At 42.1% G+C, this 115,343-nt stretch carries 113 protein-coding genes, 2 riboswitches and 1 other annotated feature (2 of these 116 running past the window's edge); of the genes, 76 read left to right on the top strand and 37 right to left on the bottom strand.

The genetic code is table 11. The annotated features are described in order from the left end of the window. Together clpP and H538_RS0102400 are read left to right on the top strand one after the other, a co-directional pair. Nucleotides 1–571, top strand: partial view of an ATP-dependent Clp endopeptidase proteolytic subunit ClpP gene (gene clpP / locus H538_RS0102405; RefSeq protein WP_026676209.1) — the 3' portion only. It extends 11 nt beyond the left edge of the window; the window shows 571 of its 582 coding nt (coding positions 12–582); the start codon falls outside the window, past its left edge; it ends in the stop codon at nucleotides 569–571. A 145-nt stretch (nucleotides 572–716) separates the two neighbouring features. Then, on the top strand, nucleotides 717–1,946 hold the full coding sequence (locus H538_RS0102400) for an MFS transporter (protein ID WP_026676208.1): 1,230 nt from the start codon (nucleotides 717–719) through the stop codon (nucleotides 1,944–1,946). Nucleotides 1,947–1,975: 29 nt separating this feature from the next. Here the strand turns inward: H538_RS0102400 and H538_RS0102395 are convergent, their stop codons facing one another. The 4 genes from H538_RS0102395 to H538_RS0102380 all read right to left on the bottom strand — a co-directional run bounded on the left by H538_RS0102395 (nucleotide 1,976) and on the right by H538_RS0102380 (nucleotide 5,422). Beyond that, nucleotides 1,976–3,379: a LysM peptidoglycan-binding domain-containing protein gene (locus tag H538_RS0102395; protein WP_026676207.1), complete on the bottom strand. Its 1,404-nt coding sequence runs from the start codon at nucleotides 3,377–3,379 to the stop codon at nucleotides 1,976–1,978. A gap of 160 nt (nucleotides 3,380–3,539) precedes the next feature. Next, nucleotides 3,540–3,725: a cold-shock protein gene (locus tag H538_RS0102390; RefSeq protein ID WP_026676206.1), complete on the bottom strand. Its 186-nt coding sequence runs from the start codon at nucleotides 3,723–3,725 to the stop codon at nucleotides 3,540–3,542. A 160-nt stretch (nucleotides 3,726–3,885) separates the two neighbouring features. Beyond that, nucleotides 3,886–4,842, bottom strand: a complete 957-nt coding sequence (locus tag H538_RS0102385) for a helix-turn-helix transcriptional regulator (protein WP_026676205.1) — start codon at nucleotides 4,840–4,842, stop codon at nucleotides 3,886–3,888. Nucleotides 4,843–4,960: 118 nt separating this feature from the next. After that, nucleotides 4,961–5,422: a MarR family winged helix-turn-helix transcriptional regulator gene (locus H538_RS0102380; protein ID WP_051291207.1), complete on the bottom strand. Its 462-nt coding sequence runs from the start codon at nucleotides 5,420–5,422 to the stop codon at nucleotides 4,961–4,963. Nucleotides 5,423–5,696: 274 nt separating this feature from the next. On the opposite strand from H538_RS0102380, the gene H538_RS0102375 reads away from it, so the two are divergent. Next, complete coding sequence (locus H538_RS0102375; protein ID WP_026676203.1) at nucleotides 5,697–6,215, top strand: acyl-CoA thioesterase; 519 nt, start codon at nucleotides 5,697–5,699, stop codon at nucleotides 6,213–6,215. Between the two features lie 179 nt (nucleotides 6,216–6,394). On the opposite strand, the gene H538_RS0102370 is transcribed toward H538_RS0102375, so the two are convergent. Beyond that, nucleotides 6,395–6,601, bottom strand: a complete 207-nt coding sequence (locus H538_RS0102370) for an alpha/beta-type small acid-soluble spore protein (RefSeq protein ID WP_026676202.1) — start codon at nucleotides 6,599–6,601, stop codon at nucleotides 6,395–6,397. Nucleotides 6,602–6,851: 250 nt separating this feature from the next. Between H538_RS0102370 and H538_RS22900 the strand changes: the two genes are divergently transcribed. From H538_RS22900 to H538_RS22895, 4 genes are all read left to right on the top strand, one after another. Next, on the top strand, nucleotides 6,852–7,805 hold the full coding sequence (locus H538_RS22900) for a DMT family transporter (RefSeq protein WP_051291205.1): 954 nt from the start codon (nucleotides 6,852–6,854) through the stop codon (nucleotides 7,803–7,805). Nucleotides 7,806–7,834: 29 nt separating this feature from the next. Then, a complete protein-coding gene (locus tag H538_RS0102360; protein ID WP_026676201.1) occupies nucleotides 7,835–8,611 on the top strand; it encodes a Cof-type HAD-IIB family hydrolase in 777 nt (258 codons plus the stop codon). Between the two features lie 128 nt (nucleotides 8,612–8,739). After that, a complete protein-coding gene (locus H538_RS0102355; RefSeq protein WP_026676200.1) occupies nucleotides 8,740–10,293 on the top strand; it encodes an N-acetylmuramoyl-L-alanine amidase family protein in 1,554 nt (517 codons plus the stop codon). A gap of 228 nt (nucleotides 10,294–10,521) precedes the next feature. Then, nucleotides 10,522–12,858, top strand: coding sequence for a peptidoglycan D,D-transpeptidase FtsI family protein (locus H538_RS22895; protein WP_051291203.1), 2,337 nt, complete (start codon nucleotides 10,522–10,524; stop codon nucleotides 12,856–12,858). A 96-nt stretch (nucleotides 12,859–12,954) separates the two neighbouring features. Here H538_RS22895 and H538_RS25355 read toward each other — a convergent pair whose 3' ends face one another. Then, complete coding sequence (locus tag H538_RS25355) at nucleotides 12,955–13,047, bottom strand: YjcZ family sporulation protein (RefSeq protein WP_081412549.1); 93 nt, start codon at nucleotides 13,045–13,047, stop codon at nucleotides 12,955–12,957. Nucleotides 13,048–13,259: 212 nt separating this feature from the next. Between H538_RS25355 and H538_RS25350 the strand changes: the two genes are divergently transcribed. Next, nucleotides 13,260–13,385, top strand: coding sequence for a YjcZ family sporulation protein (locus tag H538_RS25350; RefSeq protein ID WP_081412548.1), 126 nt, complete (start codon nucleotides 13,260–13,262; stop codon nucleotides 13,383–13,385). Between the two features lie 65 nt (nucleotides 13,386–13,450). Here H538_RS25350 and H538_RS0102335 read toward each other — a convergent pair whose 3' ends face one another. Beyond that, nucleotides 13,451–14,380: a metal ABC transporter substrate-binding protein gene (locus tag H538_RS0102335; protein ID WP_026676199.1), complete on the bottom strand. Its 930-nt coding sequence runs from the start codon at nucleotides 14,378–14,380 to the stop codon at nucleotides 13,451–13,453. Nucleotides 14,381–14,558: 178 nt separating this feature from the next. Here H538_RS0102335 and H538_RS0102330 point away from each other — a divergent pair, with 178 nt between their 5' ends. The 4 genes from H538_RS0102330 to uptA all read left to right on the top strand — a co-directional run bounded on the left by H538_RS0102330 (nucleotide 14,559) and on the right by uptA (nucleotide 19,526). Beyond that, nucleotides 14,559–14,978: a CBS domain-containing protein gene (locus H538_RS0102330; protein WP_026676198.1), complete on the top strand. Its 420-nt coding sequence runs from the start codon at nucleotides 14,559–14,561 to the stop codon at nucleotides 14,976–14,978. A gap of 76 nt (nucleotides 14,979–15,054) precedes the next feature. Continuing rightward, nucleotides 15,055–15,259: riboswitch (cobalamin riboswitch) on the top strand. 150 nt (nucleotides 15,260–15,409) lie between these two features. Continuing rightward, on the top strand, nucleotides 15,410–17,668 hold the full coding sequence (locus H538_RS0102325; RefSeq protein ID WP_035349898.1) for a ribonucleoside-diphosphate reductase subunit alpha: 2,259 nt from the start codon (nucleotides 15,410–15,412) through the stop codon (nucleotides 17,666–17,668). Nucleotides 17,669–17,699: 31 nt separating this feature from the next. Further along, nucleotides 17,700–18,737, top strand: a complete 1,038-nt coding sequence (locus H538_RS0102320) for a ribonucleotide-diphosphate reductase subunit beta (RefSeq protein ID WP_026676196.1) — start codon at nucleotides 17,700–17,702, stop codon at nucleotides 18,735–18,737. A gap of 186 nt (nucleotides 18,738–18,923) precedes the next feature. Continuing rightward, the gene (gene uptA / locus H538_RS0102315) at nucleotides 18,924–19,526 is read left to right on the top strand and encodes an undecaprenyl phosphate transporter UptA (RefSeq protein ID WP_026676195.1); all 603 of its coding nucleotides are present in this window, start codon (nucleotides 18,924–18,926) and stop codon (nucleotides 19,524–19,526) included. 12 nt (nucleotides 19,527–19,538) lie between these two features. On the opposite strand, the gene H538_RS0102310 is transcribed toward uptA, so the two are convergent. Next, nucleotides 19,539–20,384 carry an STAS domain-containing protein gene (locus H538_RS0102310; RefSeq protein ID WP_026676194.1) on the bottom strand — a complete coding sequence of 282 codons (846 nt, stop codon included), beginning with the start codon at nucleotides 20,382–20,384 and terminating at the stop codon, nucleotides 19,539–19,541. 164 nt (nucleotides 20,385–20,548) lie between these two features. Next, nucleotides 20,549–21,322, bottom strand: coding sequence for a thermonuclease family protein (locus tag H538_RS26930; protein ID WP_035349774.1), 774 nt, complete (start codon nucleotides 21,320–21,322; stop codon nucleotides 20,549–20,551). Between the two features lie 114 nt (nucleotides 21,323–21,436). Here H538_RS26930 and H538_RS0102300 point away from each other — a divergent pair, with 114 nt between their 5' ends. Then, nucleotides 21,437–21,949: a redoxin domain-containing protein gene (locus tag H538_RS0102300; protein ID WP_026676192.1), complete on the top strand. Its 513-nt coding sequence runs from the start codon at nucleotides 21,437–21,439 to the stop codon at nucleotides 21,947–21,949. Between the two features lie 20 nt (nucleotides 21,950–21,969). Then, nucleotides 21,970–23,034, top strand: a complete 1,065-nt coding sequence (locus H538_RS0102295) for an NAD(P)H-dependent flavin oxidoreductase (protein ID WP_026676191.1) — start codon at nucleotides 21,970–21,972, stop codon at nucleotides 23,032–23,034. 24 nt (nucleotides 23,035–23,058) lie between these two features. Here the strand turns inward: H538_RS0102295 and H538_RS0102290 are convergent, their stop codons facing one another. From H538_RS0102290 to H538_RS0102275, 4 genes are read right to left on the bottom strand one after another with little or no spacing between them, the layout of a single operon-like run. Next, complete coding sequence (locus H538_RS0102290) at nucleotides 23,059–23,823, bottom strand: IucA/IucC family C-terminal-domain containing protein (RefSeq protein ID WP_026676190.1); 765 nt, start codon at nucleotides 23,821–23,823, stop codon at nucleotides 23,059–23,061. Then, complete coding sequence (locus H538_RS0102285) at nucleotides 23,798–24,616, bottom strand: ABC transporter ATP-binding protein (protein ID WP_026676189.1); 819 nt, start codon at nucleotides 24,614–24,616, stop codon at nucleotides 23,798–23,800. The genes H538_RS0102290 and H538_RS0102285 overlap by 26 nt, the downstream gene beginning before the upstream one ends. A gap of 13 nt (nucleotides 24,617–24,629) precedes the next feature. Beyond that, on the bottom strand, nucleotides 24,630–25,676 hold the full coding sequence (locus tag H538_RS0102280; RefSeq protein WP_026676188.1) for a FecCD family ABC transporter permease: 1,047 nt from the start codon (nucleotides 25,674–25,676) through the stop codon (nucleotides 24,630–24,632). Next, the gene (locus H538_RS0102275) at nucleotides 25,673–26,680 is read right to left on the bottom strand and encodes a FecCD family ABC transporter permease (RefSeq protein WP_035349772.1); all 1,008 of its coding nucleotides are present in this window, start codon (nucleotides 26,678–26,680) and stop codon (nucleotides 25,673–25,675) included. The genes H538_RS0102280 and H538_RS0102275 overlap by 4 nt, the downstream gene beginning before the upstream one ends. 174 nt (nucleotides 26,681–26,854) lie before the next feature. Here H538_RS0102275 and H538_RS0102270 point away from each other — a divergent pair, with 174 nt between their 5' ends. From H538_RS0102270 to H538_RS25945, 8 genes are all read left to right on the top strand, one after another. Beyond that, nucleotides 26,855–27,820 carry an ABC transporter substrate-binding protein gene (locus H538_RS0102270; RefSeq protein ID WP_245595177.1) on the top strand — a complete coding sequence of 322 codons (966 nt, stop codon included), beginning with the start codon at nucleotides 26,855–26,857 and terminating at the stop codon, nucleotides 27,818–27,820. 146 nt (nucleotides 27,821–27,966) lie between these two features. Continuing rightward, nucleotides 27,967–28,380, top strand: a complete 414-nt coding sequence (locus tag H538_RS0102265; RefSeq protein WP_026676185.1) for a DnaJ family domain-containing protein — start codon at nucleotides 27,967–27,969, stop codon at nucleotides 28,378–28,380. 788 nt (nucleotides 28,381–29,168) lie between these two features. Continuing rightward, a complete protein-coding gene (locus H538_RS0102245) occupies nucleotides 29,169–30,056 on the top strand; it encodes a permease (RefSeq protein WP_035349766.1) in 888 nt (295 codons plus the stop codon). A gap of 12 nt (nucleotides 30,057–30,068) precedes the next feature. Continuing rightward, nucleotides 30,069–30,926: a TIGR03943 family putative permease subunit gene (locus H538_RS0102240; protein WP_026676181.1), complete on the top strand. Its 858-nt coding sequence runs from the start codon at nucleotides 30,069–30,071 to the stop codon at nucleotides 30,924–30,926. Between the two features lie 88 nt (nucleotides 30,927–31,014). Beyond that, nucleotides 31,015–31,332, top strand: a complete 318-nt coding sequence (locus H538_RS0102235; RefSeq protein WP_035349896.1) for a hypothetical protein — start codon at nucleotides 31,015–31,017, stop codon at nucleotides 31,330–31,332. Between the two features lie 94 nt (nucleotides 31,333–31,426). Continuing rightward, nucleotides 31,427–32,059: a DsbA family oxidoreductase gene (locus H538_RS0102230; RefSeq protein ID WP_026676179.1), complete on the top strand. Its 633-nt coding sequence runs from the start codon at nucleotides 31,427–31,429 to the stop codon at nucleotides 32,057–32,059. 573 nt (nucleotides 32,060–32,632) lie between these two features. Beyond that, nucleotides 32,633–32,785 carry a hypothetical protein gene (locus H538_RS26545; RefSeq protein ID WP_211235543.1) on the top strand — a complete coding sequence of 51 codons (153 nt, stop codon included), beginning with the start codon at nucleotides 32,633–32,635 and terminating at the stop codon, nucleotides 32,783–32,785. Between the two features lie 91 nt (nucleotides 32,786–32,876). Continuing rightward, nucleotides 32,877–33,038, top strand: coding sequence for a hypothetical protein (locus H538_RS25945; RefSeq protein ID WP_154657883.1), 162 nt, complete (start codon nucleotides 32,877–32,879; stop codon nucleotides 33,036–33,038). A 45-nt stretch (nucleotides 33,039–33,083) separates the two neighbouring features. Here the strand turns inward: H538_RS25945 and H538_RS0102210 are convergent, their stop codons facing one another. Further along, complete coding sequence (locus H538_RS0102210; protein ID WP_026676177.1) at nucleotides 33,084–33,284, bottom strand: cold-shock protein; 201 nt, start codon at nucleotides 33,282–33,284, stop codon at nucleotides 33,084–33,086. A gap of 245 nt (nucleotides 33,285–33,529) precedes the next feature. On the opposite strand from H538_RS0102210, the gene H538_RS0102205 reads away from it, so the two are divergent. The 4 genes from H538_RS0102205 (at nucleotide 33,530) to mgtE (ending at nucleotide 37,121) form a co-directional block, all read left to right on the top strand. After that, nucleotides 33,530–33,985: a pyridoxamine 5'-phosphate oxidase family protein gene (locus H538_RS0102205; protein WP_026676176.1), complete on the top strand. Its 456-nt coding sequence runs from the start codon at nucleotides 33,530–33,532 to the stop codon at nucleotides 33,983–33,985. A gap of 181 nt (nucleotides 33,986–34,166) precedes the next feature. Further along, nucleotides 34,167–34,772 (top strand): TVP38/TMEM64 family protein, encoded by a 606-nt coding sequence (locus tag H538_RS0102200; protein WP_026676175.1) that lies wholly within the window; start codon nucleotides 34,167–34,169, stop codon nucleotides 34,770–34,772. A gap of 136 nt (nucleotides 34,773–34,908) precedes the next feature. Further along, entirely contained in the window at nucleotides 34,909–35,658 is a 750-nt protein-coding gene (gene map / locus H538_RS0102195; RefSeq protein WP_026676174.1) for a type I methionyl aminopeptidase, read from the top strand. A 101-nt stretch (nucleotides 35,659–35,759) separates the two neighbouring features. Next, nucleotides 35,760–37,121, top strand: a complete 1,362-nt coding sequence (gene mgtE / locus H538_RS0102190; RefSeq protein WP_026676173.1) for a magnesium transporter — start codon at nucleotides 35,760–35,762, stop codon at nucleotides 37,119–37,121. Nucleotides 37,122–37,154: 33 nt separating this feature from the next. Here the strand turns inward: mgtE and H538_RS0102185 are convergent, their stop codons facing one another. Next, on the bottom strand, nucleotides 37,155–37,574 hold the full coding sequence (locus H538_RS0102185) for a MarR family winged helix-turn-helix transcriptional regulator (protein WP_026676172.1): 420 nt from the start codon (nucleotides 37,572–37,574) through the stop codon (nucleotides 37,155–37,157). A gap of 400 nt (nucleotides 37,575–37,974) precedes the next feature. Between H538_RS0102185 and H538_RS24960 the strand changes: the two genes are divergently transcribed. The 7 genes from H538_RS24960 to H538_RS0102145 all read left to right on the top strand — a co-directional run bounded on the left by H538_RS24960 (nucleotide 37,975) and on the right by H538_RS0102145 (nucleotide 53,114). Next, on the top strand, nucleotides 37,975–38,904 hold the full coding sequence (locus H538_RS24960; RefSeq protein ID WP_051291201.1) for a GGDEF domain-containing protein: 930 nt from the start codon (nucleotides 37,975–37,977) through the stop codon (nucleotides 38,902–38,904). Between the two features lie 117 nt (nucleotides 38,905–39,021). Then, a complete protein-coding gene (gene addB, locus H538_RS0102170) occupies nucleotides 39,022–42,519 on the top strand; it encodes a helicase-exonuclease AddAB subunit AddB (RefSeq protein ID WP_026676171.1) in 3,498 nt (1,165 codons plus the stop codon). After that, on the top strand, nucleotides 42,512–46,258 hold the full coding sequence (gene addA / locus H538_RS0102165; protein WP_026676170.1) for a helicase-exonuclease AddAB subunit AddA: 3,747 nt from the start codon (nucleotides 42,512–42,514) through the stop codon (nucleotides 46,256–46,258). The genes addB and addA overlap by 8 nt, the downstream gene beginning before the upstream one ends. 20 nt (nucleotides 46,259–46,278) lie before the next feature. Continuing rightward, nucleotides 46,279–47,460 (top strand): exonuclease SbcCD subunit D, encoded by a 1,182-nt coding sequence (locus H538_RS0102160; protein ID WP_026676169.1) that lies wholly within the window; start codon nucleotides 46,279–46,281, stop codon nucleotides 47,458–47,460. Further along, nucleotides 47,457–50,861 (top strand): SbcC/MukB-like Walker B domain-containing protein, encoded by a 3,405-nt coding sequence (locus H538_RS0102155; protein WP_026676168.1) that lies wholly within the window; start codon nucleotides 47,457–47,459, stop codon nucleotides 50,859–50,861. The genes H538_RS0102160 and H538_RS0102155 overlap by 4 nt, the downstream gene beginning before the upstream one ends. A 384-nt stretch (nucleotides 50,862–51,245) precedes the next feature. Further along, nucleotides 51,246–51,917, top strand: a complete 672-nt coding sequence (locus H538_RS0102150) for a hypothetical protein (protein WP_026676167.1) — start codon at nucleotides 51,246–51,248, stop codon at nucleotides 51,915–51,917. Nucleotides 51,918–51,932: 15 nt separating this feature from the next. Beyond that, on the top strand, nucleotides 51,933–53,114 hold the full coding sequence (locus H538_RS0102145; RefSeq protein WP_026676166.1) for an efflux RND transporter periplasmic adaptor subunit: 1,182 nt from the start codon (nucleotides 51,933–51,935) through the stop codon (nucleotides 53,112–53,114). Nucleotides 53,115–53,131: 17 nt separating this feature from the next. Here the strand turns inward: H538_RS0102145 and H538_RS0102140 are convergent, their stop codons facing one another. Next, nucleotides 53,132–54,901 (bottom strand): B12-binding domain-containing radical SAM protein, encoded by a 1,770-nt coding sequence (locus H538_RS0102140; RefSeq protein ID WP_026676165.1) that lies wholly within the window; start codon nucleotides 54,899–54,901, stop codon nucleotides 53,132–53,134. Between the two features lie 152 nt (nucleotides 54,902–55,053). Between H538_RS0102140 and H538_RS0102135 the strand changes: the two genes are divergently transcribed. From H538_RS0102135 to H538_RS0102120, 4 genes are all read left to right on the top strand, one after another. Beyond that, the gene (locus H538_RS0102135; RefSeq protein WP_026676164.1) at nucleotides 55,054–55,344 is read left to right on the top strand and encodes a 4a-hydroxytetrahydrobiopterin dehydratase; all 291 of its coding nucleotides are present in this window, start codon (nucleotides 55,054–55,056) and stop codon (nucleotides 55,342–55,344) included. A gap of 22 nt (nucleotides 55,345–55,366) precedes the next feature. After that, a complete protein-coding gene (locus H538_RS0102130) occupies nucleotides 55,367–56,269 on the top strand; it encodes a fumarylacetoacetate hydrolase family protein (RefSeq protein WP_026676163.1) in 903 nt (300 codons plus the stop codon). Between the two features lie 72 nt (nucleotides 56,270–56,341). Continuing rightward, the gene (locus tag H538_RS0102125) at nucleotides 56,342–57,766 is read left to right on the top strand and encodes an NAD-dependent succinate-semialdehyde dehydrogenase (RefSeq protein WP_026676162.1); all 1,425 of its coding nucleotides are present in this window, start codon (nucleotides 56,342–56,344) and stop codon (nucleotides 57,764–57,766) included. A gap of 31 nt (nucleotides 57,767–57,797) precedes the next feature. Continuing rightward, the gene (locus tag H538_RS0102120; protein WP_026676161.1) at nucleotides 57,798–58,586 is read left to right on the top strand and encodes an SDR family oxidoreductase; all 789 of its coding nucleotides are present in this window, start codon (nucleotides 57,798–57,800) and stop codon (nucleotides 58,584–58,586) included. A 53-nt stretch (nucleotides 58,587–58,639) separates the two neighbouring features. On the opposite strand, the gene H538_RS0102115 is transcribed toward H538_RS0102120, so the two are convergent. Then, nucleotides 58,640–59,833, bottom strand: coding sequence for an ornithine--oxo-acid transaminase (locus H538_RS0102115; RefSeq protein WP_026676160.1), 1,194 nt, complete (start codon nucleotides 59,831–59,833; stop codon nucleotides 58,640–58,642). Between the two features lie 144 nt (nucleotides 59,834–59,977). Between H538_RS0102115 and H538_RS0102110 the strand changes: the two genes are divergently transcribed. The 7 genes from H538_RS0102110 to H538_RS0102080 all read left to right on the top strand — a co-directional run bounded on the left by H538_RS0102110 (nucleotide 59,978) and on the right by H538_RS0102080 (nucleotide 66,818). Further along, entirely contained in the window at nucleotides 59,978–60,334 is a 357-nt protein-coding gene (locus H538_RS0102110; protein WP_026676159.1) for a YisL family protein, read from the top strand. Between the two features lie 98 nt (nucleotides 60,335–60,432). Continuing rightward, nucleotides 60,433–62,115 carry an EAL domain-containing protein gene (locus tag H538_RS22885; protein WP_051291199.1) on the top strand — a complete coding sequence of 561 codons (1,683 nt, stop codon included), beginning with the start codon at nucleotides 60,433–60,435 and terminating at the stop codon, nucleotides 62,113–62,115. Nucleotides 62,116–62,230: 115 nt separating this feature from the next. Next, complete coding sequence (locus tag H538_RS0102100) at nucleotides 62,231–63,403, top strand: pyridoxal phosphate-dependent aminotransferase (protein WP_026676158.1); 1,173 nt, start codon at nucleotides 62,231–62,233, stop codon at nucleotides 63,401–63,403. A gap of 73 nt (nucleotides 63,404–63,476) precedes the next feature. Continuing rightward, nucleotides 63,477–63,625: riboswitch (SAM riboswitch) on the top strand. A gap of 115 nt (nucleotides 63,626–63,740) precedes the next feature. Next, nucleotides 63,741–64,982, top strand: a complete 1,242-nt coding sequence (locus tag H538_RS0102095; protein ID WP_026676157.1) for a 2,3-diketo-5-methylthiopentyl-1-phosphate enolase — start codon at nucleotides 63,741–63,743, stop codon at nucleotides 64,980–64,982. Further along, a complete protein-coding gene (locus H538_RS0102090) occupies nucleotides 64,979–65,650 on the top strand; it encodes a 2-hydroxy-3-keto-5-methylthiopentenyl-1-phosphate phosphatase (protein ID WP_026676156.1) in 672 nt (223 codons plus the stop codon). Before H538_RS0102095 ends, H538_RS0102090 begins: the two co-directional genes overlap by 4 nt. Continuing rightward, entirely contained in the window at nucleotides 65,637–66,272 is a 636-nt protein-coding gene (locus tag H538_RS0102085) for a methylthioribulose 1-phosphate dehydratase (RefSeq protein WP_026676155.1), read from the top strand. The genes H538_RS0102090 and H538_RS0102085 overlap by 14 nt, the downstream gene beginning before the upstream one ends. A 12-nt stretch (nucleotides 66,273–66,284) precedes the next feature. Then, nucleotides 66,285–66,818: a 1,2-dihydroxy-3-keto-5-methylthiopentene dioxygenase gene (locus tag H538_RS0102080; protein ID WP_026676154.1), complete on the top strand. Its 534-nt coding sequence runs from the start codon at nucleotides 66,285–66,287 to the stop codon at nucleotides 66,816–66,818. Nucleotides 66,819–66,848: 30 nt separating this feature from the next. Here the strand turns inward: H538_RS0102080 and H538_RS0102075 are convergent, their stop codons facing one another. Then, complete coding sequence (locus H538_RS0102075) at nucleotides 66,849–67,955, bottom strand: AI-2E family transporter (RefSeq protein WP_026676153.1); 1,107 nt, start codon at nucleotides 67,953–67,955, stop codon at nucleotides 66,849–66,851. A 162-nt stretch (nucleotides 67,956–68,117) separates the two neighbouring features. Here H538_RS0102075 and asnB point away from each other — a divergent pair, with 162 nt between their 5' ends. Further along, nucleotides 68,118–69,965: an asparagine synthase (glutamine-hydrolyzing) gene (gene asnB / locus H538_RS0102070; protein ID WP_026676152.1), complete on the top strand. Its 1,848-nt coding sequence runs from the start codon at nucleotides 68,118–68,120 to the stop codon at nucleotides 69,963–69,965. Between the two features lie 23 nt (nucleotides 69,966–69,988). Here the strand turns inward: asnB and H538_RS0102065 are convergent, their stop codons facing one another. Then, nucleotides 69,989–71,758 (bottom strand): alpha-glycosidase, encoded by a 1,770-nt coding sequence (locus H538_RS0102065; RefSeq protein WP_026676151.1) that lies wholly within the window; start codon nucleotides 71,756–71,758, stop codon nucleotides 69,989–69,991. Between the two features lie 234 nt (nucleotides 71,759–71,992). On the opposite strand from H538_RS0102065, the gene H538_RS0102060 reads away from it, so the two are divergent. The 3 genes from H538_RS0102060 (at nucleotide 71,993) to H538_RS0102050 (ending at nucleotide 75,488) form a co-directional block, all read left to right on the top strand. Further along, nucleotides 71,993–73,261 (top strand): extracellular solute-binding protein, encoded by a 1,269-nt coding sequence (locus tag H538_RS0102060; protein ID WP_026676150.1) that lies wholly within the window; start codon nucleotides 71,993–71,995, stop codon nucleotides 73,259–73,261. A gap of 67 nt (nucleotides 73,262–73,328) precedes the next feature. Further along, on the top strand, nucleotides 73,329–74,648 hold the full coding sequence (locus H538_RS0102055; protein ID WP_035349763.1) for a carbohydrate ABC transporter permease: 1,320 nt from the start codon (nucleotides 73,329–73,331) through the stop codon (nucleotides 74,646–74,648). A 3-nt stretch (nucleotides 74,649–74,651) separates the two neighbouring features. Beyond that, on the top strand, nucleotides 74,652–75,488 hold the full coding sequence (locus tag H538_RS0102050; protein ID WP_026676148.1) for a sugar ABC transporter permease: 837 nt from the start codon (nucleotides 74,652–74,654) through the stop codon (nucleotides 75,486–75,488). A gap of 84 nt (nucleotides 75,489–75,572) precedes the next feature. Here H538_RS0102050 and H538_RS25345 read toward each other — a convergent pair whose 3' ends face one another. Then, a complete protein-coding gene (locus H538_RS25345; protein WP_081412543.1) occupies nucleotides 75,573–75,740 on the bottom strand; it encodes a ribbon-helix-helix domain-containing protein in 168 nt (55 codons plus the stop codon). A gap of 91 nt (nucleotides 75,741–75,831) precedes the next feature. Here H538_RS25345 and H538_RS0102040 point away from each other — a divergent pair, with 91 nt between their 5' ends. The 3 genes from H538_RS0102040 to H538_RS0102030 all read left to right on the top strand — a co-directional run bounded on the left by H538_RS0102040 (nucleotide 75,832) and on the right by H538_RS0102030 (nucleotide 80,541). Beyond that, nucleotides 75,832–76,953 carry an RNA-guided endonuclease InsQ/TnpB family protein gene (locus tag H538_RS0102040; RefSeq protein ID WP_026676147.1) on the top strand — a complete coding sequence of 374 codons (1,122 nt, stop codon included), beginning with the start codon at nucleotides 75,832–75,834 and terminating at the stop codon, nucleotides 76,951–76,953. Nucleotides 76,954–77,114: 161 nt separating this feature from the next. Then, nucleotides 77,115–79,487 carry a glycoside hydrolase family 31 protein gene (locus tag H538_RS0102035; RefSeq protein ID WP_035349762.1) on the top strand — a complete coding sequence of 791 codons (2,373 nt, stop codon included), beginning with the start codon at nucleotides 77,115–77,117 and terminating at the stop codon, nucleotides 79,485–79,487. Nucleotides 79,488–79,503: 16 nt separating this feature from the next. Continuing rightward, a complete protein-coding gene (locus tag H538_RS0102030; protein WP_026676145.1) occupies nucleotides 79,504–80,541 on the top strand; it encodes a LacI family DNA-binding transcriptional regulator in 1,038 nt (345 codons plus the stop codon). A 14-nt stretch (nucleotides 80,542–80,555) separates the two neighbouring features. Here the strand turns inward: H538_RS0102030 and ligD are convergent, their stop codons facing one another. The 5 genes from ligD to H538_RS0102005 form a co-directional block, all read right to left on the bottom strand. Beyond that, entirely contained in the window at nucleotides 80,556–81,473 is a 918-nt protein-coding gene (gene ligD, locus H538_RS0102025; RefSeq protein ID WP_026676144.1) for a non-homologous end-joining DNA ligase, read from the bottom strand. A 42-nt stretch (nucleotides 81,474–81,515) separates the two neighbouring features. Continuing rightward, complete coding sequence (locus H538_RS0102020) at nucleotides 81,516–82,463, bottom strand: ATP-dependent DNA ligase (protein WP_035349759.1); 948 nt, start codon at nucleotides 82,461–82,463, stop codon at nucleotides 81,516–81,518. Nucleotides 82,464–82,537: 74 nt separating this feature from the next. Then, nucleotides 82,538–82,966: a cell wall hydrolase gene (locus H538_RS0102015; RefSeq protein ID WP_026676142.1), complete on the bottom strand. Its 429-nt coding sequence runs from the start codon at nucleotides 82,964–82,966 to the stop codon at nucleotides 82,538–82,540. Nucleotides 82,967–83,058: 92 nt separating this feature from the next. Then, the gene (gene ku, locus H538_RS0102010; RefSeq protein ID WP_026676141.1) at nucleotides 83,059–83,889 is read right to left on the bottom strand and encodes a non-homologous end joining protein Ku; all 831 of its coding nucleotides are present in this window, start codon (nucleotides 83,887–83,889) and stop codon (nucleotides 83,059–83,061) included. Nucleotides 83,890–83,906: 17 nt separating this feature from the next. Beyond that, nucleotides 83,907–84,776, bottom strand: coding sequence for an SDR family oxidoreductase (locus tag H538_RS0102005; protein WP_026676140.1), 870 nt, complete (start codon nucleotides 84,774–84,776; stop codon nucleotides 83,907–83,909). A gap of 137 nt (nucleotides 84,777–84,913) precedes the next feature. Between H538_RS0102005 and H538_RS22880 the strand changes: the two genes are divergently transcribed. Both H538_RS22880 and hmpA read left to right on the top strand, forming a co-directional pair. After that, on the top strand, nucleotides 84,914–86,056 hold the full coding sequence (locus H538_RS22880; protein ID WP_161627191.1) for a histidine kinase N-terminal domain-containing protein: 1,143 nt from the start codon (nucleotides 84,914–84,916) through the stop codon (nucleotides 86,054–86,056). Between the two features lie 143 nt (nucleotides 86,057–86,199). Beyond that, the gene (gene hmpA / locus H538_RS0101995) at nucleotides 86,200–87,438 is read left to right on the top strand and encodes an NO-inducible flavohemoprotein (RefSeq protein WP_026676139.1); all 1,239 of its coding nucleotides are present in this window, start codon (nucleotides 86,200–86,202) and stop codon (nucleotides 87,436–87,438) included. Between the two features lie 43 nt (nucleotides 87,439–87,481). On the opposite strand, the gene H538_RS25335 is transcribed toward hmpA, so the two are convergent. Beyond that, the gene (locus H538_RS25335; protein WP_407636369.1) at nucleotides 87,482–87,616 is read right to left on the bottom strand and encodes a DUF3941 domain-containing protein; all 135 of its coding nucleotides are present in this window, start codon (nucleotides 87,614–87,616) and stop codon (nucleotides 87,482–87,484) included. A 160-nt stretch (nucleotides 87,617–87,776) separates the two neighbouring features. Here H538_RS25335 and H538_RS0101985 point away from each other — a divergent pair, with 160 nt between their 5' ends. Then, nucleotides 87,777–88,604, top strand: a complete 828-nt coding sequence (locus tag H538_RS0101985) for a YitT family protein (protein WP_026676138.1) — start codon at nucleotides 87,777–87,779, stop codon at nucleotides 88,602–88,604. 39 nt (nucleotides 88,605–88,643) lie between these two features. On the opposite strand, the gene H538_RS0101980 is transcribed toward H538_RS0101985, so the two are convergent. From H538_RS0101980 to H538_RS0101965, 4 genes are all read right to left on the bottom strand, one after another. Next, entirely contained in the window at nucleotides 88,644–89,096 is a 453-nt protein-coding gene (locus H538_RS0101980; protein ID WP_026676137.1) for a GNAT family N-acetyltransferase, read from the bottom strand. A 113-nt stretch (nucleotides 89,097–89,209) separates the two neighbouring features. Next, a complete protein-coding gene (locus H538_RS0101975) occupies nucleotides 89,210–89,455 on the bottom strand; it encodes a DUF3813 domain-containing protein (protein WP_026676136.1) in 246 nt (81 codons plus the stop codon). A gap of 2 nt (nucleotides 89,456–89,457) precedes the next feature. Beyond that, nucleotides 89,458–89,592: a hypothetical protein gene (locus tag H538_RS26925; protein WP_281172147.1), complete on the bottom strand. Its 135-nt coding sequence runs from the start codon at nucleotides 89,590–89,592 to the stop codon at nucleotides 89,458–89,460. A 98-nt stretch (nucleotides 89,593–89,690) separates the two neighbouring features. Beyond that, nucleotides 89,691–90,500: a Cof-type HAD-IIB family hydrolase gene (locus H538_RS0101965; protein WP_026676135.1), complete on the bottom strand. Its 810-nt coding sequence runs from the start codon at nucleotides 90,498–90,500 to the stop codon at nucleotides 89,691–89,693. Nucleotides 90,501–90,667: 167 nt separating this feature from the next. Here H538_RS0101965 and H538_RS0101960 point away from each other — a divergent pair, with 167 nt between their 5' ends. After that, entirely contained in the window at nucleotides 90,668–90,943 is a 276-nt protein-coding gene (locus H538_RS0101960; RefSeq protein ID WP_154657882.1) for a hypothetical protein, read from the top strand. Between the two features lie 90 nt (nucleotides 90,944–91,033). Next, a complete protein-coding gene (locus H538_RS0101955) occupies nucleotides 91,034–91,798 on the top strand; it encodes an alpha/beta fold hydrolase (RefSeq protein ID WP_026676133.1) in 765 nt (254 codons plus the stop codon). A 53-nt stretch (nucleotides 91,799–91,851) separates the two neighbouring features. Here H538_RS0101955 and H538_RS0101950 read toward each other — a convergent pair whose 3' ends face one another. Beyond that, nucleotides 91,852–92,034 carry a hypothetical protein gene (locus H538_RS0101950; RefSeq protein WP_026676132.1) on the bottom strand — a complete coding sequence of 61 codons (183 nt, stop codon included), beginning with the start codon at nucleotides 92,032–92,034 and terminating at the stop codon, nucleotides 91,852–91,854. 107 nt (nucleotides 92,035–92,141) lie between these two features. Between H538_RS0101950 and H538_RS0101945 the strand changes: the two genes are divergently transcribed. The 4 genes from H538_RS0101945 to moaD are packed head-to-tail and all read left to right on the top strand — an operon-like array spanning nucleotide 92,142 to nucleotide 94,615. After that, nucleotides 92,142–93,428: a molybdopterin molybdotransferase MoeA gene (locus H538_RS0101945; protein WP_026676131.1), complete on the top strand. Its 1,287-nt coding sequence runs from the start codon at nucleotides 92,142–92,144 to the stop codon at nucleotides 93,426–93,428. After that, nucleotides 93,395–93,925 carry a molybdopterin-guanine dinucleotide biosynthesis protein B gene (mobB, locus tag H538_RS0101940; RefSeq protein ID WP_026676130.1) on the top strand — a complete coding sequence of 177 codons (531 nt, stop codon included), beginning with the start codon at nucleotides 93,395–93,397 and terminating at the stop codon, nucleotides 93,923–93,925. Before H538_RS0101945 ends, mobB begins: the two co-directional genes overlap by 34 nt. Further along, nucleotides 93,922–94,389: a molybdenum cofactor biosynthesis protein MoaE gene (locus tag H538_RS0101935; protein ID WP_026676129.1), complete on the top strand. Its 468-nt coding sequence runs from the start codon at nucleotides 93,922–93,924 to the stop codon at nucleotides 94,387–94,389. The genes mobB and H538_RS0101935 overlap by 4 nt, the downstream gene beginning before the upstream one ends. Beyond that, a complete protein-coding gene (gene moaD, locus H538_RS0101930; RefSeq protein ID WP_026676128.1) occupies nucleotides 94,382–94,615 on the top strand; it encodes a molybdopterin converting factor subunit 1 in 234 nt (77 codons plus the stop codon). The genes H538_RS0101935 and moaD overlap by 8 nt, the downstream gene beginning before the upstream one ends. A 163-nt stretch (nucleotides 94,616–94,778) precedes the next feature. Here moaD and H538_RS26410 read toward each other — a convergent pair whose 3' ends face one another. Next, entirely contained in the window at nucleotides 94,779–94,964 is a 186-nt protein-coding gene (locus H538_RS26410) for a hypothetical protein (protein WP_035349756.1), read from the bottom strand. A gap of 170 nt (nucleotides 94,965–95,134) precedes the next feature. Between H538_RS26410 and argC the strand changes: the two genes are divergently transcribed. From argC to H538_RS0101880, 9 genes are all read left to right on the top strand, one after another. Then, nucleotides 95,135–96,172, top strand: a complete 1,038-nt coding sequence (argC, locus tag H538_RS0101920) for an N-acetyl-gamma-glutamyl-phosphate reductase (protein WP_026676127.1) — start codon at nucleotides 95,135–95,137, stop codon at nucleotides 96,170–96,172. Between the two features lie 27 nt (nucleotides 96,173–96,199). Then, a complete protein-coding gene (gene argJ, locus H538_RS0101915) occupies nucleotides 96,200–97,429 on the top strand; it encodes a bifunctional glutamate N-acetyltransferase/amino-acid acetyltransferase ArgJ (protein ID WP_026676126.1) in 1,230 nt (409 codons plus the stop codon). 40 nt (nucleotides 97,430–97,469) lie between these two features. After that, nucleotides 97,470–98,219, top strand: a complete 750-nt coding sequence (gene argB / locus H538_RS0101910; protein WP_026676125.1) for an acetylglutamate kinase — start codon at nucleotides 97,470–97,472, stop codon at nucleotides 98,217–98,219. Next, on the top strand, nucleotides 98,216–99,376 hold the full coding sequence (gene argD / locus H538_RS0101905) for an acetylornithine transaminase (RefSeq protein WP_026676124.1): 1,161 nt from the start codon (nucleotides 98,216–98,218) through the stop codon (nucleotides 99,374–99,376). The genes argB and argD overlap by 4 nt, the downstream gene beginning before the upstream one ends. A 76-nt stretch (nucleotides 99,377–99,452) precedes the next feature. Next, nucleotides 99,453–100,529: a carbamoyl phosphate synthase small subunit gene (locus tag H538_RS0101900; protein WP_026676123.1), complete on the top strand. Its 1,077-nt coding sequence runs from the start codon at nucleotides 99,453–99,455 to the stop codon at nucleotides 100,527–100,529. Further along, nucleotides 100,522–103,668 (top strand): carbamoyl-phosphate synthase (glutamine-hydrolyzing) large subunit, encoded by a 3,147-nt coding sequence (carB, locus tag H538_RS0101895; protein WP_026676122.1) that lies wholly within the window; start codon nucleotides 100,522–100,524, stop codon nucleotides 103,666–103,668. Before H538_RS0101900 ends, carB begins: the two co-directional genes overlap by 8 nt. Then, the gene (gene argF, locus H538_RS0101890; RefSeq protein ID WP_026676121.1) at nucleotides 103,665–104,612 is read left to right on the top strand and encodes an ornithine carbamoyltransferase; all 948 of its coding nucleotides are present in this window, start codon (nucleotides 103,665–103,667) and stop codon (nucleotides 104,610–104,612) included. Before carB ends, argF begins: the two co-directional genes overlap by 4 nt. Before the next feature lie 92 nt (nucleotides 104,613–104,704). Next, a complete protein-coding gene (locus H538_RS0101885) occupies nucleotides 104,705–105,070 on the top strand; it encodes a hypothetical protein (RefSeq protein ID WP_026676120.1) in 366 nt (121 codons plus the stop codon). A 77-nt stretch (nucleotides 105,071–105,147) separates the two neighbouring features. Next, the gene (locus H538_RS0101880; protein ID WP_026676119.1) at nucleotides 105,148–105,327 is read left to right on the top strand and encodes a YjzC family protein; all 180 of its coding nucleotides are present in this window, start codon (nucleotides 105,148–105,150) and stop codon (nucleotides 105,325–105,327) included. Between the two features lie 21 nt (nucleotides 105,328–105,348). On the opposite strand, the gene H538_RS0101875 is transcribed toward H538_RS0101880, so the two are convergent. Continuing rightward, complete coding sequence (locus H538_RS0101875; protein ID WP_026676118.1) at nucleotides 105,349–106,509, bottom strand: M20 family metallopeptidase; 1,161 nt, start codon at nucleotides 106,507–106,509, stop codon at nucleotides 105,349–105,351. Between the two features lie 65 nt (nucleotides 106,510–106,574). Continuing rightward, nucleotides 106,575–106,754, bottom strand: a complete 180-nt coding sequence (locus H538_RS0101870) for a YjzD family protein (protein WP_026676117.1) — start codon at nucleotides 106,752–106,754, stop codon at nucleotides 106,575–106,577. 246 nt (nucleotides 106,755–107,000) lie between these two features. Here H538_RS0101870 and H538_RS0101865 point away from each other — a divergent pair, with 246 nt between their 5' ends. The 3 genes from H538_RS0101865 (at nucleotide 107,001) to H538_RS0101855 (ending at nucleotide 109,112) form a co-directional block, all read left to right on the top strand. Further along, the gene (locus H538_RS0101865; protein WP_026676116.1) at nucleotides 107,001–107,735 is read left to right on the top strand and encodes an alpha/beta fold hydrolase; all 735 of its coding nucleotides are present in this window, start codon (nucleotides 107,001–107,003) and stop codon (nucleotides 107,733–107,735) included. 177 nt (nucleotides 107,736–107,912) lie between these two features. Continuing rightward, complete coding sequence (locus tag H538_RS0101860) at nucleotides 107,913–108,812, top strand: NAD-dependent epimerase/dehydratase family protein (RefSeq protein ID WP_026676115.1); 900 nt, start codon at nucleotides 107,913–107,915, stop codon at nucleotides 108,810–108,812. A 120-nt stretch (nucleotides 108,813–108,932) separates the two neighbouring features. Next, nucleotides 108,933–109,112, top strand: a complete 180-nt coding sequence (locus H538_RS0101855) for a ComZ family protein (RefSeq protein WP_026676114.1) — start codon at nucleotides 108,933–108,935, stop codon at nucleotides 109,110–109,112. A 33-nt stretch (nucleotides 109,113–109,145) separates the two neighbouring features. Here H538_RS0101855 and H538_RS0101850 read toward each other — a convergent pair whose 3' ends face one another. Continuing rightward, the gene (locus H538_RS0101850; RefSeq protein WP_026676113.1) at nucleotides 109,146–109,427 is read right to left on the bottom strand and encodes a YppG family protein; all 282 of its coding nucleotides are present in this window, start codon (nucleotides 109,425–109,427) and stop codon (nucleotides 109,146–109,148) included. A gap of 202 nt (nucleotides 109,428–109,629) precedes the next feature. On the opposite strand from H538_RS0101850, the gene H538_RS0101845 reads away from it, so the two are divergent. The 3 genes from H538_RS0101845 to H538_RS0101835 all read left to right on the top strand — a co-directional run bounded on the left by H538_RS0101845 (nucleotide 109,630) and on the right by H538_RS0101835 (nucleotide 112,753). Further along, nucleotides 109,630–110,562, top strand: a complete 933-nt coding sequence (locus H538_RS0101845; RefSeq protein WP_026676112.1) for a beta-ketoacyl-ACP synthase III — start codon at nucleotides 109,630–109,632, stop codon at nucleotides 110,560–110,562. A 36-nt stretch (nucleotides 110,563–110,598) separates the two neighbouring features. Continuing rightward, nucleotides 110,599–111,840, top strand: a complete 1,242-nt coding sequence (gene fabF, locus H538_RS0101840) for a beta-ketoacyl-ACP synthase II (protein ID WP_026676111.1) — start codon at nucleotides 110,599–110,601, stop codon at nucleotides 111,838–111,840. A 166-nt stretch (nucleotides 111,841–112,006) separates the two neighbouring features. Further along, complete coding sequence (locus H538_RS0101835) at nucleotides 112,007–112,753, top strand: YjbA family protein (RefSeq protein WP_026676110.1); 747 nt, start codon at nucleotides 112,007–112,009, stop codon at nucleotides 112,751–112,753. Nucleotides 112,754–112,795: 42 nt separating this feature from the next. On the opposite strand, the gene trpS is transcribed toward H538_RS0101835, so the two are convergent. After that, complete coding sequence (gene trpS, locus H538_RS0101830) at nucleotides 112,796–113,785, bottom strand: tryptophan--tRNA ligase (RefSeq protein WP_026676109.1); 990 nt, start codon at nucleotides 113,783–113,785, stop codon at nucleotides 112,796–112,798. 68 nt (nucleotides 113,786–113,853) lie between these two features. Further along, nucleotides 113,854–114,148 (bottom strand) — a binding site (T-box leader). 32 nt (nucleotides 114,149–114,180) lie between these two features. Further along, nucleotides 114,181–114,552 (bottom strand): DUF3899 domain-containing protein, encoded by a 372-nt coding sequence (locus H538_RS22870; protein ID WP_035349751.1) that lies wholly within the window; start codon nucleotides 114,550–114,552, stop codon nucleotides 114,181–114,183. A gap of 359 nt (nucleotides 114,553–114,911) precedes the next feature. Here H538_RS22870 and H538_RS0101820 point away from each other — a divergent pair, with 359 nt between their 5' ends. Beyond that, on the top strand, nucleotides 114,912–115,343 hold the start of the coding sequence (locus H538_RS0101820) for a peptide ABC transporter substrate-binding protein (protein WP_026676108.1). The gene runs 1,236 nt beyond the window's last position; 432 of the gene's 1,668 nt are visible here — the first part of the coding sequence; it begins with the start codon at nucleotides 114,912–114,914; the stop codon falls past the right edge of the window.

Genomic DNA, 115,343 nt, shown 5'->3' with positions numbered 1-115,343 from the left:
TCCAATGGTCGTAGAGCAGACCAATCGAGGAGAGCGGTCGTATGATATTTATTCAAGATTATTAAAAGACCGGATCATTATGATCGGAAGTGAAATTAATGATGATGTCGCAAACTCTGTCGTTGCACAGCTTTTGTTTTTAGCTGCAGAGGACCCGGATAAAGACATCTCCGTTTACATTAACTCACCGGGTGGATCGGTTACGGCAGGCCTTGCGATTTATGATACGATGCAATTCATCAAGCCAGATGTTTCAACGATTTGCATTGGCATGGCGGCATCGATGGGAGCCATTCTTTTAATTGCCGGCGCCAAAGGGAAAAGATTCGCTCTGCCAAATGCTGAAGTAATGATCCACCAGCCTCTTGGAGGAACACGAGGGCAAGCATCCGATATGGCGATCCATGCGAAACGGATCTTACAAACCCGCGAACTGTTGAATCAAATCATTTCCGAACGTTCTGGCCAGCCGCTGGATAAAGTTGCGAAAGACACCGATCGCGATTACTTTATGAGCGCCGGCCAGGCATTAGAATACGGCATTATCGACAAAGTGATTGAAAAAATATAAGGCTGGAAGAAAGGTCCTAAAATGAGCAGGGCCTTTCTTGCATTATGGAGACTACTGTTTAAGCAGTAAATTAGAAATCGTAGTGCAGAAATGGTATGTTAAATTTGTCAATACATACAAATCGCTTAAGAAAGAAGGGAAGCAAGTGGCCGCTCTAAGCCAGGAAAGTAACGTTTTGAAGCAGCCTACGATTTATAAAATTTTATTCGCCATTGGCTTTGTCCATCTTTTAAATGATACGATGCAAGCCGTGATTCCAGCGATCTTCCCTATTTTAGAAAAATCAATGAATCTTACATTTACGCAATTAGGGTGGATTGCCTTCTGTTTAAATATGACGTCTTCGATTATGCAGCCAGTCATTGGCTCGTTTACGGATAAAAGGACGTCACCTTATATTTTGCCAATTGGGATGGCATCAAGTTTCATTGGAATGCTCGGCATTGCGTTTGCGAATCGGTTCGAATATGTGTTGCTGTCAGTCATTTTAATTGGGCTAGGTTCAGCCGTTTTTCATCCTGAAGGTTCCCGTGTTGCCTATATGGCGGCCGGCGGAAGAAGAGGGTTGGCCCAATCGATTTACCAGGTTGGAGGAAATGCCGGCCAATCATTAGCTCCGATCATGACTGCGCTTATATTCGTGCCGCTGGGCCAATTCGGCGCCATCTGGTTTACGACTGTAGCGGGACTGGCGATTGTCGTTCTTCTATATATTTCAAACTGGTACAATCAACAAATGGTGTATTTTCCGAGAGTGAAGAAAAAAGCAGAAAAGAAGGAAATTCATCCGAAGCGAAAAAAACAGGTGATGTTTGCCATTACATTGCTCGTTTTTCTTGTGTTCGTCCGTTCCTGGTATGTGGCCGGTATCGGCAATTATTATCAATTTTATTTGATTCACGATTACGGATTATCCATTCGAAGTGCACAATATTTTATTTTTGCCTTTTTAGCCGCAGGTGTGCTCGGCACGTTTATGGGCGGCCCGCTTGCCGACCGGTTCGGGAAACGGAACATGATTTTTTGGTCGATGATCGGTTCAGCGCCGCTTGCCCTTCTGCTTCCATATGTTCATCTCATCTGGGTGTTTCCGATTTTTCTCGTTCTTGGCTTTATCATTATGACAAGTTTTTCAGTTACTGTCGTTTATGCCCAGGAACTCCTGCCAGGTAGAATTGGGATGGTCTCCGGCCTGATTGTCGGTCTTGCTTTCGGCATGGGGGCACTGGGTTCGGTCATACTAGGAAATCTTGCAGATGCATTCAGCATAAAATATACAATGATATGTATTAGTTTCCTGCCACTTCTAGGATTATTGACATATCTTCTTCCTTCTGACCAAAAAGTAAAACAATGGGAGAAGGAATCGATGTAAAAAAGTGTAACCCCGGGACCACCCGGGTGTTACACTTTTTTCGGCTTAATTGCTTCTTGGAGGACATACCAGTTTTGTGTAAAAGGAAGCCCGAGAACCCAATATGCGACTCCCCGAAGGTTGTATTGTTTTGCGACTTCATACTTCGCTTTTACACTTCGGGCATCTTCAAACCACACCTCATGCTTTTTACCTTGATGATCGTAATACGTAAAGAAAGGCGATTCGGCCTTCTCATTATATTGAATACTTGCGCCAAACCGGGCAGCCCGGTTAACCGCCTCAGCCCCACTAATCGTATCTGCGAATGTTCCTTGAACAAATGGGAGCGTCCAATCACGGCCATATAATGATACGCCCATCATAATTTTATTGCGTGGAATAACGGTTACTGCATAGTCCAATACTTTTTTGACTTCATTTAATGGTGCGATCGGCATCGCCCTTCCTCCGAACCAGCCCCAATCATAGGTCATGATTACGATAAAATCTACAATTTTCCCCTGAGCCGCATAATCCTGGCCTTCATATAAAGCACCGGTTTGAGCGCTCGAATATTTTGGAGGTACCGCGGTAGAGACGGAGTAGCCAAGCGGGCGAAGCTTTGCGACTGCACGACGCAAAAATTGATTGTAAGCTTCACGGTCTTTTGGGTCCACATACTCGATATCAAAATTAACGCCACGGTAATTTTTGCTGCGCATCGTATTTAATATATTGGTAAGCAACGTTTCTTGAAGGGAAGAGCTGGAAAGAATGGCATGGGCAAGTTCGGTGCTGAAAGCCCCTTTTTCAAAATTAGAGACGACCATGATCGATGCCACCTTTTGTGAATGAGCCGCGGCAATAATCCCGGTATCTTGCATATTCGTCAATGAGCCGTCACGTTTTATAAAATAGCTAAACGGACCGATAAATGTTAAATATTTTCCGATGTCACGAATTTCCGCCTGGGCAGTTGGCCCGAAATCGTTCATGTAAGCAAAGACTTCCTTCACAGGCCGGATCAATGGAATGGTTAAATGGGTGCCTGGATATACAAGTTCTGGATTGGAAATGGAATTTGCTTCACTAATCGCCTGAACGGTTGATTGATAGCGTTTGGCAATAACAGAAAGCGTTTCACCGGATTGGACTGTATGGACGGGAATTATCAAAGTCTGCCCGACATAAAGCTGAGAATGATCGGTAATATTGTTTCGGTCAACAATCGCTTCAACCGTAGTATGCATGCGGAGGGCAATGAAATAAAGTGTATCTCCTTCTTTAACGACATAGGTAGGAAAAGGATCGGGAATGACGATAGCTTGGCCGACAACGAGAACATCCGGGTTGGCCATTCCGTTTACTTGAATAATCATAGAAGCGTCTACTCCATATCTTCTTGCGATCTCCCAAATGGAATCACCGCGGGTGACGACATGAATTTGCATGAATAAACCTCCCGTAAAAACCTCTTAACCTAATGTATTAACAGAAGGACTAGAATATGAAAAAACTCACCCGTTAAGAAAAAACGGGTGATGATGCCGAAGCTTCATTACAACTAAAAAGGCAGCTGCGATTAGCTGCCGATCTAGCTGAAAAGAAGTTTTATTTTAACTCTGGAAGCATTCGGATTTCCTGTTTCATATCCGAATGGCATAACGGACAATCTGGTGTATCTTTAAGTGAGTAGTCAACCCGCATCCAACACTGGCACTCATCACTAGTACATGCCCATACTTTCGTTTCTACATCAGGTATCGGTTCGGTCGGATTTTTGGAAAAAAAGGCCATGGATATCCCCCTTAAGTGTATTAGTAGTAGTATATGCTAAATTTTTCATTTTATGAAGGATATCCTAATATATATTTTAAAAAGATGAAAAATCGGACCACTCCCCGGTTTATTGATTGCCGACTTTTGTCCACTGGCGTTAAACGCTTTAGCGATTTCCTTAAAGGTGAACGGCAGTTGAATATAAGTCAGAGATAGTCTGAATGCGCTCTTTCATTTCATTAACTAACTCCATCGGAGAAACAATATAGGCCTCCTTGCCAAATGTCCATATATAATCGGCAAAACGCTTTAATTCTCCAGATAGTAGTTCAATTTCAATAGTACCTGACCCATCTTGATGGATTTGGAGAAAGTGGTGCAGCCTTTTATGGTGTTGGCAGGCTTCTGCTCCTTTTGGTGTAAAGTGAACTTTTAACAGCACTTTTTCATTAGAAGGTGCAGTATGAAACCAGTTTTTAATTGTTACATTTGAAAAATCCTTAACATCCCCGGTTTCATCATTTAATGCCGCTTTCTTCACGAAAAACAAGTCCAGCACGTGAAAGGCATTTGTCGAATAACTGAAGGCCGGACAATGCCATTTCCCATTTTCATTATAGATTCCGATTGGCTGAATATTGTAGTAGACTGTTTCTTTGTCCAATTGATACTGGACGGTTACAATTTTTTGCGCCAACGCCGCATCCAAAATAGTTTTAAAAAAATAGGGAGGAGTGCTAAGCGGCAGCTCGATCCATAATCTTTTCTCTAGTTCGTTTAATTGATGTTTCGCCTCTTCCGGCAAAAACTGAAGAAGTTTCTTATACCCTGATTCAGCCTCTTTTTGAAAGGGTAAAATAGGCTTTTCCAAAAAAGGTTGGGACGCATAAAGAAAGTGGAACGCTTCTAATTCTGTAAAGCCAATGGGCGGGAGAATTCTTCGGTTTTCGAGGAAGTACCCGCCATTTGGACCATACTCTGAAACGATTGGCAGGCCCCGGTCAATAAGTGTCAGTAAATCTCGTTGAATAGTCCTTGTTGATACATTGAATTCATCTGCAAGTTCTTTTAAGGTAAACTTCTTTTTCGAATTGATAGATAGTAGTAGTTTTTCAAGTCTTTCGATTTTCGCCATAAACAAATCCTCTATGCTAGCGTTTTTACAAAAATGGAAACGAATAACCTGGTCGTTACTTATATCGTACCAAATAAGTAGTATGTTTACTTTTTTTTAGAAAATAAAAAAAGCATGACTATTTGTCATACTTCTTTTCGTCATTTGTCACGATATCCGCTAGCTTTTCCAGACTGTTTAATAAATGCGAATAATCTTCTTCAGATAGTTTCGAAAGGTAATGTAGAGCAATTTGGTTGCGTTTTTCTTTTACTTTTTCAAATGCTAATCGCCCATCATTCGTAATTTCGATATAAACGATACGCCTGTCCAGTTCTGAACGGTAGCGATGCACTAGATTGCGTTTCACCAATCGATCAATAATGACTGTTGTTGCACTTGCACGGACTTTCATGGATTCTGCAAGCTCAGTAACCGTCCATTTATCTTTGGAAGAAAGCGTTTTGAGTAATTGATACTGTGTTGATGTAATCCCTTCATCCTCCCAAATTTGAGGTCTCACCGTATCAGCAATCGTGTAATACGCATTTTCAATACGGTCGAGTTCGTCTATGTTTATTTTCCATGTAAGCCCCTTCATCAAGAAATCCTCCTCCAACTGTTACAATTAGTTCTTTATTTATTATATTAAATTTTCTGTATTCAAAAATATAGTGGAAATTTTTGACGATTCGAAATAAGCGGGAAATATAACCTAATTAAACGTGATAATGACGAAAATGGCAATAAGGTTGCTCGATTTTATCAGAAATTTTTAAAGACAAACCATTATCAAAAACATTTGAATAAAGCTGGAAAAGGTTACTTGGAAGAAAATTGTGGTATAACTAGAAAGGGATGAGGAGGGATTTGAAATGATTAGTGAAAAATATGTTAGCGAATCCAGAACCGTTAAATCGAGCATGATTTTACCGCCCGATACAAATCATCACGGCACTCTTTTTGGCGGAAAATTAATGGCCTATATTGACGATGTCGCTGCGATTGCGGCAACCCGGCATGCACGTCAAAATGTGGTAACGGCTTCTACTGATTCAGTGGATTTTCTGCACCCCATTAAAGTAGGGCATTCGGTTTGCTTAGAAGCATTTGTGACATGGGCACATAAAACATCGATGGAAGTGTTTGTAAAAGTCATTTCGGAAAACTTAATTTCAGGAGAACGAAAAGTTTGTGCGGTGTCTTTTTTAACATTTGTCGCACTGGATCAAGATGGAAAACCGACACCTGTTCCAAAGGTCATTCCTGAAACCGAAGAAGAAAAGTGGCTGCATGAAACAGCGGCAGAGCGGGCTGTCAATCGCAGGAAGAGACGTGAAGAACGAAAAATGGTTGCGGCAAAAATCGGTGCTCAAAAACCGTGGGAAAAATAAAAATTGTGTTCTTTTTGTTTTTCTTGAAAATTATGTTATACTAAAGATAACCTTTTTCCAGCCAGGGATACGAGAACCCTGGCAATTTTTTTGCTTAAATGCTTCAAGAGGTGTGAAAGAAGGTTGCGGACAAAAAGAGTGGACAGATCCACCCTTTTTGGCTTGAGGAGAGTTTAAAATTAACGACGGAATCCGCCACCAAGTTGTTGTTCAGCCATGTGGACAAGACGTTTTGTGATTTCTCCACCGACTGATCCGTTAGCACGAGAAGTAGTATCAGGACCGAGTTGTACACCAAATTCGGTTGCGATTTCATATTTCATTTGGTCAATCGCTTGTTGGGCGTTTGATACTAATAACTCGTTAGAGTTGTTGTTACGTGCCATATGTATCACCTCCTTGTATTTGTAGTTTGTTTATCCGATTTTAAATTATACATGCCCATAAAAATATTTTTTTTATGCCTGGAGTCACTTTTTTAAACGAATGATCGTATAGTATTCTATCCCCCTATAGAAAGAAAAACGCCGTGCTGATCTCCCACACGGCGTTTTATTTTGAGGCGAATTTTGCTTTAGCAAATTTGTGCTATAATAAAAAAGTTGTGTTTTAGTTTTAAATTGATAGGGGAAGCACATGGAAAAAACGAGAGTGGATCAATGGAAAGGTATTCTAATGGTACTAGCCGGGGCTTCATTATGGGGGCTCTCTGGAAATGTGGCCGAATACTTATTTAGTCATGCGAAGTTTAATGTCAATTGGGTGGTCTCCATCAGAATGCTGTCTGCCGGCGTCTTGCTTCTTTTAATGGCACTGGCGTCGTCACATAAAGCGAAGGTATGGAACATTTGGAGGAGCAAAAAAGACGCCGTTTCCCTTTTTGTATTCTCTATTTTTGGAATGCTTGGCTGCCAATTTACGTTTTTTTCGAGTATTGAGCACGGAAATGCGGCAACTGCGGCACTTCTTCAATTTTTAGGCCCTGTTTTCATTATCCTTTATATAACGGTTAGATTTCGAAAACTCCCTTCACCGCGGGAGTTCGGAGCGGTCATGCTTGCGCTCGTAGGCACCTTTTGTTTATTGACAAACGGAAATGTTCATGCGGTTACGGTTCCGGCGGCTGCTATTAGCTGGGGAATTCTATCAGGAGTCGCTTCCGCCTTTTATACAATGTATCCCCACGCATTAATAAGCAAATGGGGTTCAATCGTTGTTGTCGGGTGGTCAATGGTCATCGGCGGTGGGGCCCTTTGCTTTATTCATCCTCCCTGGGAAGTGCATGGGCAAATATGGTCCCTTGTTTCATGTTCTCTTTTGCTTTTCGTGATTTTATTTGGAACATTGCTTGCTTTTTATCTTTATTTAGATAGTCTTCGTTATATTACGCCGACACAAACGAGTTTGTTAGGCAGTGCAGAACCTTTATCGGCAACGGTCTTCTCGTGTGTATGGATGAATGCATCATTCGGGCTAGTACAAGCAATCGGGGGCCTTTTTATTATTTTAACCGTCTTCCTCCTTACCATTGGAAAGAAAGCTGAAAAGACGGATCAGCAAAAAGATGTAGAAATTCACAAAGTAAGTTAATGGACAGTGGCAGTAAAGGAGCTTAGCACATGGAAGAAAAAATTGTTTTCTTTGATATAGATGGAACATTAGTAGACGAAGAAAAAAGAATTCCCGACTCAACGAAAGAGTCGATCAAAGATTTGCAGAAAAACGGAATTCATGTTGCCATCGCAACAGGCAGATCGCCATTTATGTTTAAGGAGATCTCTGCTGAATTAAATATCGATACCTTTGTCAGCTTCAATGGCTCCTATGTCGTATTTAACGGTGAAGTAATTTACAAGCGGCCGCTTGAGCGAAAATGGATCGGGCATTTACTCGAGCTATCTACCGAAAATAATCATCCGCTCATTTTTATGGATCATATAAAAGCGACTGCGAGTGTTGATCGAAACGAAATTGTTTATGAATGTATGAAAAAACTTCTCCCTTACTATCCTGAGCGGGATGAAACATATTACGAGACAAGTGAAATTTTTCAAGTGCTCCTTTTTTGCCAGGCCCAATTTGAACGTGCCTATACGGAACAGTATAATGGAATCTTTGATTTTGTCCGCTGGCACGAGCATTCAACGGATGTATTGCCAATGGGAAGCTCAAAAGCAAAAGGAATCGAAATTCTTTTGAAAAAAATGAATGTAAAACGTGAAAATAGCTACGCTTTTGGCGATGCATTGAATGATATTGAAATGTTACGGACGGTCGGGATGGGCATCGCTATGGGAAACGGGCTTCAAGAGGCAAAACAAGCTGCCAAGTATGTAACAAAAAGTGTATCAGAAGATGGCATTTGGCACGGACTAAAATATGCCGGCCTGCTGTAACCCATTTCTTCGATCCGAATAAATAGCCGACAATTACTCAAGTAATTGTCGGCTATTTTTATTTTTGTCTAAAAAAACCGTCGATTCGTGCCGATATAAAGTCTGGAATAAGCTTAGGGGGGCACAGCATGAAATCAAAAATACGGTTACCTGCATGTTTCATTGTGCTTGTGTTATTTTTTAGCACAATTCAGCCGGCCGTTTTTGCTGCGGGGACAAACACAGGTACAGTCAATGCAACAAGTTTAAATGTCCGAAGTTCGGCAAGTACAACTGCAAAAGTGATCGGCTCATTAAAAAATGGGACGAAGGTAACGATACTGGCAGAAAAGAATGGCTGGGGACAAATTAGTTACAAAGGGAAAAAAGGCTGGATATCATTAAAGTACATAAAGAAATCTTCATCCTCCAGCAGCCAATTAGCGAGCAAACTGAAAAAGGGAACGGTGACGGCTAGTTCATTAAATGTAAGAACTTCCTATCGGACAACCGCTTCTAAAATCGGCGCTTTAAAAAAGGGGGAAAAAGTAACGATTTTAGCTGAAAAAAGCGGTTGGGGCCAAATTAGCTACAAAGGGAAAAAAGGGTGGATTTCTTTAAAATACATTCAACTGGAATCTTCCAAGCCAATCAAAGAAAGCAACCCAAACACAAGTTCAGCGGCAAAGCCAAAACCGGCAATGGTGACGGCCAGCTCGTTAAATTTCCGGTCAGGCCCTGGAACGGCTTACAAGTTAATAGGTACCTTGAAAAAAGGAACAGTGATTAACGTGTTAAAACAACAGGGCTCCTGGTCCAATGTGAAAACATCTTCCGCCCAACTTGGCTGGGTATCAACGAAATATTTAACCTTTAAGGTCGACACGACGAATCCTAAACCCGGCAAGCCGGACAAACCGTCAAAGCCGGAAAGTAAAATTGTTACGATTAAAGCCGATACGCTAAATTTACGAACAGGTCCGGGGACATCGTATTCAACAATAGGCTATGCCTATTATGGCGATGTATTGGAATATGTTGAAACGAGCGATAATGGATGGGTGAAGGTAAAATTAGCGAATGGAAAGACAGCGTGGGTTTCGGGCAAGTACGTATTGGTCACTGAAGGAACGGTTCCAAAAACGAATCCCGGTGAAAATCCCGGTCCGCTTGCCGGAAAACGAATTGTTATCGACCCGGGCCATGGCGGACACGATTCCGGAGCAATTGGCTCAAAATATGGAACACATGAGGCCGATTTAACGCTCAGCACGGCAAAGATTGTAGCAGACAAACTTCGACGTGAAGGAGCTACCGTCATTTTAACGAGAACCGACGATACTTACATTACGCTTCAAGGAAGAGTAGATATAAGTCATCGCTATTTTTCTGACGCGTTTGTAAGCATTCATTTCAATTCGGCTGATAGCACGGCAACCGGTATTGAAACATTGTATTATTACAGCAAAAATACAAGTTTAGCGAATGACATTCAAACAAATGTCATTAAAGAAACCGGGATGAGAAACCGGGGCATTAAGTTTCAAAATGTTCACGTCCTCAGGGAAAATAGCCGTCCGGCAGTTCTTGTTGAGCTCGGATTTTTAACGAATCCTCAAGAAGAGTTTCTAATCCGCACATCTAGCTACCAGAACAAAGCCGCAGAAGGCATTATCTGCGGACTTGAAGATTATTTTCAATGATTCATAGAGAAAAACGGCTCATGTCATTGTCGAATGAGTCGTTTTTCTTATTTCTTTTTAAAAAAGTGTAAAAATAAGAGGAGTTTTTAATAAAGCAAATAATTATTAAATGAGCAATTTAAAAATTTTCATAGATAAAAAAAGGGAATTTTGTTACACTAGCACATGTAGTATTAGTTTTTTTACCGTTATGTTTCAATTGTGTTACACTCCAGGGAGGGGAAGAGAATGGAAGTTCAATCTGAAAATAAAATGAAATCCAAAATAAAGAAAAAGAAAAGCCACTTGCCTCTGAGGCTCAATATCTTGTTTTTATCTGTATTTGCATTATTCTCGATCCTTATCCTGCGTTTAGGTGTGTTGCAAATTGTGCACGGAGAAGAAAAACGTTTAGAATCAGAAGCGGTTGAAAAGGAAGAAGCGACGAAGGAATCGCCCCGCGGTATCATTTATGACCGCCACCACCGGGTTGTCGTCGATAATAAACCGTTTTTCACCCTCACATACACAAAAACAAAGAGCACGACCCCAGAAGACACCATGCGGGTCGCTAAATGGCTTTCCCGCTACATAAAAGGGGATCAAGATAAAATTACTGAAAGCGATAAGAAAGACTATTTTATTGCCAAACAAAGCCTGAAGGCGAGAGAAGCTTTATATAACGTAATGGAAAAACGCCTTAATGAAGATGAACGGGCCAATTTGGATGCTGCTAAACAATACAAGCTTTTAAAACAAAGAATAACGGCAGGGGATTTGAAACAATTGCCTGCCGATGACGTGCAAGCTTTATTGAAAGCCCATTTGTCAAAAGAAGAGCTGCAAAAAAGCAGCGACGGGCAATATAAGCTTTTAACGGAGCGCTTAACAGAAAACGATTTGAAAAAGTTTGGAAAAAACGGGCTGCAAAAATTAATGGTCAGCCGCCTTTCGAAAAAAGAATTGAAAAAGAGTGACAGTGAACAATATAAAATTTTAAAAGAACGGATTACGAAAGACGATTTAAAAACGTTAACGAAAGATGATTTTAAAGTATTGGCGATCAAGCGGAATATGGATCAAGGTTCCTCATACACCGCCCAACCGGTCATCAAAGGCTTGACGAACGAGCAAATCGCTGTTATTTCGGAAAACCTCGATCAATTGCCGGGCGTGGAAATTTCGCCGGATGCCGACCGGAAATATCCGTATGGCGAATCGCTGAAAACCATTTTCGGCAACATTAAACAAATGCCGAAAGAAAAGCAAGGGTATTATTTAGCGCGAAACTATGATTTAAGCGACCAGGTCGGCGTAAGCGGCCTGGAGCAGCAATATGAAGATGTGCTTAGAGGCACAAAGGAGAAAACCGTCTATAAAATCAATCCGAAAAACGGAGAAACGATCGGGAAGCCGAAAGTCATCCACGGCAAGCGCGGCAAAGACCTGGTGTTGACCGTTGATATGGAACTGCAAAGCAATCTGGAAAAAATTGTGGAGAAAGAAATAAAAACGTCTAGAACGATGGCCGGCAATGAATATGTCGACCGTGCCTATATTGTCATGATGAATCCGAAAACGGGCGAAATTTATGCGATGGCCGGAAAGACATATGACAAGAAAACAGGAAAATTCCATAACGACTCGTATGGTGCCCTATTTAACGCTTATGCCATGGGATCGACGGTTAAGGGTGCGACCATTTTAACAGGCTTTCAAAAGGGTGTTATTCATCCAGGTACTGTCCTGTATGATACGCCATTGAAATTTGGTCAGGGGAAGCCAAAAAAGTCATGGAAAAACATGGGGTATATTAATGACCTCGAGGCATTAAAAATGTCTTCCAACGTCTATAACTGGCGCGTTGCGATGATGCTGGGGAAATATGATTATGATAGAGGCGTTTATTACGGCAAAAGCAAGACGCTCGGTTTTGATGTAATGCGCTATTATTTCAGCCAGTTTGGCCTCGGGGTGAAAACGGGAGTTGATTTTCCGAATGAAGCGACCGGCTATAATGGCGGCTATCAGCAATTAGGGAACATGATTGATATGGCGATTGGACAGTTTGATACATATACGCCGCTGCAACTTGTGCAATATGTATCCGTAATTGCCAATGGCGGGTATCGCGTTCAGCCGCACCTTTTGCAAGAAATTCGCGAACCGAGCCCTTCAACCGATAAGGAAGGCAAATTAATTGAAAAAGTAGAGCCGCACATTTTAAACAAAGTCGATATGAAAGAAGAGTATATTGATCGCGTCCGGCAAGGCTTTTACCAAGTGATGCACAGCCCTGGAGGAACGGCCTATAAATATGGCTTCCATCAGGCAAAATACCATGATCCTGCCGGGAAAACGGGGACGGCCCAGGTGTATGTCAACCATGGCCAGACCGAAAAATATAATATTACGATGGTCGGCTTTGCGCCGTTTAAAAACCCTGAAGTCGCATTTGCGATTGCCGTCCCGAATGTTTCGACGTATTCCAATAATGATGTTGCGGGAAGAATCGGCACGCAGGCGCTCGATACTTATTGGAAGCTGAAAGAAAAATATAAAGAAGAAAATCAATCGGATAACTAAAAAATCGGGAGATGTCCCGATTTTTTTAGTTTGGCGCTTCGCCAATTGATCGAAGTCTTGCTTCTTGTAAGAGAAACAATTGTAGCGTTTTTCCCATTACCACCAACAGCCAACGCAAGCGCACCCGACAATAATTAAGAGAATGAACAGTACGATAATGATGGCGAACCATCCGCCCCAACCTGCCATTATGGACCTCCTCTCTTAAAAGCAGTTTGTCTTTCCTTCATAACATATGAAGGATTAGGAAGCTTTGTAGAGGACAAGAGTGGATAAAGGAGAAAATGGACATTTTTGCGCCATTTCGAAAATTCCACATTTGTACCGGTACAAATCATCGGGTAGTCACATATGTTATGGGTGAAAGCAGTTAATTAACTAATGTTGAAGGAGGAAACAAAATGGCACTTGGATGTGGATTTGGGAACGGCTTTGCATTAATCGTCGTCTTGTTCATTTTGTTAATTATTATTGGATGTGCATGTATTGGATTTGGCGGATACGGCTTCGGCGGTGGTTGCTGCTAATTACAATGATGATTCCCTTGCAAGGAAAAGAAAGACCATCGGACGTTCCGATGGTCTTTCATAGTTTATTTTAAAGCGGTTTGAAGGGCAATTGCATTTTTCTTCATTAATGAAAGATAATCTTCATGATGGTTCACGTCATCTTTTGTTAACGATTCAAGGTTGCGCATCGTTAATGTGCGCGCCCCTGTTTCTTTTTCGACGACGCTTGCGACTTTATTGTTCACATTTCCTTCAAATAAAATGTAGTGAATGTGCTCTTTTTTGACGAGCTTAATGATTTTCTCCAATTGTTTTTGTGATGGTTCCTCTGAAGGCGACAGGCCGGTCACGCCAACTTGTTCTAAACCATAGCGTTTGGCTAAATAACCGTAAGCAGCGTGTGAAACAACAAACGCTTTCTTTGATGATTTGGCAGCGGTGTTTTTGAAGGATGCATCCAAATGCTCTAAATCTTTTTTCAAAGATTGATAGTTTTTATTGAATTCGGCTTTTTCTTCAGGTTTTAACGCAATTAATTCATTTTTAATGTTGGCGGCTATTTTTTCAGCAAGGACTGGATCGAGCCAAACGTGCGGATCTTTATCACCGTGATCGTCATGTCCTTCTTCTTCATGTTCTGACGCTTTTATTAAATCGATCCCTTTTGCTGCTTCAATGACTTTCACATTTTCATCTTTAATTGCATCTTTTACTGCATTTGCAAACCCTTCAATTCCAGTTCCGTTATAAATAAATGCGTCTCCTGTAGCGACATCCATCATCGTTCTCGTCGTTGGTTCAAATGAATGAGCGTCTGCCCCCGGGGGAACAATATTTTTAACTTCAACATACTTGCCTCCGATACGCTCAGTGAAGTATTGCAAAGGATAAATGGTTGTAAAGATTTTTAGCCGGCCGGAATGATGATCATTGGAGGCCTTTTTTGCACCGCATCCAGTTAGCAAAACCGAAACAATAAGTAATACTGTCAAGAATCTATATTTGTTTCTCATGATGTTTCTCCTCTCATTTTATACGCACGTTTTATTATAAACGGAAAGACTACGATTTGTAAAACGAAATTGTTACGATTTATCGAAGGACTGTTTAGAGTGTATAATTCTCTTGATTTTCAGTAGATCTGTTATAATATAATGGGTAACAACTGGATTAGAGGAGGCACATATACAAATGAATATCGCTTTTTATTTATTACCAAAAGATGAAGTAAAATACTTAAATCCAGAATCAACGATGAGACAGGCGCTTGAAAAATTGTCGTACCATAAATATACATCGGTGCCTCTTGTTTCTGAGGATGGTCGCTATGTAGGTACGCTGACTGAAGGAGATTTATTGTGGAAGCTCCGGGATGCGCTTGAAATCGGATATGAAGAAGTATTGAAAACGAAATTGAAAAACGTGCCGCAACGGGTTCGCAACATTCCTGTTACCATCAACTCGAACATGGAAGATTTAATTCCTCTTTCAACCGATCAAAACTTTATTCCAGTAACAGATGATAACGGTTACTTTATTGGTATTATCAGACGACGAGACATCATTAAGTATTGCGCAAAAGTCATGCAAGAAAATATTGATTTGAAATAACAGAAGGAAATGTTGCCAGAACTATTGACAAACACAATATTTAGTGTCAAAGTAATAGATGTTAACTACATATTGAATATGAAGTAAGAATAAAGGTGTCTTATAAAAGACTTAATAGGGAATCCGATGGAAATTCGGAGCTGTCCCCGCAACTGTAATTGTGGACGAAATGGGAATATCCACTGTGTAAAGAACGCGCGATGGATCGTGGCTTTTACATGGGAAGGACCAGAGTAGAGCGAAGCATGAGCCAGTAGACCTGCCTTTTTCTTATGCGTTTCTTTTCTTCGGGGATTGAGATGAGAACGACACGGGCTAAAAATGTGATGTACAACTGTGCATTTTTATTTGTGTCGTTTTATAGAGCTCATCCTTGAAGAAGGATGGGCTTTTATTTTTGAAAGGAAGTGTTTCGTTTGACTACCGATACGATGGAAAGAGAAAGAATCATCCAAACATGGATAGAGCCAGTTCTTAGCCGGTTTCCACAATTGCATTCCAGGCCCTATATCGAAAAAGTAATGTCCTTTTTAAACGATCATGAAGATATAAATGAACAGAAGCTTGCCGATGTATTGATCTTAAATAGCCTTGAACGAATAAATGCAAATGAACCGGACTGGACGTTCATGGCGGCATCCGTTTTTTTAAGAAAACTTTACATGGAAGCGGCAAAAAATAGAGGGTTCAATCCGGAGATCAAATATGGCTCTCTTTACACGCTCATTTCACGGTTAACGGATGAAGGGATCTATACACCTGAACTAATAGAGCGCTATGAAAAAGAAGAAATTGAAGAACTCGAGGGAGTTATTGATCCTGAAAAAGACAAGCTGTTTACATATATTGGCGTAAGGACGCTGGCTGACCGCTATCTGGCTAAATCGTACGATGGCCGGGTGTACGAGCTGCCGCAGGAACGTTTTATGATCATTGCAATGACATTAATGATCAATGAACCCGTGCACAAGCGAATGGAGTTTGTTAAAGAAGCGTACTGGGCGCTTTCTAACCTGTACATGACGGTGGCGACGCCGACACTCGCCAACGCGGGTAAAAGCTATGGGCAGCTGTCCAGTTGTTTCATAGATACAATGGATGATAGCCTGAGAGGCATTTATGATACGAATACCGATGCGGCTACCCTTTCAAAAGGGGGCGGAGGAATTTCCATCTATATGGGAAAAATCAGAAGCCTCGGATCCGATATTAAAGGATTTAAAGGGACATCATCAGGCGTCATTCCATGGGCGAAGTTGCTCAACCAGACGGCTGTCAGCGTCGATCAGCTTGGCCAGCGCAAAGGCGCCATCAGCATTTATTATCCTGTGTTCGGGAAAGATCTTTTTTCGTTTTTGGACAGCAAGCTGAATAACGGGGATGAACGATTAAGACTGCATGATTTATTTATCGGGTTGTCAGTCCCAGATCTATTTATGGAAAAGGTCGAAGCGCGAGAAGACTGGTATTTGTTTGACCCGCATACGATCAGGAAAGTGATGGGATATGATCTGGATGATTTTTATGATGAGGAGCCGGGCAAAGGAAGTTTCAGGGAGAAGTATGAAGAATGTGTAAAAGCGGCGAATGAAGGGTTGTTCGGTGAGCGGGGAACAGGAGGTTACGATGTCGTACCCGCCATTGAAATTGTTAAACGAATTTTAAAAAGCCAGCTTGAGACAGGCGTTCCTTATATGTTTTACAGGGATACGGTCAATCGGGCAAACCCGAATAAGCATACCGGCATGATTTATTGCAGCAATTTGTGCACAGAAATTGCCCAGAACATGAGTTTGACAAAGGTGATTGAGGAAACAACGGAAGACGGAAAGATCATCATCACGAAAGAACCGGGTGACTTTGTAACATGCAATTTAAGCTCGATCTCGCTTGCCCGTGCGGTGAAAGCAGATGTTTTAGAACGATTGATCCCGATTCAAGTGCGGATGCTCGATAACGTCATCGATTTGAATGAAGACCGTATTGAAGTGCCGCAAGCGGTTTTGACGAATAAGAAGTATCGTGCCATCGGTCTTGGAACGTTCGGATGGCATCACCTTCTGGCGTTAGAAGGCATTCGCTGGGAATCGGAAGAAGCGGTAGCGTATGCCGATCAACTTTATGAAAAAATTAGCTATTTAACGATTCATGCAAGTATGGAATTAGCGAAAGAAAAAGGCGCCTACCCTGTGTTCGAAGGATCGGACTGGCAAACGGGCGCTTACTTTGACTCGCGGAATTACACTGCCGGAAAATGGCAAAAATTAAAAGCGGAAGTGAAAGAAAATGGGCTTCGCAACGGGTATTTAATGGCAGTGGCACCGAACTCGACGACGGCGATTATTGCGGGAAGCACGGCATCGATCGACCCGATTTTCAAAAAAGAGTACTCCGAAGAAAAGAAAGATTACAAGATTCCGGTTACGGCTCCGGACTTGTCAGCCAAAACAATCTGGTATTACAAATCGGCCTACGAAATCGACCAGCAATGGAGCATCCGGCAAAATGCGGCACGGCAAAAACATATTGACCAATCGATTTCGTTTAATTTGTACGTTAAAAACAATATTAAGGCGAAAGAGCTGCTCAACCTCCATTTAACTGCGTGGAAATCTGGATTGAAAACCACCTATTATTTACGTTCAACGTCACAGGCGGAAATCGATGAATGCGAAAGCTGTTCAAGTTAAATGGCAGGCTCTAATGAGGAGGAGTTTTTAAATGGAAAAATTGCAAGAAAGAAAACTGTACGATGTGGCAGCGCCAAATGCTTCAACCGGCATCATCAACGGGAAGAGCTCGAATGTCTTAAACTGGGACGATGTCCGCTTCTCATGGGCCTATCCGCTCTATAAAAATATGCTCGCCAACTTTTGGACGCCATTTGAAATCAACATGTCAACCGATATGAAACAATATCCGCAATTGAATGAAGAGGAGAAAGAGGCGTTTAATAAAATTATTGGTCTACTTGCTTTTCTCGATAGCATTCAAACGGACTATAGCGGAAGGGTAGCCCACTATTTGACAGATTCCAGTCTCGTCGCTTTAATGACGACCTTGTCCTTCCAGGAAGTCGTTCATAATCAATCCTACAGCTATGTGTTGTCAAGCCTTGTTTCGAAGCAGAAGCAAGATGAAATTTTCGAGTATTGGAAACATGACCCGGTATTAAGGGAACGAAATGATTTCATCGCTGAAGGATATGAACGGTTTGTGAATCATCCGACGCCAAAAACGCTGATGGAGTCGATCGTGTACGACATCATTTTAGAAGGCCTGAATTTTTACTCCGGGTTTGCGTTTTTCTATAATTTGGCGCGCAATCAAAAAATGGTGTCGACAAGCACGATGATTAATTACATTAACCGTGATGAACAGCTGCACGTCCTATTGTTCCGAAATATATTTAAAGAGCTGCTGAACGAATTCCCCGAACTTGACAATGAAGAAACGGAGAAGTTTGTCCGAGAAACGTTTAAGCGGGCAGCAGAGCTAGAAATCAATTGGGGACGTTACATTATCGGAAATAAATTCATGGGCATTACCGGTTCTGAGCTTGAGGCGTACATTAAGTTTATGGCAAATAAACGGGTGAACGAACTTGGGTTTGAGCGGCCTTTTGAAGGCTATCGCGAAAATCCGATGAAATGGATTAAAGCTTATGAAGATGTCGACAGTGGCAAAAGCGATTTCTTTGAACAAAAATCACGTCAATACACAAAAGTATCCGATGTCAATGGTTTTGATGAGTTATAAAAGCAAGCTGGGGTCAAAATGGCCTCAGCTTGTTTTTGCGAATAGCGGGAAGTGTTTTTGCATATATTTTAGTAGATTATGGAACAAGCATTTCGCTTTTCCTATTTTTCATCGTTTTTTAAGAAATGGAGCGTTCCAATAATGCTATAATAGTGATGCAGCTTATATACGGAAAGTGGGTTCAGCATGCATGAATTTATCGTATCGATTTTAGAATGGATTGTTAGTTTAGGCCATCTTGGCATTGCACTCGGTTTAATGATTGAGATTATTCCAAGTGAACTTGTATTATCTTATGCAGGCTATATGATGTCTCAGGGCCACCTTACGTTCACAGGCTCGGTCATCGCCGGAGTAATCGGAGGGACAATCGCCCAGCTGTTCCTATACTGGGCAGGAGCGTACGGAGGACGTCCGTTTCTCGAGAAATACGGCAAATATATATTAATCAGTAAAAAACATATTGACATATCAGAACGATGGTTTGAAAAATATGGAGCAGGTGTGATCTTTTTTGCCCGCTTTATTCCAGTTGTCAGACATGCCATTTCAATCCCGGCCGGCATTGCCAAAATGTCTTTTGTCAAATTTACGACGTACACGACGCTTGCGATCATTCCATGGTCGATGATGTTTATTTATTTAGGCAGTACGCTGGGGAGGAACTGGGAGAATATTAAAACGGTCGCTGCGCCTTATACGAAACTGGCAGCAATTATTGCCGCCGTTCTGATCGTTGCCGTTATCATCATTAAATTAATAAAAAACAGCAAAAAAAGACCTGCTTAAAGATCATTCTTTTCAGGTCTTTTTGTTTGCTGTCAAGTGGAGATCCATTAGTGCTTGCTGGAGTGTGCTGCTTATTGAAAGATTGCTAAAATCAATTCCTAAATTCACGGCGGTTTGCGCGACTTCGGGCCGGATGCCGGACAGTGTCGTTTCGACGCCTATTAGTTTTAATGTCTGGATCACCTGAAAGATTTCTTGAGCAACCATTGTATCCATAATGGCAACACCAGACAGATCAATAAATAACCGGCTAATTTTTAATGACGTGCATTGTTGTAAAGTCGATTCCATAATATATTTTGCCCGCTTCGTATCAATAACGCCAATAAGCGGCAGGACTCCGATTTCGTGCGCGATCGGAATAATCGGTGAACTCAGTTCGTTAATCAATGCTTCCTGGGCGACCAATCTCGTTGTCGTAATTTCATTATAAGATTCGGTAAATCTTTCGATCACTTCATCAAGAGTAGAATTGATCTTCTTTTCCCACTCGATTATATCGGATGGTGTAATCTGTAACGTTGTGTCATTTACAAATGAATGGATTTTGTCCCAAAATACATTGCGGAAAACTTTGAATTGATGAATCACTTCATAAATGGGCGTATCGGTCCTTACTCTCTCAGAAGCCGTCTTTTGCGCCCATTCGTTTAATTCTATTATAGTGTTCGGGGCATCCAGCAAAGAGCTCGAGAGAATTTGAATCACCCATTGATTCGTCTTTCGCAGGTAATCAGCATCTTTTTCCAATGAATAGACGGAGTTTTTGCTATATTTTCGTTTGCCCAGCCATTCGTCCGTTATTTCATTTGCATGGGAAATTAAATAATCGTATAACGCTTTGTTTTTATCATGCATTTCCTTCACCTTTTATCGTTTGATTCGGAACATACCGTATCCTTTTACCCTGCTCATCAGAAAATGAAACATTCCTGGTTGAAATTTTATCGAAGAACGCATATGAATGACAATGGCCAATAAGCAGAGAAAGGAGTGCCCGGAAATTGGCGCTCCTCGCGGATTTACTCGGCTGATCGCCGAAATCCTGCACGTTCAGCTTCTTTTACTGTGCAAAACCATTGCTCCGGTTTGGTAATACGATAATACCTTCCTCCCGGCACATGGTAGATTTTGTCGCCGTGGGTGGAAATATTGCCTTTAATGTTGCAGCCAGAAGGATGATCTTCCGTTTCCAGGGGCTCCTTCGGTTGCTTCGCCTCTTTTTTAGGGTGAAAACCGTCCTCCTGGACATAGTTTTCAAGACTCCAAATACCGATCCCTTTTTCGCGGGCGGCCCGCTCGATCTTGCGATAACGGTCGACATATTTCGTGTTAGGCGCAAATACATACGCCACTCTGGCAAGCCCTTTTTTAAGCAGTTCTTCTTGAACGCTTTTTCCGTCCACATATACATAAGCGAGCAGGCGGCCATATTTGTCACGTTCACTCACATCAAGTTCCAGCTCAACTTTTTTTCCGGTTAAGAGCTTTTTTGTCAATTGGCTCGCTTCCGGTCCAAAAGGCTGTATCGGTTTTGTCGGATGGACACTTTCAGGAGTATCAACGAGCAAAAAACGGACGGTTTCTTCCTTATTGTTTACGTTCACTTTTATGGTGTCTCCATCAATTACTCGAATTACTTCTGCGGGAACAGTGCTTTTATGTTTTTCTGCTTCTTCAGTATGCAGTGGTGAAGTAGACGCGCCCTGTTTAGAAGATGAAGAGGTTTCTGTCGTCCCGCAGGCGGTTAATAGTAAAAGAAAGGCTAAACATAACGTTCGCAAAAAATGGTTCATATCTCTCAATCCTTTTCAAAGTTCATGATGCACCTTTTAATCATAACAGTTTAGGGAAGTAAATAAAGAGAAATATGCGAACACTATAGATAATTAGGAAAGGGGGGCACGCTTTTGAAATTCCTTCGTATGATCATCTTCACATTGCTATTTGTAATGGTTGCCGCATTAATTGCCGGATGCACCGGCCGACAAGAGGCGTCTATTGAATTGAAGAATACAAGTGGTGAAATCGTTCATATTTTCCCCGGGGATCAACCTGCGCTTATTTTTTTCTTTACTACAGCTGGCTGTGACCTTTGTAAAAAACAGCTTACTCTTTTAAAAGAAAATGTGAAAAAATTTAATGATATGGATGTCAATATTTACGCTGTAAGTAGCGATACAATGAAAAGCCTTAAATATTTGCACGATGAATTGGAACCGCCGTTTCCATTTTTATCTGACCCTGAATTTAAGTTGATCGAGCATATGAACATGCGAAATGATACGGTTCCTTACCGGGGATATGGTATGCTGGATAAAAAGGGAAAAGTGATCTTTACAAAAAAAGATAATCATTGGGCTGAACATATGACAGAAACATCAAATGTCATTCATCAGAAATGGAGAGAGATGAAAAAATAACGAAGGGGAGAGTGGACTTAATGGATCAAAGATTGTGCAACCTTGTTGGCATTCAATATCCGATCGTACAGGCGGGGATGGCAGGGGGCCCGACGACACCGGAACTTGTTGCAGCAGTAAGCAAGGCTGGCGGACTTGGGACACTTGGCGCGGGTTACATGAACGCTGTAGCGATCAAGGAGTCAATTAAAAAAATAAAGGAGTTGACGGACCAGCCATTTGCCGTAAATTTATTTTTGCCCGAAGAATTCGTCGTGGATAGGCAGCAAATTCATCGAATGCAAGAGCGCTTAAATACATATCGAGAAAAATTAGACCTCCCTTTAAGCCCACAAGTGTCAAAATATGGGGAAGATTTTCAGGAACAGCTGGAAGCCGTTATCGAATCGGATGTCAAAATCATAAGCTTCACATTTAACTGTCCTTCTCAAACGATCATGAACAAGTTAAAACAACACGGCATTACGGTTATTGGAACGGCAACAACCGTAAAGGAAGCGGCCATATTGGAAGAAGTGGGCGTTGATGCGATCGTTGCGCAAGGAAGCGAAGCGGGTGGGCATCGCGGAACATTTATCGGAAGAGAAGAAGAGGCCCTGATCGGAACGATCGCTTTAGTCCCGCAAATTGTAGACAAGGTGAACGTTCCCGTCATCGCGGCCGGAGGCATTATGAACGGAAGAGGGCTAGTTGCTTCCCTCGCCCTCGGGGCGGCGGGAGTGCAAGTAGGAACGGCCTTTCTAACAGCGGAAGAAAGCGGAGCAAGGCAGTTGCACCAACAGGCCATTTTGGAATGCGAGGAAACGGATCTTCAATTGACAAGAGCATTTTCCGGAAAGATGGCAAGAGGAATAAGAAATTCGTTCATGGCTGAAATGGAGAAGGAATCCGATTTGCCTCCATACCCTGTCCAAAATGCGTTAACAAATGATATACGAAAAGCTTCCGCTGCCAAAAAGAACAGGGAATATGTCCACATGTGGGCGGGCCAGGCGGCGCCAATGAGCAAAAAACAGCCGGCTGCAAGAATCATTGAAACGATTATGAGCGAAGCAAAAACGATCGTACATGGGATTCGTTTCTAGCAGAAACCTCCGCCAAAATTTCATTTAATGGCGGAGGTTTTTTCGCGGGCATGTCGTGCAACATGTTCCGTTCTCTGTTCGGTAATATAAACAACATGTTTGCCGTTGCCGTTCTTGATGATCATGTTCGAATCGGAAAAACGGATTTTTTTTCATCGTGCCGAAGTGATACGGCTCAGCATCGTGAATGATAAATTGATAGTCATCTTGTATTCTCTTTTGAATGGATTCGGAATGGTTTTCCTTTAACCACGTTTCATATAGCCAGACGATGTAAATGCGGGCATTTTCCCATAACATTGCTTTTGGCGCTCTCGTTTCTTTTGCGAGATTTTCCAGCATGATCGTCATATTGTCCGCAAAGAGCGTTTTTACAATCGCTGAACGCCACTGCTTTCGATTTCCTGTCAAAGATGTTCCGTGGAGGTTTTTCAGCGTGAACGAAGGAAGCCACATATCTTCCGCTTCCTGGTCGATAATGACGATGTTGTTCAATCGCATGTCAAACGCTTTGTTTAACATTGTCATTGCATAAAGTGAAGACGTGAGGCCGCAAAAGGCATAACGTTTAAAAAACAGCGATGCAGTAACGGTTAATTCATTTGAACCTATTTTCCTCCCCGCCTTATTTAGGAAGTTTAGCAACGGCTCACGGAACAATAGGTCGCCAGCGGGATAGACCGGGACATTGATTGGAATGTGAAATTGAAACCGGTAGTGGTCTGTTAAATAGGATTGTTCTTCGATTGTCCAGCCTAAATGATCAGGCATATTGGTTTCTTGCCGCATTTCGAACCATTCTCCCCTTTCCATACGGAATGCACATCGGTGTCCCGAAGAGCGGATCTCTTGTAATCTGGCAAGGCATGCGGAAGACGTCTTGAACGAGCTTTTCCGTCATGACTTCTTCTGGAGCCCCCTGGCTGTATACCGCTTTGTTTTGAATAGCGACAAGATGGTGGGCATAACGGCAGGCAAGGTTTAAATCGTGCAACACCATGACAATCGTCCGTTTTTCTTTTTCGTTTAATTCAAATAGTAGATCAAGAATTTCAATTTGATGTGTCATATCAAGATAGGTTGTCGGTTCATCCAAAAGAATCGTGTCAGTTCCCTGTGCGAGCGTCATGGCAATCCATGCGCGCTGGCGCTGTCCACCTGAAAGAGAGTCAACGGGACGCTCTTTAAACGCCGTCATATTGGTTGCCTCAAGCGCATTTTCAACGGCCGCTTCATCTTCTTCCGACCATTGTTTAAGCCAGGACTGGTAAGGAAAGCGGCCTTGTTTTACTAACTGAAGAACGGTTAATCCTTCGGGCGCGACCGGTCCCTGGGGAAGGATGGCTAATTCTTTTGCTACTTCTTTCGTGGAACGTTTCGCAATTTCTTTTCCATTTAAAATGACCGCTCCGCTTTTTGGCTGCAAAAGGCGTGCCATCGAACGGAGCAACGTTGACTTGCCGCATCCGTTACTGCCGATAAAAACGGTAATTTCCCCTTTTGGGATCTCTAAATGAAGGCCATCAATAATGTTTTCTTTTCCGTATGAAAGCGTTAAGTCATCCGCACGCAAAACAGTCATTTCCATCCACTCCTTATCCGTTTGTTTTAAACAATAAATAGAGAAAATATGGCGCTCCCACCGCTGCCGTAAATACTCCAGCAGGGACTTCCAAAGGAGAAAACAGCGTTCTGCCTGCCAAATCAGCGATGAGTACAATCAGTCCGCCGATCAATCCTGAAACCGGAAGCAATCCTCCAAAGGAAGAACCGACGAGCCTTCTTGCAATATGTGGCCCGATCAGGCCGACAAATCCAATTGCGCCGCTAAATGCAACGGCAGACCCGGCGAGGGCGGTACAGATCATTAAAAATAAAAAACGTTCACGATTTGTATTTACACCAAGTCCTGTCGAAAGCTCATCTCCCAGTTCCTGAACATTCAGCCTGCGCACAAGGACGGCTAATACCGGTAGGGAAAGGATGAACCATGGAAGGAGGCCGTTCACATCTTGCCATGACACACCGTTAACTGAACCGGTGAGCCAGATCGTTGCCTGGCTGGCCGCATAAATCGGGCCTAAAATAATCATTAAGGTTGTCAAAGCCTGGAAGGCAGCCATTAATCCGATGCCGATGAGTACAAGGCGCGTCGGGCTTACCCCTTTTTTCCAGGCGAGAAAGTAGATAAATAGTGCGGCGATCGTTGCCCCGATAAATGCAAAAACCGGAAGATAATGAATACTGACCGTTAACGCATTGCTTTTATTACTAAACATCGTAATGAATGTAACGGCTGCAAATCCTGCACCTGTCGATATGCCGATCATGTCCGGTGACGCTAAAGGATTTCGAATCACTCCTTGCAAGATCGCACCGCTAAGCGCGAGAGAAGCACCGGCGATAAAAGCGATTAGAATTCTCGGAAGCCGGAATTTTTGGATGACGGTTTCATTCATTTCCGAGCCGAAACCGAACAATGTTTTGGCCGCCTCTAAAGGAGGAATATGTAGCTCGCCAACACTGCTGCTTACGATCATGACGAGAATAGTAATGATACATAGTAGCAATGTTAAAAAGAACACTCTCTTATCCAGTAAAAACGAAATTTTTTTTGAGCGAAGAATCCAATATTTGTTCATTTGAATTTTCCTTTTCGTGCAATGTAAATAAAAAATGGCGTGCCGATAATGGCGGTCATGACACCAACAGGAACTTCATCCGGCATAATGATGAATCGTGCGGCAATGTCAGCTGCGACTAATAAAATGCCCCCGATTACACCGCTATACGGAATGACCCATCCGTGATGGGACCCGACAAGAAAACGGGCGAAATGCGGTACGACAACACCGATAAAGGCGATTGGACCGGCAACGGCGACGGACCCGCCGCACAATAAAATGACAAGAAGGGTCGCAAGTAGCTTAAATGCACCGGTTCGCTGGCCAAGGCCTTTTGCTACATCTTCGCCAAGGGAAAATGTATTAAGCTGCCGGGCTAGAAAAAGCGCGCCGATCCACGAACAGACCAGATAGGGTAATACTGGTGCGAGCAGCTCAAGCTTTCTTCCTTCGACAGATCCGGCGAGCCAAAACAGAACCTCTTCTAATGCTTTCTCATTTGAAACAAGCATTCCCTGGGTTAAGGAAGCGAACAACGCGGCCATTACCGCACCTGCAAGAGTGAGCCTAATTGGCGTTAATCCTTCCCGTCCAGCAGAACCCAATGCATAGACAGAAATACCGGCGATCCCAGCGCCGAGAAAACCGATCCACATAAATTGCTGAAGCGAACTGATGCCTAAAAAAGTGACGGCTGCAACAATAAAAAAACCGGCTCCCGCATTAATTCCAAAAAACTCCGGAGAGGCGATAGGGTTCCTCGTGATTGCCTGTAAAATGACGCCGCTAATCGCGAGGCTAACCCCGATGACGGCACCAATGATAGCCCTCGGCACTCTCGACGTTTTTACAATGATTTGCGCATTGGATCCATCGAAATGGGTATAGGCGCTGATTGCCGTCTTCCAGCTCGTATCCGTATAGCCCGAGACAACGCTTAATGCCATAAGCAAACAAAGGAGTAGCATCCCGACGAACAGCGCAATAATTTTCAATCGTGTTGAATGAATGATTCCGTTCATTGTTACCTCTACTTAAACAATATTTTCATTTTCTAGTTTAGTAGAAGAAGTTTGACGATGTCAATGAATTTGAAAATCATTATCAATTATATATTGACACAGTTACTCTATACATTTATGATACTAACTGTAAATGATATTCATTATCAACAAAAGATAGGGGAGAGAAAGAAAATGGTTTCAAAGGCTACATATAAAAAAATGGGTATCTTTTTCATGACGCTCATTCTCTTGCTATCGCTATCGGCTTGCGTAGGAAAAGATGGCGGAAACGAAGAATCATCAAACACTGATTCTTCAAAGTCGTACACGGTTAAGCATGCAATGGGTACAACAAAAGTGAAAAGCCATAAACGAGTTGTCGTTTTAACGAATGAAGGAACCGAAGCTGTGCTCGCCATGGGAATTAAACCTGTTGGCGCGGTTAAATCATGGGAAGGAGATCCGTGGTATAACCATATTAAAGATAAAATGAAAGGCGTTAAGGTCGTCGGTGAAGAAAGTAACGTCAACCTTGAAGCGATCATGGCATTAAAGCCGGACTTGATTATCGGGAATAAAATGCGTCAGGAAAAAATTTATGGTCAATTAAGCAAAATCGCGCCAACTGTATTTTCCGAAGATTTAAGAGGAAATTGGAAGGATAACTTCAAACTTTATGCAAAAGCGTTAAATAAAGAAAAAGAGGGTCAAAAAGTATTGGATGACTTTGACAATCGCGTCAAATCGATCAAAGAAAAGGCTGGAGATAAGCTGAATACAAAAGTTTCCCTCGTTCGCTTTATGCCGGGAATCGCACGGATTTATTACAAAAATACATTTTCAGGGGTAATTTTTGACCAGCTCGGCTTTGCCCGTCCTAAAGTCCAGGATAATGACGGCTTTGCCGATGACGTTACGAGAGAGCGAATTCCGGATATGGATGGGGATATTATGTTCTACTTTACGTACGAGCCGGGGGATGGAAAAGGGACGAAAATGGAAAAAGAATGGACGAATGATCCATTATGGAAAAACTTAAGCGTTGTCAAAAAAGGCAATGCCCATCGCGTGGACGACGCGGTTTGGAATACTGCGGGAGGCGTCATTGCCGCAAACCTGATGCTCGATGACATCGAGAATTATTTTCATATTAAATAAGCTGGCCAAAACCATCGGAACACGTATCCGGTGGTTTTTGATATATTGTCACATCTTACCGTAGAAGGAAAACGCTTTCAATCGTATGATGAAAATAAGAAAAGCTTCGTAGTTCTGCATCCTACAAAATGAGAGGAGGCATTTGTATGAAAAAAGACCAACTTGAAAAAGAGCTGCAAAAGAAAGAGATTCTCATGAAAGACGAGCAAACAGGCTGGTATTACGAAGACCATATTACGGCGATCATTAAACGAGCGGAAAAAGATGGGGCATTCGATCATTTGCCAGGGAAAGGAAAACCGATCCAATTTGATGATGATGACATTTCCTATAATCCGCAAAAACGTTTGAACAAAATCATGAAAGATAATCATATCCTTCCGTCATGGGTAAAATTGAGCAAAGAAATTGAAGCATTGAAAGAAGAATTGAAGTCATATACAGTGGAATACAACATTCGAAAAACGGTTGAAGAAATCAATAAAAAAATCGTAAACCACAATCTCAGCTGTCCTCCGAGCGCGCAAAAGCGAAAATTAAATATCAACGATTATTTATAAGCAAAAGCCGCTGTGAAAAGTTGTCGCAGCGGCTTTGTTTTGCCCATAAAGGAGTTCTCAAGGACAAAAAACAAGAGATGATGGAAGCCACTGACAAAGTTCCTTTTAATAAAAAACTAAAATTTTCGAAAAACCAAAACCCAAAAAAACAGTATTTTTCACTTAGGAAGTGGGGGATAGCATCGTGTTTACAATGCATTTCGCTTACCAAAGTGGGGATGTATTTTTTAGGAAAAAGCATTTTTGAAAATTTCTTGGACTTTTTCAGTGACCTCGAGACGATGCCTGAATATGTCCAAGAGAAGAGTTCTCAAGGACAAAAATTAAGAGAGAATGCCTGAATATGTCCAAGAGAGGAGTTCTCAAGGACAAAAAACAAGAGACGATGCCTGAATATGTCCAAGAGAGGGGTTCTCAAGGACAAAAAACAAGAGACGATGCCTGAATATGTCCAAGAGAGGAGTTCTCAAGGACAAAAATCAAGAGGCGATGCCTGAATATGTCCAAGAGAAGAGTTCTCAAGAACAAAAAACAAGAGGCGGGCTTCAAAATTGTCCAAGAAAGGAGTTCTCAAGGACAAAAAACAAGAGAGAATGCCCGAGTATGTCCAAGAGAGGGGTTCTCAAGGACAAAAAAAAGAGGCAAGCTTCAAAATTGTCCAAGAGGGGACATCTCAAGGTTAAAATTCGAGAAGTGAGCCCTTTAATTTCCAATTGATTTTATTGGACGAACTATGCATTTTTTCGTATAGTTACTTAGGTAGTTTGATAGAAGAGGAGGCAATAGGAGTGTTGTTTTTTGCATTGCCGCAATCGTTTTTGCAAATGAATACCATTTTTGTTTCTATTTTGATCGAGGCACTGCCATTTGTATTAATTGGCGTGTTTATTGCAGGATTTATTCAAATGTTTATAACTGAAGACATGGTGGCCAGAATCATGCCGAAAAATAAAGTGCTATCGGTTTTATTCGCTTCATTTGTCGGGATTTTCTTCCCCTCCTGTGAATGCGGGATTGTTCCGATTGTCAGGAAATTAGCGGCAAAAGGGGTGCCGCTGCATGCCGGTATCGCTTTCATGTTAACTGGGCCGATCATCAACCCAGTCGTCTTGTTTTCAACATACGTCGCCTTTGGAAGCACATGGGAAATGCCGCTTTACCGGGCGCTTGGAGCGATTGTTGTTTCGGTGTTCGTCGGGCTTATCATCGCCTTTTTCTATAAAGGAGACGGGTTAAAAGCCTTTGATGCCGGGCATCGCCATTCTCATGAAAGCCTTTCGATAAAAGAGAAAATATGGGAGACGTTAAAGCATGCTGTTGATGAATTTTTCTCAATGGGGAAATATTTAGTCATTGGCGCGCTTATAGCGGCATGTGTCCAAACCTATGTAAAAACATCGACATTATTGTCGATCGGAAATGGGAAAGTTTCCTCCACTCTTGTCATGATGGCACTTGCTTTTATATTGTCACTTTGTTCGGAAGCGGACGCCTTTATCGGCTCCTCGTTCCGGAGTATATTTTCGACAAGTTCCATTTTAGCGTTTCTCGTGTTCGGGCCAATGGTCGATATTAAAAACTTGCTAATGATGCTCGGTACGTTTAAAACGCGTTTTGTTCTATTGGTTGTCGGTTCCGTTACTCTCGTCGTATTTTTATTCTCGCTGTTAATATAGGAGGTGGCCAAATTGATACGCGCATATATTTTAATGGGATTTACCTTTTTTCTTATGCATCTCCATACGTCGGGAAATATAAGTAAATATATTAATATGAAGTACTCTTATTTAAGTCTGAGCGCGATGGTCGCTGCAGGGGCCTTAACGGTCGTTCAATTTATTATTGTTGCAAAAGAAGACAAAGAAGGCGGGCAGCATGGACATGGATGCAGCCACCATGATTGTGGCCATCATCATTCAAAGGAAGATACATGGTATAAGAAGCTCTTCGTCTATGCGATTATGATTTATCCTATTGTTTCAGGAATCTTTTTCCCGATTGCGACGCTTAATTCGAATATCGTCAAAGCGAAAGGCTTCCATTTTCCAACGTATAACGAAGGAAAAGGAGACCCTTACGCAAAGCCGCAATTTTTACGTCCGGATACGAGCGGCTATTTTGGAAAAGAGGCCTATGCCGATTTGATGAATAAAGAGAAAAAAGCATATATTGATAAAAATACAATCGTGCTTGATGATAAAAACTATTTAAAAGGTATGGAAACAATTTACAATTTTCCTGGAGAATTTGACGATAAGACGATTCAATTTAAAGGGTTTGTCTATAATGATCCAAGCACGAAAAAAAGCCAAATATTCGTTTTCCGCTTTGGCATCATCCATTGTGTCGCCGATTCAGGCGTTTTTGGAATGCTTGCGGACATGCCTGAAGGTACGAAGTTAAAAAATGATGAATGGGTAATCATAAAAGGAAAGTTGTCTGAAATGTATTATGCCCCATTTAAGATGGACATTCCGTACGTTCAAGTGGATCAATGGCAAAGAACCTCACCGCCAAAAGATCAATATGTGTATCGGGGTTACTAAGATGTTGCTATCGCGCAGCATCTTTTTTTATGAAGCATACTTTTTTCTTAAACGACAAAGAGTAATAAGTAAGAAGTTACAAAGGGAGATGAACGTATTGGATAGGAAAAGGTATTATGTGAATGTTGAATCTGGTGAAATACACCCGGATAAAACGGCTTCAGGCTTTGAATTTGAAATTGAAGCGACGGATCGTGATGTCATTGAGCTAAAAAAGCTGTTTGACGAATGTGACAGATCAGCTACAAAAACGTTTTGGCGGGCCCACGTCCCTTTTCTTGAATATCATAATGACCAATCGAATGATGAATATGATGAAGCAATGAAGAAAATATATAAAATGATTCACGATCTAGGCCAGCCCGAAACGAGAGAACATATCGAATCAATGGGTATTCTTGATTAAAAAGCTTAATCGTTCTTGATTAGGCTTTTTGTTTTTCTAACAAAAAAAACAATGGTATGCTTGAACTAGTCGTAGACAAAGGAGGCTTTTTTTCGTGACGATACAAGTAAAAGTCTATTCCGATTTCGTCTGCCCTTATTGTTTTATGGCGGAGACGCCGCTTAAGGAAGCAATAGAAGGAAAGGATGCAGAAATGGAATGGATGCCGTTTGAACTATATCCGTACCCGGCTGAACCTTTGCGACCGGAAGGAGAATACATTCAAAACGACTGGAAGGAATCTGTAAAGCCACGCGCTGAAAAACTCGGAATTTCGATTCAGCTGCCGCAATTCTCTCCTCTGCCCTATACACACCTTGCTCATGAAGGGCATTTATTTGCGAAAGAACATGGAAAGGGAAAGGAATATTCCCACTCTGTTTTTACTGGATTGTTCCAAAAAGGGCTGGATATAGGCAATATCGAGATATTGACAAAAATAGCCGGCCAACTGGGTTTACATGAAGAAACATTTAGGGAGGCACTCCAACTCCGTAAATATAAAGATGAACATAGAAAATTACTTCAGCATGCAATAGAAGAAGCGAATATTACGGTCGTTCCTACAATTGTCATTGGGGACAGAATCCTGCGCGGGCTCCATCCGAAAGAAACGATCGAAAAAGCGATTCGTTGTGCGATCCGCGAGTCAAAGATGGAGTTTTGTGAAGGGGATCAATGCCATTAATCAATGGAGCGGAAATGATGAACATTTTCGCTCCTTTTTCAATACAAAAAAAGCTTCAAAGGCTAAAGTAGCCTTTGAAGCTTTTTTTCTTTCATCTACGATGAAAAAGGGGGTTGATAGGGATGTCTATAATATAGCAAATTTCAAGGACAACGATTTGAATATGTGATTTTTTTGATAAGAGTCTCTTTTTTGTGACATGGCAAAAAAAAACGCACAAAAAAAGCCCCGGATAGGGCTTTTTTTATGCTTTATTTAAAAAGGGGGTATAGGGTTGTCCTTATTATAACAGTTGGGTGGGGAAAATAACGGATGATCTAATTTTTTTGATAACCATCTTGATTTTGTGACAGATAGACTTCCTGAAAACGAAAAAAAGCCCTGGCTAGGGGCTTTTTTTCTTATATTAAAAAGGGGGGTACATACTATTAGACGAACTGAGAATAAAAAGGTTACAGTTTAAAATAAATTTAAGCGGAATTTCCAAACAAGACGGTAGTCAAAGAAGTAGCGTGTAGCATATAATATTTCATAAAAAGAAAAAAGTTTCCTTAGGGAAAGAAGGCGATAAACATGAAATGGAGCAAGGAAAGTACATTTTTAAAACTTGAACACTACACGAAAATCCTTCATAAACTAGGTTTGTTTTCAGACGATGACCGAATGGAAATTCTTGAAAAAATTGAATCGTACAAAGTTAGAGTGAAACAGCCCTCTCGTCAATAGGGGCTTTTTTGTTTTTTTCTTATTGTGATGGACATGCACAATTCGCCAGGGAGTTGAATATATAGTGAGAAAATAGGCGGGGGGAACAACAATGAAAATTTGGATGGTGCAGCTTGTTTTATCCATTTTCATTCTTGTAGGATTTATTTTTTACTTTTTCACACCGTATTCTCATTGGCTTGATTTAGTTGGAAGTTTATTGTGTGGGCTTGTTTTATTGATTTTGAGCATTTATACTTTTCGTGATGGTTGACAGACAAAAAAAACCGGCACTATGCCGGTTTTGTAGTTTATAGGATTATTTTTTCACAACATTTGCGGCTTGAGGTCCGCGAGCGCCATCAACGATTTCAAATTCCACTTCCTGGCCTTCTTCTAATGTTTTAAAACCTTCAGATTGAATTGCAGAGAAATGGACGAATACATCGTCACCGCCATCAACTTCAATAAAGCCATAACCTTTCTCTGCATTGAACCATTTTACTTTTCCTGTCTGCATTAATTTGCCTCCTAAAAACTATGCACGGTTTGTGCTTTGTATTACCATAAAACCTTTCAAACATTTTCTTACAGAAAAGACATGTAATCAAAGTCTAAATGGTTGAAATCAATATATCACATCATGTTATAGGTAGGCAAGTCAATATTTCAGAAAAATTAATCAATGGTAATAATTGATGGAATAATGAGATAATAGTACAATGACTATTATACATATACATCGGTAAGGGAAAGGAGATAACGATGGCGAAACAACCTATTCCGACGGAGTTGACTCCTGAGCTTTATGAGTTTCTGCAAGGGGAAAAACTCGTTCTTCTGGCAACGATGGATGCTGCTACGAAAGGGCCAAACGTCTCTGCCATATCATGGGTAAAAAGCTATAATGAAAAGAAAATTCGCTTTACTGTAACGAATAACTCTCGGATTGTGGCAAACATTAAAGCAAATCCGGATGTTGTTATGACGGTTATCGGTCTTGAGACGGTTTATTCGATCAACGGCAAGGCAAAGATCTTAGAGGAAACGATGGAAGGGGTTTCTTTAAAATTATCAAAAATCGAAGTCGACATTGATCAAGTATTTGAGAGCATGTTCTGGGGAGCAAAGATTACACAGGAACCCGTCTACGAAAAAACATACAATCTTAAAAAAGCAAAAGAACTTGATGAACAAGTATATGAAGCATTGATGAAGTAAACGAAGACTGCCTTGATAGGGTAGTCTTTTTCGATAGAAAAAATAATGATGAATCTCCTTTTGTGTGATAAACTAATAAAAAAGTTTGGCGAAAGTTGACGAATAATATCCTTTTTATTAACGGTTAAAAAAGACGAAAAAAGGAAAGTATGTTAGTAGTTTATAAAAGGGAGTGCGGGAAATGGACATTAATCATTGGAAGGAATTGTTGACGGAAGAAAACATCCAACATTTTTTAACACAATATCGAAACCTTGGCTTTTTGCCTGGCGTGCTCCTTCCGATGTTGGAATCGCTCATCCCTGTATTGCCACTCGTTATTTTTGTTGCCGGAAATGCAGCAGCTTATGGATTTTTTTTAGGTTCATTTTACTCATGGATAGGCGCTGTTTTAGGTTCTGTTATCGTATTTTTTATTGTAAGGAAGCTTGGGCAGAAAAGGTTTCTCCATTTTATTACGAAGCACCGCAAAATTGAAAAGGCGTTAAAATGGATGGAGCGGCACGGGTTTGGAACGCTATTTTTAATTTTTTGTTTTCCTTTCACGCCTTCAGCACTAATTAATGTTGTTGCCGGTCTATCACAAATTAATTCGAGAACGTTTCTACTTGCCCTTACCCTTGGAAAACTGGTGATGATCGCGATCATTTCATTTATTGGCTACGATTTCCTAGACGTCATCAAAAATCCACTTAAATTTGCCATTATGGCACTTGGCATATTTGTGCTATGGGTTGGAGGAAAGCTGGTCGAATCAAAGTTAAAGCAAAGTGAACATCAAGCGTGATTCCAGGTAGATGGTTTCACGCTTTTTCATTGCCATGAAAACATTTGTAGCCAGTTTGAAGCGCGAAACAAACAATAGGCTTGAGAATATAGTACAATACATAAGAGTGAAAAGCGGATAGAAAGGATTTTTTACGATGATTATATTAAAGTCAAAACGCGAAATTGATGCAATGGACAGAGCAGGCGATCTTTTAGCGAGCTGCCACCGGGAAATTGCCAAACGGATTAAACCCGGGGTTACTACACTTGAGATTGATGCTTTTGTTGAAACGTATTTGAGAAAACATGGAGCCACTCCCGAGCAAAAAGGGTATCATGGGTATCCGTTCGCCACTTGTGCGTCCGTTAATGACGTCATTTGCCACGGGTTCCCTAACAAAACAAAGCTAAAACAAGGGGATATCGTTACGATTGATATGGTTGTTAATTTGGATGGGTGGCTTGCGGACTCGGCCTGGTCGTATGCGGTCGGAGCAATTTCAGAAGAAGCGCGTCATTTGCTGGAGGTCACTCATAAATCTCTTTACCTTGGGATTGAGAAGGCTGTCATCGGCAATCGGATCGGTGACATTTCCCATGCAATTCAAGAATATGCAGAAAGCGAAGGGCTGTCCGTCGTCCGAGAATTTATCGGTCACGGAATTGGCAGAGAGATGCATGAAGATCCGCAAGTGCCGCATTTCGGAGAAGCAGGCAAGGGGCCTTTATTAAAAGAAGGAATGGTTATTACAATCGAGCCGATGCTAAACACTGGTAGCCATTATGTGAAAATTGACGAAGATGGATGGACCGCCAGAACATTTGACGGGTCACTATCGGCACAATATGAACATACGATTGCCATTACAAAGGAAGGACCGCGTATTTTAACGGCTCAAGAATAAAAATTTGCGAAAATAGCTGTTACGACTTATCGGACAGCTGTTTTTTTATTTTCCCTGTTATTATATAATATGGAGCATGAAGTCAAGGGAGGTGGCTGAACGTGTTTCAACAAATGACGGAAAATCAAATGCTTCTTTATGTCATTAAAAGCTTAAAAGAGCTTCGGAAAAAGGACTTTCAGGCGCTAATTGACGAATTGCATCCATACGATATTGCCAATTTATATGTGACACTGCCAGAAAAGCATCGCTTGAAATTTCTTATGTTTTTAACGACGAAACAAATTGCCGAACTGATCCAGGAATTGGATAGCGAAGTGCAAATTGAAATTTTACATAAGTTGGGGATTGAACGTTCCAGTCACATTATGAACTTGATGGAAAATGATGATTTAGCCGATTTGTTGAGCAATTTATCCGTTGAAGAAATCCAGGATTTCCTCAGTTCCATGAAAGCCGATGAATCCAGAACGGTCCAATCGCTCATGCAGTATCCGCCTGACACAGCCGGTGGGATTATGACCAATCGCTTCGTCTGGATTCCGAAAGTATTTACGGTTCGTGATGCGGTTGATAAATTAAAGACTTTCGCGGGTTTTGCCGAAAACATCTATTATTTGTATGTCATTGATGAACAGAAAAGACTGGTTGGCGTTGTTTCGTATCGCGACCTGCTTCTTGCCGATATTCAAGATAAGATTGAAGACATTATGTATACCCGTGTTATTTCCGTTCCTGCTGAAATGGACCAGGAGGAAGTCGCCCGGATGATCGAAAGGTATGACTTTATCGCCGTCCCGGTTGTCGGTGAAGAAGGGAAGCTGCTCGGCATTGTCACAGTCGATGATGTTATCGATGTCGTTATTGAAGAAGCGAATGAAGATATTGAAAAGCTATCGGCTACCGGGAAATCGATCGATTTTCGTACAAGCGCATTTGTCGCTGCTTACCGGAGGCTCCCATGGCTCATTTTGCTTTTATTTATTGGTATTATTTCAGGCAGTATCATTAGCTTTTTTGAAGGGACGATTCAAAAAGTCGTCGCACTGACGTATTTTATGCCAATGATTGCCGGCATGACCGGAAATACTGGCACGCAGTCGCTCGCTGTAGTCGTAAGAGGGCTTGTTTCGAATGATATTGATAAAAAAACGATCGGTAAACTCATTGCCAGGGAATTTGGAGTCGGTCTCATGATCGGCACGGCATGCGGAATATTAATCGCATTAGTCGCTTTTTTCTGGAAAGGGAGCCTCGTGCTCGGACTCGTCGTCGGAAGTTCGTTGTTTTTGACATTAATTATCGGAACGCTGTCAGGCACGATTATCCCGCTTTTGCTTTATCGCTTTAAAGTTGATCCGGCAGTCGCATCGGGCCCTTTAATTACAACGCTGAATGATATATTCTCATTATCCGTTTATTTCGGTACCGCCTCAATGTTCATGGCACATCTTATGAAATAAGAAAAATCACCGCTTCAGGTGATTTTTTTATTTCTAGATTAAACGATTGAACAATTCAAGCATTGTTTTAATCTCATGATTTGACAGATGTTCAAATTTTTTAATATAGTATTGGCTTCTCAACTCTTCCATATGTTTGGCCGTTTCTTTCCCTTTTTCGGTAATCTCGAGCCGGACAATTCGACGGTCAACTTCATCCCGTTTGCGGGTCACCATTTCCTTTTTGATTAATCGATCCGTGACGGCCGTAATATGGCTGGATGAGACTTTCATTTCCCGGGCGAGTTCAGAGGCCATTTGCGGACTTTTCATGTTCAATTGCTGCAATACGGAAAATTCATTGCCCGGCATATATTCAGAAAATAATTCATTAATATCCTTTCGAAATGTACGAAACACATTGCGAAAACTTTTTTCTAGCTGGGAAAGTAACTGAGAACGTTCTTCGAGCATTGTTCCACCTTAATTCATTAGTAGTTGACAATTAAACTATACATTTTGCCAACCCCTTTGTCACGACATTTTTGAAAATGAGATTCTTTTCCGTCAATCGTGTTTTTAGACAAATCCATCCGTGCTTTCCCCTGAGAATAAGAGGGTAACGCGAAGATATGCGTTTTTCAAACGTTCATCTGGATTACCATACCGAGGAGTTCATGAACCACTTTCTTTTTAGCTAAACAAAAGATGTTACGCTCACCTCCGAACCACATTGCGCAGCCATTTTATTTGTATAGGTCTAATGTCCTACAACTTTATCTGGATTTTAGGTAAAAAGTAGGATATAATAGGAATAATTTAATTAAACAGAATTTTCCTTAGTGAAATAAAACAAGTTGAAAGGAAATGTAGAATGGGAGAAGCGGATGTCAAACAACTTAAACACCGTTTATATACCCGGCATGTTCAAACTATACCTCCTATCATTAACCTTCATTTGAACTATATAAAAAGGCAGTACAGTTTTCGAACGTTCGTTCAACATCATCTACATATTTACGAAATACATCTTAAAAAATGGCTAAAAAAACTGTGCAGAGCCTTATTTTATCCAGAAGCGGAATTGAACGGGTTTATGAAGCGATTTGAAGAAGGGATTTTTCAGTATGGGATTGCCTTTGCCCGCGAACGTCTTTTGTCCGAAAGGGAAATCAATGATTTATCTAAAAACGTGTGCAGAGCCGTTTTGCAAGAAATCTATCAGTTGCTTGAGCGGGAAGAGGCAGTTGCAAAATCGCTGTTGCTTTTAAGATGGAATGAATTCTGCCATGCTTTTATAACAGCCCTATTAAACGGCTATTATGACAGGCAGGCTTATGATTTAAAGGAATTAAGCATTAGAGACCCGTTGACGAACATGTATAATCGGCGTTATTTCTACGACTCTCTTGAAGAAGAAATGAAAAAGGCGGTACTTCACAAATATCCTATTTCGTTAGTCATGTTGGATATTAATAATTTTAAGCATATCAATGACAGGCTCGGACACCATGCAGGAGATGAGATTCTCAGGCATTTAGCGTATATGTGTTCAAAGTTTCATATTCGGCATGGGTTTCGTTTCGGCGGGGATGAATTTGTTTTTTTAATGCCGCAGTTAACTGAAGAAGAGGCTTACGTATTTGCCAGAAGTATTGAATCTCATTTGACGAAATGGAACGACTCCGTTTCGCTTGCATATGGCGCGATCCAACTATATGAAGACGCGATCGAAAATATTGATTACTACTTAAAGTTAGCGGATGAACGGATGTATATCAATAAGCGGAAAGTCAAGAAATAGAGAGGGCCTATCATATTGCGATAGGTTTTTTCAATGATGTGCTAATAGTTTTCAGTAGTTGTTTGTGAGATAATAGCTTCAGAGTTTTTTTGATAACTGTTAGTTAGGGGTGAAAGAATGAGTTTACGGCTCTTCCTTGGCCGATCCGGAAGCGGGAAAACATTCCGCTGCCTTGAGGAAATACGGGCAAACTTGCGTGAAGACGCAAATGGCAGCCCGATCGTTTACCTCGTGCCGGATCAGGCGACGTTTCAATCGGAATATGCTTTGATCCAAACGCCGGACTTAGGCGGGATGATACGGGCGCAAGTATTTAGCTTTTCGCGCCTGGCATGGAGAGTGCTCGGAGAAACAGGCGGAATGACCCGGATACATATTTCAAGCATTGGGATTCATATGATGCTCCGGAAGATAATAGAATTGAGAAAAAATGAACTTAAACTATATAAAAAAGCTTCAGAACAGAACGGCTTCTATGAACAGCTTGAGACGATGATCACCGAATTTAAGCGTTACTGCATTCATGCGGATCAACTTGAATCTCATGCGGATACACTTCTATCGTTCAGCGATCAGAATGGCGGCAATGCCGTATTGAAAGACAAGCTCCATGATCTTGGATTGATTTACGGCGCCCTTGAAGAAACATTGATTGAGAAATATATCGATTCGGAAGATTATTTGCGTCTGTTAGCGGAAAAAATTCCACATTCAGCCTATATAAAAGATTGTGAGATCTATATTGACGGATTCCACAGCTTTACTCCTCAGGAGTTAGAAGTGCTGCGCATGCTGTTGCGCCATGCAAGGAAAGTGACGATGGCTCTGACAACAAATGATGAAGCGGCCTATCAGCCACATGAATTGGATTTATTTTATACAACAAAAAAGACGTTGCTTGAGGTGCAAAAGCTGGCGGAAGAAGAAGGAGTTATGATCGAAGCTCCTGAAATGTTCCGGGAAATGCCAAGGTTCAGGCGAAATCCGGCGATCGCCCATATTGAGCGCCATTATGACACGAGACCGGAAGTGATTTATGAAAATCCTGAAGGCATTTTTATTCTTGCCGCGGTTAACGCCCGGGCAGAAGTAGAAGGAATAGCAAGGGAAATTTTGCACCTCGTACGCGAAGAAAAGTATCGTTATCGTGATATCGCTATATCGATTCGAAATATGGCTGGCTATCAAGACATTATTGAAACCGTGTTCGAAGAGTATGGAATTCCGGTATTCCTCGATCAGAAAAAATCAATGCTCCATCACCCGCTGATTGAGTTCATCCGCTCATCACTCGATATTGTTTCAAAAAATTGGCGCTATGAATCGGTATTCCGTGCGGTCAAAACCGATCTTCTCTATCCGGAATCAGAAACACCGCTTGCACAATTGCGCTTTGAAATGGACGAGCTTGAAAATTATGTGCTCGCTTATGGCATTCAAGGCAAGCGCTGGACGGAAAGGAAGCCGTGGAAAGTTCACCGCTTTCAAGCATTTGCCGAAAATGAGTTCGTCCAAACTGACAGTGAGAAGAAAAAGCAAGAACGGTTAAATGAGCTGCGTTATATGATTGTTTCCCCGCTGTCCAGACTTGAACGCGATTTAAAAAAGGGTAAGTCTGTTCGCGAATATTGTGAGGCATTGTATTTATTTTTAGAAGAGCTGCATATTCCAGAGAAGCTTGAACAACTACAGAGGCGGTCAGAAGAAGCCGGAAAGCTGCAGGCGGCAAGAGAACATCGTCAAGTTTGGGATGCTGTCATTGGATTGCTAGATGAAATGGTCGAGCTTACCGGGGGCGAGACGATGCCACTTGAGTTGTGGATTAAAGTGCTCGATACCGGGCTTGAAAGTTTAAAGTTTGCTCTCGTGCCCCCAGCCCTTGATCAAGTGCTGGTTGGAACAATCGGTCTCTCCCGGTTTTCAAACATTAAATGCCATTTTATTCCCGGGGTCAATGACGGCCTGTTGCCGGCAAAACCGAAAGAGGATGGAATATTGGCAGAAGAAGAACGGGAGCTTTTGGAGAGAAATGGCCTGACGCTTGCTCCTTCAAGCCGAAGGCAGCTTCTGGATGAACAGTTTTTAATTTATATGTCATTAACGAACGCCGAGGAGAAACTCTATCTTTCTTATCCGCTGGCTGATGAGGAAGGAAAAACAATGAGCCCTTCCATCGTGATTGAGCGGGTTAAAGCACTATTTCCTTCGTTAAAAGAACGGTTTATTCAAAATGAGCCGGAATACGGAGCCGATTTAACCTTTATTCAGCACCCTGGCAAGTCTCTCTCCTATTTAAACGGGCAGCTGAGAGAATGGAAAAAAGGGTATGCCATCTCTACCGTTTGGTGGGATGTCTACAATTGGGCGGCAAAGCGAAAAGAGTGGAAGCAGCTCGGAGAAAAGGTCATTGGCGGATTGTTTTACCAAAATAAAGAAAGGCGCCTGCCATCTGGCCTTACGAAAGAATTATATGGGGAACAAATTACGGCGAGCATTTCCCGAATGGAATTGTTCCGGTCGTGTCCATTTTCGCAGTTTCTTTCATACGGGCTTAAACTCGAAGAACGCAAGTTGTACCGGCTGGAAGCGCCGGACATCGGTCAATTGTTTCATGCCGCTTTAAAGGAAATGAACGATCATTTAACAAGCCTAAACATGTCCTGGAAAGACTTATCAGCAAAAGACTGTTACCGAATGGCAGGCGATATGGTTGAACGTCTCGCACCGAAATTGCAAAGCGAAATTTTATTGAGCAGCCACCGTCATCTTTATTTGAAACGCAAGCTGAAAGACGTTGTCGGCAGGGCTTCCCACGTATTAAGCGAACATGCAAAAGCAAGCGGCTTTGCGCCCATTGGGCTGGAACTCGGGTTTGGCAAGAGACAACCGCTCCCGCCGCTCGTTTACCAATTGCCTAACGGAACAACGATGGAAATCATCGGAAGGATCGACCGGGTGGATGCGGCGGAGAGTTCTTCAGGGTTAATGCTTCGAATCATCGATTATAAATCGAGTACTACCGGGTTGAACTTATCGGAAGTGTATTACGGAATTGCTTTGCAAATGTTGACGTATTTAGATGTCGTTGTTTCCCATTCGGAAAAGTGGCTCGGCAAAAAAGCGATTCCGGCCGGAGTCCTTTATTTCCATATTCATAATCCGTTTATAGGAGCGAAAAAGCTGCTTTCGCTTGAAGAGCTTGAACATGAAATTTATAAAGATTTTAAAATGAAAGGGCTTGTTCTTGCCGATACGGAAACCGTTCAATTAATGGATAACCGGATGGAAAAGAAATCGGACATCATTCCGGTTGAACTGACAAGCAAAGGATTTCATAAAACGAGGTCGCAAGTGGCGACGGCTGAACAATTTCGGGTGTTAACCAACTATGTCCGCAAGCTAACGAAAGAAATTGGAACTGAAATTACGGACGGAAAGATAGATATTTCTCCATACCAATTAGGGAAAAAAATGCCGTGCACCTTCTGTTCATATCGATCGGTCTGCCAATTTGACCAATCGCTTGAAGAAAATGAAGTTCGCCTATTGAAAGCGGATCATGCAGAAGCGATCATCGCAAAAATGGCCGGGGAAGGAGACCATCAAAATGAATAAAGTGATGCCGAAACCCGCAGATAGCAAGTGGACGGATGAACAATGGCAAGCGATATGCAGAAGAGGAGAAGACATCCTTGTCGCCGCTGCTGCAGGGTCGGGAAAGACAGCCGTTCTCGTTGAACGGATCATCACGATGATTCGTGAAAAAATTGCGGATGTCGACCGTTTGTTAATCGTCACGTTTACAAATGCTGCGGCAAGCGAAATGAGAAAACGGATCGGGGAAGCGATTGATAAGGAATTGTCACTTCATCCGTCTTCACTTTATTTAAGACGGCAGCTTAGCCTAATAAATAAAGCATCCATTTCGACATTGCATTCCTTTTGTATTGAAGTGCTAAGAAAATATTATTATTTAATTGATCTTGATCCGGGCTTTCGAATTGCCGATGAAACGGAAATTGTGCTGTTAGCGCAGGAAGTGATTGAAGAGTTTTTTGAAGAGGAATACAGCAAGGGGGAAGACCATTATTTCTATCAAGTCGTCGATGCTTACAGTTCTGACAGAGACGACCGGAAGCTTCAAGACTTGATCTTGAAGCTTTACGAATTTTCGCGAAGCCATCCCGAACCGGAAGTTTGGCTCGAACAGATGGCGGCAGAATATGATGTGCAAACCGACAATATCGATGAACTGCCATGGACGAAAGAATTGCTCGACGATTGCATTATGCAATTAAAAGGATTGCTTACCGTCATTGAACAGGCGAAAGAACTCGCAACAACTCCCGGTGGTCCCGAGAGCTATGCGCTAACACTAGAAGAAGATGCCTTATTGATCAATGGCTTAATTGAAAAAGGGCAAAATTCCTGGAATGAACTGTATGATGCCTTTCAGAATATCGCATTCGCAAAATTAAAAGCGATTCGCGGTGGTGATGTAGATGCGCTGCTAAAAGAAAAGGTAAAAAATATGCGCGATATGGTGAAGAAAAAGGTAGAAGGACTGAAAAAAGAACGATTTGAGCGAAATCCGGAATCGTTTTGCATGCATTTGCAAGAAATGGCCCCTATTGTGAAACATCTCGTTTTTCTCGTAAAGGAATTTGCCAAAAGGTTCAAAAAGGAAAAAGAAGAAAGAGGCCTTGTGGATTTTGGCGATTTAGAGCATTATTGCCTGCAAATTTTAAAACATCCTGACGCTGCACCGGGCGAGCTTATACCGTCAGACGCAGCTGCTGAGTACCGCAATCGTTTTGTCGAAGTGCTGGTCGATGAATACCAGGATACAAACCTTGTGCAGGAGTCGATTGTGAAACTCGTCTCTAATGGGAACAACTTATTTATGGTCGGCGATGTGAAACAAAGCATCTACCGCTTTCGTTTAGCAGAACCAGGATTATTTCTCGCAAAATATAAGCGGTTTACGAAAGAAGGCGATGGAACGGGCCTGCGAATCGATCTTGCGAAAAATTTCCGCAGCCGGACCGAAGTGCTTGATGCGACAAACTTTATCTTTAAGCAAATTATGAGTGAAACAGTCGGTGAAATTGCGTATGACGAAGATGCCGCCCTCATTCACGGAGCCACATATTATCCGGAAAATGACGGGCTTGAAACCGAACTATTAGTAATAAATAAAAGCACTCCCGTTGTCGATGAAGAAGGACTGGAAACCGGCGAGTCGGAAAAGTCCGAGCTTGAAACCGTCCAATTGGAAGCGCGGGTGATAGCCGAAAAAATTAAACAGCTTGTTGGAACGGAAGGTAAGCCACCGGCCGCCGTTTTAGATAAAACGACAGGTAGCTTAAGGCCGGTTAAATATAAAGACATCGTCATACTGCTCAGGGCAACGAGCACATGGGCTCCAGCCATGTTAGAAGAATTTAAGCAGCAGGGAATTCCTGCTTATGCTGAACTTTCAACTGGCTATTTCGAAGCGGTCGAAGTAAAAGTGATGATGTCTTTATTAAAGGTGATCGACAACCCGCTTCAGGACATTCCGCTTGCTGCCGTGCTCCGTTCGCCGATCGTCGGCTTAAGCGGGGAAGAGATGGCCAGCGTCCGCCTTATTAACCAAAAGAGAGGGACATACTTTGATTCGTTAAAATCGTATTTAGAAAAAGGGCCTTCTAACCAATTAAAAGAAAGGCTAGAGCGCTTTTATCACTTACTTGAAAAATGGAGAGAGGCTGCCCGTGGCGGATCGCTTGCTCAATTAATCTGGCAAATTTACAGGGAAACCGGCTACTTCGATTTTGTTTCCGGTATGCCTGGAGGCAGACAACGGCAGGCGAATCTCCGCGCCCTTTATGATCGGGCAAGGCAATATGAATCGACCTCATTCCGCGGGTTGTTTCGCTTTTTGCGCTTTATTGAACGGATGCAAGATCGCGGTAAAGATCTCGGGGCCGCCCGGGCGCTTGGCGAACAGGAAGATGTCGTCCGCATCATGACGATCCATAAAAGTAAAGGACTTGAATTCCCGATCGTTTTTGTCGCAGGGATGAATAAGCAATTCAATCAGATGGACTTGAAACAAAGCGTCTTGCTTCATAAAGAGCTCGGCCTTGGGACGGAGTACATCAATCCAGAATATCGGGTGAAGTACGAAACTATTCCTCAGATCGCTATTAAAAAGAGGATGAAAATGGAGCTTCTTGCCGAAGAAATGCGCATTTTATATGTGGCTTTGACAAGGGCGAAAGAAAAATTATATTTGCTCGGAACGGTAAACGATGCGGAAAAATCGATTGAACAGTGGGGAAGTGCATTGAGCGTTGAAGACTGGCTTCTTCCGGATTATGAGCGGGCGCAGGCAAAGAGCTACCTTGATTGGGTTGCGCGCTGTGTGATCCGCCATAAAGACGGGAGCGAGCTTCGCGCTTTTTTAAGCAGCCCGGAAAATGGGCGAGGAGAACCTTTTGTCGATCAGGCAAAATGGAAGATCGAAGTGCTTGATGCGTCAAACTATGAACAGTTGGATGAACTGAATCAATCGAAACAGCAGGAAATTCTTGCTGCATTAAAACGCTATGAACCTGTTGACATTTCTTCCGATCAAAAAGAGATGATCGAGGAACGATTGGACTGGAAATATCCTCATTTGCCGGCGACGGCGACAATGTCGAAGCAATCTGTTACTGAAATTAAACGGCAATATGAAATAATTGATGAATATAGCGATCATACGCTTGTGAAGCCTTTTCGCTCATCGATTGCCAGTCGTCCCCGCTTTATGCAGGCAAAAGAAATGACAAGCACAGAACGCGGAACGGCGATGCATATGGTCATGCAACATGTGAACGTGAAAGAAGAAATTACGCTTGAACGGCTAAATGAACAAGTGGCGAAAATGGTCCATAATGAGTTGTTGACGGATGAACAGGCAGATGGAATTGATGTCGGGTCCGTACTCCAATTTTTCCAGAGTGAGCTTGGAAAACGGGTGCTTAAAGCGAAGAACGTCCGAAGGGAGCTACCGTTTAGCATGGCGTTATCTCTTTCCGAGGTTGGCAAAACGACGGGAGGACTTGAGGATGAAACGGTGCTCGTTCAAGGGGTCATTGATTGTTTGCTCGTGGAAGAGGACGGACTCGTTTTAATCGATTATAAAACGGATCAAATTACGAATCGGTTTGAACAAGGATTTAATGGAGCAAAAACCATTCTTTTAAACCGTTATCAATTACAGCTTGAGTTATACGGTAAAGCCATTGAAAAGATTTTGAAACAGCCGCTTAAAGAAAGTTATCTCTATTTCTTTGACGGCTCGCACATTTTACAAGTGAAGTAAACGGATAAAGGAGGGGCTATATGCGTATTCTCCATACGGCCGACTGGCACTTAGGGCGGACGCTGGAAGGGCGGAGCAGAATCGAGGAACAACAGCAATTTATGGACGAGCTCGTTCAAATCGCGGAAAGCGAGAAAGCGGATGTCATACTCATGGCAGGGGATGTTTATGATACGGTCAATCCGCCGGCCGTGGCTGAACAATTGTTTTATGAAACGATGGCGCGCCTCTCTGACAAAGGGAAACGCCCGATCATTGCGATTAGCGGAAATCACGATCATCCGGATCGCTTAGCCGCATCGAGTCCGCTTGCAAATGACTCAAGGATTACACTTGTCGGGTTGCCGGAAAACAGAATGTATTCCTTCAAAATAGAACAGACGGACGAAATGCTTAATGTTTGCGCGCTTCCATATCCATCAGAGTCGCGCTTAAAGGAACTATTGTCAGAATCAGAAGAGGAAATGGCGCTGCGAAATGAATACGATCGATGGGTTGGAGCGTATTTTGAAAGAATCGCGAAACAGTTTGATCCATCTCATGTTAATGTGGCGATGAGCCATTTGTATGTCGCTGGAAGTAAAGAAAGTGATTCGGAACGTCCGATTCATATCGGAGGCGCTTATACGGTAGCGGCTGAAACATTGCCCGCCGCTGCCCAATATGTGGCGCTCGGCCATTTGCATCGCCCGCAACAGGTAAGGCGGGCAAAGACAATGGCCCGGTATTCAGGTTCGCCGCTCTGTTACAGTTTCTCAGAAGCTGGCCAGACGAAATCGGTAACAATGGTTGATGTACAACCAGGGAAGGAAGCGGCTATAACGGAAATTCCTTTATCAAGCGGCAGGCCGCTTGTCACATGGACGGCAAAAGGCGGCCTTCAGGAAGTCCATCGCCTCCTCGATGAAGGCATGTACTCGAATGCCTGGATCGATCTTTCCATTCATGTAAAAGATGCGCTATCGATCGAAGAAATTCAGCGTCTTCGCAAAGCGCATTCAGGGATCATCCATATAAAACCGGTCTTTGAAGAACAGTTGATTCAAGAAGGAGCAACAACATCATCGAAGCTCCCGATTGATGAGTTATTTAAGGAATTTTACAGAAGGCAAACGGGCGGGGCAAGCCCGGATGATTCCCTTTTGTCTCTTTTTCTTGAACTCATTGAGGAAAATGAGGAAGAAGGGAGTGATGCGATGTGAGACCGATCATGCTAAAAGTTTCCGGCTTGCAAAGCTTTCGGAAGGAGCAAACGATCGATTTTGAAAACTTAACAAAAGGCGGTGTGTTCGGGATTTTTGGGCCGACCGGTAGCGGGAAGTCTTCCATTTTGGATGCGATCACTCTCGCTCTTTACGGAAAAGTAGAAAGGGCTGCAAACGGCACGCAGGGAATTATGAATCATGGAGAGGACAAGCTTTCCGTCGCTTTTACATTTGAGCTCGGAAGCGATTCGAAAAAGATTCGCTACCGGGTGGAACGAAGCTTTAAACGGACAGGCAGCCTGACCATTCGTACTGCCACATGCCGGCTGCTTGAAATCGCAAATGGCGAAACTGTAGTCCATGCGGATAAAGAACGCGAAGTTACACAGCAAATTCAATCAATCCTTGGACTGACGCTGGACGACTTTACACGGGCGGTTGTTTTACCCCAGGGAAAATTCGCCGAATTTTTGTCTTTAAAAGGGGCGGAACGAAGGCAAATGCTTCAGCGCATTTTTCAGCTCGAACAATACGGGGACAGCCTTGGCAAAAAACTGAAACGGCGGCTTGATGAAACGAAAGGAAAGCTTGAAGCGATAGCCGCTGAACAGGCGGGATTAGGAGAGGCGTCGCTTGAGGCGCTCAAGAGAGCGAAAGAAGCATATGATATAACCGCAGACCATGTTGAAAAGAAGAAAGAGGAACTGCTTCACTTAGACAAAACCTATGAGGAACATAAAATCATTTTCGAAGCCCAGCTTGAATTGGAAAATGTAAAAGAGAAGTTAGCGATGCTCGAAAAAAACCGAAAATCGATTGAAGAAATCGGACGGAAACTTGAATATGCCCGAATGGCCGATAAGCTGAAACCGTACGGTGATGAACTGAACGACGCTTTAAACTTGCTTTCTGTCTATAAAGAAAAAGTAAGCAAGTTAAAGGATGAGACGAGCTTAGCGAAGAGCAAGCTCGATGAGGCCATCACGTCTGAAGCAAGGGCAAGACGCGAAAAAGAACAAGAAGAACCTGACCTCATTGTCAGAAGAGAACAATTGAACCAGGCGAAAGAGCTGGCAAATCAGCTTGTTGTAAAAAAGGACAAAGCAAAACTTCTTTATAAATCGATCCAGGAAGGCGAGAACGTACAGAAGGCGATTTCAAGCCGTCTTGAAAAAACGACCGGCGTCCTGGAAAAAGCGAAAGCGAAACAAACCGCTTTAAAAGACGAATTAGGAAAAGTGACCATAGCTTCTCTTGTAAGGGAAAAACTATCATCCGCCTATGATGAGGCGGTCGCTTTAACAAATTTGCGGTCCAATAAAGAAGACGCTCTAAAAGAGTATGAAGAAAAAGCGAGACGGTTCGCTGAAGCCTTGAGAAAAAAAGATTCGCTTGAAGCAGCGAAACTGGAAATGACAGAACATACTCAGAAAGTAATGAATAAAACGCTTGCCCTTTATCATGAAGTTTGCGAAACAGAGGTAGAGCGTGAGTTTATCAATACGTCTCTTCAACACTATTATGAAGAACTAAAGCGCGAGCGTGAAAAAGAACAAGTGAGGCGAATTGCGCTATCGCTCTCAAACGAGCTGAGAGAAGGGGAACCGTGCCCGGTTTGCGGCTCTACCGATCATCATGGCCCGCAAGGAAATGTGCCGGTTCATCGAGAAGTAGACGATGAAATGGAGCAGGCAACTGGCTTGCAGGAACAATTAGCCGATCAAAAATATGAAGTAAGCCAGCTGAAAATTCATCTAGAACGACTATCCGATGATCTTTATACGCTCATCGAAATTACGCCTGAAACCGCAGCGGCCCAAAGCACAAATTCTCAAGCGCCGGTCATGGAAATAAAAGAGTTAGAGAAACTGAAAGAACGTGTAAATGGACTCCATCTAAAGGTGAAAGGTTACAATCAAGACCGCATTCAGTTAACCGAACAGGTAAAAGCAGTACAAACAACCTTTGCAAACGTGAAGAATGAATATTCGATTCTACTTTCCCATCTCGATTCGTTAGAACTTGATAAAGAAACCGCGAAAAGGAAGTTTCATATGCTCGAAGAAGAATGGGAAAAAAAGCGGGATGAATGGAACGAAAAATACCCCGAATATCAGCTAGAATCAATCAAAACAGAGCGGGAACGTTTGAAAAAAATGGACGAGAGGCGTGAAGAAATTGAAAGAAGTCTGCAAATCGCCGTCCAATTTATCGAGCAAGAGGAAAAAAAACTCGTTTCCTTAAATGAAGAGTTAAATAAAAATGAACGTGAAATGATCCGTTTACATACGGACTACAACAATGTTTTAAGAGATGTAAAGGAACAGGATAATCGGTTAAAAGAAATGGTAGGCGAGTCTGACCTTGATGATTTGCTGGCAAGCACGAGGCAAAAGCTAGCATTATTAACGAAGCGTGTTCAGCAAACGGAAGAAGACCGAAGGAAAGCCGAGGCTTACTTTATTGCGAAAGATAAAGAATACCACTCCGCACATGACTTGCTCGAAGAAACGAAAAAACGCTCTTTAAAGGCAGAGCAATTATGGAAAGCGAAAAGCGGGCAATCTCCATTTACATCAGTTGAAGACATGATGGCCCATTTAAGTAAAGAAGAAGTGCAGCTGAAATGGCAAAAAGAAATCGAAGAATTTCAGGAAAAATTGAACCAATGGACGATTGAAAAAGAAAAGTTAGTATCGGTCGTAAAAGATAAATCAATTTCGGCCGCTGAATGGGAACAACTACGAGCGGAACGGGAGCAGGCGAAGGCGGAAGCAAATAGACTCATCCAGCAACTGGGAGAAGCCAAACAGTTTTATGAATCTGTAAAAGCTAACCACCAGCGGTATAAGGCGCTTGAAGAAAAACGAAAAGAAGTGGAACGTTTAGCTGAAAATCTTGGAAAGCTGCAAACGGTTTTTCGTGGAAATAGCTTCGTAGAATTTGTCGCTGAAGAACAGTTAATCCAGGTCAGCAAAGATGCGTCTAACCGGCTCGGTCAATTAACGCGCGGCAGGTATGCGATCGAAGTCGATTCAGCAAATGGATTCATTATTCGCGATGACGCAAACGGAGGAGTGAGGCGACCGGTATCCTCTCTCTCCGGCGGAGAAACATTTCTTACATCACTCGCCCTTGCCTTATCATTATCGGCCCAAATTCAATTGCGTGGAAAATATCCGCTAGAATTTTTCTTTTTGGACGAAGGATTCGGAACGCTCGATCAAGAACTGCTTGACACGGTTGTAACGGCACTTGAAAAGTTACGCATTGACTCCTTCTCCGTCGGTGTCATTTCCCACGTCCCTGAGCTGCAGGCAAGGCTGACGCGAAGGCTAATCGTCCGGCCGGCAGATCTGGCAGGCGCAGGGAGCTCTGTCAAGCTTGAGATTCTATAAGAGGTTGTTCAAAAAGTCCGGGAAACATTGCCGGCGAATTTCTGCGTTCCTCATGTATTAAAAGGACCTATCACCTGTGTCTACTAGAATTGCTCTAAAAGTAGGCTTCCCCGGTGCAACCCGCAGTGAATCAGCGTCGAAAATCGCTCGTCGTTCCGGGGCTCGGAGACTGCGCTTCCTTGAACGTCTTGGCCCTGTTTGTCCTCCTTTTTGAACATGTACTATAAGAAAAAAGTGATGCGATCATTATGCATCACTTTTTCTATATTAAACCGTTATTCATTTATGATAGTATGGAAGAAAGAAGGGGAATTAGTAGAAAAAGAAAAAAGATAAAGCTCAAGAAAACTTTCCCGGAGCTTTCGCCATTGTGGAGGGATTGGGATGACAGGCGAAATCAGATTTATGAAGGGGATCCTTCAACCATCAACCTATTTTGAGTTTTTCAGGCAAGTGACGGCCGTGAAAGGGTTTTTATTGCAATTTACAGTATTGCTCGCGGTGAATGCAGTCGTTACAGGCATCGCGTACTACATAAGCTTTGAATCTTTTTTACAGTTGCCTATGATGGAGCATGTCAAGATAACAAATGGACAAAAAGACGCATTGCATTTATTTCTGGCGTTAGGCGGAACGATTGTCGGCTTTTTATTGCCAATTTTCTATATAACGGCCATAACACTTCTATTTCTTTTCTTTTTTCGAGAAATCGGATTTAAAAAGCTGTTTTATATTCAATCAGTCGTCTACTCTATTTTTATCGTTGCAAATGTCTTTAAATTGCCTTTTATGGCGGTCACAAAAACAAATGAGGTCATGTCGCCACTTGGACTCGGTGTTCTTTCGCATTTTTTTACTGAGAATGCGTTTATCAATGCATTGTTCGGATCATTGACTATTTTTCTTATATGGGGAATCTATGTGACATATATCGCATTAAGGTGGATGAGCTTTAAATCGAAACGTTATGTTCTAGCTGTTCTTTTTACAATTTATGGTGGGTATGTGCTCATTTCCTCACTCTTTGCAGCGCTATCCAATGGGCAAATTTCTTAATCTCGGGGGCACGTTATGACTAGAAAATGGAAATGGATAGGAATTGGAGCCATTTGTGTTCTTTTACTCTCGATCAATTTCTGGATGACAACAAAAGACAAGACCGCAGCCGTTGAAGCGAATCGCATAAAAGCGATACAAGTAATGAAAAAAACGATAAGGAAAGAAATAAAAACGACAGGCTGGGTCATTCCAGCGGAAAATGAATCGATCTATTATGAACCGCAGCGGGGGCTTTTGAAGGAAATTCTCGTGAAGCCAGGCGACAGAGTTACTGCCGGAGCCTCACTCGTTGTCTACACGAATCCTGATCTCGAACAGAAAATAGAGAAACTTAAAGAGCAAAATGAAGAGAGCAAAGTGAAAGAAAAATATTATAAAGATATGCAGGCAAATCTTAATTTGGATCAAAATGGATCCATTTCGGGAGACAAAAAGGAAAAAGATAAGAAAGATGAGCTGCTTTTGAAGCAAAAGAAAACGGAAGCGGAAATGAAAGAAGAGTTGGCGCGGACAAAATCAGAGCAACTTGAAAGCCAAATCTCGCTCCTTGAAAAGAAAAAAGAAGAACTTACGGTCAAAAGCAAGGTCGGGGGTGTCGTTAAACGCGTTAATTACCCGGCCGGCAGCCGTTCGGACAGGCCGCTAGTTGAAATCATTTCCGAATCCTATCAAGTAAAAGGAGCATTATCCGAGGAAGAGGCTTTGTTTGTCCAAAATGGCCAAAAAGTAATCATCACTTCACCACTTGGCGACAATTTAAATGAAAAAGGGACGGTTGCATCGATTTTGCCACCTGAACAAAAAAAGGCCAGCATGATCTACCCGTTTTACATCCAGCTAGATCAAACAAAGAAAGCGGACATTAAGAACGGGCAGCGCCTTCAGTTGACAATGGATGTGACGGTTAGAGAAGGGGCGCTCGTTGTGCCTGAAAAAGCGATTTTGAAAGAAGGCGGGAAATCGTATGTGCTGGCTCTAAATAATGGATATGTAGATAAACGAAATGTGACGACGGGGTTAAAAGATGGGAAGTTCGTCGAATTAAAGACGGGTGTCAAAGTAGGGGAAAAGATCGTCGAGAGCCCGACGAAGTATATGCGCGAAAACACCCCGGTGAAAGAAAATGAAAGCAAGAAGAAAACAACAAAGGCGAAAAAAGATGCCCGAAACAATCAACCGCAGCCCGATAAGTGAGCTGCGGTTTCCTTTATTTAAGCGGATAAATTAGTATTAAGCTTCTTTAATGGCACGGAATAATGATAGGCTTCATGCTTTTTCGGATGATAGTAAAAAATCGACAAAACAGGAGTTCTTACTAATTCGCCTGTATTGACATAGTGATCGAGATCAAAAGGAACAGAGTTGATAATCGTATGCTTGATCAAATCTTTTTCGGCCAGCCCGTTTTCTTTAAACGCCTCCGATACAATTTCCGGCGCATCTGCCAGCACTTTTCGATAGGCTGCAACTTCTTCTTTTGAAAGTGATTCGCTCCACCACGATTTATTCGGCTTATGTTTTTGCCGGATAAAATAATCATATTTCATCAAATTCTCCACAATATCCATTTGACTTATGCCGCGGTTGATTAAAAACTTGCGTAAACGGGTAAATAAATCTTCAAGTTGATGACCGATGCGGGACCATCCATTTCTTTCCCAGAAAGCGCCGAATTCCTGGAAAAAGTCAAAAGGTGAGTCGAATACATGCTTGATTAAATATTGGATCGTGGCATCCATGCGATGGTCATTCCAATATTTCTCAAGGACATCTTCGACTTGTTTAATTTTAATGATATCGTCAAAGCTTAACACATTATTTCCTAAAATTTCATATGGCGAATGATCCATATACACGTAATCGTGGCGGTCGGCAGTTAAGCGCAATCCCGTTCCGCGCAGCATTTTTAAGAATCCGAGCTGGACTTCTTCGACACCAAAAGCGAAAACATCATTGAACGTCTTCTTAAAGGATTGATAATCTTCTTCCGGCAGTCCGGCAATTAGATCTAAATGCTGGGCGATTTTTCCACCTTTCTTGACGGTTAAAACGGTTCGTGAGAGTTTTTCAAAATTTTGCCTGCGTTGGACAAGTTCGTTCACATGATCGTTGGTCGATTGTACACCAATTTCAAAACGGAACAATCCTTTCGGCGCATGCTCATTTAAATAAGCGATGACTTCCGGGCGCATTATGTCAGCCGTAATTTCGAATTGAAAAACAACGCCGGGGCGGCGGTTTTCGATTAAAAATTGAAACATTTCAAGGGCATAATCTCGTCTTATATTAAACGTACGGTCAACAAACTTAATCGTTTTCGCCCCATTGTCCATTAAAAAGATAAGGTCTTCCTTCACTTTTTGAATGTCGAAGTAACGAACGCCGACTTCGATGGACGAAAGGCAAAATGCGCACGAATAGGGACAGCCTCTGGACGTCTCAAAATACGTCACTCGCTTCGATAATTGCTTGACGTCTTGTTCAAACCGGAATGGGCTTGGAACGGTTTTTAAATCGAGCTTTTCGCGCGGGGGATTAATGATCGCCTCCCCTTCTTTGCGCCATGCTAAACCGTTGACTTCTTCGTAACGCCGCTTGCCAAAATGCTCGGTTAAAAAATGCTTAAAGGTCATTTCGCCTTCATTCACAACTATGAAGTCTACCTCAGGTATGCGCTTAAGCCAATAGGCAACATCATACGACACTTCCGGGCCACCGAGGACAATTGTTAATTCGGGCTGGATTTTTTTCAACATTTGAATCACTTTAATCGTTTCTTCAATATTCCAAATGTAACAGCTGAAGCCGATGACATCCGCGCGTTTCGAATACAGGTCGGTGACGATGTTAATGGCTGGATCTTTAATCGTATATTCCGCCATTTTAACATCGAACTCAGGAGCGCTATAGGCTTTTAAATATCGGAGTGCAAGACATGTATGAATATATTTCGCATTGAGTGTGCTCACTACAATGTTCATTTCGATCCCTCAAATCTATGTTAGTAAAAAAAGTGGACATATTATTTTAGCACATCAAGAGCCTTTTATAAAAATGCATGTACATTTTTTGACGAATCGTTTTATCGAAAGGTATCATGGGAATAAGAAGGAGAAGGGCAGGGTGATTTATTTTGGAACGATTGAATAGTCAAGACATTGAAAAACAATTAAACAAGCATCAAGATTGGAAGTTAACCGGCGGAAAATGGCTTGTGAAAGAGTATCGTTTTGAAGAATACTTAAAAGGCATTCAATTTGCCGAGGAAATCGGCCAACTTTCTGAATCATTCAACCATCATCCCGTCATAACGATTGATTATAAGCGTGTGACGATTAAATTGACGACGAAGGATGTAAGCGGCCTTACTGAATTGGATTTTAAAATGGCCAAACTTTATGATGAAGCGTTTAAGAAACTTTAATGTGTATAGTGGGAGGGAGAAGATGAGATTCGTAACGGCTAGTTTAGGCGGCGAGAGATTTATCGGTATGATGGACGAAGGTGTAAAAAAAGTGTATAACCTCTCGCTTGCTGCCAGTGAAATGAAAATCGGCTATCCGGAAAGTTTGCTGGAAGGGATTGAACGCGGAGAAGACTTTCTTCATGCTACGAACGTATTGTTGGAAAAGTTAAGAAGCGGTGACCCTCATCGATTTACATACGATATTAGCCACCCGGATCTTTGTCTTCTTGCACCGATTCCTTCCCCAAGAAAAAACATTTTATGTGTTGGTAAAAATTACAAAGACCATGCGATTGAAATGGGGAGCATAGACGATATTCCGAAACATATTATGATGTTTACGAAGGCGCCGACAACCGTTATCGGCCATCAGGAACGAATACTTGCACATTCTGATGTGACAAGTGAGTTGGATTACGAAGGGGAACTGGCGGTTGTCATCGGGAAGAGAGGAATTGGAATCCCGGCAGAGGAAGCATATGATTATGTGTTCGGCTATACGATCATTAATGATGTGACGGCACGTGACCTTCAGGCGCGCCATAAACAATTTTTCCTCGGAAAAAGCCTCGATTCAAGCTGTCCTATGGGTCCGTATCTTGTCCATCGATCGGCCATTCAAAACCCGGAGTCACTCGCTATAGAAACAAAAGTTAACGGTGAAATTCGCCAGCGGGCAAATACGAAAGATTTCATTTTCTCGATCCCTGAAATCATCTCTACCATTTCAAAAGGAATGACATTAGAGCCAGGCGACATTATCGCAACCGGAACCCCGGCAGGAGTCGGTAAAGGATTCAATCCGCCCAAATTTTTGAAAACGGGAGATTTGATTGAAATTACGGTTGAAGGAATTGGGACCCTACGTAATGAAGTATACTAATGATGTTTCGAATACCGAAAAGCGGCAAATGGTAGAGAAATAAGGATATACATCATAAGGGAGGGCTAACACGTGGATAAAGTTCTTTTTATTAACGGCGAATGGACAGGCCACGAGCTTGACAAAATGGAAGTACATAACCCTGCAACCGGTGAACGAATTGGAACGGTGGCAAAGGCAGGCACGAAAGAAACGGTGGCGGCAATCGAAGCGGCCCACCGCGCTTTTCCTTCCTGGTCAAAATTAACCGCCTATGATCGTGCGGAGTATTTGATGAAGCTTTATGATTTAATGATGGAGGAAAAAGAAGAAATCGCCAAACTCATGACACTCGAAATGGGAAAGCCGTTGAAAGAGTCGCGCGGTGAAGTCGATTATGCTGCTTCCTTCATTAGATGGTATGCCGAAGAAGCGAAACGGATATATGGCAGGACAATCCCGGCAAGCGCGCAAAATAAAAGGCTGCAAGTCATCAAGCAGCCTGTTGGCGTTGTTGCGGCAATTACGCCATGGAATTTTCCGGCCGCGATGATTACAAGAAAGATGGCTCCGGCACTGGCTGCAGGATGCACGTTCATCGTTAAGCCGCCGGAAGATACGCCGTTATCCGCCGTCAAGCTCGTTGAATTAAGTGAAAAGGCGGGATTCCCTAAAGGTGTCATCAATCTTGTGACAGGTGACCCGAAAGAAATTGCCGGAGAACTGATGGAAAATGAAAAAGTCCGCAAAATGACGTTTACAGGATCAACTGTCGTAGGAAAGTTATTAATTGAACAAAGCGCAAAAACGGTCAAAAAAGTTTCGATGGAGCTCGGCGGCCACGCACCTGCTATCGTTCTCGATGATGCCGATCTTGAAAAAGCAGTCGAGGGAATCGTTGCTTCGAAATTTCGAAATGCTGGCCAAACTTGCATTTGTGTGAACAGGGTTTATGCCCATGAACAGATTTATGAACGATTCGTCGATATGCTCGTTGAAAAAACAAGCAAGCTAAAAGTCGGCAACGGAATGGAAGATGGGGTCGACATCGGTCCGATCATCAATAAAGATGGCTATGAAAAAATTGTCAAACAAGTCGAGGATGCTGAAAAGAACGGAGCGAAAATCGTGCTTGGCGGAAAAGGCATTGAAAAAGGAAACGCCTATTTCTATGAACCGACGGTCATTAAAGACGTCACACAGGACATGCTCATTATGAATGAGGAAACGTTCGGGCCGGTTGTCCCCGTCCATAAAATCTCATCGGATGAAGAAGGGATCCAGCTTTCGAATTCCAGCCCATTCGGCTTAGCCGCTTACGTGTTTACCGAAAGTTTGACGCGCGGGACGAGAGTTGTTGAAGGGCTTGAATACGGGATTGTCGGTTGGAATGACGGAATGCCATCAACCGCTCAAGGGCCTTTTGGCGGCATGAAAGAAAGCGGAATCGGCCGCGAAGGAGGAACAGAGGGGATGGAGGCGTACCTCGAAACGAAATTTGTCAGCATCGGCATTTAAAACGAGTTTTACTTAAGAGAGGAGAATAAACATGGACTTAGGCTTAACAAATAAAGCAGTGCTAGTCCTTGCATCCAGCAAGGGGCTTGGGAAAGCGACGGCGATGAAATATGCCGAAGAAGGCGCCAGGGTCATGATTACAGGCCGGGATGGGGAAACGTTAAAAGCGACGGCGAAAGAAATCAAAGAAAAAACCGGAAGCCGCATTGAATATGAAGTATGTGACATCACCAAAAAAGAAGATATCAAAAACCTCGTTCAAAAAACAGTTGACGCCTTCGGAAACGTCGATGTGTTAATTAATAATGCGGGCGGACCGCCGGCAGGGACTTTCGATGACTTTGGCGATGAAGAGTGGGAATATGCCTTCCAACTTACATTGCAAAGCATGATCCGCGCGGTGAGGGAAGTGTTGCCGCATATGCGGAAAAACGGAGGAGGACGGATTGTCAACATCGCATCGTCTTCATTTAAGCAACCAATTGACGGCTTGATTTTATCCAATACATTTCGTACGGCAATTATGGGATTGGCGAAAAGTTTGTCCCAGGAGCTGGCGAAAGATCAAATTTTAATTAATACAATCGGTCCTGGCAGAATCGGAACCGATCGAATTAAGGAATTGGATCAGGTGATTGCCGGGAAAAAAGGGATAAGTGTAGAGGACGTAAAGAACGAACTGGAACAAACGATCCCGCTTGGCCGTTACGGAACGCCGGAAGAGTTTGCCCGTGTTATCGTTTTCTTAGGCTCCGAGGCCAATACGTATGTGACCGGACAGGCTTTTTTGATCGACGGCGGGATGGTTAAAGCTTTTTAACACTAAAAAACGAAGCGAATACCGCTTCGTTTTTTTGTTCTTATGGAATCCGATTATGCTGATAGAACTTTCTTAATACGTTCAATTGCCCAGTTCAGATCTTCTTCAGAAATAATAAGAGGCGGGGCGAAACGAATGACGTTTTCGTGTGTTTCCTTACAAAGCAAGCCTTTTTCCTTTAAACGTTCACAATATGGACGGGCTGCCTCTTTTAGTTCAACCCCGATAAATAAGCCGCGGCCGCGCACTTCCTTAATGGCAGGATTATTGATCTCTTTCAGTCTTTCAAGGAAGTATTCTCCTAATTGAAGAGAGCGATCGGCAAGCTTTTCATCGATCAACACATCCAGTGAAGCAACCGAGACGGCACAGGCTAAAGGGTTTCCGCCAAATGTCGAACCGTGCGAACCAGGATTAAAGACCGCTAAAATATCTTTATTTGCAGCGACGCACGAAATCGGCATTACTCCGCCGCCGAGCGCCTTGCCAAGTATATAGACATCCGGGACGACTTCTTCCCAATCACAGGCAAACATTTTACCTGATCGGGCAAGCCCTGATTGAATTTCGTCCGCGACAAACAATGCGTTGTTTTCTTTGCAATAGTCATAAGCTGCCTTTAAAAAGCCTGTTGGCGGGATAACGATTCCTGCCTCGCCTTGAATGGGTTCAATAATAATAGCTGCCGTATTTGCTGTCATTGCGTTTTTTAAGGCATCCAGATCGCCATACGGCACTTGCTTAATTCCAGGGAGCATCGGGCCAAATCCGCGCTGGTACTCAGGGTCAGACGACATCGACACAGCCGTCATCGTCCGGCCGTGAAAGTTTCCTTCAAAAACGATAACTTCCGCCTGGTTTGCGGGGATTCCCTTCACCTCATAACCCCACCGCCTGACCGCTTTAAAGGCCGTCTCAACCGCTTCGGCTCCAGTATTCATTGGAAGAACCATGTCTTTTTTCGTTAAATGGCTCACTTTTTCGTAAAAATCTCCGAGCTGGTCATTATGAAAGGCGCGGCTCGTCAACGTAATCCGATCAGCCTGCTCTTTTAATGCAGCAATGATTTTCGGGTGGCGGTGCCCCTGGTTGACAGCCGAATAGGCGCTTAACATATCCATATATTTGTTCCCTTCAGGATCCGTCACCCAGACCCCTTCACCTGTAGAAATAACGATTGGCAATGGATGATAGTTTTTTGCGCCGAATTCTTCCGTTTTCGAAATAATGGCTTCCGTTTTTTTCATGCTTCACACTCCCATTTAAGATTTTTCAACCTTTATTAGTATGCCAAGGTAAAGAAATTTTTTACAAAAAATGAGCTTTCGAAAATGCTGCGATTTCGTGATATAGTAGAATTGAGATTTTTATACATACGCAGGAGGAAAAAAATGCTTCAATTGCATGTTGCTACATGGGCGCTGTCCCTCATTCTTTTTGTCATCACCTATTTTTTATATAAAAGAGGGATTCCGAAAGCTTCGAACATCGCCCATATGATTTTAAGAGTAATCTACATATTGGTCATCGCCTCAGGCGTGATTCTTATTGTGAAGTGGGTGACAACACCTGGAGTTGTCAATCCAGGTCCGATTTATGTGAAAGCGATTCTTGGCCTGATTGTCGTTTCATTAATGGAAATGATCATCATTCGAACTCAAAGAAGGGATTCGAAGATTCGATACTGGGTGTTATTTTTTCTATCAATCCTTCTCGTCTTTTATTATGGTTATTTCATCATTTATTAAATTGAAGCCGTCTTTTTAAAAGACGGCTATTTTTATTAACAAATTCTGCATTGGTGACGATATAAAGGTAAAAATGTTTTTTACAATTGAGGTGTATGATGGAAACGAAAAATAGAGAGCAAATGTATAAATTACTATTTGAACAACATCCAGACTTAATTTTTTCGCTCGATTTTTCAGGACAAATTACAAGTGTCAATCAAGCCCTTTCAAAGGCCCTTGGATATGGGATCGATGAAGTTATTCATACAAATATCATAAATTATATTGCTTGCGAATATAAAAATGATGTCGAGTTGCTGATCAAAGAAACGTTTGATGGCAAAAGCGGGCAGAGTCCTGCTAAGATGATTCACAAAAGCGGGGAAACATTTGATTTTTGTTTAATGACGATCCCGATCATCATTGATGAAAATGTAATAGGCATATATTTTATTAGCAAAAACATAACGAGGCAAAGGGAATATGAGAAAAAAATCACCCAATTGGCTTGCTATGATCCATTGACGGGCCTGCCCAATCGCATATCGTTTGAAAAAAGGCTTTCAAAAGCGATTGAAAAAGCAATGGGAAGCAAAGAAAAGCTCGCTGTTATTTTTATCGATATCGATCAATTTAAATGGATTAATGAAAGTCTCGGACATCAAATCGGGGATCAAATTTTACAATTTTTATCAAACCGGCTTCTAGAAGGAATTGGCGGAAGGGGGACTCTTTGCCGTTTTACCGGTGACGAGTTCACTCTTATCGTTGAAAATGTTTCGGACATTCAAGAGATTAGCGAACTTGTCACAAATTTTACAAAGTCGTTGAAAACGCCTTATTTATTTAACGGGCAAGAGTTTTTAATGACAGCATCGATCGGAATCAGCATGTACCCTGAAGATGGGGCGACGGTAGAAACGTTAATTAAAAATGCCGATATCGCCCTTCACCGGGCAAAACAACGTGGAAGAGACGGATTAGAATTTTATGAAGGTGAAATGAATGATTTCATCGTTAAACGAATTGAAATGGAGCGTGATTTGCGAAAAGCGATTCCAAAAAATGAATTGGAATTGTTCTACCAGCCGCAAGTGTTTCTTGATGACGGATCACTGATTGCGTTTGAAGCGCTCGTCCGGTGGAACCATCCGAAGCTCGGACTAGTATCTCCTGCACAATTTATCCCGCTTGCGGAAGAAACGGGTTTAATTGAACCGATCGGAAAATGGGTATTATATACAGCTTGTAACCAATTAAAAAAATGGAATAAATTAGGCGTGACAAACATTTCTATTTCAGTCAATGTATCAGGCCGGCAATTTCAAAACAGGGAATTCGTCTATCAAGTAAGGGACGCCATATTGCGAACAGGGATTGAACCGCAATACTTGCATCTTGAATTAACGGAAAGCATTATGATCGAAAACGTTCAATACAGCCTGGCGATTATGAAGGAATTAAAGCTGTTGGGAGTAAAGCTTTCTGTTGATGACTTTGGAACGGGATATAGTTCCCTTAGCTATTTGAAGGATTTCCCGATCGATATATTAAAAATTGATCGCTCGTTTATTCGGAATCTATCATCTACAAGCTTCGATTCATCCGATGCATCAATCGTCCAGGCGATCATTACGATGTGCAAAGGCCTATCCGTCATTCCGCTTGCAGAAGGAATCGAAAAAGAAGATCAAATGAACCTTCTGCGGCAATACGGCTGTGAGCTTGCACAAGGGTACTTGATCAGCAAGCCTGTGCCAAGTCGGGAAGCGGAACTGCTATTTCCCATAGCGAAATAGGAAAACCGAAGTCGGATGAAATCCACTTCGGTTTTTCTTCTTTGACAATTTCGATTTTTAGATATACCATTATTCATTAGAATTTATGGACTTTTATTGATAGGATGTGGCATGGTTGAAACAGTTTGAACAAGCGGACGTATTAAATCAGCTTCCTGATCAATTTTTTGCAAAACTTGTTCAGAAAGTTGCGAGAATAATCGAACAAGGGCATGATGTCATTAATCTCGGGCAAGGAAATCCGGACCAGCCGACGCCGGCGCATATTGTTGCCGCATTGCAAGAAGCGGCGGTAAATCCGGCCTATCATAAATATCCCCCTTTTACCGGCTATGATTTTTTAAAGGAAGCAGTGGCATCCTTTTATAAACGCGAATATGGAGTGGAAATTGATCCGAAAAGAGAAGTCGCCATCCTGTTTGGCGGAAAAGTTGGACTCGTCGAAATTTCTCAATGTTTTTTAAATCCAGGGGACATCGCACTCGTTCCTGATCCGGGCTATCCGGATTATTGGTCAGGGATTGCGATGGCAAGAGCGGAAATGGCCATGATGCCTCTAAAAGAAGAAAATCAATTTTTGCCTGATTACAACGAAATCGAAAAAGACGTATTAGACAAAGCAAAATTAATGTTTTTAAACTATCCGAACAACCCGACGGCGGCGGTTGCGACGAAAGAATTTTTCGAGGAAACGATTCATCTCGCTAAAGAAAATGATATTCTTGTCGTTCACGATTTTGCCTATGGGGCAATTGGTTTTGACGGAAAAAAACCGGTCAGCTTCCTCGAAATTCAGGGGGCAAAAGAGGTTGGCATCGAAATTTACACATTGAGTAAAACGTATAACATGGCGGGCTGGCGTGTCGCTTTTGCGGTCGGAAACGAAAGCGTCATTAAGAGCATCAATCTCATTCAAGACCATTTTTATGTCAGCTTGTTTGGCGCCGTACAGGAAGCGGCGGCAACTGCGTTGTTAGGACCGCAGGATTGCGTCACGGAGCTCGTCGCAACATATGAAAGCCGCAGAAACGCTTTTATCCACCGCTTGAATGAAGTCGGTTGGAAGGTTGAAGCACCAAAAGGGTCCTTCTTTTGCTGGCTGCCTGTTCCGGATGGGTATACTTCGGAAAGCTTTGCCGACTTGCTATTGGAAAAAGCCCATGTCGTCGTCGCACCGGGAATCGGGTTTGGGGAAAGTGGAGAAGGATATGTCCGCGTCGGTCTTTTATGCGGCGAAGATCGTTTAGTTGAAGCGGCCGATCGGATGGCAAAGCTTAACCTTTTTTAAAAAAATAATTGACAGATCATGATTTGCCTGTCATAATCACTAGTAAAATTAATATTCAAACAATTTGTAATTTCTCTTATCAAGAGCAGGTGGAGGGACTGGCCCGATGAAACCCGGCAACCGACTCACTTTCGTTGGTGTTCAAACGTCGATAATGGCTTTTTGAACGCCACCAGGTGAAAACGGTGCTAATTCTTGCAGCGTTAAGCTGAGAGATGAGAGGAAGCGGTGAGATTGTCTATTGAATGCCTCTTCCTTATGGGAAGAGGCATTTTTAATTTAGCCAGCCAAAGGATCACGAGCCTTTGAAGACTGATTGATACAGGGAGTGGAGTACATGAGTGTTGTAACAGCAACGTATCTTGTTCACGATAAAGGAACCCATTTAGAAAAAAAAGCTGAAAGCATCGCGCTTGGTTTAACGGTTGGGACGTGGACGGATTTGCCGGAATTGGAAAAGGAGCAGCTAAAGAACCATAAAGGCCGGGTTGTAGAGGTAACAGAACTTTCCGAAGATGAGAAAGTAAACGCCTATTTTGGGAAGAAGCGATCGAGAGGGCTCCTCAAAATTGCTTATCCGGCCGCAAATTTCTCTTCCGACTTGCCGGCCATTTTGACGACTGTCTTTGGCAAGTTATCGTTAGACGGGGAAGTAAAATTGGTTGACCTTGATTTTTCTGAAGAGCTTTTAAGCGCATTTCCAGGCCCATCTTATGGAATTGACGGGATACGAAAGGTGCTAGGGGTTCATGGCCGCCCGCTTTTAATGAGTATTTTTAAAGGAATGATCGGCCGTGACCTCACGTTTTTCAAAAAGCAACTAAAAGAGCAGGCGCTGGGCGGCGTCGACCTTGTGAAAGATGATGAAATTTTATTTGACAATCCGCTCACTTCCTTTGACGAACGAATTAAAGCGGCAGTTGAAGTCTTAAAAGAGACGGAAGCAATAACGGGGGAGAAGACATTGTATGCCGTGAACTTGACAGGCCGTACATATGAATTGAAAGATAAAGCAAAACGGGCCGTAGAGCTCGGGGCAAGCGCGCTTTTGTTTAACGTGTTTACATATGGCCTTGACGTATTGCAATCGCTCGCCGAAGATCCGGATATCACCATCCCAATTATGGCCCATCCCTCATTTTCCGGAGCGATGACCCCTTCAAAGGTGTATGGCATCGCAAACCCGCTCCTTCTTGGGAAAGCCCTGAGGGTGGTCGGTGCTGATTTTTCCCTTTTCCCTTCGCCATATGGCAGTGTGGCGCTGAAGAAAGAAGAGGCCCTTGGCATTGCGGAGGAATTAACAACGGACGAGATAAAGGTGAAGCGTTCGTTCCCGGTTCCATCAGCAGGCATTCATCCGGGCCTTACGCCGCAGCTCATTCAAGACTTTGGAATCGACAGTGTGATCAATGCAGGCGGTGGGATTCACGGACATCCCGGCGGCGCATCAGAAGGAGGAAAAGCCTTCAGGGATGCGATTGACGGAATCTTAAGGGATGAGAGCTTAGAAGAAACGGCCGCTAACAGCGAGTCCTTACGAGCCGCACTTAACCTGTGGGGAGGGGCAGTGAAGGCATGAAGAAGACCGGAGTCATTTTTTGCGATTTTGACGGCACAGTGACTGAAAATGATAACATCATTGCGATTATGAAACAATTTGCCCCGTTAGGATGGGAGAACATTAAAGAGCAAATTCTCGGGCAACAAATATCCATTCGTGAAGGTGTCGGAAAGCTATTTTCCCTCCTGCCATCAAGCAAAAAAGATGAGATTACCGAATTTGTCCTTTCGCAGGCGAAAGTAAGAGACGGTTTTCATGCATTTGTAGACTATACAAAAGAACAGGGCATCCCGCTTTATATCGTCAGCGGAGGCATTGATTTTTTTGTTTATCCGCTGCTTCAAGGAGTTATACCAGAAGATCATATTTATTGTAATGGCAGCGATTTTACAGGAGAGTCAGTCCGGATCCTCTGGCCACACGCATGTGACGATGCATGCGGCAATGATTGCGGTTGCTGCAAACCGACGATTCTTCGAAGGTTTGATTCAAGCAAGTACCATAAAATCGTGATTGGCGACTCCATTACCGATTTACAGGCGGCGAAACAGGCAGATGAGGTGTTTGCCCGTGATTTCTTAATTGAAAAATGTGAGGAAAATAACATCTCCTATACGCCGTTTGAAACGTTCTATGAAATTATCGATCAATTAAGCAAAAGGAGGTTAACCTATGAGCATTTTTGAAGAACGCTGGCTGGAGCTGGCGGCCCGCGATTGGTTCCCGGGGACAAGCGGCAACTTATCGATAAAAGTCGGCGACCATCCATTGACGTTTCTAGTGACGGCAAGCGGGAAAGATAAGCGGAAACGGACGGATGATGACTTCTTGCTTGTAGACGGTGACGGAAAGCCAGTAGAAGCTACCCATTTAAAAGCTTCAGCTGAAACAGGTATTCATTGTGAAGTATACAAGTTAACCGATGCAGGATGCTGCCTTCATGTTCATACGATCGACAATAACGTCATTTCTGAACTTTACGCAAAAGTTGGAAAGATTACATTTAAAGGGCAAGAATTGATCAAAGCGTTTGGCATTTGGGAAGAAAATGGGGAAATTTCGATACCGATTGTTGAAAACTACGCCGATTTAAACGTGCTGGCCAAAGAAGTCGCAAACCGCATTACACCTGAAACAAAAGCGGTTCTTATTCGAAACCATGGGATAACGGTATGGGGGAAAAACGGCTTTGAAGCGAAAAAACATTTAGAAGCTTTCGAGTTTTTATTCTCGTATCATTTAAAAATAAAGCAATTGTTACAAGCGGAAATTGCCCCATCTTATCAAAATAAATTGATTAACCTTTAGGAGGAATGAATAATGGCACAATTGCGGTTCCATGATAATAATGAAAGAGTGGAAAAAGCGGAAGAAGTCGTTCAATATTTAGAGGGCCATGGCGTTATCTATGAAAAATGGGATATTGAAAAACTGCCAAAACATCTTCAAGAAAACTACGCTTTAACAGAAGAAGATAAAGAGGAAATTCTTCAAGTATTCCGCCAAGAAATTGCTGACATTTCAGAAAGAAGAGGGTATTTAACAGCGGATGTGATCTCGCTTTCTCCAAATACACCTAATCTTGAGGACTTATTGAAAAACTTTATTCAAGAACACCACCACTCTGATGATGAAGTCCGATTTATCGTTAGCGGACACGGGATTTTTGCCATAGAAGGAACAGACGGGCGTTTCTTCGATGTTGAGCTTGAACCGGGAGATTTAATTTCCGTACCCGAAAACTACAGGCATTATTTCACGTTAATGGATGATCGTAAGGTCGTTGCCGTCCGAATTTTTAAAACAAAAGAAGGCTGGGTGCCGATTTACGAAAAAGAAGAAGTTAAACAATAAACGAGAGGGGATCCCCCTCTCGTTTATTGTTTAATGCATAATTTTTTGTTCAATGTTTTGCTCTTTTCGCAGCTTCCATAGGCGATACGTATGGAGAACAACGACTTTTAAGACGGCATAGACAGGGACGGCAAGAATTAACCCAAGCACCCCGCCAATGCTGCCTGCAACGAGCAAAATGGAAATGATCGTCAGTGGATGAATGTTCAACTGTTTGCCCATCACTTGCGGAGAAATGAGATTTCCTTCGATTTGTTGCGCGATCACCATAACAATTAATACTTTTACAATCATGAACGGCGAATCAATGATTGCAACGATAATGGCTGGTGTAATTGCGATGATCGGCCCAAGAAAAGGGATGACATTCGTAAACATGGCGACGATTGCAAGGATGAGAGAATAATCAATCCCGATAATTAAATAACCGATATAAAGCATAACCCCGACACAAAAGCTGACAAAAATTTGCCCCTGAATATAAGAACTGAGCGCGCGGTCCAAATCGGCTAAAATTTGCTTTCCATTCGTTTGCTGGGAACGAGGCAAGAGGCGAAGCACCATTTGCGGGGCCTTTTCGCCTTCTTTTAACATGTAATATAAAATGAACGGAACTGTTACGAAGATCATAACGACATTTGTAATAATGCTAATAAAATTTAGGATATTTGTACTAATGATAGATACGCCGGTAGATAAGTAGGCTGTTATTTTATTTGAGATTTTCTCCAAATTCAACTGGTGGCTTTCTTGAAAACGGCTTACCCAGTGGCTATTTTGCAATTCAATTACCTTTTCGCGGATTGTATTGATGAGAGCGGGCATGTTTTCAATTAAGCTGTTTACCTGTTTTTGCAAAATGGGGCCAATGAGATAAATAACGAATGTCAAGAGTCCAATTGCAACTAAATAGATGAGAAGAATAGAAAGTGTTTTTGGAACTTTTCTCGCATAAAGAAAGTGGACGACAGGGCGAAATAAATAGTACAAAACGCCTCCGAGCAAAAACGGAAAAAAGAGCGTTTGTACTAAAGCGACGACGGGTTGAAAAAGAAAGTCAATTTTAGTTCCAACCCAAATAATAAGAAAGATTAATAGAATACCATAACCGAATCGAAAGAGTTTGGATTGAGGCATTGCTGTTTTGTCACCTGCATTTCTTAAATTTCCTTCTATTATACATGATCGTAGAAGTTTTGTAGATGCACTTTTAGAAGCCTGGTGCATAAATTGATTACTGGGCATTTATGCATAAAGATTGGCATGAGAAAACTGGTGTTTCTAGAAAGGGTGATCATCATGTGTGGAATAACGGGAATAGTGAACTGGAATAAAGATGTAGCGTCAGAGAAAAACATCGTATTTAAAATGGCGGCAACTCTGTCAAAGAGGGGGCCAGATGCACTGAATGTCTGGGCAGACCGGCATGCAGCCTTTGGCCATGCAAGACTCGTTGTCGTTGATCCGGCGGGCGGCGCCCAGCCAATGGTGAAAGAGAAAAATGGACAGTTTTACACCCTTTGTTACAATGGCGAATTATACAACACCGAAGACATCCGAAAAGAATTGCTGAAGAGGGGGTACACATTTAAAGGGCACTCCGATACAGAAGTGCTGCTAACCTCTTACATTGAGTGGGGCGAAAATTGCGTCAATCACTTTAACGGCATTTATGCATTTGCCATATGGGATGAAAAAGAGCAAAAACTGTTCTTATCAAGGGACCGGCTTGGTGTTAAACCGTTATTTTATTGCGAAAAGGGAAGTCAATTGTTATTCGGTTCAGAAATTAAAGCGATTCTTGCCCATCCGGAAATGAAAGCTGAAATTGATCGGGAAGGACTTCAGGAAATTTTCGGGTTAGGGCCTTCACGCACACCGGGTCATGGCGTTTTTAAAGGGATACAGGAGCTGAGGCCGGGCCACTCGATGCGCTTCGATCATAAAGGGCTTAAAATTTGGCGGTATTGGAATGTGAAAAGTGAGGGACATGTACACACATTAGAAGAGACGGTTGAAAATGTAAGATTTTTGTTAACAGATGCGATCACAAGGCAATTAGTGGCTGATGTTCCAGTTTGTACGTTTCTTTCAGGTGGGGTTGATTCAAGTGCGATCAGCGCGATTGCTGCAAGATATTTTAAAGAAGAGAGAAGAGGGGACCTTCATACGTTTAGCATCGATTATGAGGAGAATGATAAATATTTCAAGTCGAGCCTTTTCCAGCCAAATGCGGATGGTCCATGGATAGAGAAAATGGTGGAAGCAATTGGCTCAAAGCACCATTCGCATGTCATTGATATGGAACTTCTTGTCAATCACTTGAAAGAAGCGGTCATTGTGAAAGATTTACCGGGGATGGCTGACGTTGATTCGTCGTTATTATGGTTTTGCCGCCGGATTAAAGAGCATTCTACCGTCGCTCTTTCCGGGGAATGTGCAGATGAAATTTTCGGTGGATATCCGTGGTTTCATAAAGAAGAACTAATGAGCCGGGAATCGTTCCCCTGGATGAGCTCAACAAAAGAAAGAGAAGATTTATTGCTCCCTTATTGGAAAGAGAAATTGAATTTGCACGATTATGTAAAAGCCCGTTATCAAGAAACGATTGATGAAATGCCGCGATTGGAAGGCGAAGATAAAAAAGAAGAGAGGCGGCGGGAAATCTTTTATTTGAATATGCTCTGGTTTATGACAAATCTTCTTGACCGGAAAGACCGGATGAGCATGGGAGCAAGCCTTGAAGTTCGCGTGCCGTTTGCCGACCATCGGATTGTTGAATACGTCTGGAACATCCCGTGGGAAATGAAAATGTTAAATGGCAGGGAAAAAGGAATTTTGCGCAAAGCTTTGGAAGGAATTCTGCCAGATGAAGTGCTTTATCGAAAGAAAAGCCCATATCCGAAAACCCACCATCCGAAATATACTGAAAGCGTAAAAGAATGGCTGCAAGCGATTATAAATCATCCCGCCTCGCCGATTCTCGAGCTCTTGAATAAAGAAAAAATCCAGGCGATTATCGATACGAACGGGGAAGCTTTTAAAGTGCCATGGTTTGGCCAATTAATGACAGGTCCGCAATTAATCGCCCACCTTGCACAAATCGATACGTGGCTTTCGGAGTACAAGATTAATATTGTGGATTAGAAGAACGAACAGACTAAGTAGCCTTAGTCTGTTCGTTTATGAATCATGTAAATCGCGAACCCATAGGCCGGCAATTGAAGTTGAAAGCTGCTTCCAAATTCAATGCTTCTATTGTTCCAGAGGTCGGTAACCGTATGATTTGTCACAAATTGAGTTAGATCAATTGACTGGCTCTTTTCGCACGGATTCATGGCGATTATAATTGCTTCATCAGAAATCTTTTTTTCATAAACAAGAAGGTTTGTCGCCGGATCTGCTTCAAGAAAAGAGAGCTTGCCTCCGGTTCCGAAAGCGTGATACGTTTTGCGCAGTTCAATCAATTTTTTTATATGCTCGAACAAGTCTAGATCCTGTTTGTCTTTTTCCCAGATCATGCATTCACGGCAACCGGGATCCTGGCCGCCTGTCATCCCGATCTCATCTCCGTAATAAATGCAGGGGGAACCGGGGTAAGAGAGCATGAACAAATAAAGTAGTTTCACTTTCTCTTTATTTTCGCCGCAAAGCGTCAAAATCCGCGGAGTATCATGCGAGCCAAGCAAATTAAACAGCGCTTCATTCACGTTTTCTGGATAGGAATGAAGAATCCGGGTGATTGCAGAAGCGAATGAATCCGCACGCATCGCCCCCTTAGCGAAAAAATCAGTGACGGCTGCTGTAAACGGGTAATTCATGACGCTGTCAAACTGGTCTCCCCGGAGCCACGGCTGGGCGTCATGCCAGATTTCTCCTAAAATATACAAATCAGGTTTAATCGATTTTACCTCATTTCGAAAGTCCCTCCAAAACGCGTGATCGACCTCATTTGCCACATCAAGCCGCCAGCCGTCAATATCAAATTCCTCCACCCAGTAACGGGCGACGGAAAGAAGATAGCTCTTTACTTCAGGGTGGGATGTATTGAGCTTTGGCATTCTCGGTTCAAAAGCAAACGTATCGTAATTCGGATTTGGTTTCGTCTGAACGGATTCCTCCCATAAATGAAACCAACCGGCATAAGGAGAGTTTTTGCCGTTTTTTACAACATCCTGAAATGGCGGGAAATGAAATCCTGTATGGTTAAACACCGCATCCAGCATCACTTTGATCCCATTTTGATGGCAAACGTCTACCATTCGGCGAAAGGTTGCTTTATCGCCGAATTGGGGATCAATTTCCATATAGTCGATCGTATCATACTTGTGATTCGAACTCGCCTTAAAGATGGGGGTGAAATAAATCCCTGTCACACCCAATTGGACGAGGTGATCTATATGATCAATGACGCCCTGAAAATCGCCACCGAAGAAATTGGCAGGAGTTGGTTCTGCGCTTCCCCAGGCGAGCGTACCTTCCGGATCATTTTTCGCATCTCCATTCGCGAATCGTTCAGGAAAGATTTGATACCAGACCGTGTCTTTTGACCATTCAGGCGCCTTGAAAACATCGGCCTGATGTAAAAAAGGAAAGCAAAAGTAGTAAGCGGTATCTTCAGGCGCTTTTTTATAAAATCCTTTTTCGGTGTAAATATAGCGCTCCTTTTCGTCAGATACGTCAAAGCCATAACGGAGCCTGCGAAAAGGGGGTGTAACCTCGATCATATAATAGTCAAAATACTCGTCACTTCCCGAAAGACGCATTTCCTTTTTCGTATATTGCCAACGGCCGCTGTTCCAATCATATGGATCTCCATAAAGTAAATAGACGTTTGTTAAATCACCTTTTTTCGCCCGCAACCGGATATGGAGCGCCTTTTGATGATAGGCATAAGCATACGTATCGGTTGGTTGATGAAAAATTGCTTCTAGTAACATTTCTCGTCTCCTTCCCAGAGTGCAATCGTTTGCACTAATTATACCATAACTACTAAAATAGTAACGACAATAGAATTAAAAATTTTCAAAAAAAGAGTTGAAATAGTGATATAGGCATGTATAATAAAACTATAAGTTTGTGCAAACGTTTCCGCAAAATATGTCGGATTTTATTTTTGTAGAATGGTGCAACCGTTTGCAAAGCAATTTATTATATAAAAGGGGGATATTGGAATGAAGAAATGGTTAGCGAGTTTAATGACACTATTCTTGTTGTTAGGCGTTCTTTCCGCATGTGGGCCAAAAGAATCAAGTAGCGGCGAAACTGGCAACAACGGCTCAAAAGAGACAAAACCTGAAAAATTAGTGATTTGGGAAGATAAGGACAAAGGAGCCGGATTGAAACCGGCCATTGAAAAATTTGAGAAAAAGTATGGCATTAAAGTGGAATATAAAGAGATGCCGATGCTCGACCAGCAAGACAAATTACGTCTTGATGGCCCGGCTGGTAAAGGGCCTGATGTGATTACGACTCCGCATGACCGTGTAGGGCCGCTTGTAACGGAAGGGCTAATTGCGCCGCTTGACATCTCTAGTGATGTGACGGGTAAGTTTACGGACTCGTCGATTGCGGCATTAACGTTTAAAGGAAAACTGTATGGGCTTCCAAAATCAACAGAAACGCCTGTTTTCATTTATAACAAAAAATTTATGAAAAAAGCGCCCGAAACGTTAGACGAAGTGTATAAAATGGCGAAAGGTAACAATAGCGGGGCGCAATACGGATTTTTAGCGAACTGGACGGATTTTTATTTCGCTTATGGGATTATAGCTGGGTATGGCGGCTATGTCTTTAAAGACAACAACGGAACGCTCGATCCGAAAGATGTAGGATTGAATAACGAAGGTGCTGTTAAAGGGCTTGATTTTATTACAAAATGGTATAAAGAAGGGCTCTTTCCAAAAGGGGTAGTCGGTGAAAAGGCAGGTCAAACGATCGACGGTTTATTTACAGAAGGAAAAGTGGCTTCTCTAATGAACGGGCCGTGGTCATTCCAGCCGTATAAAGATGCGAAGGTTGATATTGGGATTGCCCCGATGCCGAAACTGCCAAACGGGGAATATGTGAAAACATTTATCGGCGTAAAAGGGTGGAATGTGAGCAGTTTTTCAAAAAACAAAAAATGGGCGACAAAGCTCGTTGAATTTATTACGAATGAAGAAAGCGCGAAAATTCGTTTCGAAAAAACGCAGGAAATTCCGCCAGTTAAATCATTAATGAATGATCCGATTATTGCGGATAATGAAGGGGCAAAAGCGGTTGCCATTCAATCTGAACGGGGAATTCCGATGCCGAATATTCCGGAAATGGCCGAAGTCTGGAAACCGGTCGCCAACGCGTTGCAGCTTGCGGCAACAGGAAAGCAGTCTTCGAATAAAGCGCTCGATGATGCGGTGAAATCAATCAAAGAAAACATTGAAGCAAAACATAGCGGAAAATAGTTTTGTTTGAGAAAGCAGTGCCTGGCTGCTTTCTCTCTTATTTCAACGTCGGAAAGGAGAGGCGTATATGGAAGCAGTGCCGCAGAATATAAAATCCGCACAAAATAAAAGCTTTCACTATCAATCCAATCATAGGAAAACGGCCGTTATTTTATCCATCATCCCTGGTTTAGGCCAGCTTTATCATAAGCAATGGGTTAAAGGGATCTTGTTTCTTACCCTTACTGCATCTTATGTTGCTGTATTTTCAAATCTATTAAATATGGGGCTCTGGGGAATCGTTACACTCGGGACTGAACTGCCGCGGGATCATTCGATTTTTTTGCTTGTCGAAGGAATTATTGCCCTTATTGTTATTACGATCGGGGTCGCCTTTTATGCATTTAATTTATACGATGCCTATCAAACTGGTAAAAAGCGCGATGCCGGCATGCGGCCCTGCACGCTAAGAGAGCAGTACCAGCACACAATCGACAAAGGCTTTCCTTATCTGCTTGTTACACCCGGCTTTTTTCTGCTCATCTTTGTTGTCATTTTTCCGATTCTATTTATGGTCTTTCTTGCCTTTACCAACTATGATTTATACCATTCTCCGCCTGCAAAACTCGTAGATTGGGTCGGCTTTCAAAATTTTATTGATATGTTCAAGCTTGATATTTGGCGGGAAACGTTTGTCTCCGTCTTTTCGTGGACAATCATTTGGACATTTACGGCGACAACGCTTCAGATTGCTGTCGGTATTGGGCTTGCTGTCATGATGAATCAAAAAGATGTAAAGCTTAAAGGGCTGTTTCGCACGATTCTTATACTTCCATGGGCGGTTCCAGCCTTCGTATCGATTCTCGTCTTTAGCGGAATGTTCAATGATTCGTTCGGGGCCATCAATCATGACGTACTCGCCTTCTTTGGAGTAAAAGACATTCCGTGGCTCACCGACCCATTTTGGACGAAAGTTGCTCTTATATTCATTCAAACATGGCTCGGGTTTCCATTTGTGATGGCGATGACGACAGGCGTATTGCAATCCATCCCAAATGAATTGTACGAGGCGGCGACGATCGATGGGGCAACGAGCTGGGATAAATTCCGGACGATTACGCTTCCAATGGTTTTATATTCGACAGCGCCGATTTTAATTACGCAATATACGTTTAACTTTAACAACTTTAATGTCATTTATCTGTTTAACTCAGGGGGGCCTGCCGTCGCCAGTCAAAACGCAGGGGGAACGGACATACTGATTTCCTGGATCTACCAGATGACAATGACGTCGGCCCAATATTCGAAAGCGGCTGCGGTTACTGTAGTGTTATCGATCATCGTAATTCTGGTCGCGCTCTTTAACTTCAGGAGAACGAAAGCGTTTAAGGATGAAGGGAAGGTGTAAGAAATGAAAATGAAACAAGCAAAATGGATTCGCCTGTCGTTTACGTATCTCATCCTTTGCGTTGCCGCCCTTATTGTCATTTACCCGCTCCTCTGGGTCGTCGGTTCTTCGCTTAATCCTGGCAACAGCCTGACAAGCTCGACGATTATACCGGAACACGCAACGTTTAGCCATTATAAAGAATTGTTTACAAAAACAGAGTATGTCACATGGTATTGGAATACATTGAAAATATGTGTGTGTACAATGAGCCTGTCCGTCATTTTTATCGGCTTGACCGCCTACGCCTTTTCTCGTTATCGCTTTGTCGGACGGAAGAACGGGCTGATGCTTTTTTTAATTTTGCAAATGGTGCCGCAGTTTGTCGCGATTTTAGCCATTTATATTTTGGCCAATCTTGTCGGGCTCCTTGATACCCATCTTGCCCTCATCCTTGTCTATGTCGGCGGGTTGATTCCGATGAATACGTGGCTCGCGAAAGGGTATTATGACACGATCCCGAAAGAATTGGATGAATCGGCCCGAATTGACGGTGCCGGCCATCTTGTCATCTTTTTCAAAATTATATTGCCGCTTTCTAAACCGATACTGGCAGTCATTGCGCTGTTCAGTTTTATTTCGCCGTTTGCCGACTTTATACTTGCTTCAATTTTGCTGCGGTCGGATGAGAAGCAAACACTGGCCGTTGGTCTTTTTAACATGGTATCGGACGAATTCGGCAACCAATTTACGTTGTTCGCCGCAGGCTCGGTCTTGATTGCCATTCCGATTGCGATTTTATTTATAGCCTTGCAGCGTTATTTCGTTTCCGGCTTAACGGCAGGAGGAACAAAAGGCTAATGTTTCAAACTGAAAACAGATAAAGCGGGGGGGGGTTAACTGTTTAAAGGAAATTTGCAAAAGATTATAAAACCCTGCTATTAATTAACAGGGTTTTTGCCGCTTAGTTAATAAATCTTCAATGGCTTCATCCAGGAGCTTTGATATTGGTACTTTAGTTTGTTCTGATAGCTCCTTTAAAGCCATATATAATTCCGTTTTTATTGCATTTGAAAGAGGGGTTCTTGTTTTCAATCCTCTTGATGGCTTCATTGTAATCACCTCGTTTTAATTATATCTTTAATACAAACTACTTGCAACTACAAGTAGTTTAGGCGTAATTAAAAATAGGGAGGTGAATTTTTTGATACTTGCGAAAAAGGTTAGATTGAAGCCAACTTTCGAACAAGAAAATCTGTTATGGAAATCAGTTGGAACAGCCAGATGGGTATATAACTGGGCTCTTTTTAAACAAGAAGAAAGTTATAAGCATGGCGGTACATTTATTTCTGACGTAGATTTAAGAAAAGAGTTGACACGATTAAAGAAACAGCAAGATTTTTCTTGGCTGAACGATGTTTCCAATAATGTTGCAAAGCAAGCGGTTAAAGATGCTTGTGATGCGTATAAGAAGTTCTTTAAGGGATTGGCTGATCAACCACGCTTTAAAAACAAAAAGAAATCAAAACCATCTTTTTACAATGATAATGTAAAGCTAAAAGTAAAGAAAGATTCAGTTTTGATTGAAAAAGTGGGTTGGATTCAAATATCTGAACAAGTACCTATAGGCGTGAAATACAAAAATCCTCGAATCAGTTTTGACGGGAAGTATTGGTACTTGTCGGTGGGGATTGAACAAGAAAATCCAAAGCAAGAGTTGACAAATGAAACTTTAGGTATAGATGTTGGAGTAAAAGAATTAGCGGTATGTTCTAATGGAATGGTGTTTAAGAATATTAACAAGACAAGAACAGTGAAAAAGGCAGAGAAACACCTTCGTCGGTTGCAGCGCAGGGTTTCTCGTAAATATGAAATGAATAAGGAGGGGAACCGTTTCGTCAAAACAAGCAACATTATAAAACACGAAAAGAAAATTCGTTTAGTGCAACGAAAGCTTACAAACATCCGTAATAATCACATTCACCAGGTGACATGCGCTATCGTGAAAACCAAACCTGGCGCAGTAGTCGTGGAAACATTGAATGTGAAAGGGTTGATGAAAAATAAGCATTTAGCAAAAGCGATCGGGCAACAGAAGTTATATGACTTCAAAGTTAAACTACAGTACAAGTGCGAGAAGTATGGAATAACGTTTGTCGAAGTGGATAAATGGTATCCATCATCAAAAATGTGTTCTAGTTGTGGGTCGATTAAGAAAGACTTAAAACTTTCTGATCGAGTTTACACGTGCACTTGTGGTTTAGAAATGGATCGTGATATAAATGCTGCCATCAATCTTGCAAACTATGGAAAATTAGTAGTCTAGTCATCTGCAAGACACTACTAATATGTAGGATTCGTTGTATCCGAATTTACGCCCTCGGAGTATCATATCAAATGAGAGTAGCTTCGGCAAAATCAGACACGATGAACAGGGAAGCAAACAAAGCTTTGTAGAGTTTTATAAGGTTTTGGCAACGGGATATTATGCTAGATACGAGTTTTGCGATTCATCCGGGAAACACAAATCAATCGGTTCATTCATCGCACATCGACATTGGGAATATGAAATCGTTTAAGCAAACTGAAAATCGTTTTGAATTTGCATGCAAACGCGGGAATGTCGCACTTCTTTTTTATCGCAAGGATATTACGCGTGTCGTTATGAATCCTTCCGGGCAGCTGCGATTGGAAACCAGTTTGGCGGTTGTCGCGGCCCCGGAGGAAGTAGGCATTCAAGTAAAGGAAGAGGAACATCAACTTCACATTTGCTCCGAACGTCTTGCAGTCGTTGTACAAAAACAGCCTTTTCGTCTTTCGTTTTACGACGAGACCGGAAATTTGCTCGTTCGTGAAGGCGATTTAGGAATGGCATACAATGAAAAAAAAGAAGTCATTTGCTATAAAGAAATGGATGAAGATGATAACTATTACGGCTTTGGCGAAAAAACGGGCTTTCTCAATAAGCGCGGGGAAAAAATGGTTATGTGGAACACAGATATGTACGCCCCTCATAATCCGGAAACCGATACGCTTTATGTTTCCATTCCTTTTTTCATGACCCTTCGAGAAGGCAAAGCCCACGGCATCTTTTTTGATCATACAGGCAAGACGACATTTGATATGAGAGAGGGAGGGAAGACCTATTCATTTGCCGCTGAAAGCGGCCAGCTCGATTATTATGTGATGGCCGGACGGTCTCCGAAAGCGGTTGTCGAGCAATATACCCATTTAACCGGCAGAGCGCCGCTTCCGCCAAAATGGTCGTTAGGCTACCACCAGTCACGATACAGCTACCAATCGGAAACAGAAGTAAGGGAACTTGCCGAGACGTTTCGTGCAAAAGAAATTCCGCTTGATGTGATCCATTTAGACATTCATTATATGGACGGCTACCGCATCTTTACGTTTGATGGCGAACGTTTCCCGGACCCGGGGAGATTAATTGCCGAATTGAAAGAAAAGGGGATTCGCGTCGTGCCAATCGTCGATCCCGGCGTAAAAGAAGACCCGGAATATTTCCTTTATCAAGAAGGGGTTTATGGGGATCATTTCTGCAAATATTTGCATGGCGATATTTACCACGGCGACGTTTGGCCGGGAAATTCAGCTTTCCCTGATTTTACAAATACGAAAACGCGCAAATGGTGGGGAGAGAAGCATCAAGTTTATACCGACCTCGGAATTTGCGGCATTTGGAATGATATGAATGAACCGGCTGTTTTTAATGAAACGAAGACGATGGATGTAAAAGTGATGCATGGCAATGACGGCAATCCGCAAACACACCGGCAAATGCATAACATATACGGTCTCCTTATGGGCGAAGCGACTTACACTGGATTAAAAGAGTTGCTTCATGGGAGGCGGCCCTTTTTGCTTACGCGAGCCGGCTATGCAGGGGTGCAGCGGTACGCTGCCGTTTGGACGGGCGACAACCGCAGCTTTTGGGAACATCTCGCGTTGTCGCTGCCAATGTGCATGAATTTAGGATTATCGGGAGTGCCATTTGCCGGTCCCGATGTCGGCGGATTTGCCCATGATACGACAAAGGAGCTTCTGATTCGCTGGACCCAGGTCGGCGCCTTTACGCCATTTTTCCGGAATCATAGCGCGATTGAATCAAAGAGGCAGGAGCCGTGGGCATTTGGTGAAGAAGCGGAGCGGATCATAAAGCGCTATATCGAGCTTCGCTACAGGTGGCTGCCGCATCTTTACACATTATTTAAGGAGGCGGCGAGTACTGGATTACCGATAATGCGCCCACTTTTAATGGAATATGCTGATGATGAAAATGTGCTAAACCTATCGGACCAGTTTATGCTTGGGAGCACGGTCATGATTGCTCCAATACTTCAACCGGGAACATCTCATCGAGTTGTCTATTTGCCGGAAGGAAATTGGATCGATTATTGGACGGATGAACGCTATGAAGGAGGGGGGCATCGATTATATAAAGCTTCACTAGAAACGTTGCCGATTTTTATAAAAGAAGGTGCAATCCTTCCACATGGCACGGCAAAACAGTCAACATCAGATCCGGAAACGAAAATGACCTTCCACATTTACGGAACGCCCGATGGAAAAAGCGAATATTGCCTTTATGAAGATGATGGGGAAACGTTCGCTTTCGAAAAAGGAGAGTACTTTGAGCTTAAAATAGGTTGTTCATTTAATAAAGATTTGATTAAAATAGACATGGAAAATACATCTGGCCGGTTCAGGCCGACCTGGAAGGAATATGAATTTGTTTTTCATAATGTATCGGAAGATGTTGAAATTATTATAAACGAAGATCGAAAGCTCCCTCAGTTGAATGGAGAAGCTCGTTTGCCTGTAATTACCGTAAAGCTGGACTAGAAAGTAGGGACATTAAATGACCGTCACCATAAAAGATGTCGCAAAGTTTGCCAATGTAGCACCATCAACCGTTTCCCGGGTAATAGCCAACAATCCACGCATATCGGAACGTACAAAGCGGAAAGTAAGAGAGGCGATGGAACAATTAGGGTACCATCCGAATTTTAATGCAAGAAGTCTTGCCAACAAAAGCACACAGGCGATAGGGCTTGTTATGCCGGGCGCCGCTGATAAAACGTTCCAAAATCCGTTCTTTCCGGAAGTGATCCGCGGAATAAGCACGAATGTCCACCGGCATGAGTACGCCTTATATATGGCGACAGGATCAACGGAAGAAGAAATTTTCGAAGGAGTCGTCCGGATGGTGCAGGGAAGACGGGTAGATGGAATCATCTTACTTTATTCAAAAGTCGATGATCAAATAATGGACTATTTATTGGAGCAGCGTTTTCCGTTTACGGTCATTGGGAAACCATTTAAAAATGAACAGGAAATTTCATTTATCGATAATGACAATTTCAAAGCGGCAAAGGAAATGACCGAATATTTAATTTCGCTCGGACACCGGCGGATCGGCTTAGTCGGAGGAAATCCGGATTTAGTCGTTACGATTGACCGATTGCTCGGATACAAAAAAGCATTAAAGAGCCATGAAATTGCATATGACGATCAGTACATTATCCATGAAGAATTTCTGAAAGAAGGCGGGCAAGAAGCGGTCAGGGAATTGATGGGGCTTTCCTGCCCGCCGACAGCGCTTCTTGTAATGGACGATTTAATGGCTTTTGGTGTTTTAAGCACGTTGTCGGATATGGGGATCGCTGTACCTGAAGATATTTCGATCGGAAGTTTTAATAATCTCATGTTATCCGAATTTTCGACGCCACCGTTAACCTCTGTCGATATAAATATATTCGATCTCGGATATGAGGCGGCAAACAGTCTGATGGAGATGATTCAAGAACCGGAGAGGCCACTGAAGAAAATCACAATTCCGTACCGTCTCGTCTTTCGCCAATCATGCCAAAAGGTAAAAAACAGCATGCAAAATTAATGCGCATGCTGTTTTTACACCCCTTGACCTTTTAGCCAGTTAAGTACCGGGGTGAACGGCTGAACCGCTTTCGTTTTAAAAAAATCGGCAAAGGGATCCCCGTTTCTTTTTATCCGATCAACAATTGTCTCAAGCGGAAAGTGTTCCGGCCGCAAATTGCGGGTCACTTCATGCCAATACAGCGGGGTTGCGACAAGCGCTTCCACATTTCCGCGAACGGAATACGGAGCGATGATCGTTTTTCCTTCCGCATGCTGGACATAATCGATATAGCATCGTTTTCCGCGGTTTTTTTTCAGCCGCTCGGTCGTAAACCAGCCAGGCTCTTTTGAAACGAGATAGTCCGCGATAAATTTTGTGAATTTCCGTGTATCATCAAACGTATATTTTTGTTCAGGCAAAGGGAAATAGACTTGCATCCCTTTGTTTCCGCTCGTCTTCACAAAGGATATCAGTTTCAATTTATCGCTGATTTCTTTAATCATTAATGCTGCTTCGATGGAAAGGTGAAATTCATCTCTCGATGGGGGATCAAGATCCATCACGATTTCGGAAGGTCTTAACGTACGAATCGTCCGAAAGGGGATATGCAGCTCAAAAGAAAGCTGGTTGCCAAGCCATAATAATGTCGGCAAGTCTGAACAAACGACATAATTAATATCATCTTCTTTAAACGTTTGGACAAAGTCAGGGGCATAATCCGGACAGTTTTTTTGGAAAAAGCGCTCCGAATGAACCCCATGTGGGTAGCGGATGACCGTTAAAGTCCTGTCTTTTAAAAATGGAAGGATGAACGGGGCGATTTGCGTTAAATATTCTAAGTAATGAATTTTAAGAAGATTTTTCTCCGGCCATAACGGTTTGTCCGGACTCGTAATCGAAACGCTTTTTCCATTCACGATAATGTCTGCATGCTCTTTAGCCTTTCCCACACCTATTCCTCCCAAGGAAATTGATCAAATTCTTTCCTGACATCATAATGTTTCAAAAATACATTCCTCTGGAGAAACATCGACAAATGCCTGTATGCTGGGTTGCCTTATCGATCTTCCCTCCGTCCATTCCATATACTGAATTTTTATTGTAATGACGGGTCTTAACCAAATCGCCTCATTTATTCTTTGAGGTTTATTTATAAATGGCCGCTCACTCACTACTAAAGGTTGGATTTTCTCTGTTAGTTCCCTCCAATCGGACGCAGTTAATTTTCCCGTTCCTGCATGTCCGATATAACAAAAATGTCCTTCATCATCATACAAACCAAGTAACAGGCTATTTACAATCCCCTGGCGTAGTGTGACACCGCCAACTACGGCAATCAAGTCGCGATAATTTTTCTTCTTCTGCCAGCGGTGGTCTTTTCCGTTGATTGCATATTTACTATTGAGGTCTTTAAGGACAATTCCTTCTAATCCTTGTTTTTTAACAGCTTCAAATAACGTATTGCCGTCACTGAATGAAGGGACCAACTGGATATTTTCACCCGGAATCATAATGTCTGAAAGAATCTCGATTCGGTCAGCTAACTTGAATTCGTTGATCCACTGTCCATCGCAAAAAACAACATCGAAAATCATATATACAATGGAGACTTGTTTTCTAACTTGTCCGACTCTTTCCATCCGGCGAATTCCATCTCGGCGCATCACTTCATGAAAGGAAGGTTTTCCATCGGCTCCAAGAGCAATGACTTCTCCATCTAAAATGACGGATTTCGCATGACAATAGGATTGGATATTTAGCAGCTCCGGATAGTGTGAAGTCCGTTCCTTTAATTTCCGATTAAACAAACGTACCCTATTCCCATCATTGTATGTAAGGATTCGTACACCGTCCCACTTCACTTGAGAAATCCATTGTTTTCCTTCAGGTATTTGGTCGGTTTTCACTGGCTCGAATGGAATAATCGGCTTCAGTTCCATCTATACCTCCTCGAACCGAGAATTCCAATGACATCATCATTGGAATTCTCGGCTCCTTCGATTTCATATACCAATTAAAACGTGTTATAAACATTTTGGCACGTTTCTGGCGTCGGCTGATAAAAACAGTGGCTTTTGTATCGAGATACAAACGGCTGGTTATACCATTGTGGAGGACAATTTCCCGGCGGCTTGAAATACCATAAACTATATTTCGCAGGCCAGAATCTTTCCCCGTTAACTACCCGACGTGCCAGGCGCCGTTCACTTTCTCTTGGCGCTTGATAAAAATAGCCGTGGATCACAGCCTCAAATGCATGGGGTTGAAAAACCATTTGACGAATGGTGCGAAGCCCTTTAAAGTCGGAACAGTTTGCTCTGATCCGGTTAATTCCAACGTTCCCGACAAGAAGCATTCCTTGCTTTCCTTCACCTTCCGCTTCTGCCCTGAGCAACCTGGCTAAAAGATTGATGTCCGCCTTCGTCGCTTGAACAACTGCCACTCTCTTCACCTCCAATAGTAATCCTTTTATCATATTACAATTATGGGAAGATGATGATTAATGGAAGGCAAGACTTACCTTTAGTTTCGTTATTATGCTTCTTTCTTTTTTGTCGTTTTCCGTTTTTTCGTCGTCGTTTTCGCAGGTTCTGACGCTGTTTTTGTTTGATCAATGCTTGCCTGAAGCGCTTCCATCAAATCAACGACATTTGTTTTTGGCCGTTCGGCAGCAACTTTAATTTCATCACCAGAAATTTTATGATGAATAAGATCTAAAAGCGCTTCACGATATTCATCTTTATATTTTTCCGGTTCAAATGGCGTTGTTAGCTGTTCAATCAACTGTTTTGCCATGTCAAGTTCCTTATCATTAATCGCAAAATCTTCGTCGATTCCAGGAACGTGATCGATATTCCGGACTTCATCAGGATAGTAAATCGTTTCCATCACTAGCCCTTTATCATATACGCGGACGGCAGCCATGCTTTCTTTGGAACGGATCGTAATTTTCGCAAGGCCAATCTTCCCGGTTTCCTCCATTGCCCGCTTCAATAGCTTGAACGGTTTGCCGCCGTTTTCACCGGGCCCAATAAAATAGGATCGGTTGTAATACAATGGGTCGATTTCTTCTAATTGAATAAAGTCGACAATTTCAATCGCTTTATTTTTCATTCCGGCAAGCTGTTCGAAATCTTCTTTGTCTACGACGACAAACTTTCCAGGTTCATATTCATAGCCTTTTACGATTTGCTCTTGCTCCACCTTTTCATTACATACGGGGCATATTTTTTCATATTTGATCGGGTTGTTGCATTTGGAATGGAGATAGCGCATTTTAATATCTTTGTCTTCGGTTGCACTATACAGTTTGATCGGTATATTGACAAGCCCGAAACTAATCGAGCCTTTCCACATCGTATGCATGTTATCACTTCACTTTCTTAACCATTAACGATTGTTCCGCCATTCACATGAATCATTTGGCCGGATATATAGGAAGCGTCATCACTTGCTAAAAAAACATAGCTTGGCGCAAGCTCTTCTGGTTGGCCGGCCCGTTTCATCGGGGTGTTTAAGCCGAACTGAGCGACCTGATCTGCTGTAAATGTTGACGGGATTAAAGGTGTCCAAATGGGGCCAGGTGCGACCCCGTTGACCCTGATTCCTTTGCCGACCAACGATTCTGAAAGAGAGCGGGTGAATGTCACAACCGCCCCTTTCGTTGCCGAGTAATCAATTAATTCTTTATGCCCTTTATAAGCGGTTATTGATGCTGTATTGATGATTGAACTTCCCTGGTTCAAATAGGGGAGTGCCGCTTTTGTTAAATAAAACATTGAAAATAGATTGGTTTTAAACGTCTTCTCAAGTTGAGCCGATGTAATATGTTCAATTCCGGGCTGAGGATGTTGTTCAGCAGCATTGTTGACTAAAATATCAAGCTTGCCGAATTCGCTGATCGTTTGCTGAATGACCTGGCCGCAAAACGTTTCATCCCCAATATCGCCAGTAATAAGAAGGCATTTGCGCCCGGTTTTTTCGACCAATTGCTTCGTTTCAGCAGCATCTTGATGTTCGTTTAAATAGACGATGGCCACATCACAGCCTTCTTTTGCAAAAGCGATCGCGACGGCTTTCCCGATTCCACTGTCGCCACCTGTAATGATCGCCGTTTTATTGAATAGCTTCCCGCTAGCTTTATAACCCGGATCATCTGAGACTGGTTTTGGGATCATCTCACTTTCAAAGCCAGGTTGATGGTTTTGATGTTGTGGAGGTTGTCCCGCGCCCATAGGATATTCATTATTCATAAAAACTCGCTCCTCTTTTCGTCACTCATCACGTTTAACGTTCCACAGAAATAAGAGAGATATGTAAACTTGCTGTTGAGATAGAGTGCAAATTCCTTCATAATAAAGGAAGAACAATGAGGAAAGGACAAGATTTCATGATATCAAATGTTAATGAGATGACGCTTGAGGCGAGGAATAAAGTCGTTCAATATTTGCAAAGTCATCATGAAATCATCGTAAACAGCTGGAAGAGCATGATCCTGGATACATATGAAGAACCGTTTATTGAAAAGATCATTGTAAATATGAATATAACGCTTGGTGCTTTAAGGGATTATTTTATGACGTTAAAACTCGATTCTATCAAGCCTTTGACGCAAAAAATCGCCAGAGAACGTATTGAAGCAAATACGAGTATCGGGGCCTTTGTCAGTTATATCAATATTGGCAGAAGAGTCGTTAGTGAAAATCTTATGGAATCACCGTTCCACACATGTATCCAGAAGCGAATGGTATTAGAAGCTAACGAATTTTTTAATCAACTTTTTTATTTAGCAATAACGGAATATTCTCATTTGAAAGATATGATGCTTGAAAAGAAAAATATGTTTATTCAAGAAATGCATCAAGACCGGTTAACGATTCTTGGCCAGATTGCTTCAAGTTTTGCCCATGAATTCCGCAATCCATTAACCGCCATCAAAGGATTCATCTATTTATTGCAATCCGAAAAAGAGAAAACGGATAAAACGGATTATTATTTTTCGATTATTAATGATGAAATGGAAAGCCTGGAGGAAAAAATCAGCCAATTTCTTCTTCTTTCAAAAATGAAAGGCTTCGAAGATCAAATGGAATTGTTTTCATTATCTTCTTTAATTCGAGAAATGATTGACTTTTTATATCCCCGCTTTTTGGAAACAAACATATTGGTCAACACACAATTAGAAGATGATTTGCCGTTTGAAGGGGTAAAATCGCAAATTAAGCAAGTGTTGCTAAACATTTTATATAACGCAGTTGATGAACTTTGCAAACATTCGGGTGAGCGTGAAATTAAAGTCCGGGCATATGAAGAGAATAAATGGCTGAAAATCGATATTTCTAATAATGGCGATCCCATTCCATCCCATTTAATCGATAATATTTTTGAACCGTTTATTTCAACAAAAGAACTTGGAACAGGGCTAGGGCTATCCGTCTGCAAACAAATTGTTGAAAAGCATAATGGGCGGATTTATGTGCAAACAGAAGAAAAATGGACAACGTTTACAATTGAATTGCCTGCCTTTATTTGAACATGCTAAAAACAGACTGGAGTCTGTTTTTTTTTATTCACATAAGCGTCAAAGGAAATGTGATATCAATCACATTTCAAAAAGAAAGCATTGTTTAAAATAAAAGCGTAGATCGATAAAGTAGATCAGAAAGGGTGTTTTTCATGCTAAACCAAAAAACAATTGAAATTATAAAATCAACGGTTCCTGTTTTGGAACAACATGGAACAGCCATCACGACACGTTTTTATGAACTTCTTTTTAAAAATCATCCTGAATTGCTTAATGTATTTAACCATGCGAACCAGAGACAGGGACGCCAGCAAACCGCATTAGCCAATGCCGTCTATGCGGCGGCAGCTCATATTGACAACTTAGAAGCCATTATTCCTGTCGTTAAACAAATCGGGCAAAAACATCGGGCATTAGGAATTAAACCGGAGCATTATCCGATCGTTGGCGAAACGCTGCTTGCGGCCATTAAAGACGTATTAGGCAAAGCTGCGACAGATGAAATTATTGAAGCATGGGCAGAGGCCTATGGAGTGATCGCGAGCGCCTTTATCGGAGTCGAGAAAGAAATGTACGAAGCGGCGGAAAGCCAGCCAGGCGGTTGGAAAGATTTTAGAAACTTTATTGTGGAGAAAAAGGTGAAAGAAAGTGATGTCATTACATCCTTTTATTTAAAACCGGAGGACGGAAAAGCGATCGCTTCATATGAACCAGGTCAATATATTACGGTTAAAGTTCAGCCAGAAGGCAGCAAGTATACCCATCTACGCCATTACAGCCTATCGGACGCGCCCGGGAAAGAGTATTACCGTATAACGGTAAAAAAAGAAACGGGCTGTGGCGACAATCCGGATGGCGTTGTTTCCTCTTACTTGCATGATCATGTAAATGAAGGTGATGTCCTTCAAGTAAGTGCGCCTGCAGGAGATTTCGTTTTAGACATGACGAAAACGATCCCGGTTGTCCTAATCAGCGGAGGAGTTGGCTTAACGCCAATGATCAGCATGTTAAATACACTCGCCGAAAAGCAGCCGGAACGTGAAGTGACGTTTATTCATGCGGCGATTAACGGCAAGGTTCATGCACTAAAAGATCATGTGGCCAACTTAACAAATGAACACGATCAAATGAAAAGCTTTATCGTCTATGAAAAACCGACGACAGAGGACGACAACTGCTACCATAAGCAAGGCTACATTGATAAAGAATGGCTGGAATCTGTATTGCCTAAACAAGAAGCAGACTATTATTTCTGCGGGCCAGTGCCTTTTATGAAAGCTGTTTATAGTGCATTAAAAGAATTGAAGATCTCTGAAGAACGGATCCATTTCGAATTTTTCGGCCCAGCAAGCGACATTACGGCTCCTCAATCAGAATCTGTTCGAGCATAATTAAAGGCTTTCGCGCAAATCGCGCGAAAGCCTTTTGTCAGCATTACAGATGATCCGTTTTTTTAGAATAAGCGTGCTTCCCTTTTTGCCTGTTTTCTTCTTTTGTTATATTTTCAAAATAGCGTGCGGCATTTTTGTCGACTGCTTTTTTATCATCATCTTTTGTGTTTTTCACCATTTTTAACCCCTCCTGATTTTAGATTAAACATTCCTTCAGTAAATATTCGTTATTATTTCAGGAAAAATAAAGGTGGTATCCTACTTTCGCTCTATTGACGGGATGGTACGATCCGTGATAAAACAAGTTCTTGAGTACAAAAGAAAGGAATAAAAAATGAATGACCGAAATTAAAAAGATTGTCGTTATTATCATAGGGGCCGCTTTAAATGCCATTGCTTTAAATTTGTTTTTAATACCGGCAAATGTTTATGCTTCAGGATTTACAGGGGTTTCCCAACTTGCGGCAGCTCTCTTGCATAATACATCATTTACAGGAATGATTCTATTTGCATTAAATGTTCCGGTTGCTATCCTCGGATGGTTTAAAGTCGGAAAATTATTTACGATTTACAGCTTTTTTAGCGTCTTTATGATATCCGTGTTTTTGCATTTTGTCCCGGTAAAAGAAATATCGCATGACATCATATTAAATGCGGTATTTGGCGGAGTAATTGGGGCAGCGGGCGTCGGAATTACGTTAAAATACGGAGCGTCTACAGGTGGATTGGATATTATTGCCCTTGTTTTAGCAAAAATCTTCAAACGGCCGATCGGCATTTTCTTTTTTCTGCTTAATGGGGCGATTATCATTGCAGCCGGCCTCTTATTTGGATGGGAAAAAGCGCTCTATACACTTGTCGCTCTCTATGTTTCTACAAGGGTCATTGATGCGATTCATACGCGCCATGTGAAGCTGACGGCCATGATTGTGACGAAGAAAGGAAAGGAATTAAAAGAAGCCATCCATGCAAAGCTTGTAAGGGGAATTACGATTATCCCATCACGAGGGGCATTTTCGAATGAAGATCAAGAAATGTTAATGATGGTTATTACGCGTTATGAATTATATGATTTAGAACAAATCGTTAAAAAAGTTGATCCAAAAGCTTTTACAAATGTCGTTACGACAACGAGTGTATTTGGCTTTTTCCGGGATGATGATTGATCAACGGCGCTCACAAGCTTCTCGTGAGCGCCGTTAGTTTTAAAAGCTAAATCCGTACCGGTTGGAAATAATGTTATGAAAACCTAATGAATTATAAAGGTGTTTCGTAACCGAATTGTTGACCCCTGTTTCAAGCTCAATTGACTTAATGCCTTCTTGTTCTGCCCAATAAATAAGGGATAAAAGCAACTTCCGGGCAATCCCTTTATTCCGGTGTTCAGGATGGACAAAAAGCTCATTGAGCCAAATGTAACGGTCACCGAGGTCGAGGCTTATTCCAATGTTAAAAAAAGCAATGCCGAGAACAGTTTCATTTTCTTCTGCGATGATGATTCCCGAATGATCTGGATCATTTATAGAAAGACGGATGCCACGAATAATTTTCTCGTAGTCTTCATCGGTTTCCGAACGAATAAGCTGATGCATCAACAAATCAGCAACTTTTTGAATTAAAGAATCGGATGCATCGGATTGTACTTTGTAAATGTTCATCTTTTTCCTCCCCAAGATGATTCTCGATTTTTCCATTATACCAGATAAAACGCGTCACTTGGGACAGGAATATAAAAAAACGGAGCAGGAAAAATCCAACTCCGTCTTGAAAGTTATTCCATTTTTGTCGATTGGTCAAGTTCCGTCTGCAATTCAGCAAGCTGCTCTTTTTCCGCTTCAGTCGAATTAGCCATTGCGGATGAAATCATATTTTGTGCAATTCTCTTATCTTCTTCAGTAACGGTAGTGTTTTGCACGGAAGTTACGGTTTCATTAGACTGACCGTTCGTTTCCCCTTGCATTTTGCCAATGACATTATTCACTGCATTTTTCGCGAGTTGAAAAAGTTTATTTGCCATCGTTAATCACCCCCGAGTGATAAGTTTTCTTGTTCATTTCGTTTTCGTTCTTTTGGCAGACGGCCTGCTTTATCATCTTTTTGAACCATATCGGCACCTTGCTTAATGGCACGCTTTGATCGGCTATGTTTACTCATTTGCACAAACCTCCTTTAGTTATTAAAGGCATGCATGTATAGTTTCTCCCGCCTACTCGTGATTATGTAAAAAAGCCAAAAGGGGAGCCCCTTCTGGCTTAAAGTGAAAGCACTTCTTCTAAATAATACGCAATCCCATCTTCTTCGTTTGTTTTCGTTACAAAGTTGGCTAATTGCTTTAACTCGTCAATGGCATTTCCCATTGCAACTCCATGTCCGGCATATTCAATCATTTCAAAATCATTATCTTCATCACCAAACGCAATAATCCGCTCTTGCGGGATGTTTAAAAAGTTTGCGATTTGCCTGAGACCGACTGCTTTATTCATCCCCGCTCTAACAATTTCTATAATCTCCCATGGAGCACCCCAGACGCGTTGTTCGATGACTTCCGCATGCTCCTTCACTAAATGCCTCCGCAATTCATCTACCTGGCCTTCCTTTGGGTGAATGAGGATAGAAGTTGGATCCTCTTTTAATAATTTGATTAAATTCCCTGATCGAGCAGGGTTTTCTCCCATAATGAATGTACTTGTAATGACTTCATCCGGTTTTTGCAAATAAACATGATCTAAAACTTCAACCATAATATTTTTTACAACAAGTTCTTCACAGGTCTTTATAATGTTTTTCGCAATTGTTAAATCAAGTGGTGAATGATAATACCCGAAGTCTTTATTGTGTGGATGGTGGACATAGGCCCCGTTAAAATTAACGATGGGAGAATTTAAGCCAAGCTCATTATAATACATGTAGCTTGAACGCCATGGACGTCCGGTAGAAATGCAAACATGATGGCCTTTTTCCATTGCATTTAGAAGGGCGTTTTTCGTCCGGGGTGAAATGTTTTTATTATCCGTTAACAATGTCCCATCAAGATCGACAGCAATTAAATATGGTCCCTCCAAAGTTAAACCCTTCTTTCTCTATAGTATGTACTAAATCTTATAACCCCATTGTTCCATTTTCTTTTTAAGTGTAATCGACTGTTTTATCGATGTCTAATAAAAATATGTTTTACATTTTGTAAAGAGGGAATAAAAAGTATAACTCTCATAAGAGGAGGTTGATGAAAGTGAATCGAAAAACGGTAGTATTTTCAAGTATTGCATTATCGACAGCGGGAGTAGCTGCCATTTTGTTAAAAGACAGAACGAAGCAAAATAGCCCGACAATAAAGTTACGGCGCATGTTTAATCAAATGGCAGCTACTTTCAAAAAAGAAAAAGCGCAAGACAAGCATGTTCCCGAACAGGATGAGAATCGCGAAGAAATTGAAAAAAATAAAATGTTATCGGAAGGTTCCGTTTACCCGGTCCATTATCATAACAGTGAAAAAAGCCCGTCATAGAGCGGGCTTTTTTCATGTTAAGATAAAGTTGCTTTAGCATCTTTATTCGAAAGTGATATACTAATGAAAAAGATAGAAGGAGAAAATTTCATGGTTATCATTGAAAATGAGAATATCCATGATATTCCGGTACTTCATGCTGTAAAAAGCGGTAACGTTAATCAGCCTTTGCCGCTCGTGATTTTTATTCACGGTTTTACAAGTGCAAAAGAACATAATTTGCATTTTGCCTATTCTTTGGCAGAAGCAGGTTATCGTGTCATTTTACCCGATATGAATTATCATGGAGAACGAAGTAGCAATTTATCGATGGAGCAAATGTATTCCTCTTTTTGGGATATCGTTGTTCAAGGGATATATGATGTAAATGCTATCATAACTGAATTAGACAACCGCGGATGGATTGAAAATGAACGAATTGGCCTTTCCGGTACATCGATGGGCGGCATCATTACTTACGGTACCTTAACGCAAAACGACAACATCAAAGCCGCTGTTTCTTTAATGGGTTCACCAAGCTATGAACGCCTTGCCTATTGGCAATTTAATGAATTTAAGAAACAGGGAGTTGAATTTTCTTTTTCCGATGACCAATTGCTTGGCGCAATAAATAATCTAAAGCCCTATGATATTACATTACAGCCTGAGAAATTAAACAGACGGCCGTTATTGATCTGGCATAGCAAAATAGACAGTGTCGTTCCCTTTCAATATGACGAAGAGTTTTATTTAAGCGTCAGGAATGACTATGAACAAGAAGGGCACATTCGTTTTTTAGTGGATCATTCTTCCGGGCATAAAGTATCACGTCATGCTTATTTAGAGACAGTGGCATGGTTTAAAGAACATCTATAATAACGAATCGCCCGGGAAAATGATAAAAAAACCGTGCAAAAAAATGCGCGGTTTTAATCTTCCTTAAAACGGTAAGTTGGAAGCGGGGAATACATACCGTCAATTTCATCAATTTGTTTTTGCAAGAAAAGCATAATCTTAAACGATAATCTTCCTTTTTCATTATACTCGTCAGGGATGTCAGTAATGGTCACTTTAGTGCCGGTTCTGTGATAATATTCATATGAATGGGACATAGAATAATACACATCCTTTCACGTAGTATTTTAATTTTACTATACGTCCATTCGTTCGAAAAGTCAATTATTTCAAATAATTCAAAAAAAGAAGCATGGTGGTCAAAATGGTTTTATCGAAAAGAGTTCCAATCCCGGTACCGGAGGCAGTTGAAAAAATTGTTGCCTATCAAATAAATATGTCGACTGAAACGGTTTTATTACAAGATTGTGATCAACGTTATTTAGCAGAAGATATCATCGCGACTCATGATGTTCCGCCTTTTTCCCGTTCGCCTTACGATGGTTTCGCCATTATTGCTGAAGATACATCTGAAGGTTCTACCGAAAGGCCGGTCACCCTTGAAGTCATCGACGCCATTGGAGCGGGACAAGTCTCCCCGCAACCTCTTAAAAGCGGCCAGGCGATCCGGATTATGACGGGGGCACCAATCCCGGCGGGGGCGAATGCTGTCATTATGCTTGAACTCGTCCAAGAGAAAAAAGAGGGGGAGCGAACGTTCATTACGATCAAACGAAAAGTGAAGCCAGATGAAAATATTTCATTTCAGGGGGAAGATGCGAAAAAAGGCACTGTCCTGGTTGAAAAAGGAACAAAAATCGAACCGGGAGTCGTCGCTCTCCTGGCTACCTTTGGCTATGATCAAGTGAAAGTGTATAAAAAGCCGATTGTCGGTATTCTTGCGACCGGAACGGAATTGTTGGATGTAAATGAAGCGCTTGTTCCGGGAAAAATTCGCAATAGCAATGCCTATATGATTGCTGCACAGGTAAAAAAAATGGGAGCCGAACCGCGTATTTTTAAAAAAGTACCCGATGATTTTGATGCTTCATTTGAAGCGGTTTCGGGGATTATTGAAGAAGTCGATGTTCTGATTACGACTGGCGGTGTATCTGTCGGCGATTTTGACTATTTACCACAAATTTATGAAAAATTAGGAGCGGCTGTTTTATTTAATAAAATTGCGATGCGTCCTGGAAGCGTAACGACGGTAGCGAGTTATAAAACTAAATTACTTTTTGGCTTATCAGGAAATCCGTCCGCCTGTTTCGTCGGTTGTGAATTATTTGTTCGCCCCTATCTACTTGGATCATTTGGAGTAAAAAAGAAGCATCTTGCCGCCCGAACAGCCTGTTTAGAAGTGGATTATCCAAAGCCAAACCCTTTTACCCGGTTTGTCCGGGCACAGGTCGAATCGATAGAAGGGACGCTGACCACTCGACCTGTCGGGCTTGATACATCAGGCGCTGTTACTTCGATCGCAGAAGCGAATGCGTTAATGGTCCTTCCAGGCGGGACGAGAGGGTGGTCTAAAGGAGCAAATGTGAAGGTTCTGTTATTCAATGGTGAAGGCAGTGAATGGCCATGGGACGAATGCGTACCATCCAGATAATCGGTTATAAAAATAGCGGAAAAACGACGCTTGTCAGCCGATTGCTTTCCGTGTTGCAGAAAAAAGGGTATAAAGCGGGCACTCTCAAGCACCATGGGCATGCCGGCCCTGTCAAAATCGGGGATGAAGGTACAGATACATATAAGCATCGGGAGGCGGGAGCGGTTGTTACAGGAGTAGAAGGTGGAGGAATCTTTTCTTTTAATTCTACAAAAACGCTCTCGATTACCGAAATGCTCCATGTCTACGAAACGTTTGGTCTCGATTTTTTGTTGATTGAAGGGTTCAAAGAATATCAATTTCCAAGGGTTATTTTATTAAAAAGTGACGACGATTTCCCCCTCATTGATGCAAGTAGACTGCCAATCGCGGCGATCAAATGGCCAAATGTTACCCTTGAAAAGGAGTACCGGAATATACCACAATTTTCGATTGATGAAAAAGAGCGCTATATATCCTACTTAGTAAATGACATTTTATTGAAGGTGAAAAGATGAAGGAGTTTAAAATCGTAAAAGAACCGATCGAAATCCAGCATGTGATTGATCAAGTCGTTGATCCCAATTGCGGTGCGATTAGCACATTTATCGGTACTGTAAGGGAAATGACGAAAGAGAAGAAGACGCTGTATTTGGAATATGACGCCTATGTGCCGATGGCTGAAAAAGAGCTGAAGCGGATTGGGGATGAGATTAAAGAAAAATGGCCGGATAGTAAGGTCGCAATTACCCACCGGATCGGAAGACTTGAAATTACCGATGTGGCGGTTGTCATTGCTGTTTCTACCCCACACCGCGCTGCCGCCTTTGAAGCGAGCCGTTATGCGATCGAGAGAATAAAGGAAATTGTGCCGATCTGGAAAAAAGAACATTGGGAAAACGGAGAGATGTGGATCGGCGATCAATTAGAACAGCATTCCTACAGGGATGGAAAACCGAAAATGGAGGACGAAAATGATTAAAGTATTGCTTTTTGCAACTCTGCAAGAAAAAGTAGGAGCGTCTGAACTTTCTTTAGAAGAGAACGCGATAAAAATTTCAGATCTTAAAAATCGATTGATCGAAGAATATGATGTACAAGAATTTAGTAATTGCCTGGTTGCCATCAATGAAGAATACGCTGGCGATAATGATATTGCCGAAAGTGGCGATACCATTGCCTTTATCCCGCCGGTAAGCGGTGGATGATCCCCGGTTATCCGGGGGGATGTTTTTACTAAAAACGACGAAAAAGTTACCTGATTAGACGAAAAATTCATTTTTAAATGAATAAGTTCTCTCCTTCGACGAATGCATACTCCCATTAGTCGAATAGCCGATTACAATCGGTACCTCCTGGAACATTACCTGGCTATTCTTTATATGTGCTTTCTCCAGTAACTTGCCCACCTTCAATCTCCTCAAAACAATCAAAACAGACAATCTTCCCATCCTCCTGGTAAACGCCATTGAAAAAACCATCTAGACAATAAATTGCCTTCCCGCAAAGCGAACAGTTTCCGATTAATTCCTTCATTAAAAATGAAACCCCTTTCATTTTTGACCTTCTTAGAAAAACGCCTTTAGCGGTTTTTCTACAAGTTCGTCTGAAATTATTAAAATCCTGTGAAAAAATTAAAATTTAAAATAGGTTTTATAAATATACACTTGAATTTATTTTTATACATATTATAATAATACATAATTTAACGTTGAGGGGTGACTTAAATGAAGGTTGGAATTATAGGGGCATCAGGTTATGGAGGGGTTGAATTAATCCGGTTGTTGCATCGGCATCCCTATATCGAATCATTGAGCCTTTATACATCCAGCAATGACGGAAAAATGATTGACGACCTTTACCCTCATTTGCAAAATTATGTAAATGATCCGATGAAACCAATCATTGTGGATGAAATGGCAGAAAACCTTGACATCGTTTTTTCTTCGGCGCCTTCTGGTGTATCGACGAAAGTGCTTCCACCTCTTTTAGAGAAGGGAATTAAGGTAATTGACTTAGCTGGAGATTACCGATTAAAAAACGGTGCTGTATATAACAAGTGGTACAAAAAGGAGCCGGCTCCTTTAAAATGGCTCGAAAAGTCCGTCTACGGGCTTTGCGAATGGAATAAAGAAGCGATTAAAAATGCGCAATTAATTGCAAATCCGGGATGTTATCCAACGTCTGTCTTGCTTGCGTTAGGGCCGCTTTTAAATGATAGATTAATAGACGCAAGCTCCATCATCATCGATGCGAAGTCTGGCGTATCAGGGGCGGGGCAGTCGCCTTCAGCTGCCACCCATTTTGCGATGTGCAATGAAAATTTCAGCATTTATAAAGTGAACCAACATCAACATATTCCGGAAATTGAACAAATGATGGCTTCATGGATGGGCGAGAATTCACCGGTAACATTCAGCACCCACCTCGTTCCAATGACACGTGGCATTATGAGCACGATTTATGCGCAAAAGAAAGAACGTGTGACGCTAACTCAAATTTATGAAAGTTTCCATCGTCATTATAAAGATTCTCCCTTTGTCCGGATTGAGCGGGAAGGCCATTTTCCAATGACGAAACAAGTGTATGGAAGCAATCATTGTGATATCGGAATCGCTTTAGATATGCGAACAGATCGGCTTACCATCGTCTCCTGCATTGACAATTTGATGAAAGGAGCGGCCGGGCAAGCCGTGCAAAACTTCAACATGCTCTTTGGATTTGAAGAGACAGCGGGGCTTGAGGGGAGCCCTATTTATCCATAATACATGAAACTAGAAGGGGAGAATAAGATGATTGATCATTCCGTAACAACGATTAAAAAAGTAACGGATAAAAATATAGCATCACCAATCGGGTTCAGCGCCTGCGGCATCCACTGCGGAATTAAACATAAAAAGAAAGACTTGAGCCTGATTTATAGTGAAAAACCCGCGGCGGCCGCAGCTGTATACACAACGAATAAAATTCAGGCAGCGCCGCTTGAAGTGACGAAAAAAAGCATTGAAACAGAAGGCAAACTGCAGGCCATTCTCGTCAACTCCGGCAATGCGAATGCGTGCACGGGCAAAATAGGGCTTTTAAATGCGTATGAAATGAGACAGGCGGTCAGCGAACGATTCCAAATCGATGAACATCTTGTCGCTGTCGCTTCTACAGGAGTAATCGGTGAGCTTTTGCCGATGGAAAATATTCTAAAAGGAATTGAAGAATTGGCGCCCGAAGCAACGCTTCAAGGCTCGATCGATTTCAGCCAGGCGATTTTAACGACCGATACCGTATCGAAAAATACATGTTATCAGTTTCAAGTGGACGGCAAAGACGTAACGATTGCGGGAACGGCGAAAGGATCTGGCATGGTTCACCCGAATATGGCGACAATGCTTGCTTTTATTACGACGGATGCGGTTATCTCGCACGAAAATTTACAGGCCGCGCTAAAGCAAATAACGGATGAAACGTTTAATAGCATTACGATCGATGGCGATACGTCCACAAATGACATGGTTATCGTAATGGCAAACGGAATGGCGGAACATAAGGAATTGACACCTGAGCATCCAGACTTCCCTGTTTTTATTGAAGCGTTAAAAATGGTGTCGACAGATCTGGCGAAGGCGATTGCAAGCGATGGAGAAGGAGCAACGAAATTAATTGAAGTGGAAGTAAAGGGCGCACGATCTGATGAGGAAGCGAGAAAGGTTGCAAAAACGATCGTCGGCTCGCCGTTAGTAAAAACAGCTGCTTTTGGTTGTGATGCTAACTGGGGGCGGATCATTTGCGCGATCGGTTACAGCGGAGCACAAATTGACCCGAAAACGATTGACATTTCGATTGGAAAAACGCCAGTACTCGCTGCTAGTGAGATTCAAGCTTATTCAGAAGAAGAGGTTACGCAGTATTTGAAAGGAAATGAAATAAAAATAGAAGTCGATCTTCATCTCTCAACAGGAAAAGGAAAAGCCTGGGGCTGCGACTTAACATACGATTACGTCCATATTAATGGCAGCTATCGAACATAATAGTTATCCGTATAGAAAAGAGAGGAAAGGAGGTCCCCGAATGGGAGAAATCATCGTCGTAAAGCTTGGGGGGAGTTCGCTTTACGATTTAACCGCTAATTTTTATGAAAAATTAAAGACTATGCAAGAAAATGGACAGAAACTCGTTTTTGTTCATGGCGGAGGTCCAGAAATCAACCGCTATTTAAATCAATTGAACATCAAGTCGGAGTTTCATAACGGCTTAAGGAAAACGACGAAGGAAGCGATCGAAATCGTCGAAATGGTCCTAACAGGAAAAGTGAATCCTTTTGTTGTCCGTTTACTGAACGATGCAGGAATCCGGGCAGTTGGATTGAACGGAAGTGACGATCATCTCTTGGAAGCGAGCTTTTTAGATGAAGCGAGCCTTGGCTATGTCGGGCAAATAGAAGATGTGAACAGCAGGTTCCTTCTTTCGATACTCGACCTTGGGATCGTTCCCGTGATTGCATCGGTCGGGCGAACAGCAAGCGGAGAAGTGCTAAACATTAATGCCGATACAGTAGCCTCAGAAATCGCGAGAACAATCCACGCCGAAACGTTAATGTTAGTAACGGATGTCGATGGCATCAAACATAACGGCCAAACGATAAAAGAGACGACACCACTGGAAATCCAGCAACTCATTCAACAAGGCATCATTTATGGCGGCATGATTCCGAAAGTAGAGGCAGCTCTTAAATGTTTGGAGTCGAAAATCAGGGAAGTGATGATTGTCGGCAAACAGTTAGATGGAACGAAAATCGTCCATGAGGAGGTATTAGTATGAGTACATTGTTCCCGACCTATAAAAGATGGGAACTTGACATTACGAGTGGAAGCGGAACGTTTTTATATGATAAGGCAGGAAACGAGTACCTTGATTTTGCTTGCGGAATTGCGGTTTGCAATTTAGGGCATTGTCATCCGGCAGTCGTAAAGAAGCTCAAGGAACAGGCTGAAACACTCTGGCACATTAGCAACCTTTTTACGATCGAAAAACAGGAGGTTGTCGCAAAAAAACTCACCAGCCATTCACCGTGCGATCTCGTCTTCTTTTGCAACAGCGGGGCGGAAGCAAACGAAGCGGCCATTAAATTGGCGCGGAAATATACAGGAAAAACGAAAATTATCACCTTTAAGCAATCGTTCCACGGAAGAACGTTCGCCAGCATGTCGGCAACCGGCCAGGATAAAATAAAAGCCGGCTTTGGCGAAATGCTTCCGACGTTTGTACATGTTCCGTTTAATGATTTCAACGCATTTAGACAAGAAGTAGATGAAAATACGGCGGCAGTCTTAATCGAAGTGATTCAAGGTGAAGGCGGCGTCATCCCGGCCAATCATGAGTTTCTTGCACAAATCGAGCAATACTGCAACGAAAATCATATTTTATTCATGATTGACGAAGTGCAAACCGGGATCGGGCGAACTGGCAAGAGATTCGCTTTTGAACATTACCATCTATCACCAGATATTGTGACGCTCGCCAAAGGGCTGGGGAATGGATTTCCAGTTGGTGCGTTAATGGGGAAAGGGTATTTGAAAGATGCCTTTGGACCGGGAAGCCACGGAACGACATTTGGCGGCAACCCGCTCGCAATGGCCGTAGCGGATGCCGTCCTGACGGAAATTTTCCAGGACGACTTTTTAAGAGACGTTAGTGAAAAAGGAAACTATCTTCTTTCATTATTAAATGAAAAAGTAAAGGAGATAGAGAGTGTAGAAGAAATTCGAGGAAAAGGCTTGATGATCGGTATTGAGTTAAAGGATAATGCGGAAAAGATCGTGACAGCCCTTCGAAAGGAAGGACTCATAGTCGTTCCTGCAGGTGAAAAAGTAATCCGCTTATTGCCGCCGTTAACTGTAAGCCAGGAAGAAATCAGACAGGCGGTCAAGTTAATCGAAAAAGTACTTAAAGATCAACTTTTAACAATAGACGTGTAAAGTCATTTTTTATACATTTAATTGCATAAAAATACAAACCGATCAATAGAAATACAGAAAAAGGAGTCGAGAAACCATGGAGGGTTATATCGTGCTCTCAAATGGAATGACATTTGAAGGAACGTGGCATGGAGACAATCCAGTGAGTGGAGAAGTCGTTTTTTATACGGGTATGACGGGCTATCAAGAAGTGATATCTGATCCATCGTACCACGGGCAAATCGTTGTATTTGCCTATCCGTTAATCGGAAATTACGGAATGAATATGGATGATTTTGAATCGTCCGCACCTACCGTTTCCGGAGTCATTACCGGAGAAGTTTATGAAAAAGGGCACCATTATCAGGCAAATACGACATTTGCTGAAAAACTAAAAAACCATCATATCCCATTTATGTCGAACGTCGATACACGGACTCTTATTAAAGTGATCCGCGATGAGGGTGATATGAAAGGGATGATAACGAACGATTTAGAAGCATTAAAGAATTTTCAAGAAGACATCGGGATTCAAGCAAAGCTTGTAAAAGAAGTCGCGACAAAAGACATCCAAACATACGGCGAAGGCAACCATCATGTCGTTTTAATGGATTTCGGCTATAAAAAATCGATAGTACAGGCGCTGCTAGAAAAAGGCTGCAGAGTGACGGTCGTTCCGTTTGATGCAAAAGAAGAAGTAATCTACGGATTAAAACCGGACGGTATTCTTTTTTCCAATGGACCAGGAAATCCGAAAGAATTAAAGCCGTATATGCCCCTTTATAAAAAATTAGCGGAAAACTTCCCGACGATGGGCATTTGTCTTGGTCATCAGTTAATGGCGTTAGCGTTTGGCGGAAATACGAAAAAAATGAAATTCGGGCATCGCGGTGCCAATCATCCAGTAATGAATTTGAAAACAAACAAAGTCAGCCTGTCTTCGCAAAATCACGGCTATGTTGTAGAAGAAGAAACCCTGGCGGGGACTGGCTTTCAAGTTTTATATAAAAACGTGAACGATTCAACGGTAGAAGGCATGGTTCACACAAAATACAGCATCATTACAACACAATTCCACCCGGAAGCCCATCCGGGACCAAGAGATTATGAATTTATTTTTACCGAGTTCATTGAGCGAATGGGAGAGCGAAAGGAGGCAAAATCATATGCCTAAACTGCAAACGATACAAAAAGTGCTAGTCATCGGTTCGGGGCCGATCGTTATCGGGCAGGCGGCGGAGTTCGATTATTCTGGGACGCAGGCGTGTAGCGCGCTAAAAGAAGAAGGGCTTGAAGTAATCCTTGTCAACAACAATCCGGCAACGATTATGACGGATAAAACATATGCCGATAAAGTTTATTTTGAGCCGCTGACGGTTGAAACGGTAACCGAAATTATAAAAAAAGAACGGCCGGATGGTTTGCTCGCAACGGTCGGCGGACAAACGGGCTTAAATCTTGCCCTCGACCTTTATCAAAAAGGGGTTCTTGAAGATCATCACGTGAAATTGCTCGGGACGGAAATCGAATCAATTGTCAAGGCGGAAGACCGGGAATGTTTCCGCCAATTGATGTACGAATTAGGAGAGCCTGTTCCAAAAAGCGAAATTGTCAATTCAACGGAAGAAGCCGTTGCGTTTGCAAATGAAGCGGGTTACCCGATTATCATCCGCCCGGCTTACACGCTCGGAGGCTTTGGCGGAGGAATTGCACAAGATGAAAAATCGTTGGTCGAAATCGTGACAAATGGTCTTGCTTCAAGTCCAATCGGTCAATGTTTAATTGAAAAGAGCATTGCCGGGTATAAAGAAATCGAGTATGAAGTAATGCGTGATGCGAATGACACATGCATTACCGTGTGCAACATGGAAAACATTGATCCGGTCGGCGTTCATACCGGGGATTCAATCGTTGTCGCGCCAAGCCAGACGATAACGGATAAAGAATACCATATGCTCCGATCATCAGCGCTGAAAATTATCCGTGCTTTAGGGATTGTCGGCGGATGTAACATTCAGTTTGCCCTTGATCCGCACAGTTCGAACTATTACTTAATCGAAGTAAATCCACGGGTTAGCCGCTCATCTGCTTTAGCTTCGAAAGCAACGGGTTATCCGATTGCAAAAATCGCAGCGAAATTAAGCATCGGCTATTACTTGCATGAATTGAAAAACCCCGTTACGGGCTACACCTATGCAAGTTTTGAACCGGCTCTTGATTATATCACGGTAAAAATGCCAAGATGGCCGTTTGATAAATTTCCGCTTGCCAATCGAACACTCGGTACACAAATGAAAGCAACCGGAGAAGTGATGGCCATAGGCAGGAATTTGCAAGAAGCAGTTCAGAAGGCGGTCCGCTCATTAGAATTGAACACGAGCGGGTTTTGCCTCAAAGAAATGGAAGCCTGGAGCGATGAAGCTCTCTGGAAAATCGTAAACGTTGCAGATGATCGCCGCTTTTTCGCGATCATGGAGCTTTTGAAACGCAAAGTGACGGTTGAGGCGGTTCATAAAGCGACAGGCATTCAACTTTATTTTCTGGAAAACTTCCAACAATTAATTGATAGTTACAATCAAATTGTTTCGTATCGCTTTGAAGATGTATCGCCATCTTTTTTGAAATTCGTAAAGCAAAAAGGGTTTTCAGATCAACTTTTAGCTGCGGTTTGGAACAAAACGGAAGATGATATTCGCGCGAAACGAAAAGAATGGGGCATCGTCCCTTCGTATAAAATGGTCGACACATGTAGCGCAGAATTTACAACTCAAACGGCGTATTACTATTCCAGTTGGCACGGAGCGAGTGACAGAGTCGCTTCTACCCGTAGAAAAATCGCCATTATCGGTTCTGGTCCTATCCGAATCGGGCAAGGAATTGAATTTGATTATTGCGGAGTCCACTCTTGCCTCGCTGCACAAATAGCCGGTATTGAGACAATTTTAATTAATAATAATCCGGAAACGGTCAGCACGGATTTTGAAGTGGCGGATACGCTTTATTTTGAACCATTAACATTTGAAGATGTCATGAATGTATTAGAGTTTGAACAAATAGACCAGGTGATCCTCCAGTTTGGCGGACAGACGGCAATCAATCTGGCACAACGTTTAGAAAATGCGGGAATCACGATACTTGGCTCACATGCAGATTTAATTGATGAATTGGAAAATCGCGAACGTTTTTATGACTTCCTAAAGCAACTCGGAATTCCGCACGTTCCGGGTGAAACTGCGGAGAACGAAACGGAATTGATTCATTTTGCGAACATCCTCGGCTTTCCGATATTGCTTCGCCCTTCTTACGTAATTGGCGGAAGCGGAATGGTTATTTTGCACAATGAGCTTGAATTGAAGCAGTACATCCAATCTGCAACTGCCTTCTATCCAATTTTGGTCGATCAGTTCGTATGCGGAAAAGAAGCTGAAGTCGATGTTGTAACAGACGGAAGGAATATTTTTGTCCCGGGCATATTTGAACATATTGAAACGGCGGGAGTGCATTCCGGAGACAGTATCGCGATTACGCCGCCTGTAAGTCTGACGAAAAAAGATAAAGAAACGATTCTATCGTTTACAAAACGCATCGCGCAATCAATGAACTTTAAAGGAATGTTTAATATCCAGTTTGTCATTAAAGATGATACCGTTTATGTTTTGGAAATTAACCCGAGAGCGTCAAGAACAGTTCCTATTTTTAGCAAGATCACCGGAATAAACTTAATTGGCGTGGCAACGAACGTACTTTTAGGTAGAACACTTGCTGAACAGGGCTTCGTGAAAGACTTTTTCGATAATGATTTTTTCACGGTAAAAGCACCGGTATTTTCCAACATTAAACTTCCGGGATTAGATCCGACCGTATCCCCGATCATGAAATCAACTGGTGAAGTGATCGGAATAAGCGCAAATAAGAACGAAGCGTTATTTAAGGCATTAAAAGGGGCAGCTGGCGGTCTTCCTGATCTTTGGAAAATAAAAGGAAGCCTTTATGTCGATCTTGAACGGGAGCAAGTGGAGAAAGAAAAGCAACATCTATTGCAAAAATGGATGTCGACAGGATTTAACGTTATTTTTGCAGATGAATGCCCGTTTGAAAAGTGGATCAAATGTGAAGAAAAACAAATTTATTTCAGCCCGGCGACAAACAAGAAAGCCGATCAATTGCAAACCGCAATGTTAAACCGGCTTCATGTATGGACCCATTGGCAAACGTGTGAAGCGTATTTAGAAAGTCTGCAGCTAGCTGGCAGCAAACCGGGGATCAGTGATATGGAGCAATTACTAACCGAAAAGGAAGTGTTTAAATCATGAATATAGCAAAAGCATTTGGGAGCACCTCATTAAAAGGAAAGGATTTACTAACACTCGCTGACTGGACGCTTGATGAAATTAACGGAATTATCGATTATGCGAAACTTTTAAAGAAAAAAGAAAATAAAACATCCAATCTTTTATCTGGAAAAATACTCGGAATGATTTTTGAAAAATCATCGACAAGAACACGCGTCTCTTTTGAAGTCGGGATGTTGCAACTCGGCGGCCACGCCATTTACTTAAGTTCAAAAGACATTCAAATGGGGCGCGGGGAAACGATTGCCGATACAGCTAAAGTATTATCCGGTTATTTAGACGCCATTATGATTCGCACATTTGAGCATACAATTGCCGAAGAATTAGCGGAGCATGCGGATATCCCGGTCATTAATGGGCTTACAGACGATTACCATCCGTGTCAGGTGCTTGCCGATTTATTAACGATTTCTGAACATAAAGGGTCTCTTCATGACAAAAAATTAGCATATATCGGTGATGGAAACAACATGGCCCATTCGCTCATGATCGGCGCTGCAAAAGTAGGCATGGATTGTACAATTATAACACCGCCTGGCTTTGAGCCAAAGCCAGAAATCGTAAAGCTGGCCCAGTCGATCGCCAAAGATTCAGGAGCACAAATTCAAACGACTCATGACCCGGTTGAAGGTGTAGAAAACTGTGATATTGTCTATACAGATGTTTGGGCGAGCATGGGCTTTGAAGATGAAGCGGAAAAAAGAAAAGAATGGTTTAAATCGTATCAAGTGAACAGTGAGTTAATGAAACATGCGAAAGATGATTATATTTTCATGCACTGTCTGCCGGCCCATCGCGGTGAAGAAGTAACAGCTGAGATTATTGACGGCAAGCATTCGGTTGTTTTTGCCGAAGCCGAAAACCGTCTTCATGCGCAAAAAGCATTGCTTGCCTCTATTCTATAAAAAAGTGATGGCGATTTCCTCCGAATCCATCTGGACAAATAACCAAATTGAGCCAGGGAGAATAACATGGAAGGGTAAGGAGGTGTCGCCCGTTGTATCCAAATCATTATTATTCAGCTTATCAACAACAAATGCAACAGCAGCAATATAATTTTCATCCTTCCCATTTAAAAAAGATGCAAAGACAATGCAGGAAGTTTTTGCAAAATCATGTAAATGTTCTTTTGATGGATGGGAACTCGTACGATGGATTTATCGAATTTGTCGATCAACAAAATGTTTATTTAGCGATTCCCTATGTCGAAGCGAATCAAGAAGAAACAACAGAGGATCGAAATAATAATGAACGAACTTATCCGTATTATGGTTACTCCGCGCCCGTCAGCAGCTATTCGATTCAAAGGGTGATCTTGCCACTTGCGGGAATAGGCGGAGTATCAGCTGTACCTTATTATTGAGAAACCCGAGTGGAAAAATTTCCGCTCGGGTTTTTCTTCTTTTTTGGAGATAGTAACATTATGAAAGGGGTGGAAGAATGGGACAACGACATCAATTTACACATGGACAAAAAGCTCCGAATAATGGAATTTATGTCGAAATCGGAGAAACTGGAAGCATGGTGAACAACCCGAGACAAATTAAATTAAAAGCGGGGGAATTGTTCCCGGAAACGACCAATCATGACCGAGTATGGACCTATAAAAGGAAGCCGTAAAAAAGTAACCCCGGATAGGGGTTACTTTCGATTGAAAAAATCTTTAATTTGCTGATGCAGTTCAGCGTCTGTAAGCACATCATAGCCTGTAAGCGCAAGAGCTTTCGCGCCAATGATCATGCCTTCATAGCCACGGTCGGAATTGGCTGCTTCGCAAAACTCCGGTGTATGAAGATTAAATGCTTCGTCTGTGATTTTAATGTATGGGTGGATGGCGGGAACTTTGTTGCTGACGTTTCCAATATCTGATGAACCATGATCCGATTTTGCATGAATTTCTTGTTCAGAGACACCAAGCGCAACAAGATTTTTCATAAACGCATGAGAAAGGGGCTCATTGGTTGATAAATTAGCATAGCCGAGCTCATAATAAGACATTTCGACTGTACAGCCTGTCGCCAGTGCCGCTGCATTTGCACAGTTTTTCACTTTATCAATTAAATCCGGAAGCTGTTCGGCTGTATTTGCCCGTACATAAAACTTTGCCTGCGTCTTGTCCGGAATCACATTGGGGGCAGAGCCGCCTTCAGTGATAATGCCATGAATGCGAACATCGGAAGTAAGCTGCTGTCTTAGCGCGCTAATATGATTGAAAAGAGCAATAACAGCATCAAGCGCGTTGATTCCTTCATAAGGGCTTGCGGCTGCATGGGCTGATTTCCCGAAAAAGTCGAATTGCAGCGCTTCCATCGCCAAACTCGAACCACTTTCTTCATACCGATGAAACGGATGGGCCATTAATGCGACATCAACGTCATTGAAATAGCCTTTTTCCGACAGAGGTACTTTTGCTCCGCCTGTTTCTTCCGCTGGTGTTCCAAAAACGATAACTTTTCCACCGGTCGAATGTACTGCTTTACTCAGACTAATAGCGGCTGCTACACTCATCGTGCCAATTAGATTATGCCCGCAAGCATGATTAAGCTCAGGAAGCGCGTCATATTCGGCAAGAAAAGCTACGGTTCTGCCTGGAAGACCGCTGTCAAAAGTCGCGATAAAGGCCGTTTCCATCCCATCGACCGGCTGTTTAATCGAAAATCCGTGTTCGGTTAACGCATCGATTAATTTTTGTGATGATTTAAATTCGCTAAAGCCGAGTTCAGGATGATTCCAAATATACTCACCGATTTGGCGAAAATAAGGTGTTTGTTCATCAAGAAACTGTATGATGTTCTCTTTCATCGCTTTTCTCCCCCCCAAAAAACAGTATGAAAAAAAGCCCTACACCAGGTGCTTAGGGCTGCTATTTAATGCTCTTCGGCTTCTTTTGGAAGCATTTCACCAACTACCGTTATAAAAAGCGCGAAAACCACTCCAAAAATGGACGCCGTTGTAAAATCGAATTTACCACCTTGCATTGAACCTAACACATAAAAAGCCATATTGCTTAACAAAAACGACCATATTAAAGTCCAAATAAAACGCATAACTTTCACCTCAACTTTATGTAAACGGATTGATCTACTCTCATCTTAACAAAACTTGCTTCATTAGAAAAGGGTGCAAATCATGTAAAACTGAATTTCACAATAATGTTAAATTTATATGAATCAATTTAGACATTTTTCTTTGTCGAATGATACTCCCCTGCATACATTAGAGAAGAAATAGCTTAAAAAGGTTGTTTTAAACGTATTTTATGACACTTTAAAATGACCAAATGGGGGAGAAACGTGAGTATTGAAGAACGATTTTTTAATGTAGATGGCCAGTGGAACGTCATCCATCTTCCAAAAAAGCCAAGCGGATTCGGCGTGATGATCCTTGGTGACCTTAACCATTTTGTAGATGAAAAAACAAGCCTTTGGAAACAAAACGAACGATTATGGTTGATCCAACATTTAAGAAATAGAGGATATACATGTTTTTATTCAAACTTATATGGGCGAAACTGGGGCAGCCCGAAAGCTATAACTCTGGCAAAAAGACTGTATCATCATGTGATTAAATCCGAAATTTTAAATCCAAAAATCCATTTGCTTGCTGAAGGGATGGGAGCCCTTGTTGCCTTGAAATTAATGGAAGAGATGCAGGGGAATATTCGCTCTTGCCTATTGATCAACCCTTGTCTTGATTTAAAAGGACATTTTTACCAGATGAAACTGAATCGGCTATTTTATAAACAAACGGTCAAAGAGATTGGTGCGGCCTATGGAATCGCTAATAAAAATGTTGAACCGTTCGTTGAAACGCTTGCTGATCTTTCCGCATACCAATCGGCTGTTCCAGTGAAAATATGGCATGCAGCGAGCGGCGTACAATTTCCTTTTAAAGTGCATAGCCGCAAATATGAAGAAATCCGCTACCATCTTCATGCTCCAATTGAACTATCTATTCATTTACCTGAAAAAAGGCTGTCACTTGGCAACATAACAGACTTCTATAAACTATATGAAAAGGAAGTATAAACACCCCCTATGACGATTCGTAGGGATTTTTTGCTTCATAAGATGAGAAAAAAATATTTGCAAGTCACTCGCTCCTGAACAAAAGTTGCTTGCGAAGCAATTTTGTTCAGAAGACAAGTTAAGTTTCGAAATTTAAACAATACGATATAAAGAGAGGAAAAGAAACGGGGGCTTCGTATGAGAAAAGTAATCGTTACAGGTGCAGGCGGATTTATCGGCTCGCATTTATGTGCAAGGTTTCTAGAGGATGAAATCGAAGTGATCGGCATTGACGGGACAGAAAACACCGAAAAGTTAGATTATATTGGAAGAAATGCGTGTTTCGAGTTTATTAATGAGCCTATTGAAAAAACAAATATGAAAAAGCATTTAAAAGGTGTAGACGTTATATTTCACTTAGCCTGTACCGTTCGTCCAAACTGCAGATGGCACAACATTGAACATTATGTCAAACAACATATTGAGAGGTTAAAGCGAATTTATGACGCGATCCCATCGAAAAAAACGAAACTCATCTTTGTATCCTCTTATGAAGTTTATGGAAAACGTCATGGCGAAGTGACGGAAACTTCAGCGACTAATCCTGAAACGTTATACGGACTAATTAAGTTAACGGAAGAAAATTACGTTCATGTTCGTTCGGCTGAAAAAAATATACCGTTTGTCATTCTTCGCTTGCCTACCGTATATGGACCGTGGCAGCCAGGAGATATGACGTTTCAAAACATTATTAATTCAAGGATTAAAGGAGACTCGTGCAAATTTGAAAAAGATTCGGTAACCGAGGACGTTTTATATGTTGAGGATGCGGTTGAATCCATTTATTTAGCTGCCAAGCAGCCGGTTGAAAATGCAATATACAATATCTCGAGCGGGAAGCGAGACGAGTGGAAGAGAGGATTGGAAGCATTATCAGTAAAAGTAGAGCATTTGCCTAAAGAAAAAAGAAACATGATGATTTCTGGGAAATTGGCAAAAAACGATCTTGGCTTTCAACCAAGAACGACGGTAGAAGAGGGGATTAAAAAACAAATGCGCCATAGCGAACGGACAATATTTAACAGGCAAAAACGCTAGCACCTTCGTCAAAAAATGCTGCCGATTTGTCCACACAAATAAGAGGAAGTATGCATTATATATTTTAGTGACTTATAAGCGCATTACATTATTGGTGAAATCAATATGGAGGTAAAAAAGATGAATCCAGAAGTGAATTTAAGGCTTATGCAAATCGTCATGAAATATTTGCCTGAAGGAAAATCATGGCTCAGACAAAAAGGGGTTAATGTCACGATGGCGGATATTCAACCAATGATGGGTCTTGCGGTAAAAATATTGAATGAGGCTTATGAATTAGGAAAGAAAAATGCGCGCTAATTAAATGAGAGCCAACCTTTAAGGTGCGGCTCTCTACTCTTTTTTCTTGAAAATAGATAATAGTGGGGAAACTCGTTGGGCAACCTTCATGGTTTGATCAATGACCGCGATCATTTTATTATAATCTATTGTTCCCTCCCTTGTTCGAAAGTTATCAAGAAAGCTTTGCCGAACGTAAGGATTAAACCCTTCTCCTCTAAACCTCATCGGAATAGGCCGTGGTACTGGAGGAGCCATCATTTCTTGTCTCATTCCAGGAGGGTGTCCACCGCGCATATGTGGAGGATGGTGATATCCGTTTGGATCAAAGTGCATACATCTCACTCCCGCGAAAGTTTATACTCCTGCACAAATTGTTCTCTCACCATACAATATGCCGGACAATTTATAACGTGTGTCGTTCCTCATGTTTCTTTACAAAAATAAAATTTTAACATAAAATTAGTACCAGGTCATAAAGTTTGATACTAAAGTGCTATACGCTTGAAAAAAAGAGTTGACAAAAGGGGTAGTTAAAATGAATGCAGGAATAATTGGCTTAGGCAGTTATGTCCCTGAAAAAGTGTTAACAAACTTTGATTTAGAACAAATGGTTGATACGAGTGATGAGTGGATTCGTACACGTACTGGTATTGAAGAACGAAGAATTGCACCGGATGAAATCGATTCGTCTCATATGGCCGAATATGCGGCAAAAGAGGCAATTGAAGATGCTGGTCTTACAGCAAAAGATATCGATTTAATTCTTGTTGCAACAGTAACACCGGATCATCCATTTCCTTCCGTAGCCTGCCTGATCCAGGACAGACTCGGTGCAATGAACGCGGCCGCTATGGACATCAGTGCAGCCTGTGCTGGCTTTATGTATGGAATGGTAACGGCGAAACAATTTATTGAATCGGGCACATACAAAAATGTCCTTGTCGTCGGTGTAGAGAAACTATCAAAAATAACAGATTGGGAAGACCGAAATACCGCCGTTCTGTTCGGTGATGGTGCAGGAGCGGCAGTCATTTCAACCGTTTCTGAAGGAAGAGGGATATTGTCCTTTGATATCGGTGCGGCCGGCTCAGGAGCAAAACACCTTTACCAGGATAAATACATTAAAATGAACGGCCGTGAAGTGTTTAAATTTGCAGTCCGTCAAATGGGGGAATCTTCCTTAAAAGTAGTGGAAAGAGCCGGTTTGACGAAAGAGGATGTCGATTATCTTATTCCTCATCAAGCCAATATTCGAATTATGGAAGCATCAAGACAACGGTTGGAATTACCGGAAGACAAAATGGCCGTTACCGTTAATAAGTACGGAAATACATCATCAGCTTCTATACCAATGGCTTTGGTAGATGCGTTAAAAGATGGTAAGATAAAAGACGATGATGTCGTTGTCCTCGTTGGATTCGGCGGAGGATTGACATGGGGTGCCGTCCTGCTTAAATGGGGTAAATAAATGATGGAATGTATAAGATAAAGGAGAGTTGTTTCTATTATGAAAAGACGTGTAGTTGTCACAGGATTGGGAGCTGTTACTTCACTTGGAAACAGCGTTGAAGAAATTTGGAAACGAATCATTGCCGGCCAATCTGGTATTGGGGAACTCACACGCCGTGATGCTTCAAAGTTTCCAGTAAAAGTAGCATCTGAAGCAAATGAGTTTGACCCGCATCAATTTATCGATCGAAAAGAAGCGCGAAAAATGGATCGCTTTACTCAATTTGCAGTAGCATCAACGCAAATGGCTGTAAAAGATGCAAACCTTGAAATTACAGAAGATATTGCACCGCGTGTCGGAGTTTGGATCGGTTCAGGAATTGGCGGAATGGATACATATGAGCAACAATTCCGCATTTTTGAAGAAAAGGGATACCGACGGGTGACACCGTTTTTCGTTCCGATGATGATTCCTGACATGGCAAGCGGACAAGTATCGATTATGTTAGGCGCCAAAGGGATCAACTCTTGTACGGTGACAGCATGTGCGTCCGGGGCCAACTCGATTGGCGATGCGTTTAAAGTGATCGAGCGTGGTGATGCGGATGTCATGATTACAGGCGGTTCAGAAGCGCCGATTACCGATATGGCGCTTGCCGGATTCTGCCAGGCAACAGCCCTTTCTTTAAATCCGGATCCGCAAACGGCAAGCCGCCCTTTTGATGCGAATCGTGATGGATTTGTCATTGGCGAAGGAGCAGGCATTCTTGTTCTTGAAGAATTAGAATTTGCGAAAAAACGCGGTGCGAAAATTTATGCTGAAATCGTTGGATACGGGGCAACAGGAGATGCGTATCACATTACCGCGCCGGCTCCAGAAGGAGAGGGCGGCGCACGGGCGATGAAACAAGCGGTTTTAGATGCCGGATTAAAGTTTGAAGATATCGACTATATTAATGCTCATGGCACTAGTACAGACTATAATGATAAATATGAAACAGCAGCTATTAAAGCCGTATTTGGCGACCATGCCTATAAGCTAGCGGTAAGCTCAACAAAATCGATGACCGGCCATCTTTTAGGGGCAGCCGGTGGAATTGAAGCAATCTTCTCTGTAAAAGCAATCGAAGAAGGCATTCTTCCACCGACGATAAATTACGAAACGCCGGATCCAGAATGCGATCTCGATTATGTTCCAAATGAAGCGCGCAAAGCAAATGTCAACGCTGTATTAAGCAACTCATTAGGCTTTGGCGGGCACAACGCTTCACTTGTCTTTAAAAAATATACAGAATAAATGTAAAACCCGATTTTCATTAGAAAATCGGGTTTTACAGCGATTCCACCCTTTTTCAAGTAGATGGAGAAAAAGGAACTATAGGATTATTCATCATCAATTAGAATAAATTGGACGACCTCTGACCATACTGTTTTTAAACAAACGGTTAAGTGAGGGGTTGCAAATGTTGTATTTACGCGATGTTTGGGTGAACTGGTTTGAAGGAGAAGAAAACGGCTATAACGTTTGTGAGTTCCATGAGTGGAGAAAAGACGACTTTATCGAATTGCTCGACCAGGTTCCAATTACGAAGATTGATTCTGCACTTTTTCATTACATTGAAAATGATTTAAGCGATCTCCCCGATGCGCTTTTAGAAGAAGTCTATCAAAAAGCGTATGTAAGAAAAAACAATCAACGAGTTCAACTAGAATATTGTTTTATCATTACAGACGAAAAAAAATCGCTTGTCGTCGATACGATGGGATATCGTATTCCAATTCGCAAAAGCCGTTTAATTCCAAGACAAGAACAGCTCGTGTTTGAAATGGCCGAGCAGCTCGAAATGAAATCATATCCTTTTTATCCAAAAGAAGAAACGAAAGAACATCATATTCTGTCTCCAGAAGCAGAACTAATGAGAGGTTTGACAAGGAAAGAAAGACAGCTAAAACAGCTGCTATTCATGGTGTTAGACCAGCTCCATACAACGAAAAATGTGGCAGAAGTCCGTTATTGGTGTACCGAATGGATGCCGGAGGAGTATATGCGGATTCAAACGATGGACTTTGAAGAAGCATGGCAGGCATTATATAACGAATTAAAAAACGGCTGGTCCGATGGGCATTACGCCCTCTGTGAAAGGCTGATAAAAGGGCAGCCATACTTTGAAAAAATATGGGAACTTGAAAATGGAACACATGTTAATTAGAAAAAGCAACGGCAAGTGATGAACTGCCGTTGCTTTTCCATGTTAAATCCGTTTTCTGGCCAATCCAAGCGCTCGCTCTACTTTATTAAGCATTTTATTCGCTACTTTATTTGCCTTTGCCGCCCCCTGGTCAAGTATTTCATCCAATTCTTCAGATTGTACGAACGCATGGTAGCGATCCTGGATCGGTTTTAACCGTTCAATAATCGCATGTGCCACATCTTCTTTAAACTCGCCATAGCCTTTTCCTTCATATTTTTTCTCCAGCGTCTCGATGTCAACCGAAGCGCATAATGAATAAATGGTCAGCAAGTTAGAAATGCCGGGCTTATTTTCTTTATCATATTTCACGATGCCATCGGAATCGGTTGTCGCGCGTTTGATTTTTTTCATGATCGCCGCTTCATCATCAAGAATGGAAATAAACGCATTTGCATTTGGATCGGACTTGCTCATTTTTTTAGTCGGGTCGACTAATGACATGATCCGGGCGCCGAATTTTTGGATGTGCGGCTCAGGAATCGTAAAAATTTCACGATATTTTTTATTAAACCGTTCGGCAATGTCTCTCGTTAACTCAATATGCTGTTTCTGATCTTCCCCGACTGGCACAAAATCGGTATTGTACAATAAAATGTCAGCCGCCATAAGAGGAGGGTAGGTTAATAAGCCGGCTGAGACCGCTTCCTTTCCTTTCGATTTATCCTTAAATTGCGTCATTCGCTCAAGTTCGCCAATATAGGACAGGCATTGTAAAATCCAGCCCATTTTCGTATGGGCAGGAACTTCTGATTGAATAAATAAAGTGGATTTTTCAGGATCGATTCCCACTGCTAAGTATAAAGCGGCAAGATTGCGTGTATTCTTTTTTAATTGAACAGGATCTTGCGGTACCGTGATCGCATGTTGATTGACTACGCAAAAATAACAATCGTGCTCATCTTGATACGCCACAAAGTGTTGCAGCGCTCCTAAATAATTTCCTAATGTAATTGTTCCGCTTGGCTGAATGCCAGAAAAAATAGTTGCCATATGCAAAACTCCTTTTTTTCTTTTGTTTTAATAATGCAAAGCATACAAAAAGGCCCACCCGCCCCCGCAAAAGGGACGAATGGACCGTGGTGCCACCCTCATTATTCCATCATGGAATCTCTTTCATCCGTACAAATAAACCTATACGGTGTCCGTTCTATCGTGCGGACAGTACACGCCAGAGCCTACTTGAATTTCTTCAATGCAATTACTTATTGGTTTCGGTCTGGATGCTCCAAAGCCCATTCCATGTTGATCCACTACCTTATTCCACCGACCTAAGGCTCTCTGAAAGCGGGGAAATAGCTAAACCCGCTAATAAAAGCTTCACAAACATGTACTCTTCTTTTTCATCGCATATTAATATATTTTTTATTGACTGTAGTATACAAAATTTATAGCAAGAATGCAATAACAGTTGTAACAAAGACCAAAAAGAAACCTGCGCCCAAAACCGGCCGGGTCAACCGATTGGATATTCTTTCAGATAAAAGAAAATTTGAATCTGAATGGTGCTCATCAAAATCCTCCATTCTAGTTTTACCCGATTTTTTAATAAATCGCCTGAAACTTAAAACAATCGCATCGAAAAATCCGCCTTTTAATACGTATAACAACAAACCAAGCAGAAATAGAGCAAGCGATAAATAAAAGAGGGTATTAACGAGTGCAAGTAAAGAAAGAGAATGGAAAAAGATAAAATTAAATATAACTGATAAAAGAATGGTGATGATCACTAAATAAAAGGTAGTTCGGTAGCGTTTCATAATGCCCTCCAACGGAATTAATCATAATTAGTTTATCATGGAATAGTTTTTTTCTTTCATTTTCTTTAGTTGATTATACCGAAAGACCTATAAAACAGAGACAGTGAGATTTTTGCTAGTTATAGTCTTAATTTACCGCTTTTATGGAGTAAATCGCTAATGATCGTCAATTTATATAGGACTTAAGAACTATTTTTAGTTATATAAACGTAAAAATATCAAGGTTTTGTAATGTTATATAAAAAAAATCAATGCACAATAGTGAGAAAACTTGTATAATACTGATGTGGGTAAAATGTCTGACAACTAGGCCCTTTGCCCGATACAAAAACAACATTGTGTTGACAGGAGGTAACAACATGAGCAAGTCAAAATGGTCACTGCTTTTGACTCTCGTTCTCGCACTGAGCGTTTTCCTTACTGCTTGCGGCGGCAAGGACTCTGGCTCGAGCCAATCTAGCGGAGGCGGAGACAAAGGTAAACTAGATGACAAACAAGTTTTAAATTTAGTAGATACGGAAGAAATTCCAGTAATGGATTCAGCGAAGGCATCCGACGCTGTTTCATTCCGCGTCATGAACAACGTATTCGAAGGGCTTTATCGTTTTGGTCCGAAAGACGAACCGGTACCAGGTGTAGCGAAATCTCATGAAGTAAGCAAAGATGGAACCGTTTACACGTTTCATTTGAACGAAAAAGCAAAATGGTCGAACGGCGATCCGGTTACTGCAAAAGATTTCGTTTACGCATGGCGTAAAGCAGTAGATCCAAAGACAGCTTCTGAATATGCG

This window comes from Fictibacillus gelatini DSM 15865 (genome assembly GCF_000430745.1).
Classification (GTDB): Bacteria; Bacillota; Bacilli; order Bacillales; family Fictibacillaceae; genus Fictibacillus_A; species Fictibacillus_A gelatini.
This window is presented reverse-complemented; position numbering and strand designations above follow the sequence as displayed.

What these genes read in the sequence shown, in the direction of transcription:
- H538_RS0102395 (WP_026676207.1), bottom strand. Translation starts at nt 3,379, where the DNA reads ATGCAAATTCATGTCGTCACCCGCGGTGATTCCATTTGGGAGATCGCA.
- H538_RS0102390 (WP_026676206.1), bottom strand. Translation starts at nt 3,725, where the DNA reads ATGGCCTTTTTTTCCAAAAATCCGACCGAACCGATACCTGATGTAGAA.
- H538_RS0102385 (WP_026676205.1), bottom strand. Translation starts at nt 4,842, where the DNA reads ATGGCGAAAATCGAAAGACTTGAAAAACTACTACTATCTATCAATTCG.
- H538_RS0102380 (WP_051291207.1), bottom strand. Translation starts at nt 5,422, where the DNA reads ATGAAGGGGCTTACATGGAAAATAAACATAGACGAACTCGACCGTATT.
- H538_RS0102375 (WP_026676203.1), top strand. Translation starts at nt 5,697, where the DNA reads ATGATTAGTGAAAAATATGTTAGCGAATCCAGAACCGTTAAATCGAGC.
- H538_RS0102370 (WP_026676202.1), bottom strand. Translation starts at nt 6,601, where the DNA reads ATGGCACGTAACAACAACTCTAACGAGTTATTAGTATCAAACGCCCAA.
- H538_RS22900 (WP_051291205.1), top strand. Translation starts at nt 6,852, where the DNA reads ATGGAAAAAACGAGAGTGGATCAATGGAAAGGTATTCTAATGGTACTA.
- H538_RS0102360 (WP_026676201.1), top strand. Translation starts at nt 7,835, where the DNA reads ATGGAAGAAAAAATTGTTTTCTTTGATATAGATGGAACATTAGTAGAC.
- H538_RS0102355 (WP_026676200.1), top strand. Translation starts at nt 8,740, where the DNA reads ATGAAATCAAAAATACGGTTACCTGCATGTTTCATTGTGCTTGTGTTA.
- H538_RS22895 (WP_051291203.1), top strand. Translation starts at nt 10,522, where the DNA reads ATGGAAGTTCAATCTGAAAATAAAATGAAATCCAAAATAAAGAAAAAG.
- H538_RS25355 (WP_081412549.1), bottom strand. Translation starts at nt 13,047, where the DNA reads ATGGCAGGTTGGGGCGGATGGTTCGCCATCATTATCGTACTGTTCATT.
- H538_RS25350 (WP_081412548.1), top strand. Translation starts at nt 13,260, where the DNA reads ATGGCACTTGGATGTGGATTTGGGAACGGCTTTGCATTAATCGTCGTC.
- H538_RS0102335 (WP_026676199.1), bottom strand. Translation starts at nt 14,380, where the DNA reads ATGAGAAACAAATATAGATTCTTGACAGTATTACTTATTGTTTCGGTT.
- H538_RS0102330 (WP_026676198.1), top strand. Translation starts at nt 14,559, where the DNA reads ATGAATATCGCTTTTTATTTATTACCAAAAGATGAAGTAAAATACTTA.
- H538_RS0102325 (WP_035349898.1), top strand. Translation starts at nt 15,410, where the DNA reads ATGGAAAGAGAAAGAATCATCCAAACATGGATAGAGCCAGTTCTTAGC.
- H538_RS0102320 (WP_026676196.1), top strand. Translation starts at nt 17,700, where the DNA reads ATGGAAAAATTGCAAGAAAGAAAACTGTACGATGTGGCAGCGCCAAAT.
- uptA (WP_026676195.1), top strand. Translation starts at nt 18,924, where the DNA reads ATGCATGAATTTATCGTATCGATTTTAGAATGGATTGTTAGTTTAGGC.
- H538_RS0102310 (WP_026676194.1), bottom strand. Translation starts at nt 20,384, where the DNA reads ATGCATGATAAAAACAAAGCGTTATACGATTATTTAATTTCCCATGCA.
- H538_RS26930 (WP_035349774.1), bottom strand. Translation starts at nt 21,322, where the DNA reads ATGAACCATTTTTTGCGAACGTTATGTTTAGCCTTTCTTTTACTATTA.
- H538_RS0102295 (WP_026676191.1), top strand. Translation starts at nt 21,970, where the DNA reads ATGGATCAAAGATTGTGCAACCTTGTTGGCATTCAATATCCGATCGTA.
- H538_RS0102290 (WP_026676190.1), bottom strand. Translation starts at nt 23,823, where the DNA reads ATGCGGCAAGAAACCAATATGCCTGATCATTTAGGCTGGACAATCGAA.
- H538_RS0102285 (WP_026676189.1), bottom strand. Translation starts at nt 24,616, where the DNA reads ATGACTGTTTTGCGTGCGGATGACTTAACGCTTTCATACGGAAAAGAA.
- H538_RS0102280 (WP_026676188.1), bottom strand. Translation starts at nt 25,676, where the DNA reads ATGAACAAATATTGGATTCTTCGCTCAAAAAAAATTTCGTTTTTACTG.
- H538_RS0102275 (WP_035349772.1), bottom strand. Translation starts at nt 26,680, where the DNA reads ATGAACGGAATCATTCATTCAACACGATTGAAAATTATTGCGCTGTTC.
- H538_RS0102270 (WP_245595177.1), top strand. Translation starts at nt 26,855, where the DNA reads ATGGTTTCAAAGGCTACATATAAAAAAATGGGTATCTTTTTCATGACG.
- H538_RS0102265 (WP_026676185.1), top strand. Translation starts at nt 27,967, where the DNA reads ATGAAAAAAGACCAACTTGAAAAAGAGCTGCAAAAGAAAGAGATTCTC.
- H538_RS0102235 (WP_035349896.1), top strand. Translation starts at nt 31,015, where the DNA reads ATGAACGTATTGGATAGGAAAAGGTATTATGTGAATGTTGAATCTGGT.
- H538_RS26545 (WP_211235543.1), top strand. Translation starts at nt 32,633, where the DNA reads ATGAAATGGAGCAAGGAAAGTACATTTTTAAAACTTGAACACTACACG.
- H538_RS25945 (WP_154657883.1), top strand. Translation starts at nt 32,877, where the DNA reads ATGAAAATTTGGATGGTGCAGCTTGTTTTATCCATTTTCATTCTTGTA.
- H538_RS0102210 (WP_026676177.1), bottom strand. Translation starts at nt 33,284, where the DNA reads ATGCAGACAGGAAAAGTAAAATGGTTCAATGCAGAGAAAGGTTATGGC.
- H538_RS0102205 (WP_026676176.1), top strand. Translation starts at nt 33,530, where the DNA reads ATGGCGAAACAACCTATTCCGACGGAGTTGACTCCTGAGCTTTATGAG.
- H538_RS0102200 (WP_026676175.1), top strand. Translation starts at nt 34,167, where the DNA reads ATGGACATTAATCATTGGAAGGAATTGTTGACGGAAGAAAACATCCAA.
- map (WP_026676174.1), top strand. Translation starts at nt 34,909, where the DNA reads ATGATTATATTAAAGTCAAAACGCGAAATTGATGCAATGGACAGAGCA.
- H538_RS0102185 (WP_026676172.1), bottom strand. Translation starts at nt 37,574, where the DNA reads ATGCTCGAAGAACGTTCTCAGTTACTTTCCCAGCTAGAAAAAAGTTTT.
- H538_RS24960 (WP_051291201.1), top strand. Translation starts at nt 37,975, where the DNA reads ATGGGAGAAGCGGATGTCAAACAACTTAAACACCGTTTATATACCCGG.
- addB (WP_026676171.1), top strand. Translation starts at nt 39,022, where the DNA reads ATGAGTTTACGGCTCTTCCTTGGCCGATCCGGAAGCGGGAAAACATTC.
- addA (WP_026676170.1), top strand. Translation starts at nt 42,512, where the DNA reads ATGAATAAAGTGATGCCGAAACCCGCAGATAGCAAGTGGACGGATGAA.
- H538_RS0102160 (WP_026676169.1), top strand. Translation starts at nt 46,279, where the DNA reads ATGCGTATTCTCCATACGGCCGACTGGCACTTAGGGCGGACGCTGGAA.
- H538_RS0102150 (WP_026676167.1), top strand. Translation starts at nt 51,246, where the DNA reads ATGACAGGCGAAATCAGATTTATGAAGGGGATCCTTCAACCATCAACC.
- H538_RS0102145 (WP_026676166.1), top strand. Translation starts at nt 51,933, where the DNA reads ATGACTAGAAAATGGAAATGGATAGGAATTGGAGCCATTTGTGTTCTT.
- H538_RS0102140 (WP_026676165.1), bottom strand. Translation starts at nt 54,901, where the DNA reads ATGAACATTGTAGTGAGCACACTCAATGCGAAATATATTCATACATGT.
- H538_RS0102130 (WP_026676163.1), top strand. Translation starts at nt 55,367, where the DNA reads ATGAGATTCGTAACGGCTAGTTTAGGCGGCGAGAGATTTATCGGTATG.
- H538_RS0102120 (WP_026676161.1), top strand. Translation starts at nt 57,798, where the DNA reads ATGGACTTAGGCTTAACAAATAAAGCAGTGCTAGTCCTTGCATCCAGC.
- H538_RS0102115 (WP_026676160.1), bottom strand. Translation starts at nt 59,833, where the DNA reads ATGAAAAAAACGGAAGCCATTATTTCGAAAACGGAAGAATTCGGCGCA.
- H538_RS0102110 (WP_026676159.1), top strand. Translation starts at nt 59,978, where the DNA reads ATGCTTCAATTGCATGTTGCTACATGGGCGCTGTCCCTCATTCTTTTT.
- H538_RS22885 (WP_051291199.1), top strand. Translation starts at nt 60,433, where the DNA reads ATGGAAACGAAAAATAGAGAGCAAATGTATAAATTACTATTTGAACAA.
- H538_RS0102095 (WP_026676157.1), top strand. Translation starts at nt 63,741, where the DNA reads ATGAGTGTTGTAACAGCAACGTATCTTGTTCACGATAAAGGAACCCAT.
- H538_RS0102090 (WP_026676156.1), top strand. Translation starts at nt 64,979, where the DNA reads ATGAAGAAGACCGGAGTCATTTTTTGCGATTTTGACGGCACAGTGACT.
- H538_RS0102085 (WP_026676155.1), top strand. Translation starts at nt 65,637, where the DNA reads ATGAGCATTTTTGAAGAACGCTGGCTGGAGCTGGCGGCCCGCGATTGG.
- H538_RS0102080 (WP_026676154.1), top strand. Translation starts at nt 66,285, where the DNA reads ATGGCACAATTGCGGTTCCATGATAATAATGAAAGAGTGGAAAAAGCG.
- H538_RS0102075 (WP_026676153.1), bottom strand. Translation starts at nt 67,955, where the DNA reads ATGCCTCAATCCAAACTCTTTCGATTCGGTTATGGTATTCTATTAATC.
- asnB (WP_026676152.1), top strand. Translation starts at nt 68,118, where the DNA reads ATGTGTGGAATAACGGGAATAGTGAACTGGAATAAAGATGTAGCGTCA.
- H538_RS0102065 (WP_026676151.1), bottom strand. Translation starts at nt 71,758, where the DNA reads ATGTTACTAGAAGCAATTTTTCATCAACCAACCGATACGTATGCTTAT.
- H538_RS0102060 (WP_026676150.1), top strand. Translation starts at nt 71,993, where the DNA reads ATGAAGAAATGGTTAGCGAGTTTAATGACACTATTCTTGTTGTTAGGC.
- H538_RS0102055 (WP_035349763.1), top strand. Translation starts at nt 73,329, where the DNA reads ATGGAAGCAGTGCCGCAGAATATAAAATCCGCACAAAATAAAAGCTTT.
- H538_RS0102050 (WP_026676148.1), top strand. Translation starts at nt 74,652, where the DNA reads ATGAAAATGAAACAAGCAAAATGGATTCGCCTGTCGTTTACGTATCTC.
- H538_RS25345 (WP_081412543.1), bottom strand. Translation starts at nt 75,740, where the DNA reads ATGAAGCCATCAAGAGGATTGAAAACAAGAACCCCTCTTTCAAATGCA.
- H538_RS0102035 (WP_035349762.1), top strand. Translation starts at nt 77,115, where the DNA reads ATGCTAGATACGAGTTTTGCGATTCATCCGGGAAACACAAATCAATCG.
- H538_RS0102030 (WP_026676145.1), top strand. Translation starts at nt 79,504, where the DNA reads ATGACCGTCACCATAAAAGATGTCGCAAAGTTTGCCAATGTAGCACCA.
- H538_RS0102020 (WP_035349759.1), bottom strand. Translation starts at nt 82,463, where the DNA reads ATGGAACTGAAGCCGATTATTCCATTCGAGCCAGTGAAAACCGACCAA.
- ku (WP_026676141.1), bottom strand. Translation starts at nt 83,889, where the DNA reads ATGCATACGATGTGGAAAGGCTCGATTAGTTTCGGGCTTGTCAATATA.
- H538_RS0102005 (WP_026676140.1), bottom strand. Translation starts at nt 84,776, where the DNA reads ATGAATAATGAATATCCTATGGGCGCGGGACAACCTCCACAACATCAA.
- H538_RS22880 (WP_161627191.1), top strand. Translation starts at nt 84,914, where the DNA reads ATGATATCAAATGTTAATGAGATGACGCTTGAGGCGAGGAATAAAGTC.
- hmpA (WP_026676139.1), top strand. Translation starts at nt 86,200, where the DNA reads ATGCTAAACCAAAAAACAATTGAAATTATAAAATCAACGGTTCCTGTT.
- H538_RS25335 (WP_407636369.1), bottom strand. Translation starts at nt 87,616, where the DNA reads ATGGTGAAAAACACAAAAGATGATGATAAAAAAGCAGTCGACAAAAAT.
- H538_RS0101985 (WP_026676138.1), top strand. Translation starts at nt 87,777, where the DNA reads ATGACCGAAATTAAAAAGATTGTCGTTATTATCATAGGGGCCGCTTTA.
- H538_RS0101980 (WP_026676137.1), bottom strand. Translation starts at nt 89,096, where the DNA reads ATGAACATTTACAAAGTACAATCCGATGCATCCGATTCTTTAATTCAA.
- H538_RS0101975 (WP_026676136.1), bottom strand. Translation starts at nt 89,455, where the DNA reads ATGGCAAATAAACTTTTTCAACTCGCGAAAAATGCAGTGAATAATGTC.
- H538_RS26925 (WP_281172147.1), bottom strand. Translation starts at nt 89,592, where the DNA reads ATGAGTAAACATAGCCGATCAAAGCGTGCCATTAAGCAAGGTGCCGAT.
- H538_RS0101955 (WP_026676133.1), top strand. Translation starts at nt 91,034, where the DNA reads ATGGTTATCATTGAAAATGAGAATATCCATGATATTCCGGTACTTCAT.
- H538_RS0101950 (WP_026676132.1), bottom strand. Translation starts at nt 92,034, where the DNA reads ATGTCCCATTCATATGAATATTATCACAGAACCGGCACTAAAGTGACC.
- H538_RS0101945 (WP_026676131.1), top strand. Translation starts at nt 92,142, where the DNA reads ATGGTTTTATCGAAAAGAGTTCCAATCCCGGTACCGGAGGCAGTTGAA.
- mobB (WP_026676130.1), top strand. Translation starts at nt 93,395, where the DNA reads ATGGCCATGGGACGAATGCGTACCATCCAGATAATCGGTTATAAAAAT.
- H538_RS0101935 (WP_026676129.1), top strand. Translation starts at nt 93,922, where the DNA reads ATGAAGGAGTTTAAAATCGTAAAAGAACCGATCGAAATCCAGCATGTG.
- moaD (WP_026676128.1), top strand. Translation starts at nt 94,382, where the DNA reads ATGATTAAAGTATTGCTTTTTGCAACTCTGCAAGAAAAAGTAGGAGCG.
- H538_RS26410 (WP_035349756.1), bottom strand. Translation starts at nt 94,964, where the DNA reads ATGAAAGGGGTTTCATTTTTAATGAAGGAATTAATCGGAAACTGTTCG.
- argC (WP_026676127.1), top strand. Translation starts at nt 95,135, where the DNA reads ATGAAGGTTGGAATTATAGGGGCATCAGGTTATGGAGGGGTTGAATTA.
- argJ (WP_026676126.1), top strand. Translation starts at nt 96,200, where the DNA reads ATGATTGATCATTCCGTAACAACGATTAAAAAAGTAACGGATAAAAAT.
- argB (WP_026676125.1), top strand. Translation starts at nt 97,470, where the DNA reads ATGGGAGAAATCATCGTCGTAAAGCTTGGGGGGAGTTCGCTTTACGAT.
- argD (WP_026676124.1), top strand. Translation starts at nt 98,216, where the DNA reads ATGAGTACATTGTTCCCGACCTATAAAAGATGGGAACTTGACATTACG.
- H538_RS0101900 (WP_026676123.1), top strand. Translation starts at nt 99,453, where the DNA reads ATGGAGGGTTATATCGTGCTCTCAAATGGAATGACATTTGAAGGAACG.
- carB (WP_026676122.1), top strand. Translation starts at nt 100,522, where the DNA reads ATGCCTAAACTGCAAACGATACAAAAAGTGCTAGTCATCGGTTCGGGG.
- argF (WP_026676121.1), top strand. Translation starts at nt 103,665, where the DNA reads ATGAATATAGCAAAAGCATTTGGGAGCACCTCATTAAAAGGAAAGGAT.
- H538_RS0101880 (WP_026676119.1), top strand. Translation starts at nt 105,148, where the DNA reads ATGGGACAACGACATCAATTTACACATGGACAAAAAGCTCCGAATAAT.
- H538_RS0101875 (WP_026676118.1), bottom strand. Translation starts at nt 106,509, where the DNA reads ATGAAAGAGAACATCATACAGTTTCTTGATGAACAAACACCTTATTTT.
- H538_RS0101870 (WP_026676117.1), bottom strand. Translation starts at nt 106,754, where the DNA reads ATGCGTTTTATTTGGACTTTAATATGGTCGTTTTTGTTAAGCAATATG.
- H538_RS0101860 (WP_026676115.1), top strand. Translation starts at nt 107,913, where the DNA reads ATGAGAAAAGTAATCGTTACAGGTGCAGGCGGATTTATCGGCTCGCAT.
- H538_RS0101855 (WP_026676114.1), top strand. Translation starts at nt 108,933, where the DNA reads ATGAATCCAGAAGTGAATTTAAGGCTTATGCAAATCGTCATGAAATAT.
- H538_RS0101850 (WP_026676113.1), bottom strand. Translation starts at nt 109,427, where the DNA reads ATGCACTTTGATCCAAACGGATATCACCATCCTCCACATATGCGCGGT.
- H538_RS0101845 (WP_026676112.1), top strand. Translation starts at nt 109,630, where the DNA reads ATGAATGCAGGAATAATTGGCTTAGGCAGTTATGTCCCTGAAAAAGTG.
- H538_RS0101835 (WP_026676110.1), top strand. Translation starts at nt 112,007, where the DNA reads ATGTTGTATTTACGCGATGTTTGGGTGAACTGGTTTGAAGGAGAAGAA.
- trpS (WP_026676109.1), bottom strand. Translation starts at nt 113,785, where the DNA reads ATGGCAACTATTTTTTCTGGCATTCAGCCAAGCGGAACAATTACATTA.
- H538_RS22870 (WP_035349751.1), bottom strand. Translation starts at nt 114,552, where the DNA reads ATGAAACGCTACCGAACTACCTTTTATTTAGTGATCATCACCATTCTT.